General features: G+C 53.5%; 113 protein-coding genes, 1 tRNA gene and 1 pseudogene (1 of these 115 only partly in view). 75 read left to right on the top strand and 40 right to left on the bottom strand.

Translation table 11 applies throughout. The annotated features are described in order from the left end of the window. The first annotated feature begins 116 nt into the window (after positions 1-116). From C1J03_RS23160 to C1J03_RS23150, 3 genes are all read left to right on the top strand, one after another. Positions 117-638 (top strand): invasion associated locus B family protein, encoded by a 522-nt coding sequence (locus C1J03_RS23160; protein WP_441351122.1) that lies wholly within the window; start codon positions 117-119, stop codon positions 636-638. Positions 639-743: 105 nt separating this feature from the next. After that, positions 744-1,940, top strand: a complete 1,197-nt coding sequence (gene rlmN / locus C1J03_RS23155) for a 23S rRNA (adenine(2503)-C(2))-methyltransferase RlmN (RefSeq protein ID WP_114888737.1) — start codon at positions 744-746, stop codon at positions 1,938-1,940. A 129-nt stretch (positions 1,941-2,069) separates the two neighbouring features. Further along, on the top strand, positions 2,070-2,285 hold the full coding sequence (locus C1J03_RS23150) for a hypothetical protein (protein ID WP_114888736.1): 216 nt from the start codon (positions 2,070-2,072) through the stop codon (positions 2,283-2,285). Between the two features lie 12 nt (positions 2,286-2,297). On the opposite strand, the gene C1J03_RS23145 is transcribed toward C1J03_RS23150, so the two are convergent. Beyond that, positions 2,298-3,938, bottom strand: a complete 1,641-nt coding sequence (locus C1J03_RS23145; RefSeq protein ID WP_114888735.1) for a M12 family metallo-peptidase — start codon at positions 3,936-3,938, stop codon at positions 2,298-2,300. A 91-nt stretch (positions 3,939-4,029) separates the two neighbouring features. Next, entirely contained in the window at positions 4,030-4,872 is an 843-nt protein-coding gene (locus C1J03_RS23140) for an LOG family protein (protein ID WP_114888734.1), read from the bottom strand. A gap of 196 nt (positions 4,873-5,068) precedes the next feature. On the opposite strand from C1J03_RS23140, the gene dapD reads away from it, so the two are divergent. From dapD to C1J03_RS23120, 4 genes are read left to right on the top strand one after another with little or no spacing between them, the layout of a single operon-like run. Beyond that, the gene (gene dapD, locus C1J03_RS23135; RefSeq protein ID WP_114888733.1) at positions 5,069-5,896 is read left to right on the top strand and encodes a 2,3,4,5-tetrahydropyridine-2,6-dicarboxylate N-succinyltransferase; all 828 of its coding nucleotides are present in this window, start codon (positions 5,069-5,071) and stop codon (positions 5,894-5,896) included. Between the two features lie 5 nt (positions 5,897-5,901). After that, on the top strand, positions 5,902-6,249 hold the full coding sequence (locus tag C1J03_RS23130) for a hypothetical protein (RefSeq protein ID WP_114888732.1): 348 nt from the start codon (positions 5,902-5,904) through the stop codon (positions 6,247-6,249). 58 nt (positions 6,250-6,307) lie between these two features. Continuing rightward, positions 6,308-6,565 (top strand): GlsB/YeaQ/YmgE family stress response membrane protein, encoded by a 258-nt coding sequence (locus tag C1J03_RS23125; RefSeq protein ID WP_114888731.1) that lies wholly within the window; start codon positions 6,308-6,310, stop codon positions 6,563-6,565. 60 nt (positions 6,566-6,625) lie between these two features. Further along, positions 6,626-6,964, top strand: a complete 339-nt coding sequence (locus C1J03_RS23120; protein WP_114888730.1) for a hypothetical protein — start codon at positions 6,626-6,628, stop codon at positions 6,962-6,964. A gap of 6 nt (positions 6,965-6,970) precedes the next feature. On the opposite strand, the gene C1J03_RS23115 is transcribed toward C1J03_RS23120, so the two are convergent. Further along, a complete protein-coding gene (locus tag C1J03_RS23115; protein WP_114888729.1) occupies positions 6,971-8,065 on the bottom strand; it encodes a Hint domain-containing protein in 1,095 nt (364 codons plus the stop codon). A gap of 3 nt (positions 8,066-8,068) precedes the next feature. After that, entirely contained in the window at positions 8,069-9,649 is a 1,581-nt protein-coding gene (locus tag C1J03_RS23110) for a Hint domain-containing protein (RefSeq protein WP_114888728.1), read from the bottom strand. A 271-nt stretch (positions 9,650-9,920) separates the two neighbouring features. Here C1J03_RS23110 and dapE point away from each other — a divergent pair, with 271 nt between their 5' ends. Genes dapE through rnr form a run of 4 tightly spaced genes read left to right on the top strand, consistent with a single transcriptional unit; the run spans position 9,921 to position 14,352 of the window. Further along, entirely contained in the window at positions 9,921-11,066 is a 1,146-nt protein-coding gene (gene dapE, locus C1J03_RS23105; RefSeq protein ID WP_114889156.1) for a succinyl-diaminopimelate desuccinylase, read from the top strand. Further along, entirely contained in the window at positions 11,063-11,482 is a 420-nt protein-coding gene (locus C1J03_RS23100; RefSeq protein ID WP_114888727.1) for a GNAT family N-acetyltransferase, read from the top strand. Before dapE ends, C1J03_RS23100 begins: the two co-directional genes overlap by 4 nt. After that, positions 11,479-12,060 (top strand): TIGR04282 family arsenosugar biosynthesis glycosyltransferase, encoded by a 582-nt coding sequence (locus C1J03_RS23095; protein WP_114888726.1) that lies wholly within the window; start codon positions 11,479-11,481, stop codon positions 12,058-12,060. The genes C1J03_RS23100 and C1J03_RS23095 overlap by 4 nt, the downstream gene beginning before the upstream one ends. A gap of 36 nt (positions 12,061-12,096) precedes the next feature. Then, positions 12,097-14,352: a ribonuclease R gene (gene rnr, locus C1J03_RS23090; protein ID WP_114888725.1), complete on the top strand. Its 2,256-nt coding sequence runs from the start codon at positions 12,097-12,099 to the stop codon at positions 14,350-14,352. Here rnr and C1J03_RS23085 read toward each other — a convergent pair. Continuing rightward, the gene (locus C1J03_RS23085) at positions 14,349-15,041 is read right to left on the bottom strand and encodes a glutathione S-transferase family protein (RefSeq protein ID WP_114888724.1); all 693 of its coding nucleotides are present in this window, start codon (positions 15,039-15,041) and stop codon (positions 14,349-14,351) included. The genes rnr and C1J03_RS23085 overlap by 4 nt on opposite strands. Positions 15,042-15,137: 96 nt before the next feature. Between C1J03_RS23085 and C1J03_RS23080 the strand changes: the two genes are divergently transcribed. Further along, positions 15,138-15,854: a helix-turn-helix transcriptional regulator gene (locus C1J03_RS23080; RefSeq protein WP_114888723.1), complete on the top strand. Its 717-nt coding sequence runs from the start codon at positions 15,138-15,140 to the stop codon at positions 15,852-15,854. Positions 15,855-15,906: 52 nt separating this feature from the next. Beyond that, a complete protein-coding gene (locus C1J03_RS23075; protein WP_114888722.1) occupies positions 15,907-17,112 on the top strand; it encodes a lytic murein transglycosylase in 1,206 nt (401 codons plus the stop codon). 48 nt (positions 17,113-17,160) lie between these two features. Here C1J03_RS23075 and C1J03_RS23070 read toward each other — a convergent pair whose 3' ends face one another. The 6 genes from C1J03_RS23070 to C1J03_RS23045 all read right to left on the bottom strand — a co-directional run bounded on the left by C1J03_RS23070 (position 17,161) and on the right by C1J03_RS23045 (position 24,778). Next, the gene (locus C1J03_RS23070; RefSeq protein WP_114888721.1) at positions 17,161-18,339 is read right to left on the bottom strand and encodes an ABC transporter permease; all 1,179 of its coding nucleotides are present in this window, start codon (positions 18,337-18,339) and stop codon (positions 17,161-17,163) included. A gap of 4 nt (positions 18,340-18,343) precedes the next feature. Beyond that, positions 18,344-19,987, bottom strand: a complete 1,644-nt coding sequence (locus C1J03_RS23065; RefSeq protein ID WP_114888720.1) for an ABC transporter permease — start codon at positions 19,985-19,987, stop codon at positions 18,344-18,346. A 96-nt stretch (positions 19,988-20,083) separates the two neighbouring features. Beyond that, a complete protein-coding gene (locus C1J03_RS23060) occupies positions 20,084-21,190 on the bottom strand; it encodes an extracellular solute-binding protein (RefSeq protein WP_114888719.1) in 1,107 nt (368 codons plus the stop codon). Positions 21,191-21,301: 111 nt separating this feature from the next. Continuing rightward, positions 21,302-22,402 carry an ABC transporter ATP-binding protein gene (locus C1J03_RS23055; RefSeq protein ID WP_114888718.1) on the bottom strand — a complete coding sequence of 367 codons (1,101 nt, stop codon included), beginning with the start codon at positions 22,400-22,402 and terminating at the stop codon, positions 21,302-21,304. A gap of 232 nt (positions 22,403-22,634) precedes the next feature. Then, a complete protein-coding gene (locus C1J03_RS23050; protein WP_114888717.1) occupies positions 22,635-24,035 on the bottom strand; it encodes an aspartate aminotransferase family protein in 1,401 nt (466 codons plus the stop codon). Positions 24,036-24,109: 74 nt separating this feature from the next. After that, positions 24,110-24,778 carry a GntR family transcriptional regulator gene (locus C1J03_RS23045; RefSeq protein WP_114888716.1) on the bottom strand — a complete coding sequence of 223 codons (669 nt, stop codon included), beginning with the start codon at positions 24,776-24,778 and terminating at the stop codon, positions 24,110-24,112. A 168-nt stretch (positions 24,779-24,946) separates the two neighbouring features. Between C1J03_RS23045 and C1J03_RS23040 the strand changes: the two genes are divergently transcribed. From C1J03_RS23040 to C1J03_RS23020, 5 genes are all read left to right on the top strand, one after another. Next, positions 24,947-26,032: a polyamine ABC transporter substrate-binding protein gene (locus C1J03_RS23040; protein WP_114888715.1), complete on the top strand. Its 1,086-nt coding sequence runs from the start codon at positions 24,947-24,949 to the stop codon at positions 26,030-26,032. Between the two features lie 76 nt (positions 26,033-26,108). Further along, complete coding sequence (locus tag C1J03_RS23035; RefSeq protein ID WP_114889155.1) at positions 26,109-27,236, top strand: ABC transporter ATP-binding protein; 1,128 nt, start codon at positions 26,109-26,111, stop codon at positions 27,234-27,236. Positions 27,237-27,238: 2 nt separating this feature from the next. After that, positions 27,239-28,114: an ABC transporter permease subunit gene (locus tag C1J03_RS23030; protein WP_114888714.1), complete on the top strand. Its 876-nt coding sequence runs from the start codon at positions 27,239-27,241 to the stop codon at positions 28,112-28,114. After that, on the top strand, positions 28,111-28,929 hold the full coding sequence (locus tag C1J03_RS23025; protein ID WP_114888713.1) for an ABC transporter permease: 819 nt from the start codon (positions 28,111-28,113) through the stop codon (positions 28,927-28,929). The genes C1J03_RS23030 and C1J03_RS23025 overlap by 4 nt, the downstream gene beginning before the upstream one ends. Continuing rightward, positions 28,926-30,254 (top strand): NAD(P)/FAD-dependent oxidoreductase, encoded by a 1,329-nt coding sequence (locus C1J03_RS23020; RefSeq protein WP_114888712.1) that lies wholly within the window; start codon positions 28,926-28,928, stop codon positions 30,252-30,254. Before C1J03_RS23025 ends, C1J03_RS23020 begins: the two co-directional genes overlap by 4 nt. Here C1J03_RS23020 and C1J03_RS23015 read toward each other — a convergent pair. Both C1J03_RS23015 and C1J03_RS23010 read right to left on the bottom strand, forming a co-directional pair. Continuing rightward, entirely contained in the window at positions 30,251-30,919 is a 669-nt protein-coding gene (locus tag C1J03_RS23015; RefSeq protein ID WP_114888711.1) for a flagellar hook capping FlgD N-terminal domain-containing protein, read from the bottom strand. The two genes, C1J03_RS23020 and C1J03_RS23015, sit on opposite strands and share 4 nt — an antisense overlap. Positions 30,920-30,929: 10 nt before the next feature. After that, entirely contained in the window at positions 30,930-32,261 is a 1,332-nt protein-coding gene (locus C1J03_RS23010) for a flagellar hook-length control protein FliK (protein ID WP_114888710.1), read from the bottom strand. A 114-nt stretch (positions 32,262-32,375) separates the two neighbouring features. On the opposite strand from C1J03_RS23010, the gene C1J03_RS23005 reads away from it, so the two are divergent. From C1J03_RS23005 to C1J03_RS22980, 6 genes are all read left to right on the top strand, one after another. Further along, positions 32,376-32,654 carry a rod-binding protein gene (locus C1J03_RS23005; RefSeq protein ID WP_114888709.1) on the top strand — a complete coding sequence of 93 codons (279 nt, stop codon included), beginning with the start codon at positions 32,376-32,378 and terminating at the stop codon, positions 32,652-32,654. Further along, positions 32,644-33,003: a flagellar biosynthesis protein FlgN gene (locus C1J03_RS23000; protein WP_114888708.1), complete on the top strand. Its 360-nt coding sequence runs from the start codon at positions 32,644-32,646 to the stop codon at positions 33,001-33,003. The genes C1J03_RS23005 and C1J03_RS23000 overlap by 11 nt, the downstream gene beginning before the upstream one ends. Before the next feature lie 204 nt (positions 33,004-33,207). Next, positions 33,208-34,035 (top strand): flagellin N-terminal helical domain-containing protein, encoded by an 828-nt coding sequence (locus tag C1J03_RS22995; protein ID WP_114888707.1) that lies wholly within the window; start codon positions 33,208-33,210, stop codon positions 34,033-34,035. Positions 34,036-34,108: 73 nt separating this feature from the next. Continuing rightward, positions 34,109-34,462, top strand: coding sequence for a flagellar biosynthesis regulator FlaF (gene flaF, locus C1J03_RS22990; protein WP_114888706.1), 354 nt, complete (start codon positions 34,109-34,111; stop codon positions 34,460-34,462). 9 nt (positions 34,463-34,471) lie between these two features. Then, positions 34,472-34,876 (top strand): flagellar biosynthesis repressor FlbT, encoded by a 405-nt coding sequence (gene flbT, locus C1J03_RS22985; protein ID WP_114888705.1) that lies wholly within the window; start codon positions 34,472-34,474, stop codon positions 34,874-34,876. Then, positions 34,876-35,664, top strand: coding sequence for a DUF1217 domain-containing protein (locus C1J03_RS22980; RefSeq protein ID WP_114888704.1), 789 nt, complete (start codon positions 34,876-34,878; stop codon positions 35,662-35,664). Before flbT ends, C1J03_RS22980 begins: the two co-directional genes overlap by 1 nt. 26 nt (positions 35,665-35,690) lie before the next feature. Here C1J03_RS22980 and C1J03_RS22975 read toward each other — a convergent pair whose 3' ends face one another. After that, on the bottom strand, positions 35,691-37,046 hold the full coding sequence (locus tag C1J03_RS22975) for a FliI/YscN family ATPase (protein WP_114888703.1): 1,356 nt from the start codon (positions 37,044-37,046) through the stop codon (positions 35,691-35,693). 81 nt (positions 37,047-37,127) lie between these two features. On the opposite strand from C1J03_RS22975, the gene C1J03_RS22970 reads away from it, so the two are divergent. The 32 genes and pseudogenes from C1J03_RS22970 to C1J03_RS22815 all read left to right on the top strand — a co-directional run bounded on the left by C1J03_RS22970 (position 37,128) and on the right by C1J03_RS22815 (position 66,412). Next, positions 37,128-37,505 (top strand): FlgB family protein, encoded by a 378-nt coding sequence (locus C1J03_RS22970; protein ID WP_114888702.1) that lies wholly within the window; start codon positions 37,128-37,130, stop codon positions 37,503-37,505. 13 nt (positions 37,506-37,518) lie between these two features. After that, positions 37,519-37,911: a flagellar basal body rod protein FlgC gene (gene flgC / locus C1J03_RS22965; protein WP_114888701.1), complete on the top strand. Its 393-nt coding sequence runs from the start codon at positions 37,519-37,521 to the stop codon at positions 37,909-37,911. Between the two features lie 34 nt (positions 37,912-37,945). Continuing rightward, positions 37,946-38,236, top strand: a complete 291-nt coding sequence (fliE, locus tag C1J03_RS22960) for a flagellar hook-basal body complex protein FliE (RefSeq protein ID WP_114888700.1) — start codon at positions 37,946-37,948, stop codon at positions 38,234-38,236. Next, a complete protein-coding gene (locus C1J03_RS22955) occupies positions 38,236-38,505 on the top strand; it encodes a flagellar biosynthetic protein FliQ (RefSeq protein ID WP_114888699.1) in 270 nt (89 codons plus the stop codon). Before fliE ends, C1J03_RS22955 begins: the two co-directional genes overlap by 1 nt. A gap of 2 nt (positions 38,506-38,507) precedes the next feature. Then, positions 38,508-38,858, top strand: a pseudogene (locus tag C1J03_RS22950) (flagellar hook-basal body complex protein); the annotation flags it as partial. Then, a complete protein-coding gene (locus tag C1J03_RS22945; protein ID WP_114888697.1) occupies positions 38,851-39,429 on the top strand; it encodes a flagellar M-ring protein FliF C-terminal domain-containing protein in 579 nt (192 codons plus the stop codon). The pseudogene C1J03_RS22950 and the gene C1J03_RS22945, both read left to right, overlap by 8 nt. Further along, entirely contained in the window at positions 39,426-40,031 is a 606-nt protein-coding gene (locus C1J03_RS22940) for a hypothetical protein (RefSeq protein WP_114888696.1), read from the top strand. The genes C1J03_RS22945 and C1J03_RS22940 overlap by 4 nt, the downstream gene beginning before the upstream one ends. After that, entirely contained in the window at positions 40,024-40,308 is a 285-nt protein-coding gene (locus C1J03_RS22935; RefSeq protein ID WP_114888695.1) for a FliM/FliN family flagellar motor switch protein, read from the top strand. Before C1J03_RS22940 ends, C1J03_RS22935 begins: the two co-directional genes overlap by 8 nt. After that, positions 40,308-41,045 (top strand): flagellar type III secretion system pore protein FliP, encoded by a 738-nt coding sequence (gene fliP, locus C1J03_RS22930; RefSeq protein WP_114888694.1) that lies wholly within the window; start codon positions 40,308-40,310, stop codon positions 41,043-41,045. The genes C1J03_RS22935 and fliP overlap by 1 nt, the downstream gene beginning before the upstream one ends. 544 nt (positions 41,046-41,589) lie before the next feature. Further along, positions 41,590-42,330 carry a DUF2189 domain-containing protein gene (locus C1J03_RS22925; RefSeq protein ID WP_114888693.1) on the top strand — a complete coding sequence of 247 codons (741 nt, stop codon included), beginning with the start codon at positions 41,590-41,592 and terminating at the stop codon, positions 42,328-42,330. A gap of 69 nt (positions 42,331-42,399) precedes the next feature. Further along, positions 42,400-44,022, top strand: a complete 1,623-nt coding sequence (gene ccoN, locus C1J03_RS22920) for a cytochrome-c oxidase, cbb3-type subunit I (RefSeq protein ID WP_114888692.1) — start codon at positions 42,400-42,402, stop codon at positions 44,020-44,022. Positions 44,023-44,026: 4 nt separating this feature from the next. Then, complete coding sequence (gene ccoO, locus C1J03_RS22915) at positions 44,027-44,758, top strand: cytochrome-c oxidase, cbb3-type subunit II (protein ID WP_114888691.1); 732 nt, start codon at positions 44,027-44,029, stop codon at positions 44,756-44,758. Beyond that, positions 44,755-44,922: a cbb3-type cytochrome c oxidase subunit 3 gene (locus C1J03_RS22910; RefSeq protein WP_114888690.1), complete on the top strand. Its 168-nt coding sequence runs from the start codon at positions 44,755-44,757 to the stop codon at positions 44,920-44,922. Before ccoO ends, C1J03_RS22910 begins: the two co-directional genes overlap by 4 nt. Beyond that, positions 44,913-45,785, top strand: coding sequence for a cytochrome-c oxidase, cbb3-type subunit III (gene ccoP / locus C1J03_RS22905; RefSeq protein WP_114888689.1), 873 nt, complete (start codon positions 44,913-44,915; stop codon positions 45,783-45,785). Before C1J03_RS22910 ends, ccoP begins: the two co-directional genes overlap by 10 nt. Continuing rightward, positions 45,772-45,936: a hypothetical protein gene (locus tag C1J03_RS25510; protein ID WP_162798644.1), complete on the top strand. Its 165-nt coding sequence runs from the start codon at positions 45,772-45,774 to the stop codon at positions 45,934-45,936. Before ccoP ends, C1J03_RS25510 begins: the two co-directional genes overlap by 14 nt. Then, complete coding sequence (locus tag C1J03_RS22900) at positions 45,933-48,029, top strand: heavy metal translocating P-type ATPase (protein ID WP_114888688.1); 2,097 nt, start codon at positions 45,933-45,935, stop codon at positions 48,027-48,029. Before C1J03_RS25510 ends, C1J03_RS22900 begins: the two co-directional genes overlap by 4 nt. Then, on the top strand, positions 48,026-48,202 hold the full coding sequence (ccoS, locus tag C1J03_RS22895) for a cbb3-type cytochrome oxidase assembly protein CcoS (protein ID WP_114888687.1): 177 nt from the start codon (positions 48,026-48,028) through the stop codon (positions 48,200-48,202). The genes C1J03_RS22900 and ccoS overlap by 4 nt, the downstream gene beginning before the upstream one ends. 359 nt (positions 48,203-48,561) lie before the next feature. Further along, the gene (gene gloA2 / locus C1J03_RS22890) at positions 48,562-48,960 is read left to right on the top strand and encodes an SMU1112c/YaeR family gloxylase I-like metalloprotein (RefSeq protein WP_114888686.1); all 399 of its coding nucleotides are present in this window, start codon (positions 48,562-48,564) and stop codon (positions 48,958-48,960) included. Between the two features lie 182 nt (positions 48,961-49,142). Then, positions 49,143-50,714, top strand: coding sequence for an acyl CoA:acetate/3-ketoacid CoA transferase (locus C1J03_RS22885; RefSeq protein WP_114888685.1), 1,572 nt, complete (start codon positions 49,143-49,145; stop codon positions 50,712-50,714). Continuing rightward, a complete protein-coding gene (locus C1J03_RS22880; protein ID WP_114888684.1) occupies positions 50,711-51,478 on the top strand; it encodes an enoyl-CoA hydratase/isomerase family protein in 768 nt (255 codons plus the stop codon). Before C1J03_RS22885 ends, C1J03_RS22880 begins: the two co-directional genes overlap by 4 nt. A 4-nt stretch (positions 51,479-51,482) precedes the next feature. Then, positions 51,483-53,003 (top strand): aldehyde dehydrogenase family protein, encoded by a 1,521-nt coding sequence (locus C1J03_RS22875; RefSeq protein ID WP_114888683.1) that lies wholly within the window; start codon positions 51,483-51,485, stop codon positions 53,001-53,003. Between the two features lie 41 nt (positions 53,004-53,044). Continuing rightward, positions 53,045-54,295, top strand: coding sequence for an ABC transporter substrate-binding protein (locus C1J03_RS22870; protein ID WP_114888682.1), 1,251 nt, complete (start codon positions 53,045-53,047; stop codon positions 54,293-54,295). Between the two features lie 84 nt (positions 54,296-54,379). Then, positions 54,380-55,273 carry a carbohydrate ABC transporter permease gene (locus tag C1J03_RS22865; RefSeq protein ID WP_114888681.1) on the top strand — a complete coding sequence of 298 codons (894 nt, stop codon included), beginning with the start codon at positions 54,380-54,382 and terminating at the stop codon, positions 55,271-55,273. Then, entirely contained in the window at positions 55,273-56,154 is an 882-nt protein-coding gene (locus tag C1J03_RS22860; protein WP_114888680.1) for a carbohydrate ABC transporter permease, read from the top strand. Before C1J03_RS22865 ends, C1J03_RS22860 begins: the two co-directional genes overlap by 1 nt. A gap of 314 nt (positions 56,155-56,468) precedes the next feature. Next, positions 56,469-57,581 carry an ABC transporter ATP-binding protein gene (locus tag C1J03_RS22850; protein ID WP_114888678.1) on the top strand — a complete coding sequence of 371 codons (1,113 nt, stop codon included), beginning with the start codon at positions 56,469-56,471 and terminating at the stop codon, positions 57,579-57,581. Continuing rightward, positions 57,581-59,074 carry an FAD-dependent oxidoreductase gene (locus C1J03_RS22845; protein ID WP_114888677.1) on the top strand — a complete coding sequence of 498 codons (1,494 nt, stop codon included), beginning with the start codon at positions 57,581-57,583 and terminating at the stop codon, positions 59,072-59,074. The genes C1J03_RS22850 and C1J03_RS22845 overlap by 1 nt, the downstream gene beginning before the upstream one ends. Beyond that, complete coding sequence (locus C1J03_RS22840; RefSeq protein ID WP_114888676.1) at positions 59,071-60,666, top strand: GMC family oxidoreductase; 1,596 nt, start codon at positions 59,071-59,073, stop codon at positions 60,664-60,666. The genes C1J03_RS22845 and C1J03_RS22840 overlap by 4 nt, the downstream gene beginning before the upstream one ends. Then, a complete protein-coding gene (locus tag C1J03_RS22835; RefSeq protein WP_114888675.1) occupies positions 60,663-60,971 on the top strand; it encodes a Dabb family protein in 309 nt (102 codons plus the stop codon). Before C1J03_RS22840 ends, C1J03_RS22835 begins: the two co-directional genes overlap by 4 nt. Before the next feature lie 65 nt (positions 60,972-61,036). Continuing rightward, positions 61,037-62,041, top strand: coding sequence for a LacI family DNA-binding transcriptional regulator (locus C1J03_RS22830; RefSeq protein WP_114888674.1), 1,005 nt, complete (start codon positions 61,037-61,039; stop codon positions 62,039-62,041). A gap of 152 nt (positions 62,042-62,193) precedes the next feature. After that, positions 62,194-63,357 carry a Gfo/Idh/MocA family protein gene (locus C1J03_RS22825; RefSeq protein ID WP_114888673.1) on the top strand — a complete coding sequence of 388 codons (1,164 nt, stop codon included), beginning with the start codon at positions 62,194-62,196 and terminating at the stop codon, positions 63,355-63,357. A gap of 32 nt (positions 63,358-63,389) precedes the next feature. After that, a complete protein-coding gene (locus tag C1J03_RS22820; RefSeq protein ID WP_114888672.1) occupies positions 63,390-65,480 on the top strand; it encodes an FAD-dependent oxidoreductase in 2,091 nt (696 codons plus the stop codon). Next, complete coding sequence (locus C1J03_RS22815; protein WP_114888671.1) at positions 65,477-66,412, top strand: sugar kinase; 936 nt, start codon at positions 65,477-65,479, stop codon at positions 66,410-66,412. Before C1J03_RS22820 ends, C1J03_RS22815 begins: the two co-directional genes overlap by 4 nt. Before the next feature lie 277 nt (positions 66,413-66,689). Here C1J03_RS22815 and C1J03_RS22810 read toward each other — a convergent pair whose 3' ends face one another. Further along, on the bottom strand, positions 66,690-67,241 hold the full coding sequence (locus C1J03_RS22810) for a hypothetical protein (protein ID WP_216825886.1): 552 nt from the start codon (positions 67,239-67,241) through the stop codon (positions 66,690-66,692). A gap of 239 nt (positions 67,242-67,480) precedes the next feature. On the opposite strand from C1J03_RS22810, the gene C1J03_RS22805 reads away from it, so the two are divergent. Continuing rightward, positions 67,481-68,296 (top strand): LysR family transcriptional regulator, encoded by an 816-nt coding sequence (locus tag C1J03_RS22805; RefSeq protein ID WP_114888670.1) that lies wholly within the window; start codon positions 67,481-67,483, stop codon positions 68,294-68,296. A gap of 182 nt (positions 68,297-68,478) precedes the next feature. Here C1J03_RS22805 and C1J03_RS22800 read toward each other — a convergent pair whose 3' ends face one another. From C1J03_RS22800 to C1J03_RS22790, 3 genes are all read right to left on the bottom strand, one after another. Further along, positions 68,479-70,353: an FAD-dependent monooxygenase gene (locus C1J03_RS22800; protein WP_114888669.1), complete on the bottom strand. Its 1,875-nt coding sequence runs from the start codon at positions 70,351-70,353 to the stop codon at positions 68,479-68,481. A gap of 226 nt (positions 70,354-70,579) precedes the next feature. Next, positions 70,580-73,099, bottom strand: coding sequence for an ATP-binding protein (locus tag C1J03_RS22795; RefSeq protein WP_254694138.1), 2,520 nt, complete (start codon positions 73,097-73,099; stop codon positions 70,580-70,582). Further along, positions 73,096-73,824, bottom strand: coding sequence for a response regulator (locus tag C1J03_RS22790; RefSeq protein ID WP_114888668.1), 729 nt, complete (start codon positions 73,822-73,824; stop codon positions 73,096-73,098). Before C1J03_RS22790 ends, C1J03_RS22795 begins: the two co-directional genes overlap by 4 nt. A gap of 237 nt (positions 73,825-74,061) precedes the next feature. Between C1J03_RS22790 and C1J03_RS22785 the strand changes: the two genes are divergently transcribed. The 4 genes from C1J03_RS22785 to C1J03_RS22770 all read left to right on the top strand — a co-directional run bounded on the left by C1J03_RS22785 (position 74,062) and on the right by C1J03_RS22770 (position 79,084). Further along, on the top strand, positions 74,062-75,081 hold the full coding sequence (locus tag C1J03_RS22785) for an ABC transporter substrate-binding protein (RefSeq protein ID WP_114888667.1): 1,020 nt from the start codon (positions 74,062-74,064) through the stop codon (positions 75,079-75,081). Positions 75,082-75,174: 93 nt separating this feature from the next. After that, complete coding sequence (locus tag C1J03_RS22780) at positions 75,175-77,340, top strand: ABC transporter permease (RefSeq protein ID WP_114888666.1); 2,166 nt, start codon at positions 75,175-75,177, stop codon at positions 77,338-77,340. Positions 77,341-77,366: 26 nt separating this feature from the next. Continuing rightward, complete coding sequence (locus C1J03_RS22775) at positions 77,367-78,428, top strand: ABC transporter ATP-binding protein (protein WP_114888665.1); 1,062 nt, start codon at positions 77,367-77,369, stop codon at positions 78,426-78,428. A gap of 20 nt (positions 78,429-78,448) precedes the next feature. Beyond that, on the top strand, positions 78,449-79,084 hold the full coding sequence (locus C1J03_RS22770; RefSeq protein ID WP_114888664.1) for an HAD family hydrolase: 636 nt from the start codon (positions 78,449-78,451) through the stop codon (positions 79,082-79,084). Between the two features lie 271 nt (positions 79,085-79,355). On the opposite strand, the gene C1J03_RS22765 is transcribed toward C1J03_RS22770, so the two are convergent. From C1J03_RS22765 to C1J03_RS22740, 6 genes are read right to left on the bottom strand one after another with little or no spacing between them, the layout of a single operon-like run. Further along, complete coding sequence (locus C1J03_RS22765) at positions 79,356-80,138, bottom strand: SDR family NAD(P)-dependent oxidoreductase (RefSeq protein ID WP_114888663.1); 783 nt, start codon at positions 80,136-80,138, stop codon at positions 79,356-79,358. Positions 80,139-80,173: 35 nt separating this feature from the next. Then, positions 80,174-80,932, bottom strand: a complete 759-nt coding sequence (locus tag C1J03_RS22760) for an SDR family NAD(P)-dependent oxidoreductase (protein WP_114888662.1) — start codon at positions 80,930-80,932, stop codon at positions 80,174-80,176. Between the two features lie 27 nt (positions 80,933-80,959). Next, a complete protein-coding gene (locus tag C1J03_RS22755) occupies positions 80,960-81,772 on the bottom strand; it encodes an ABC transporter permease (protein WP_114888661.1) in 813 nt (270 codons plus the stop codon). Positions 81,773-81,778: 6 nt separating this feature from the next. Further along, positions 81,779-82,630, bottom strand: a complete 852-nt coding sequence (locus C1J03_RS22750) for an ABC transporter permease (protein WP_114888660.1) — start codon at positions 82,628-82,630, stop codon at positions 81,779-81,781. 23 nt (positions 82,631-82,653) lie between these two features. Beyond that, positions 82,654-83,811 (bottom strand): ABC transporter substrate-binding protein, encoded by a 1,158-nt coding sequence (locus C1J03_RS22745; protein ID WP_114888659.1) that lies wholly within the window; start codon positions 83,809-83,811, stop codon positions 82,654-82,656. Between the two features lie 33 nt (positions 83,812-83,844). Beyond that, positions 83,845-84,987, bottom strand: coding sequence for an ABC transporter ATP-binding protein (locus C1J03_RS22740; protein ID WP_114888658.1), 1,143 nt, complete (start codon positions 84,985-84,987; stop codon positions 83,845-83,847). A gap of 84 nt (positions 84,988-85,071) precedes the next feature. Here C1J03_RS22740 and C1J03_RS22735 point away from each other — a divergent pair, with 84 nt between their 5' ends. Further along, positions 85,072-85,869, top strand: a complete 798-nt coding sequence (locus tag C1J03_RS22735) for a helix-turn-helix transcriptional regulator (RefSeq protein WP_254694137.1) — start codon at positions 85,072-85,074, stop codon at positions 85,867-85,869. A gap of 290 nt (positions 85,870-86,159) precedes the next feature. Here C1J03_RS22735 and C1J03_RS22725 read toward each other — a convergent pair whose 3' ends face one another. Beyond that, on the bottom strand, positions 86,160-86,474 hold the full coding sequence (locus C1J03_RS22725) for a hypothetical protein (RefSeq protein ID WP_114888656.1): 315 nt from the start codon (positions 86,472-86,474) through the stop codon (positions 86,160-86,162). A gap of 118 nt (positions 86,475-86,592) precedes the next feature. Between C1J03_RS22725 and C1J03_RS22720 the strand changes: the two genes are divergently transcribed. Then, complete coding sequence (locus tag C1J03_RS22720) at positions 86,593-87,282, top strand: helix-turn-helix transcriptional regulator (RefSeq protein WP_216825885.1); 690 nt, start codon at positions 86,593-86,595, stop codon at positions 87,280-87,282. A 100-nt stretch (positions 87,283-87,382) separates the two neighbouring features. Here the strand turns inward: C1J03_RS22720 and C1J03_RS22715 are convergent, their stop codons facing one another. The 7 genes from C1J03_RS22715 to C1J03_RS22685 all read right to left on the bottom strand — a co-directional run bounded on the left by C1J03_RS22715 (position 87,383) and on the right by C1J03_RS22685 (position 94,606). Continuing rightward, a complete protein-coding gene (locus tag C1J03_RS22715; protein WP_254694136.1) occupies positions 87,383-88,546 on the bottom strand; it encodes a YbfB/YjiJ family MFS transporter in 1,164 nt (387 codons plus the stop codon). Positions 88,547-88,655: 109 nt separating this feature from the next. Beyond that, entirely contained in the window at positions 88,656-89,045 is a 390-nt protein-coding gene (gene mnhG, locus C1J03_RS22710; RefSeq protein ID WP_114888653.1) for a monovalent cation/H(+) antiporter subunit G, read from the bottom strand. Then, the gene (locus C1J03_RS22705) at positions 89,042-89,329 is read right to left on the bottom strand and encodes a K+/H+ antiporter subunit F (RefSeq protein WP_114888652.1); all 288 of its coding nucleotides are present in this window, start codon (positions 89,327-89,329) and stop codon (positions 89,042-89,044) included. The genes mnhG and C1J03_RS22705 overlap by 4 nt, the downstream gene beginning before the upstream one ends. Next, positions 89,326-89,826 (bottom strand): Na+/H+ antiporter subunit E, encoded by a 501-nt coding sequence (locus C1J03_RS22700; protein WP_114888651.1) that lies wholly within the window; start codon positions 89,824-89,826, stop codon positions 89,326-89,328. Before C1J03_RS22700 ends, C1J03_RS22705 begins: the two co-directional genes overlap by 4 nt. Before the next feature lies 1 nt (position 89,827). Next, positions 89,828-91,372 (bottom strand): monovalent cation/H+ antiporter subunit D, encoded by a 1,545-nt coding sequence (locus C1J03_RS22695; RefSeq protein WP_114888650.1) that lies wholly within the window; start codon positions 91,370-91,372, stop codon positions 89,828-89,830. After that, complete coding sequence (locus C1J03_RS22690; protein ID WP_114888649.1) at positions 91,369-91,725, bottom strand: Na+/H+ antiporter subunit C; 357 nt, start codon at positions 91,723-91,725, stop codon at positions 91,369-91,371. Before C1J03_RS22690 ends, C1J03_RS22695 begins: the two co-directional genes overlap by 4 nt. Position 91,726: 1 nt before the next feature. Continuing rightward, positions 91,727-94,606, bottom strand: coding sequence for a monovalent cation/H+ antiporter subunit A (locus tag C1J03_RS22685; protein ID WP_114888648.1), 2,880 nt, complete (start codon positions 94,604-94,606; stop codon positions 91,727-91,729). Between the two features lie 401 nt (positions 94,607-95,007). Here C1J03_RS22685 and C1J03_RS22680 point away from each other — a divergent pair, with 401 nt between their 5' ends. Beyond that, positions 95,008-95,727 carry an SDR family NAD(P)-dependent oxidoreductase gene (locus tag C1J03_RS22680; protein WP_114888647.1) on the top strand — a complete coding sequence of 240 codons (720 nt, stop codon included), beginning with the start codon at positions 95,008-95,010 and terminating at the stop codon, positions 95,725-95,727. On the opposite strand, the gene C1J03_RS22675 is transcribed toward C1J03_RS22680, so the two are convergent. After that, positions 95,720-96,478, bottom strand: a complete 759-nt coding sequence (locus C1J03_RS22675; RefSeq protein ID WP_114888646.1) for an MBL fold metallo-hydrolase — start codon at positions 96,476-96,478, stop codon at positions 95,720-95,722. The genes C1J03_RS22680 and C1J03_RS22675 overlap by 8 nt on opposite strands. A 43-nt stretch (positions 96,479-96,521) precedes the next feature. Here C1J03_RS22675 and C1J03_RS22670 point away from each other — a divergent pair, with 43 nt between their 5' ends. Both C1J03_RS22670 and C1J03_RS22665 read left to right on the top strand, forming a co-directional pair. After that, a complete protein-coding gene (locus tag C1J03_RS22670; protein WP_114888645.1) occupies positions 96,522-97,652 on the top strand; it encodes a pyridoxal phosphate-dependent aminotransferase in 1,131 nt (376 codons plus the stop codon). Positions 97,653-97,775: 123 nt separating this feature from the next. Then, positions 97,776-98,786 (top strand): GDP-mannose 4,6-dehydratase, encoded by a 1,011-nt coding sequence (locus C1J03_RS22665; protein WP_114888644.1) that lies wholly within the window; start codon positions 97,776-97,778, stop codon positions 98,784-98,786. Between the two features lie 39 nt (positions 98,787-98,825). On the opposite strand, the gene C1J03_RS22660 is transcribed toward C1J03_RS22665, so the two are convergent. Continuing rightward, entirely contained in the window at positions 98,826-99,632 is an 807-nt protein-coding gene (locus tag C1J03_RS22660) for an undecaprenyl-diphosphate phosphatase (RefSeq protein ID WP_114888643.1), read from the bottom strand. Then, positions 99,632-100,618, bottom strand: a complete 987-nt coding sequence (locus C1J03_RS22655; RefSeq protein WP_114888642.1) for a complex I NDUFA9 subunit family protein — start codon at positions 100,616-100,618, stop codon at positions 99,632-99,634. Before C1J03_RS22655 ends, C1J03_RS22660 begins: the two co-directional genes overlap by 1 nt. Positions 100,619-100,802: 184 nt before the next feature. Between C1J03_RS22655 and C1J03_RS22650 the strand changes: the two genes are divergently transcribed. After that, a tRNA-Leu gene (locus C1J03_RS22650) sits at positions 100,803-100,888 on the top strand. A 253-nt stretch (positions 100,889-101,141) separates the two neighbouring features. Here the strand turns inward: C1J03_RS22650 and C1J03_RS22645 are convergent. Genes C1J03_RS22645 through C1J03_RS22635 form a run of 3 tightly spaced genes read right to left on the bottom strand, consistent with a single transcriptional unit; the run spans position 101,142 to position 103,473 of the window. Further along, complete coding sequence (locus tag C1J03_RS22645; RefSeq protein ID WP_114888641.1) at positions 101,142-102,221, bottom strand: HEPN-associated N-terminal domain-containing protein; 1,080 nt, start codon at positions 102,219-102,221, stop codon at positions 101,142-101,144. Positions 102,222-102,247: 26 nt separating this feature from the next. Beyond that, on the bottom strand, positions 102,248-102,907 hold the full coding sequence (locus C1J03_RS22640; RefSeq protein ID WP_114888640.1) for a hypothetical protein: 660 nt from the start codon (positions 102,905-102,907) through the stop codon (positions 102,248-102,250). Beyond that, complete coding sequence (locus tag C1J03_RS22635) at positions 102,904-103,473, bottom strand: TetR/AcrR family transcriptional regulator (protein WP_302661630.1); 570 nt, start codon at positions 103,471-103,473, stop codon at positions 102,904-102,906. Before C1J03_RS22635 ends, C1J03_RS22640 begins: the two co-directional genes overlap by 4 nt. 1,033 nt (positions 103,474-104,506) lie before the next feature. On the opposite strand from C1J03_RS22635, the gene C1J03_RS22630 reads away from it, so the two are divergent. Together C1J03_RS22630 and C1J03_RS22620 are read left to right on the top strand one after the other, a co-directional pair. Further along, entirely contained in the window at positions 104,507-105,409 is a 903-nt protein-coding gene (locus tag C1J03_RS22630; RefSeq protein ID WP_114888638.1) for a lysophospholipid acyltransferase family protein, read from the top strand. A 297-nt stretch (positions 105,410-105,706) separates the two neighbouring features. After that, the gene (locus C1J03_RS22620) at positions 105,707-106,471 is read left to right on the top strand and encodes an IclR family transcriptional regulator (RefSeq protein WP_114888636.1); all 765 of its coding nucleotides are present in this window, start codon (positions 105,707-105,709) and stop codon (positions 106,469-106,471) included. Here C1J03_RS22620 and C1J03_RS22615 read toward each other — a convergent pair. Further along, complete coding sequence (locus tag C1J03_RS22615; protein WP_216825884.1) at positions 106,468-107,532, bottom strand: Gfo/Idh/MocA family protein; 1,065 nt, start codon at positions 107,530-107,532, stop codon at positions 106,468-106,470. The genes C1J03_RS22620 and C1J03_RS22615 overlap by 4 nt on opposite strands. Beyond that, positions 107,529-107,981, bottom strand: a complete 453-nt coding sequence (locus C1J03_RS22610) for a MaoC family dehydratase (RefSeq protein ID WP_216825883.1) — start codon at positions 107,979-107,981, stop codon at positions 107,529-107,531. The genes C1J03_RS22615 and C1J03_RS22610 overlap by 4 nt, the downstream gene beginning before the upstream one ends. A gap of 70 nt (positions 107,982-108,051) precedes the next feature. Between C1J03_RS22610 and C1J03_RS22605 the strand changes: the two genes are divergently transcribed. From C1J03_RS22605 to C1J03_RS22580, 6 genes are all read left to right on the top strand, one after another. Next, positions 108,052-108,624, top strand: a complete 573-nt coding sequence (locus C1J03_RS22605; protein ID WP_114888634.1) for a MaoC family dehydratase — start codon at positions 108,052-108,054, stop codon at positions 108,622-108,624. Continuing rightward, entirely contained in the window at positions 108,614-109,753 is a 1,140-nt protein-coding gene (locus C1J03_RS22600; RefSeq protein WP_162798642.1) for an ABC transporter substrate-binding protein, read from the top strand. The genes C1J03_RS22605 and C1J03_RS22600 overlap by 11 nt, the downstream gene beginning before the upstream one ends. Further along, entirely contained in the window at positions 109,750-110,934 is a 1,185-nt protein-coding gene (locus C1J03_RS22595) for a CaiB/BaiF CoA transferase family protein (protein WP_114888632.1), read from the top strand. Before C1J03_RS22600 ends, C1J03_RS22595 begins: the two co-directional genes overlap by 4 nt. Before the next feature lie 26 nt (positions 110,935-110,960). Next, entirely contained in the window at positions 110,961-112,292 is a 1,332-nt protein-coding gene (locus tag C1J03_RS22590) for an ABC transporter substrate-binding protein (RefSeq protein WP_114888631.1), read from the top strand. Between the two features lie 71 nt (positions 112,293-112,363). After that, complete coding sequence (locus C1J03_RS22585; RefSeq protein WP_114889151.1) at positions 112,364-113,281, top strand: carbohydrate ABC transporter permease; 918 nt, start codon at positions 112,364-112,366, stop codon at positions 113,279-113,281. Continuing rightward, on the top strand, positions 113,281-113,968 hold the 5' portion of the coding sequence (locus C1J03_RS22580) for a carbohydrate ABC transporter permease (protein ID WP_114888630.1). The gene runs 170 nt beyond the window's last position; 688 of the gene's 858 nt are visible here — the first part of the coding sequence; it begins with the start codon at positions 113,281-113,283; its stop codon lies beyond the right edge, outside the window. Before C1J03_RS22585 ends, C1J03_RS22580 begins: the two co-directional genes overlap by 1 nt.

The following is a 113,968-nucleotide window of genomic DNA, read 5'->3' as shown; positions in this document are numbered from 1 at the left end:
TGATTGTTGTCGGGAAGAACGCAAGCCTTGGCAAGAGAGCATCCCGAAAAAGGGGTGCCGGGCAGTTTGCACAATATTGAGGTAAGGCACGGCTGGAGGCTGTAGAGATGATTAATATGAAGTCTGTTGTTTTGGTAGCAGGGCTAACCGCCTTGGTGGCTGGCAGCGCATTTGCGCAAAGCCAGAGCACCAACCGCGTTGCGGCCAATACGGATTGGAGCGTTTTTGTCGAAGACAATCCGACAGAATGTTGGGCCGTTTCAACCCCAAAGGAATCAGTGAACTCACGCGATGGACGTGTGGTCGCTGTTAACCGGGGTCAAACACTGTTGATGGTGACCTACCGCCCGAGTCCGGGGGAAAAGGGTCAGATCGCCTTTACTGGCGGTTATCCTTTTGCAAGCGGCTCGACCGTTCAGTTGGATATCTCCGGTACCAAATTTAAGATGTTTACCGACGGCGAGTGGGCGTGGACCGCGAACGTAGATGATGACAAAAAGGTTGTCAGCGCAATGAAACGCGGTGCCGATGCTGTTCTCGTTGGCCGTTCAGGTCGCGGAACAGAAACCAAAGATAGCTTTTCGTTGCTGGGTTTCACGGCTGCCGTAGAAGACGCGGCTAAGCGCTGCAGCGGTTAAAACCCGCACACCTGTTATTGGTTCAGCCCTGCCAAATGGTGGGGCTGTTTTCTTTTTGGGCCCAAAGCCCCTATATACGCTATCTTACCGATTGAGAGATATCCCATGACCCCGTCAGAGCAACCAAAAGCCCCCATCACGCAAGACGTGCACACAATGCCGCGTAAACTGCCGGAGGGGCCCGCAAACCTTATCGGCATGACCCGTGACGGCATGCGTGAAGCACTTATTGCGATGGGCACGACGGAAAAGCAGGCCAAGATGCGGGTCGGTCAGATCTGGCAGTGGATCTACCAATGGGGCGTGCGCGATTTTGAAGCGATGACCAACCTCAGCAAGGCGTTCCGTGCCGAGTTGGCAGAGCATTTCGTGCTCGAAGTGCCGCATGTTGTTACCAAGCAAGTAAGCACCGACGGGACGCGCAAGTATCTGGTGCGCATCGCGGGCGGCCACGAGGTTGAGATTGTCTACATTCCTGAAGAGGGGCGCGGAACGCTTTGTGTTTCGTCTCAGGTTGGATGTACGCTGACTTGCTCGTTCTGTCACACAGGGACGCAAAAACTAGTGCGTAACCTGACCGCCGGCGAGATCATTGGCCAAGTTATGGTGGCGCGCGACGATCTGGGTGAATGGCCAGAAACAGGTGCGCGCACCTACGAAGCCCGGCTCTTGTCGAACATCGTTTTGATGGGCATGGGCGAACCTCTCTATAACTTTGAAAATGTGCGCGACGCGATGAAAATCGCCATGGATCCCGAGGGCATCCAGATATCGCGTCGCCGCATCACCCTTTCAACATCAGGCGTTGTGCCGGAAATTGCGCGCACAGCCCAAGAAATTGGCTGCCTGCTCGCCGTGTCCTTTCACGCGACGACCGACGAAGTGCGCGACACATTGGTGCCGATCAACAAGCGCTGGAATATCGAAGCACTCCTCGATGCTCTGCGCACGTACCCCAAGGTTAGCAATTCAGAACGGATAACTTTTGAATACGTGATGCTGCACGGCGTAAACGATAGTGATGAAGACGCGCACCGTTTGGTAAAGCTGATTGAGGGCATCCCGGCCAAGATCAACTTGATCCCGTTTAACGAATGGCCCGGCGCACCCTACACACGCTCAAGCAACAACCGTATCCGCGCGTTTTCAGAAATCATCTATAAGGCTGGATATCCCTCGCCGGTGCGCAAACCACGCGGCGAAGATATCATGGCAGCTTGTGGTCAGTTAAAATCCGCAACCGAACGGGGGCGCAAATCCCGGAAACAAATTGCTGCTGAAACAGGGTTAGCTGGCGAATAAGGAAACAATACCACCCTTCATGCGTGCACTGTTCACAGTATGACCCAGATATGGCCCTATTTCGGCACAATTCATGCCACGCTGCTCCAACAAGGTGGTTCCTGAGAATATTAACTCAGGAGATTTAAGATGTCTGTTTTTGCCAAGTTTGAAAGTTCCGAAGCCGAAAAGCTGATCGAGCTGGTTTCACGCGAGCGCTCCATTGCGTTGTCTGCCCGTGAGTGGAAGCACCGCCTTGCAGGATACGGTTACGCCATCCGCGCGGCCGATACCGGCCACCACATGCTGCAATCGCTATCCAAAAAAATTGATGTTTGCATTTTGCCCCAAGACCTCTTTGCCTGAAGCCAAAAGGCTTTAGGAAAAGACGAAATCCGTTTCGCTGAGTTCGCTTACATCTGTGTTCAACAGATCTAGGCGGAACCAGTTGGAATACTGCAGGCTTGCATCTGCACCGTCATTGCCTGTTTCGACGAGCGTCATGATTTCCCAACGCAGGTTCAAGCCTTCGATGCGGATGATGTCCTGGCCACCCTCAAAGTCGTAAATGCGGTTGGTCTCAAAAGCATCGGAATTGCCAAAGACGAACGTGTCCGCCCCTGCCCCTCCAAACATGCGGTCCGCACCGTCACCGCCGTTCAAGGTGTCGTTTCCGGCCAATCCGCGCAGCCCATCAGCACCTCTTCCGCCGGTGATCATATCGTCGCCATCGTTGCCAAATATCACGTCATCACCAGAGCCACCATCCAAGGTGTCGTCACCAAGACCGCCGAGCATCACGTCGTTGCCGCTCTCTCCAAAGAGGATGTCGTGATCGGTGTGGCCGTTCAAAGTGTCATTGCCCACGCTTCCATAAATCGAATCCTGTCCAGAGCCACCAAATATCCGATCATCGCCCTGTTGGCCTAGCAAGCTGTCGTTGCCGATGCTGCCATTCAGGGAATCGTTTCCATAGCCACCTTCAAGCGTGTCATGGCCTGCTTGGCCCGTAGATCTATCATTGCCGTAACCCAGATAGATATGATCATTGCCGTATCCACCTGCCGCGCTGTCGTGGCCGCCCAGTGTGTTGTAAACTTCAAGGTCGGTGTAAATCAGGTCGTCGCCAGATCCACCGTAGACGCGATCATTTCCGTCGCCGCCTGAAATCGTGTCGTCCCCGCTGCCGCCAAACAGCAGGTCGTTGCCTTCGCGGCCATAAACGGTGTCATCACCGCGACCGGCTTCGACCCGTGATCCTTGGCCGGCGGCCATTACGACCTCTGAGCGGTCCGAGGCTATGATGACAGGAATGTTGTTAACGGTGCTAACAGTCCACCCGGCCGTACCTGCGGTGGTTCCGTAAATACTGCGCAGGGCTGCGATATCCAGTGGTCCAAGATCTGTTGCCGCGCCATTTTCAAGGTTATAGGTCATGACCGTGTTGGCCTGCGTATCTGCATTTTCGTCCAAGACATAGGTGTTGCCACTATGTGGGTGGCTTAACCCCATCGCATGGCCAAGCTCGTGAAGCAGAACTTGATAACCGTAATCGCCTGGTGCCATGTTGCGGCTGGCATTTACAAGATATCCGTCGCCGGTGCTGGTTTGTGTGCTGAATGCGAGACTTGCCCAACCACCGCTGCTTGCGCCATCCGCGCCGAACGCGTTGATCATTGCTTCGCCCTGCACTTCGACAAACATCACACCAGATGCGGCTTCAAATTCGGCTAAGGCACTGCGGAAATTGGCCTGCTGTGTCGCGTTATAAGACCAATAACTGCTCACTGGATACGGTCGGTATTCCGATGTCGTGGGCGTGTTGGTAAAACTGTAAGTAACCACCACCGGCGTTGCGGCTTCTGTCACTGTGTTCCAGCGTAAGTATTGATTGTCGAAATGGGCAGTGATTCCACGGTAGTCTGAAACCACTTGCGCGCTACTTGCGGGGGATTGGATCTGTGATCCTGCCTCAGCATGTTCGTGGCTATGCGTGTGAGTACCGGTTTCTTCGGCCATCAGCTTTGCTCCATTCCGTGTCGGGCAGGAGGTATGTGTTAACTGTGGTGGATATGGGGCCACTTACCCATTGAAAGAGAAACAGTTTGTTTCAACGGCCGGGTATGCTGTCTCGGGTTTCAGTATCGCCCCACTGTTCGATCAATTCCATTGCGTCTTGCGCGGTTTCTACAAAGCGGAACAGACTAAGGTCCTCAGCCGAGATGGTGCCAGCCTCAGCCAGCGCATCCCAGTTGATGATTTTCTCCCAGAATTCTCGCCCAAACAACAAAAACGGCACGCGCTGCATGCGCCCTGTCTGGATCAAAGTCAGGGCCTCGAAAGTTTCGTCCATGGTGCCAAAGCCGCCTGGAAAAACGCAGATTGCACGGGCGCGCATCAGGAAATGCATCTTGCGGATCGCAAAGTAGTGAAAGTTGAAACACAACTCCGGCGTGACATATTCGTTCGGGGCCTGCTCAAAAGGCAGCACGATATTTAGACCGATGGAAGCGCCGCCTGCATCAATTGCACCGCGGTTTCCCGCCTCCATTACACCGGGGCCACCGCCAGTGACCACGACGTTCTCATGGCCACCAGTTTCCATGGATTTTAGCGTCATCAGGCGCGAGAATTCGCGCGCTTCGTCATAGAACCGCGACAAATCAGCGAGCGTTTTCGTGCGTGCTTCGCTCTTTTTCGCAGGCTCAGGGATACGCGCGCCGCCAAACAGGACGATAGTGGATTCAATCCCATACTCGTCCAGCATCATCTGAGGTTTCAAAAGCTCAAGCTGCAACCGAACGGGGCGCAATTCGTCGCGCAGCAGAAATTCGTCATCAGAAAAGGCCAGTTTGTATGCAGGCGCTTGGGTTTGCGGCGTGATCGGCACCTCCTTGGCGCTCGTGCGGTCTTTGTCAGCTTTGCGCAAAGGGTGGCGGCTGGTCTTGTCCATGTATTTCTCCGGTCGGAATATCCGGGGCAGAGCCCCTAATTTATACGCACCATGCAACGTATTAGCGCGATTGACCACGCGCTATTCTGCAGCCGAGATGACAAGGCCCCGGCGCAAATCAAACCGAGGTGATTGCACGGGAAGGGACGCCCGCGTATAGCGCTGGGGAGCCATTTATCAGACCGGAGATTTCATCATGTCCAATGCCCAACTTGAAACCGCAATTGAATCCGCGTGGGATGCCCGCGACACCATATCCTCTGCCACCACGGGCGAGGCCCGCGATGCGATCGAAGCTACGTTGAACGCTCTCGACAGCGGCAAGTTGCGCGTGGCCGAAAAGCAGGATGACGGCAGCTGGCATGTGAACCAGTGGGCTAAAAAGGCCGTGCTTCTGGGGTTCCGGATCAAGGACATGCAGCAGCATGAAGGCGGCCCACAGGGCGCTGGCTGGTGGGACAAGGTCGACAGCAAGTTCAAAGGCTGGGGCGATGCGGAATGGAAAGAGGCCGGTTTTCGGGCTGTGCCAAATTGCGTCGTGCGCAAATCCGCCTTCATCGCGCCGGGCGTCGTGTTGATGCCAAGCTTCGTCAACATTGGTGCCTACGTGGATAGCGGCACGATGGTTGATACGTGGGCTACGGTTGGCAGCTGCGCCCAGATCGGCAAAAATGTGCATCTTTCGGGTGGTGTCGGCATTGGGGGCGTATTGGAGCCGATGCAAGCCGGCCCAACAATCATCGAAGACAACTGCTTCATCGGCGCACGGTCCGAGGTGGTCGAAGGCTGCATCGTGCGCGAAGGTTCTGTTCTGGGTATGGGCGTGTTTATCGGCCAGTCGACCAAGATTTTGGACCGCGAAACCGGCAAGGTTATGTACGGCGAAGTCCCAAGTGGATCTGTTGTTGTTGCGGGTTCAATGCCGTCCAAGAATGGCGTGCACCTCTATTGCGCGGTGATCGTGAAGCGTGTGGATGAACGCACTCGGTCGAAAACCTCTATCAACGAATTGCTTCGGGACTGATTTCGATGCGGGCGTTGTGGGTGTTGATCTTGTTGCCGAGTTTTGCGTTGGCCGGACCTTACGACGGTCGCTATCGGCCAGATGTTGACGTAAGCGCGGATTGGGATTGCACAACCATTGGCCAAGATGGTGGTGCAATCGCGATTGCCAACGGTGCGTTCTTTGGAGTCGAGAGCCGTTGCGCGCTGCAGAATGAAACGGCGGTGCGTGACATGGACGCCACCCTTTTTGATCTGGTGTGTAGTGGCGAAGGCGAGGCATGGCAGCGTCGGGTTATGGTGATGAAAACACAAAGTGGCATCGCGATGATAGAAAATGGCGGCACGGTCATGCGCTTGCGTCGCTGCGAATAATTGAACTTTCGACGCGTTTGAGGTCTATACTCCTCAAAACATAGCAGGAGAAACGATCATGACAGGTATCGGTTGGTTTATGTCGCTCATTATTGGCGCGCTTGCGGGATGGCTCGCAGGGAGGTTCATGGACCGTGAACACAGTCTGATTATGAACATTGTGCTTGGTGTGGTGGGCGCAATGGTCTTAAATTGGATCCTGAGCACAATTTTGGGCTCAACACTTGGTGGCCTGATCGGGCAGACTTTTGTGGGTTTTGCAGGCGCATGCTTGTTGATCGCTGCAGCTAAGATGATCCGCGACCGCAACTCATAGGCTTTCCAAAGGCGCAGCTTCGCGCTAGGGCTGCTCTGGATTTGCAAGGGCGGCCCAGTCATGTCTGAACCTAAAAAACCTAAGAAACCATCGCGCCAGCAAGTCTATACTTTGCTGGTCGAGATTGGACGCAAAGATGGCGACGGTCTGCCCGATAGGGCGACAGGTGCGGCATTGATGTGCTTTGCTTCCGGCATCGACGAGGCCGAAGCCGTTCGCGAAACAGTTGCCATCCTCAAACAGGCCGACACAAATCCGCTGGACGTGACCGGTTACGGCACGCTTGCAGAACGAGAAGCCGACGAGCAGGAAATTGACGATGAAGAACGCGCCCTCATGCAGCGCGCGTTGGAGGAGAACTCGGTGATCGTGGCGCAGATGACGCCGTTCTTTGACTAATCCGCCTTAAGCTGCACGGCGTTTGGCGAGGCTGATCGCTTCGTACCACTTCAACACCTTGTGGGATTCGCGCCCGTGCTCAGGCAATGTGTTTCGGTCGATACCGTTCAGTACACTGGCTTCAAGCTGTGGCATGTTGCGGCGGATGCGACCAACAAAGAGGCTTTCTAGTGGGGCGTTTGCCACCATCATGGTTTCATGGCCGGGCAAGATGACTTGAGTATAGGCAATCGTCGGACCGCAATGCGCATCCAATGCAGCAAAGCCATTCACCAGATGACGAGCTGGCGTCAGCACGGATTCTTGGTTGAACATGTATTCGACTTCGGGGCCGTCAATGACTACGCGCTGATCGGGCGCGACGACGATGTCCTGCTTCAGCCCATAATAGGGTGCGCGCAAGCGGATTGGAGCAAAGCTGCCGCGCGCAGGAACCGTACGCGTGACCGTATGCAACACCGGCACAACCTCGCCACTGTGGGTATAGACGGTATCGCCACGTAAGAGCGTATCTGCTCGGCGGTATCCCCAAGGCGTTGCGATGGGCACATCGCCAGACAGGGTAGGGGTAATTCCGATCGGTTCAATCTCATTCGAGAGGGCCGCAAAAACCACATCGCTGGCAAAATCATGAGACCCTTGGCCCAACATCAAAGCGCGAACATCCTGCAGTGACAATGGAGAGGGGTTTTCAACGGCAACGCTGATCAAGGTCGCGGCCTCGGGTTGCTCCAGCGTCAAGCGGCCCCAACGACTGGGGCTGTCCCAAGAATAGGTGATCCGCAGCACGTCGGTGCGTCCGGAGTTTTTATGCTGGATTGCGGCGTGGGTGATTTCTTTGCCCTGCACCTGCACCATCGCGATGCCGCCGCCGGGAATTGCCTGAAACACGAGGCTGCGGTGCCATGGGTGGATTGTCGTATAGCCGAAAAGGACCTGCGGGCGACCATCCGGTGACATGCGCGTTTCAAGCATGATACTGCCGCGGGTCAGCAGGTGTCGTGGATCATCGGGCAACCGCGGCTCTTCGCGCTTGTCCGATCCCAGACCCCGCAAAGACAACCGTCGACCACTACGATCAGCAAGGGCAAGCCATGCCATCCCCTAGGCCGCCTGTGACGCAAGAAGCAATTGTGCCTCGTAGCGTTTGAGGGTTCGGCGCGCTGCAGCGGGGTATCCTGTGCCCGTAACAGGATCAAGTTCTGGGAAAATAGTGCAGATTTCTTCGACGACTTCTGCCTCAAAACTGCTGGCGGTTTGGGGTCCGGGCAAAAAGCTCTCGGTCTCTAAGCCTTCAGAAAAGACAACTTGGTGGCGGTCAAAAAGCAGGTGAACATAAGTGACCTCACCGCCTACGCGACGGGTTATCGAATGATCGTTGATCAGATCACGAGCTGCTATCAGGACTTCGGCCTCACCAAACAGCAGCTCCGCAAGGTTATCGCGGATCAAGACGCGGTGCAGAGGTGACACGAGCAGATCGCGGTGCTGGCCCAACGTACCCGCACGAATGTGGATAGGGGCGAAATCACCCTCTGCTAACACAACCCGAGAACCGATCCACCGCAATGGCTGCGGTCCTTCGTCCTTGGTTATTACCATGTCACCAGGGCGCAGTGTCTCTGCGCAACGGTCGCCATCAGGTGTGGCAATCAACGTCCCGGCCACAAAGCACGGAACGGACGTTGCATTGACAAAACCGACATCGACATTATCACCGTTTTCAACTGTGTACGTGAAGTTGAAATCTTCTTCGTCGCCGTCGCCCAGAACGCTAAAGGTGCCATCAGCGTTCAGCGTGACTTGCTGGCCGGTTGGCAGGGTCACTGTACTGCCGACACTCACGTCCTGGCCGTTGACCTGGGTAATCGTCAGCGTACCGGGGCCGTTGTTAATGTCATTGGCCAACACATCAAGCGTGGTGGTGCCATCGGGGTAAACGTTTACATCGTCAGAGATTGCGACAAGACCAGTTTGAACTGAATCGCCAGCAATGAGCAGGTTGGAATCGTAACTGGAATCGGCCACATCCGCGATCGCGATGCGCATGGAATTCACAACACCAGGATTGACGTTCATCGTAAGGGTCATCGTGATCGTAAAGCCGTCCATCTCGGTGTTGTAAGCATCGCTGCTGTTATCAACGTACATGTTGATGTTATTGGTTGTGTTGATGTTGCCGGGATCGGTATCGCCGTCGCCCACATCCAAATTAACCAGGCTGCCGTTGATCCAGACACCTACGAAATCCTGATAGATCGAGTTCTGGAATTCAGGATATTCCTCGGAACTGAACACGAATTGCATCGTCATCACAGACGTGTCCGGGATGAAATCTACATCAAGGACGGACGCGTCATAGGTCCTGGCACCTGCCTCGGCGTTGAAGGTTGGGTTATTGTTGACGCCAGATGTGTTGGTGGAGGTATTGTTTGACTGGTTTGAGGAACCGGTTGAATTCGTAAAATCTTCGGCATTACCTGTCGAAAGAATGACACCCGTATCGCCCGGCATGACCCCCGGCGAGACGCTATCCCCGCTTGAGTACGTACCTGCACTGTCGATGTCACCAATATACGTGGCCCCAGTGACGGTTACACCGTCACCAAAGATCGCATCGGCCATATCTGTTGCGGTTGTGCCCTCGCGCACCGTCTCAATTGGAAGTTCTGATGCTGCTACCATTACACTGCCTTGCTACCCAATTTCGAGGCGGCACAGCTCACAGCGTGGCACGGGTTTTCCCCTTGCTCTTCAAGTTCGTTTTTCGAACATGTTGGCCCTGTTTTCAGGTGCCAATACTGCTTATGCCCTGCCTCGGGTCTATTGTTGCCGTGATACTAACACGGCCAGCGTGAATTTGAGAAGCATTTACTTCGCGCAGAGTAGCGGGGTCTGGTGCTTTTGCGTCCCAGATGGAATGAAGGATCAAACGTTTTTCCTGAAGGGAGCCTACATGCCTGGACTTGATCCCGTAATTTTGACCGCCGATTTGGTGCGGTGCCCCTCTGTAACGCCACAAGATGCTGGTGCGCTTGATATTCTGTACAAGGTGCTCAGCGATGCTGGCTTTGATTGCGCTTGGGCGGATCGAGGCGGGATCCGCAACCTGTTTGCCCGCTGGGGCAACGCTGGAAATTCCCGCAGCTTTGGCTTTAACGGACATACCGATGTGGTGCCTTTGGGGGATGAGGCCGCTTGGACGATGCCGCCTTTTGGCGCAGAAATCAAAGACGGGATCATGTACGGCCGCGGCACAACGGATATGAAATCGGGCGTTGCCGCTTTTGTTGCCGCCGCGGTGGATTTCGTGCGTGATACGCCTCCTGATGGCGCCGTGGTGATCGCGATTACCGGCGATGAGGAAGGTGACGCAATTGATGGAACGACCGCGCTGTTGGAGTACATGGCGCAAAACGGCGAACGGATGGACGTTTGCCTTGTCGGCGAACCGACGTGCCCCGAACAGATGGGCGATATGATCAAAATTGGCCGCCGCGGATCAGTGACAGTGAAGTTCCATGTGATCGGCAAACAAGGACATTCCGCTTATCCGCACCGCGCCAACAATCCGCTGACCGCAATGGTGTGTCTGATGGACCGTCTTGCGACCCATGAGTTGGACACCGGTACAGATCATTTTGATCCCTCGACACTCGCGGTCGTGACGCTGGATACGGGCAACCCGGCATCCAATGTGATCCCGGCCGATTGTCGCGCGACGGTGAACATTCGCTTTAACGACATCCATTCTGGTGCCAGCCTGACTGAGTGGCTAGAAAACCAAGCCGCCACAATTCGCGAAACCCACGGCGTTGAAATCGAACTAGGCGTCAAAATCTCTGGCGAGAGCTTTATTACACAACCGGGGCCTCTGTCAGATCTTGTTGGTAAAGCGGTTCAAAGCGTTACCGGCGTCACGCCCACCTTATCGACGACAGGCGGAACCTCAGATGCTCGCTTTGTCAAAGCACATTGTCCTGTCGTCGAATTCGGCCTTGTTGGCCAGTCTATGCATCAGGTGGATGAACATGTTCGGGTCGATCATATCCGGCAGCTCAAAGAAATCTATGGGCGCATCCTGACGGATTACTTTGCATGACCATTCGGATTGGGCGCAGTAATGACATCGCGCTTTGCCGGACTTTGCGACACATTGTGTTTGTCCAAGAACAACATGTGCCCCTGTCGGATGAAATCGACGATCTGGATGAAGCCAGCACCCATTTGATCGCACATGATGCGCATCAGCCCGTAGGGACAGCACGGATCACACTGGCGGGCGGCGTGGCCAAGATTGGGCGTGTGTGCGTCCTGCCTTCGCATCGTGGAACTGGACTTGGTGCCGCTCTGATCCGACAGGGTTTGGAAGTCGCCACGGCCCAAGGCGCTACACAGGCAAAGCTTGGTGCGCAAACACATGCGCTGGGCTTCTATGAAAAGCTGGGCTTTGTCGCGACTGGTCCCGTCTATGACGACGCTGGCATTCCGCACAGGGATATGGTGCGAGGGCTATGAACCGCACGCTGATCGTAATGGTGAAAGAGCCTCGTCCGGGTCGTGTAAAAACCCGGTTGGGCCGTGACATTGGGATGGTAGCCGCAGCGTGGTGGTTCCGGCATCAAGTGCGATCCTTGCTGCGCCAAGTTACACGTCCACACTGGCAGACCGTGCTTGCGGTCGCGCCGGATGTGGCTGGAATGAACAGTCGTGTCTGGCCTGCGCATTTGCCACGCTGGCCACAAGGTGGCGGAAACCTTGGTGACCGCATGGCGCGGATGCTTCGCAGCGCGCCGCCGGGCCCCGTCTGTGTGATTGGAGCCGATATTCCCGGCATAACAGCGGCCCACGTCAACGATGCGTTTCGCGCTTTAGGTCGCAATGACGCTGTATTTGGCCCGGCGCCCGATGGCGGTTTTTGGTTGATCGGGTTGAAAAACAATCAGGCCATTCCGCCCACGATATTCAAGGATGTGCGTTGGTCAACGCAGCATGCACTTGCGGATAGTATTGCCAGCCTCCCTGACTATCGGATCGCCAAAACAGCTATTCTGCGTGATGTGGATACTGCTGCTGATCTGCCGCTCCGGAAATAATGTGACGCCACCGGATGTGCGTGCTACCTGCATGCTATGAGCAAGATACCATCAAAACCCGAGATCCTTGAATGGATCGAACAAAACCCAACTCTCGGTGCGAAGCGCGAGATCGCCAAGGCCTTTGGCATCAAAGGCGCGGCAAGAATTGATCTCAAGCGTATCCTCAAGGAGCTAGAGGCCGAAGGGCATCTGGAAAAACGCAAACGCAGTTATTCGGACCCCGAACGCCTGCCGCCCGTATCCGTTCTGATGGTGACAGGTGCCGATTCTGACGGAGATCTTTTTGCCAAGCCAATGGAGTGGCAAGGCGAAGGCATTATTCCAAATGTCCTGTTGATGACCCGCGCCTCTGATCCTGCTCTTGGTGAAGGAGACCGTATTCTTGCGCGCCTAACTCAGGTCAAAGGTGAGACGTACCATTACGAAGGGCGGTTGATCCGGCGCATCGGGACCAACCCGAAACGAGTGATGGGCATTTTTCGCAAGGGCTCAGACGGCGGGCGCATTCAGCCGATAGACAAAGGGGCTGACCGCGAGTGGATCGTTTCCAGTGATGCAATGTTTGGCGCCAAAGACGGTGAGCTGGTCGAGGCGGAACAGGCAGGTCCCAAGGGCCGTATGGGCCTTCCTCGTGCCCGCATTGTTGAGCGGTTAGGCGATCCATCTGCTCCCCGAGCGGTTTCCCTGATTGCAATTCACCAGCACGGCATCCCAGACGCATTTCCCGATGACGTTGTGGCACAGGCGGACAAGGCCAAGCCAATGACCCTTAAGGGTCGCGAAGACCTCCGTGAACTGCCGTTGATTACGATCGATCCATCAGACGCGCGCGATCACGATGATGCATGTTTTGCCCAAAGTGACCCCGATCCAAAGAACGTCGGTGGTCACATCCTCTGGGTCGCGATTGCGGATGTAGCAGGCTATGTCACTCCGGGCTCAGCGTTGGACGTCGAGGCACGGAAGCGCGGAAATTCCACGTATTTCCCGGACCGTGTGGTGCCAATGCTGCCCGACGTCTTGTCCGGTGATCTATGCAGCCTGCACGAAGGCGTCGACCGTGCCTGTATTGCGGTGCGTATGGTGCTGGACGCCACGGGCGAAAAGCTATCGCATGACTTTCACCGCGCACTCATGCGCTCGCCTGCCAGCCTGCACTACGAAGAGGTTCAGGACGCCATCGACGGCACGCCGAATGACCGCACCGAGCCCTTGCTGGAATCGGTTCTCAAACCGCTTTACGCGGCCTATGCAGCACTGAAAGAGGCGCGCAAACGTCGTCAGCCGTTGGATTTGGATTTGCCAGAGCGGCGGATTGAGCTGGACGAGGAGGGCACGGTCAAATCGGTTAACTTCAAGGACCGATTGGACGCGCATAAGCTGATCGAAGAATTCATGGTACTGGCCAATGTCGCTGCAGCCGAGACGCTGCTTGCCAACAAGACGCCGCAGCTTTTCCGTGCACACGAAGAGCCACCCCCCGAAAAACTCGAAAGCCTTCGGGAAACGGCGCAAGCGGCAGGCTTTACGCTGGCCAAGGGACAGGTGTTGCAAACGGCGCATCTAAACCGACTGCTGAATGATGCCGCCGGTACGCCGGATGCGGAACTGATCAACATCTCGACGCTGCGTTCGATGACACAGGCTTATTACTCACCTGCGCATATTGGCCATTTCGGCCTAGCGCTGCGGTCCTATGCACATTTCACATCGCCGATCCGACGTTATGCGGACCTGATTGTGCACCGTGCGCTGATCACAGCGCATGGTTGGGGCAAAGACGGATTGTCCCAGCACGACATTGACGATCTCGAAGCTACGGGTGCGCAAATTTCTGATACTGAGCGTCGCTCGATGGTGGCCGAACGTGACACGACCGATCGGTATTTAGCGTCTTATCTTTCAGAGCGTGTCGGCAATGAGATGACGGGCCGTATCAGTGGCATTGCACGCTTTGGTGCCTTTGTGAAATTGGATGAAACGGGTGCCGACGGTTTGCTTCCCATGCGCAGCCTGGGCCGTGAGTATTTTCACCATGACGCAGAGGTAAATACGCTCATGGGGTCTGACACGGGCTTGACCATTGGCATTGGCCAGCGGGTCACCGTTCGCCTTGCTGAGGTCACGCCGGTAACGGGTGGCATCGCTCTTGAGTTATTGGCCATCGAAGGCGAGAAGATCAAGCAAGGCAGCCGCAGCCCAGCTGGTCGCAGCCCGCGCCGAAAAGGCAGCAACGCCAAGCGTAAAAAGGACAAGATCAAGCGCAAGGTCACCCGCACCCGCCGCTAACCCAACGCGGCGATACAACGATCAGCGTATGCACTGAGTTGCTGATCTTGGGAAACGCGTCGCGACAATGCCGTATCTGCAGGGGCTGCGCGTATTGACGCCAAAACTGCGCCAACAGACGCGTCAGCCGCAGTTGGTGCGTCCTCGAACAGGTAAGCTCCTTGCCACAGCCGTGCCGAGATCGCGGCGAAGTCAGGCTCAATCCGGGCCATGCGCTCCTCTTCACTGAGGCGACCGGTGCCCTGACCATGCAGCCCCTGTAGCGCCGCCTTGCGGATGCGGTTTGTTATCACGCCGCGAACGATCTTGGGGATCATGTCGAAGTAAGTGTCGCGCACCATCGGCCAGACTGCATCATTGCCCCAGCGGTCCATGACCAGGTGGAAATACATATGTTCTTCGGCCATGCGAATGAACGCCCGCGCGGTGGCTTTGTCCATGTCGCTCATGCCTTTATCGAATTGCGCACCGTGCTCTTCAAGGTAAACCCGAATGTTGTCGCTGTCGGGGATGATCCGATCATCCACCTTTATCGCAGGCAGCTTAGCATGAGGCATCTTGCGTGGATCCTTGAGGTCCTCACGCTGCCACTGCTGGCTAGAAAGATTAAGTAGCCATTCGGCCTTTAGGCAAAATGGACTAGGGCTGGACTGACCGAAAGCAGGTGCATAGGTGAGCAGAGTGATCATGTGTTTTCCTTGTGTGAATTGGGTGCACTCTACGCTTGATTGCTGACAGAAACTGACAGTAGCGTGTATCACAATAGGCGTATTGGAGGCCTGCCCATGACCCGAACTCACCGACTGTTTCAGTTGATGCAAACGCTGCGCCGTCTGCCTGCTCCCATTACTGCGGCGCAACTTGTTGAGGAAACTGGTGTCTCGTTGCGCACGATCTACCGCGACATTGACGCGTTGCGCGGATTGGGCGCTGTGATCGATGGTGAGGCCGGGTTTGGCTATACCTTGATTGAAGATGCAGCGCTGCCACCGCTTGCCTTCAGCGACGATGAGCTGGAGGCATTGGTGCTGGGCCTGCGCGACGTTGCCGTGATTGGTGATCCGACTTTGGCAGCGGCAGCGGTATCTGCGCTGGCCAAGCTCAAAGCGCGGCTGCCTGCCCGGCAGACCCATCGTTTGCAACATGCGGTACTAGATGCGCGTCGCTTTACCAGCCCACCCAAACCGAGCGTTGACGTCGCGGCCTTGCGCCGCGCTACCTGGGACGAAGCTACGATCCGTATCGACTATGAAGACGCCAAGGGGCAGGTCACGTCCCGTGACGCCGACCCATTGAGCATCGTCTATATGAAAGATGCGCATATGCTGATGGCTTGGTGTCATATGCGTGCAGATTTTCGGGTGTTCCGGTTGGACCGAATGCAGAGCCTCGAGCTGACGGGAGCATCCTTCCGCCCTCGCCGCGTACCGATGCTGCGTGATCACATGGCGCGGTTGCGTGCTGAGATCGCACAGCGGACTACCGCTGAGGGCGGCTTTTGATTGCTGTTGGTTCAGAGTATTCTTGGGACGGAAAACCATCTTGAGGGTAATCATGAAACCGCTTCTGATCCTTGCATTTGCCGCTGTTCTGGCCACACCGGTTCCGGCACAAACCTTGCCGGATGTCTCAGTCGTGGCGTTTCAGGAATGGGTTCTCGCATTTCGAGGACGCGCGCAGGTTGCTGGAATTGAAACTGATGTTCTTGACCAAGCTTTTGCCGATGTGTCCTACGACGCGGAAGTCGTCCGGCGTGATCGCAACCAGTCGGAATTTACGAAGACGGTTTGGGATTATCTTGAGACGGCTGTGTCTGACCTAAGGGTTGCCAACGGACGCAAGGCGCTGCAAGGCCATCAGCAAACACTGGATGCAATTTCGGAGCGTTTTGGTGTGCCATCCGAAATCATTGTGGCAATCTGGGGGTTGGAAAGCGCTTACGGCACGTTTCGTGGCAGTGACAGCGTTATCCGGTCGCTCGCGTCTTTGTCATTCGATCCGCGCCGGGCTGCATTTTTTGAAGACCAGCTGATGGCGGCTCTACGGATATTGCAAAGCGGGGACACTAAACCTGCGCAGATGCAGGGAAGTTGGGCTGGCGCAATGGGGCATACGCAGTTCATGCCAACGTCCTTTCTGGACCACGCTGTTGATTGGACCCTAGACGGCAAGCGCGACATCTGGGGGGACGACCCGCGCGATGCGCTCGCCTCAACCGCGGCATATCTTAAGGCGAATGGCTGGGTGACTGGCCAACCATGGGGAGTAGAGGTGGTTTTACCTGAAGGTTTCGACTATTTTCTTGCCAACCGTGAGGTCCGCAAGGAGCCGAAGGACCGGGCGCTGCTGGGCGTCGCAGGCGTACAGGAGAGTGCTTTGGCAGGAGAAGGCCTTGCGTCCATCTTGTTGCCCGGAGGTGCAGAAGGGGTGGCGTTCATGATCTTTGATAACTTCGAAGTTCTTGAAAGTTACAACACGGCGGACGCCTACGTAATTGGTGTGGGACATCTCGCTGACCGGATTGGTGGGGCGTGGCCTTTGCAGGGCGACTGGCCACGGGAAGATCGTGCGTTGAGCTACGACGAGCGTATCGCGCTGCAAGAGCTTTTGACCGCTGCTGGTTTCGACACTCAGAAGATCGACGCAAAGATCGGGCCTTTGACGATCAATGCTTTGCGTGCTTGGCAGGTATCTAATGGGCTTGTGCCAGATGGCTATGCGTCGCCGGCGATGCTTGGAAGCTTACAGCAAGGGCTGTGAAGCCGTTTTGCTGTAAGCGATGATGTTAGATCGTATGAAGTTGATGCTTTAGCCGGGCGACATGCCACGCAGACGCTCAGAGCGACGACGCAGAAGTTCAACGACAGTCAGTAGGCAGATCGAAATCCCCACAAGTATCGTTGCAACGGCCAAGATCGTCGGGCTGATCTGCTCACGCAAGCCTGTGAACATCTGCCATGGAAGGGTCTTTTGACCAGCAGACCCGACAAAGAGCACAACGACAACTTCATCAAAAGACGTGATGAAGGCGAAGAGGCCACCTGAGATCACGCCTGGTAGAATGAGAGGCATCTGGATGCGGAAGAACGTCGTAACCGGGTTGGCCCCCATGTTGGCCGCCGCACGGGTCAGAGAGTTATCAAAACCCACCAGCGTCGCAGTCACGGTGATGATCACAAAGGGAATGCCAAGGGCTGCGTGGGCAAGAACCACACCGATATATGTGCCCTGAAGGCCGATGCGGCTGTAGAAGAAATACATACCTGCAGCGGAAATAATCAGCGGCACAATCATCGGTGAAATCAGGATTGCCATGATGGCACGGCGGAACGGTACGTGCGGTTGGCTGAGGCCAATAGCGGCCAGCGTGCCAAATCCCACGGAAAGTAGCGTCGCGACAGGTGCGATCTTGACCGAGTTGCGCACAGCGTTCTGCCAGTCTTGGTTCGTAAAGAAATCGCGGTAGTGCTTGAGTGAGTAACCGGCAGGGTCAAAACGCAGCATTTCAGGTGTAAATGTAAAGAAGTCTTGCGCATTAAAGCTGAGCGGCATGACCACAAGTATCGGCGTAATCAGGAACGTAAGGATGGCACCGCAGATCACGCGGAATGAGAAATGCCAAAGTACTTGTCCAGGAGTGAGGTAGGGGGCTACGCGCTCGCGATAGCGCCCCTCAAAGAGCCAAAAGCTGAGCCAGCCGAAGAACCAACCGAATGCCGCGCCAAGAATAACCCCGGGAACGCCGCCCATCAGCCCGCCGAGTACGGTCATGATAGCAACAAGGCCCCAGCGTCCTGTACGCTCAGAAGGGATTAGCTGCGTGAGCACAAAGGCAACAGCAGCCATCAACGCGGCCCCCACCAGCAGACCGATCATCCCACTGCCTTGTGCCGTGCCAACAAAGAGACCAGCGAACGCTCCAAATGCCGCAACGACTGGAACATAAAAGGACACGGGTTTGCGCGAGATTGGTGTAAGTGCGACCATGTCCTTAGCCCCCCAGCTTTACGTTATCGATGCCGACGATCTTGTCATAGGCATAGTAGAGCATCAAAACTGCAGCGAGCAGGATGGCCCCGAGCGCGGCCCCAAGGCCCCAATTCAACGAGGATGAAATGTGGTAGGCAATCCGGTTTGAGATGAACGTCCCTGATGTACCACCAACGATTTCAGGCGTGATATAATAGCCAATCGCCAAGATGAAAACGAGGATCGATCCCGCGCCAATTCCTGGAATGGATTGCGGGAAGTAGACGCGCCAGAAGGCTGTCCAATTTGTCGCGCCAAGGCTCTTGGCGGCCCGCAGGTACGTTTGCGGGATGGTCTGCATGACCGAGTAAAGTGGCAGGATCATGAACGGCAGCAAGATGTGCGTCATTGCGATGATCGTGCCCGTTTGGTTGTTGATGAGCGCAAGGCGATCATCAGTACCAACGATCCCGAGCCAGACCAGTGTTTCGTTGATCACACCCTGTTGCTGCAGCATGACTTTCCAAGCCGAGGTCCGCACCAGCAGCGAGGTCCAGAAGGGCAGCAATACCAAGATCATCAAGGCGTTTGCGGTACGCGTTGGGAGGTTTGCGAGCAACCAAGCCACCGGGTAGCCAAGCAGAATGCAAGAGCATGTGATCATGACGGACATGACCATCGTGCGCCAGAACAGCGTCAGATAGATTTGCTGATTTTCGGGGCGCATTTCGGGGCCATCGCCACCCTTTTGCATGTCGATGGCGTTCAGGAAATAGCCGTTGGTGTATTTTGGGCTGTAGGTCTGAATTGTGCTCCACACATTTGGATCGTGCCAGTCTTTGTCGATCTTCACGAATGCCTCGGAGAAATTGACCGTTTCAAAGGCCGTTGCGGCGGCGGCTGCGGCCACAATCTCTTGTGCGGCGGGGCCAGTATAAGCTGAGACCGCGCTGGCGGCATCACCCGTCAAATCTGCATGCAGAGAGGAGTAGATAATCGCCCAAGGGTCTTCTTTGGAAAAATCACCTTCATCCACATTCTGGATAAAGTCAGCAAAGCGCTGATATGAAACAGCTGTCGCCGGAAGAAGTTCCGCAACGCCCTCACGCAGTGCAAATTCTGGCTGTTTCTTGCCGGATGCTTTGTCCCAGTCCTTCATCGCAGCAAGCCAGCTGTCCGACGCCATGAAGCTGTTCCAGTTCTCACCTTGCTTCCAGAAAGCATCAATATCTTCGAACTGGTCTTGGTAAACTTCTCCCATGTCCTCAACTTTGCGACCGGACTTGCGGAACAAGGAGGACACCCCAGTCAGTTCATAGTTCAAACGTGAACCGAGGCGGGTGTGCTGCTTTGCCTCTTTGGCAAAGAAAATATCATCGTAAAGAGCTGCGAAAACAGGCTCTGCTGGTACCTCACCGCTGCTTGCATCCCAATCTGCCAGCGCAGTTGTGGCTTTTGGCAAAGTATCGGCCACGATGTCATTCTCGACAGAGCGAAAGAGCATATCGGCGATAGGCGCGATGAAAGTGACAAGAACAAAGATCAAAAGGGGCGCGATCAGCGCAAGTGCCCGCATCTTTTGAACACGCAAAGCGCGGTTCAGTGATTTCTTGAGCGGCGTGCCGTCTGCGGCAAGGACCGGGCCTGCTGTGTTGGTGTCACTCATGATGTCCCCGTTTGGGTTAGGTCAACGTTAGAAAAATGGAAAAACGAATGTAGAAATGTGAGGGGGCCACAATATGTAGCCCCCTCACTGTCTGGCTTACTTTACCAGCCAAGCTTGGAATTTCGCGTCGATATCGTCGCGATAGTCAGCCCAGAACTCGTAGTTATAGAGGAACGTGTTCTTGGCGTTCTCAGGATCGGTTGGCATGTGTGGTGCCATTTCGATGCCCAATTCTGCATGCTTACCAACCAAAGGAGCGGAAGATTTACGTGCAGGACCGTAAGAGATGTACTTCGCTTGATCTGCGAGACGCTGTGTATCTGTCGCGAACTTCACGTAGTCCAATGCACGGGCTTGGCGCTCGTCCGAAAGACCAGTTGGAATAATCCAGCCGTCAAGGTCGAAAACTTGCGCATCCCAAAGCATGCCAACAGGCTGGTTCTGCTCTACGATCAAGCTGAACAGACGACCGTTGTAGGTCGAACCCATGACAACTTCACCATCAGCAAGCAGCTGGGGTGTGTCAGCACCAGCGGACCACCAGATCACGTCGTCTTTGATGGTTGCCAGCTTATCGAGTGCTTTTTGTTGACCATCTTCGGTCTCCAGGACGTCATAGATTTCGTCCTTGGCGACGCCGTCACACAGCAGAGCCCATTCCATATTGCCAATCGGACGCTTTTCGAGCGCGCGCTTGCCAGGATATGTGTCTGTGTCGAAGAGTGCGCAGATTTCGGTTGGAGGAGTGTCACCAACCAGATCTGTGCGGTAGCCAACAGTTGTCGAATAAACGATCTGTGGGATAAAGCAGTCACCAACCAAAAGGTCACCGAAATCGTCGGAAGCCTTTGAGCCGTCATCGCCATCTGCCAACATTTCGTCAGCATCGATTTCCATCGCCAAACCTTCGTCGCAAAGACGCAGAGCGTCGGATGCAACAACGTCAACGACGTCCCATGTCACGTTACCTGCTTCGCTCATTGCGCGCAGTTTTGACACGGCCTCAGCTGAGGATTCGTCATTGATGATCTTGACGCCAGTTTGTTCGGCGTAGGGGTTGTGATACGCATTCTGCTGTGAGGATGAGTAAGCACCGCCCCAGCTGACGATTGTCATTTCATCGGCCATGTGGCCATCGGCAAATGACATGCCGGCGGCAACAGTGATCGCTGTCGACGCCATAAGCGTTTTTGTGAGTTTCATTGTTAGTCTCCCGAGTTTTCCCGTTGTAGATAGAAGGAGGCCTGTGACAACGGGCTTGGCCACATCCTCCGTCTTTATCACAGGTCGTTGACCTGCGATATTATGCGCGGCTCAAGCATCGAGAGCGCGGCAATCCTCTGGCAACCAGCCAATTTCGATCTGGGTGCCGGGCTTTAGCCGGTCCTGATCTGGTGCGTTGCGAGTTTTGATGACAAAGTCTTCTTTTCCAGCGACCCGCAGGCGTGTCCGGAAAATGTCACCCATATAGATGAATTCAAGTACTTCGGCTTTAAGCGTATGGGCACCCTTCTGCAGGCGATCCTTGTTGTACTCGACGCGTTCAGGGCGGATGGAAACGCGCGTGCGCTCTCCGGCCTTGGACACGTTAATAGGCTTGGCGTCGATCAGATCACCGCTATCAAGCTGAACGATTGCAACACCGCCCTTGATCTCTTTGATGACACCCTCAAGCGTATTATTTTCGCCGATAAATTGAGCAACAAAGCTGTTTTCGGGTGCTTCATAAAGTTGATCTGGTGGAGCAAGTTGCTGGATGCGGCCATCGTCAAACACCGCAACGCGGTCCGACATGGTCAACGCTTCGGTTTGGTCGTGGGTCACATAGACAGTCGTAATGCCCAGATCATGTGCCAGATTGGTAATTTCGAACTGCAGGGTCTCGCGCAGCTGTTTGTCGAGCGCTCCCAAAGGTTCATCCATCAGAACCAATTCGGGTTCAAAAACCAACGCACGGGCCAGGGCGATGCGCTGTTGCTGGCCACCCGATAATTGGGTCGGACGACGGCCTGCAAAGTCAACCATCTGAACCATGTCCAGCGCGCGGATCACTTTGGCTTCACGGTCTGATTTGCCCATCTTCCTAACTTCGAGCGGAAAGGAGAGGTTTTCGGCGACCGTCATATGCGGGAACAATGCGTAGTTCTGAAACACCATGCCGATGCCGCGTTTATGCGGCGGGATGTTGTTGATCGACACGCCATCAAGACGGATGTCGCCATGAGTTGCGGTCTCAAACCCGGCCAGCATCATCAGGCAAGTCGTCTTACCTGACCCTGATGGCCCTAGCATGGTTAGAAATTCGCCCTTGGGCATGGAGAGGTTTAAATCTTTAACAACGAGGTTCTCGCCGTCATAGCTTTTTTGCACACGTTCAAATTCGACGAACGCATCTGTCGCTTTCCTATTGGCCAAAGAATGGCTCCCCGTATTTTTTCTTGGCGGTTGTCCCGCTGATTGCGGCAAAGTAAACGCACACCTGATTTACATTGCAACTGATAAAAGTATTTTCACCATTTTCGACGGTTTTTTAGGTCAAAATCCTGTCTTCAGCCCCAGTTCAGCGATATGGCCTGCATTCTGGCTCTTGAAACAGTCGCTGTTTGTACATTACCCAACGTCAACGATTCTACTTTAAGGTGAGATATCAAGATGCTGCCTTGAGCATATCTTGCTCTTTGAGGGCGGTATATGTCTCGTCCAATGCCTTTTTTGCGCGAGTCATAAAGACGTCGATCTCTTCGGCCGTGATGACGAGGGGGGGCGAAATGATCATGCGATCCCCCACATGGCGCATTATCAGATTATTGGCAAAACAACGCTCGCGACACATGAAGCCAACGGTGCCTGCGTCGCTTGCAAACTTGGCGCGGCTTTCTTTATGCGGGCTTAGGGGCAGGGAGGCCATCATACCCGAGATGTTCAACCCGCCAACCAATGGGTGTTCCGCCGCCAGCTTTTCCAACCCAGATTTCAACGCGGGGCCCGCGACATTGTTCACGTGATCAATGACATTCTCTTCTTGCAGAATACGCAGGTTTTCCAAGGCGACAGCAGCACAAACTGGGTGGCCGGAATAGGTGTACCCATGATTAAATTCGCAAGCTCCGATAACTTCCGCGACCTTGTCACACACAATCGACCCGCCAATTGGCGCATAACCTGAGGATAGGCCCTTTGCGATGGTCATGATGTGCGGCTTGATTCCCATGGTCTGGGATCCGAACCAGTTGCCGGTCCGACCAAAGCCGCAGATCACTTCATCCGCGATGATCAGCACATCGTATTTGTCACATATGCGCTGAATTTCGGGCCAATACGTTGAGGGCGGTACGATTACGCCGCCCGCACCCTGCACGGGTTCACCGATAAAGGCAGCGACTTTGTCCGCACCTAGTTCAAGAATCTTCGCCTCAAGTTCTTGCGCCCGGGCAAGACCAAAGGCTTCGGGTGTGTGATCGCTCCCTTCGGCCCACCAATCGGGTTGTCCGATGTGGTGAATGCCGGGGATCGGCATGCCTCCCTGTTCGTGCATGTAGGTCATCCCGCCCAAGCTACCGGACCCAACAGAGGATCCGTGGTATGCGTTTTTGCGGCTGATGATATGGGACTTCTCAGGTTGGCCCTTTTGGGCCCAGTAGGTGCGGACCATTCGAATGTTGGTGTCGTTTGCTTCGGAGCCTGAACCGGCAAAGAACACGTGGTTCAAATCGTCTGGTGCCAGCTTTGCCAACTCGTTTGCCAGTGCGATGGCGGGCACATGGGTCGTCATAAAAAAGGTGTTGTAGTAAGGAAGCTCAAGCATCTGTCGTGCAGCAGCGTTGACTATGTCTTCGCGCCCGTACCCAACATTTACACACCAAAGGCCGGCCATACCGTCAAGAATTTCATTGCCGTCGCTATCTGTCAGATACACACCCTTGGCCCGCGTTATGACCCGCGCGCCCTTGGCTGCTAACTCGTCATTTGTGGTAAAAGGGTGCATATGATGCGCGGCATCTAGCGCCTGCAGTTCGGTCGTTGGCAGATGATTTGTTATCGTTGTCATGTCGCACCTCGTGCAGTTTTACAGGTTAGGTGCAGAATATGATCAAATTTTTTCCTGTCAATCGAATCGCTTCGCTAGTCGCTGCTGCTCAGAGCGGCTGCGATCTGTTTCATGCCTTGATCGACATCCTCTGCCATGGCCTGCGCCGCGGCTGACGGATCGTCTGCCTCAAATGCGGTCAGCATGTCGACATGTTTGTCGGGTAAATTTTGGGTGCCGAACCGCCCACAAACTACACGGAGTGAGGGACCAAATCGAAGCCAAAGACGGTCAACAGTCGCGGCCATAATAGGGGCTTCGGCCAACCGGTAAATCTCGGCGTGAAACAGGTAATTTTGGGTAAGATAATTCCCCACATCGCCCTGCCGGATCGCGTCATTCAGCGCGTCGTCGATGCGGCGCAGATTGGCGGACCTTTCGATCGTCATCCGCTGTGATGCGCGCCGCGCCAGCTCTGGTTCCAGGGTTTTTCGTATGAAACCAAGCTCATCCACACATTCGGGTGATAAAACAGGTACGCTGATCCGTCGGTTATCTTGCTGCAAAAGAGCCCCTTCTGAGACCAACCGACGCAGTCCTTCGCGCACTGGCGTCATGCCAGCGTCAAGCGTGGCAATCAGGCCTTGTATCGTGACGGCCTGGCCAGGTGCCAGATCACCAAATAGAATCTGCGCGCGCAGCACCTCATACACCTGCTGATGGGCAGTTGGTTTGATCGGCGCGTCCTTGGTTTTGAGAGGCATCAGTTCTTGCAAATCTATCCTCACATTCTGTTCCCGATTGCGTAGAGATTGGGCAAATTGCACCGCCCACTTACAATGAAACCATAAAGTAACTTGCCGCACGAGGCAAAACTTGATCAAATTACCCAAAGGCTGGGATCAACCTTGCCTCACCAACGGGAGAACACCATGGTCCATTCCATTTTTGGCGGCGTTGCTGCGGCCGCTCTGCTGGCAGGCACGGCATTCGCCGACGAAGTCCGCGTTTACAACTGGTCTGATTATATCGAAGAAGAACTACTCGCTAAGTTCGAAGAAGAGACCGGCATCCAATTGATCTACGACGTCTTTGACAGCAACGAAGTGCTGGAGACCAAAATGCTTGCCGGTGGTTCAGGCTATGACGTTGTGGTGCCATCGGGCACGTTCCTGCAACGCCAGATTTCTGCTGGCGCGTTCCAGAAACTCGACGTGTCCAAACTGCCGAACAGTCAGAACATGTGGCAAATGGTTGAGAGCCGCACAGAGCAGTATGACCCCGGCAATGCGTATTCCGTAAACTACATGTGGGGCACGACCGGCATCGGCGTGAACGTGGGCAAGGTGAAGGAGATCCTAGGTGACGATGCCCCCTTGGATTCGCTTGAGCTGGTATTGAACCCAGACAACATGTCCAAGCTTGGCGATTGTGGCGTGCATTTCCTTGATGCACCGTCAGAGATGATCCCAATGGCGCTGAAATATATCGGCGAGAACCCTGACAGCCACGACCCCGAAGTCATCGCCAAAGCCGAAGAAGTGCTGATGAAGGTTCGCCCGTATATCCAGAAATTCAATAGTTCTGAGTATATCAACGCGCTGGCCAACGGTGACATCTGCGTTGCTGTGGGTTGGTCTGGTGACATCCTACAGGCACGAGATCGCGCAGCAGAAGCTGAAAATGGTGTGGAAATCGCCTACCACGCGGCCAAAGAGGGCGCGCAAATGTGGTTCGATCAGATGGCAATTCCAGTTGATGCGCCAAACCCAGAAGCGGCCCATAAGTTCTTGAACTTTATTATGGATGCGCAAAACATGGCTGCGGCGTCGAACTATGTTTATTACGCAAATGGCAACCTCGCGAGCCAAGAGTTCTTGGTCGAAGATGTGATCGGCGATACCGCGATTTATCCCGATGAGGCCACGCTCGAGAACTTGTTTACAACTCGGCCCTACGATCCAAAGGTGCAGCGTGTTGTGACGCGCCTATGGACCAAGATCAAATCTGGCACCTAAGTCCGTATTGATCCGGGGCGGTCCCGTTGAGGGCCGCCCCTACCTTCCCAAGGACATACCAAAGGAATTTGCAATCGTGAGTGAGCCTGTATTCGCCCCTTGGGAAGACCCAAACCAAGAGCCACTGATCCGCTTTCAGAATGTCACCAAGCGGTTCGGCGATTTTGTCGCCATCGACGACCTCACTCTTGATATCTATGAAAAGGAATTCTTTGCGCTGCTGGGGCCATCTGGCTGCGGTAAGACGACGATGATGCGGATGCTCGGTGGGTTTGAAACTGCCAGTTCAGGTCGGATTGAACTTGCTGGCCAAGACATCGGTCCGGTGCCGCCGAACAAGCGCGCAGTGAACATGATGTTCCAATCTTACGCGCTATTTCCGCATCTTAGTATTTGGGATAATATCGCCTTCGGCCTTAAACGTGGTGCCATGAGCAAGGCAGACATCGACGTGAGGGTGGCTGAAATGTTGAAGCTTACCCGTCTTGAGAAGTTCGCTCGGCGCAAGCCACACCAGATTTCCGGCGGACAACGGCAGCGTGTCGCACTGGCCCGCTCACTTGCCAAAGCGCCTAAACTTTTGCTGCTTGATGAACCACTTGGCGCGCTCGACAAAAAGCTGCGTCAGGACACCCAATTTGAATTAATGGACATTCAGGAAACCACTGGGACCACCTTTGTCATCGTTACCCATGATCAAGAAGAGGCGATGACCGTAGCTTCGCGTGTAGCTGTGATGGACGAGGGGCGCATCATTCAAGTTGCTACCCCAGACGGTATCTACGAGACTCCAAATTCGGTCTACGTCGCGGATTTCATTGGCGACGTGAACATCCTTAAGGGTACGGCTAAATCCTCGGGTAAAGATGAATACTACATCGACTGGGCAGCAAATCAGGCTCCAGTTCTTGCCGTTTCGGCCCAACCGTTTTCGGAGGACCAAGAATGCCATCTGGCGATCCGGCCTGAAAAAATCTCCATTACCAAGGAACGACCCGCGGACGCTCAAAATACGATCGAAGGAAAAGTGCTTGATATCGCCTATCTGGGTAACCTCAGTACTTACTATGTCGAGCTACCGGGGGGGCAGATTATCAAGGCTCAAACCGCCAACACCCGCCGCATATCCCGGCGCAGTTTCACCTGGGAAGACAACGTCTGGATCAGTTGGAGCGCGACTGCCGGCGTCCTGTTGGAGCGTTGAACATGCGCCGCTTTACCCTCATTGCTGTACCGTATCTGTGGCTTTTGGCGCTGTTCCTCGTTCCGTTTTTGATCGTTTTTAAGATTTCACTCTCGGACATAGCGCTGGCGATCCCACCTTATGCGCCGACGATGAAAGACGGGTTGAGCGAGATGCTCACGGCGCTTGATTTTGAGAACTTTGCGTTCCTAACCTCAGATGAACTCTACTACAAAGCCTACCTGAGCAGCCTTAAGATAGCGCTGATTTCAACACTCTTAACGTTGTTGATCGGGTATCCGATGGCCTACGGCATGGCTCGCGCACCCGAAGAATGGCGCGCGACGCTGATGATGTTGGTGATCCTGCCGTTCTGGACTTCGTTCCTGATCCGGGTCTACGCATGGATGGGTATCCTCAGCAACGAAGGGCTTTTGAACCAGTTTTTGCTCTGGCTGGGCCTGATTGATACACCGCTCACCATCATGAACACTCCAACGGCTGTCTACATTGGCATCGTCTATACCTATCTACCATTTATGATCCTGCCGATCTATGCCGCCCTAGACCGGATGGACGATAGCCTGATCGAAGCCGCCGAGGATCTTGGATGTTCTCGCATCTCCGCTTTCTGGTTGGTTACGGTGCCCCTGTCGAAATCGGGCATCATTGCGGGCTGCTTTTTGGTCTTTATCCCGGCGCTTGGGGAGTTCGTGATCCCATCGCTGCTTGGCGGGTCGGGGACTTTGATGATCGGTAAGGTTCTGTTCGAAGAGTTCTTCAATAACCGCGATTGGCCGGTGGCAAGTGCTGTGGCCGTGATCTTGCTGCTGATTTTGATCATCCCCATCGTGCTGTTTCAACGCAATCAGCAACGCCAAGCGGAGGCTGAAACATGAAACGGTTCAGTTGGTTCAATGTCACGTCACTCACGATTGGTTTTGCGTTTCTATATCTCCCAATGATTCTGTTGATTGTTTACAGCTTCAACGCGTCAAAATTGGTCACGGTTTGGGCAGGTTTCTCAACAAAATGGTACGGTGAGTTGCTCCAAAACGAGGCGTTTCTGGACGCGGCTTGGGTTACGCTAAAGGTTGCGGTGATCTCCTCTTCTTTCGCCACCATTCTTGGGACGATGGCAGCTTACGTTTTGGTGCGGGGCGGCCGGTTCTTGGGGCGCACGTTATTCTCTGGCATGATCTATGCGCCACTTGTCATGCCTGAAGTGATCACTGGTCTGTCATTGCTTTTGCTGTTCATCAGTATCGGCCTCGACCGTGGGGTCGTCACCATCGTACTAGCTCATGCGACGTTTTCGATGTGCTATGTTTCTGTTGTTGTGTCCTCTAGGTTGGTGAGTTTTGATCGCTCGTTAGAAGAAGCAGCGCTCGACCTTGGCTGTTCGCCTTTTGACGCGTTCCGTTTGGTCACACTGCCAATCATCGCACCTGCGGTTGTTGCGGGTTGGCTGCTGGCCTTTACGCTCAGCCTTGATGATTTAGTGATCGCGTCCTTCGTGACGGGCCCATCTTCAACCACCCTGCCGATCAAAATCTGGAGCGCGGTGCGCCTTGGGGTGTCGCCAGAAATTAATGCGCTTTCGACGCTGATGATCGGCATAGTAGCCGTTGGTGTGATAAGCGCCTCGTTGGTTTCAAAGCGTAATTCACTGCGCCAGCAACGCGAGGAACGCGCCGCAGAACGCCCAACGTGAAGCGCATCTTTGCACCATTTGCCTATTCTGACGCTCCCCGCGTAAAATGTTGGTGGGACGAAACGGCGGAACCCGTCGCGCGTAAAGTACTTGAAGGCGACCGAGATGTAGATGTCGCCATCATCGGGGCGGGATTTACGGGCCTCTCCGCGGCTCTGCATCTCGCTGAGGGCGGCGTTCGCGTTGCGGTGCTAGAACGACGATGTGTCGGTTGGGGGGCTTCTGGTCGAAATGGAGGTTTTTGTTGCTTGGGTGGCAGTATGCTTGGGAGCGCCGCGCTTGATGCGCAGTTTGGACGGGCAGGGCGCATGGCCTACCGCGCGTCAGAATTGGCTGCGATTGAAACCGTCGATGAGCTGATTTCCCGCCTAAATTTGGATGTTGACCGGCATTCCCAAGGAGAGACGCAGCTTGCTCACCGTCCAAAAGACGTGTCTGATCTGCATGCGCACGCAGCTGATATCAAAGACAGCTATGGGCTGGATTCCCAAGTAATCGAGAAGCAAGCCTTGGCCGAGCATGGCATGAAGGGGCCATTCTATGGCGCGGTGACAGTAAATGCTGGCTTTGCGTTAAATCCACGAAAATATATAGATGGTCTTGCCAAGGCCGCCGAAGATGCCGGTGCAGTAATCTATCAAGATAGTGAAGTCAGCGATTTTGTACGAATCGGGCGGCGGCACCAGTTGGAAACGGCAAGGGGCAAGATTACCGCCGACAAGGTGATTGTGGCTACGAACGGTTACTCTTCCGAAGATTTGCCATTGTGGCTCCGCGGGCGGTATTTGCCGAGCCAATCGAACATCATTGTAACGCGCCCACTGACTGATGATGAGCTGGCCGCCCAAGGCTGGAACAGCGATCAGATGTCCTATGATACTCGTGATCTGTTGCATTATTTTCGGCTTATGCCAGATCGTCGGTTTCTCTTTGGGATGCGCGGTGGGGTTTTGACTGGGGCGGCAGCAGAACGCCGAGCGTATCGCGCGATCCGCTCGGATTTTGAAGCGATGTTTCCGGCTTGGGCCGAGATAGAGACACCTTACAGCTGGTCTGGCATGGTGTGTTTAGCCCGGGATAGATTGCCTTTTGCGGGTCCCATTCCCGCTGAGGACGGCCTGTTTGTCGGAATGTGCTATCATGGTAATGGGGTTGCGATGGGTACCTATGTTGGCAAATTATTGGCCAGCTTAGCTCAAGGTAAGAAACCTGAGATCCCTTATCCGGACGCAATCAGCAGACCGCTAAAACGTTTCGAGTTGGGCGCGGCGCGGCGCCTGATCATGCCCGTTGCCTATGCCGCGCTGATGCTCGCTGACCGCTAGGCGGGCTCTCGAAGACCAGTGACGCTGCTTGCAATGACAGGTGTGCCACCCTCAAGGATTAATAGAGTATCTGTCCCGTCAACGCGAGCTTCGGTGATGCGCGCATAGGTTTCTGCAGGTTCAGCGAGCAACAACTCCCCGTTCGCGCGGCTTTCGACCTCAAACCGGTAAAGCCCATTGGTAAAGGGTGTGCCGTCCTCGGAAACGCCCGCCCATTCGACCGGGGCCGAAGACACTGGAATATTCTGTCGCTGCACCTCAGTACCATTGACGTCATAAACTACGAGCTGCACATCATCTGCGACAGCCACGGGGTTCGGATTAACTGTTATCGGGGCACCGTCAAACTTTACTGGTGCTGTCGTTCGCGCTTCCATCCCAATCCAATTGGCCATTTGCGCCATGTTCCCGGAGCCCAATTGCGAAGTTAGCGCGGTCAGCAGATCATTCGACAAAACCTGCTGCTCAACCATCGAAAACTGAGCCAATTGAGCGGCATATTCCGACGAACCGATGGGTTCAAGCGGGTCTTGGTACTTCGCTTGGGCGGTCAACATCTGTAGGAATGTCTCAAAATCTGAGGTAAGCACTGGTGTAGGTTCAGGTGGTGTTGCTCTAGGAATTGGTGTGGCTGTTGCGCTGGTGAATGAAGTTGGGGCGATCATATTGAATCTCCTAGATGCGAATATCGATACCGCCATCGGCGGAGTGTGAAAGATGAACAACTGAATGGTTATCATCGAGATCTAAAAGCTCAGGTCCGTGTGGGAAGCCTTTATTGTCGTCGGCAGACCGGTTGCCATCTTGCGTTTCACCTTCCCCAAATGAGAATGCGATGCTCTCATAGCCTAAGGCCTGAAATTCCTGTCCAAGTTGGCCAATATTTCGGCGCATTAACTCAAGAGTATCGGCGCGTTCCGCAAGAATGTGCACAACAATACCGCCATCTTCTGATGCGATGGTCATGCGCACACGGCCCAGCTCAACCGGATTTAGGGCTAACTCGACGGGCTTATTCTGCGCGTTCGAAAGCGCGGAAGCTATTTGCCGGCCAACCTGAGTTGGGATTTCTGGCCGGTTAAATGTAGAATGAGCTGTTTGGGATAAATGGCGTGGTTGCTCCCACGAAGCCTCCGAAGATGGCTCGATCATGCTAAGAAGTGTGCTTTTGTGCTGTCTAGCGTGTTCAACCACACCATTGTTCCCAAATGGAAGGAGTGAGGACTGCACGGTCGGCTTGTTTGGTGGCCTGATTTCCTGCGTAGCAACCTCTTGTGCAGAGCCTGGGAAAGATCGCTCAAGGCGTAGAACAGACTCGGTGGTTTTCGTCTCTTGGCGCGGGGATGTAGGAACGACAGCTTCTTGTGGTTTTGGAACCTGAGTTTTTTGAATGTTGTTGACTTGCTGACCTTCAGATGAAGTCACTGGAAAAATCGCAACGGCGCTCTGAGAGGAAGTTGTAGGGGCACCTGCATTTAGTGGGTTAATCTGGCTAGAAAGGTCTGAGGTTATAGCCGAACGAATAGGGCCATTCATTGCCATGGCTTTGCCAGTTGCTAGTACCATCAGAGGGCTGTCAGCCACGTCTTTGATATGGCCCTCCTCAGACATAGCGCTCTGCTCCTTCAGCGGTTGAAAACCTGCATCTTGGTTGGCCACTGGTCTCACGCCAAGAGGAGCGCCGCTTTCAGTATATAATTGTATTTTTTCTGAGGTCTCTTCATTCGCACCAATGTCATCGCCAAGACTCTCAGAATGAATTTCATCCATGTGCTTTGAATTTGGCGTGCCTTCGGGAACAGAAATTTTCAGTGTTGAATCGGGTAGCAGAGCAGTTTCTTGATCACCTATGTCGATGGCGGCCGCCTCTTCGCTAAGTGTTGCGAAGATGAAGTCAAAATCATCCTCCTTCTCATATGCATGTGCTTCATCAGCCAAAACTTTAGAGTTTTTCCCGCCTTCTTGGGCAGAGGTTGGTGCCTGAGGTGACGTAAGAATTGGGCGCATTGGATTCTCCGACTGCTCTTTCGTGCTCAGGTCATCTTAACACCGCAAGTCCTTACCAGTTGTTTACGCGTTTAGGCCCATGATCAAAAATATGTAAATTTAAGGCAGACAGAAATGACACCCATTCCCCCAATAGCCACGGCGCTCCCAGAGCCACCGCGCAACACGGCGCTATATGAAGCTGCGCAGAAATTGGAGGCGACCTTTTTGGCAGAAATGCTGAAGTCAGCGGGGCTTGGTCAGACGAGCGAGTCGTTTGGCGGCGGCGCTGGAGAAGATCAATTTGGGTCATTTCTTGTACAGGAACAGGCGATGCAGATGGTCCGTTCTGGCGGGATTGGCCTCGCAGAATCACTTTATGAAGCACTGATGGAGCAAAACAATGGAGAATGAAGATATGAGCGGCGCAATGAAGTCACTTGATGCACTGTTAGAAGCGGAGCGCGCAGCCCTGCTCACGGGAAACCTCGAGGCACTTGGCGAAATGGTTGATCAGAAAGAAGGCCTGATCGGGAAGCTCAATGACGCAATGCCAGATGGCAGCCAATCCATCGCCGACCTCAGAGTAAAAGTTGAGCGGAACCAAAGCCTGCTAAATGGGGCGATGGATGGAATTCGTTCAGTCGCTGAACGGATCGCCGCTTTGCGTAAAGTGAGGAGTTCGCTTGATACTTACGATGCGGATGGTCGAAAATGCAGCGTTTCTATTGATCGAGGTGGCGATATCGAACGGCGAGCATGAAGGGCGTTTGAATAAAAAGCGCGATACTTGGAGATTGGGTTTTAGGGAAACGTTAAACGTAAAAGGGCAACAGTGAGGGTGCATCCGAGATCGGGTGGCGCATCGTTCGAAACAGTGACGGTTGCAAAGGTCAGAACGGCATCCTTGCTCCATCTTGAGGGGCACACACAGACGCAAAGCGTCACAGACTAAAGGAAAATGCTAATGTCGAGCATTCTTACAAACAACGGTGCAATGGTTGCGTTGCAAACTCTGAAATCCGTCAACTCAAACCTCACCGATACACAAAGCCAGATTTCGACCGGTAAGGAAATCGGATCGGCCAAGGACAATTCGGCGATTTGGGCAATTTCCAAGGTGATGGAATCGGATGTTGTGGGTTTTAAGGCGGTATCAAAATCTTTGGCAGTTGGTGAGTCGACGCTTGGTGTTGCTTCGGCTGGCGCGGAATCGATCGTTGAAACATTGAAGGAGATGGAGGCACTGGCGGTTGCCGGCGGTAGTGAAACTGCCGATTTTACCAAGATCCAAGCTGACATGACGCAAAAAGTGGCTCAGATCAGCGATACCATCGCTGCGTCACAATTTAACGGCGTTAACCTGCTTTCGACTGCTGGTGCTGGCCTGACAGTAGTGTCTTCGGTCAACCGTGTTGGTGCCGCGGCTGCAACGACAGATACGATTACTGTCGCTAACCAAGACTTTGAGGCCGGCATCGATACGGCCGGGATGACAGCCATTACTGATGCCGCCACGGCTGCAACGGCGTTTGGTGAAATCCAAGCAATGATGGCCACCGCCCTTACAGGCGCAGCAACAATCGGGGCGGCTGCAAGCCGCGTTTCCGACCAAAACGATTTTGTCGGTAAACTCAGTGACTCTTTGAAATCGGGTATTGGCGCGCTTGTCGATGCAGACATGGAGGCAACATCTGCACGTCTCCAAGCGCTGCAGACCCAACAGCAGTTGGGTGTGCAAGCGCTGTCTATTGCGAACCAGGCTCCGCAGACCATCCTGTCGCTGTTCCGTTAAGCCGATTTCAGGGGCGCGAAATCTGCGCCCCTGATTCTCCCACGATCCCCTCGGAAACAGGTAAGGCATCCAAGTGAACGCATCCAAAATGGCTCAACGCGCCTATGCGCCAACATCTGCTCCAATCAAATCTGAACGCAGCATCGAATACGAAGTGATCGCTAGGATTACCTATCGTCTGAAAGCCGCGATTGAAGGAAACAAGTTTCCCCCATTGGTTGAAGCGTTGCACGAAAATCGAACTCTATGGCAGAGGTTTTCCATTGACGTCGCGGACCCGGCCAACTTGCTACCAAAAGATTTGCGGGCGCGAATTTTTTATCTTGCAGAGTTCACCGATCATCACACGAGTAAGGTGATCAACGAGAAAGTATCAGCTGTGCCGCTTTTGGAGGTAAATACCGCCATCATGCGTGGCCTGAAATAGGACATTAAAATGAGTGGACTGGTCTTGAAGCTAAGCCCAAAGGAACGCGTGTTGATCAATGGCGCTGTGATTGAAAACGGAGATCGACGTAGTCGTCTGGCCATCATGACGCCAAATGCTAACATTCTGCGTCTTCGAGATGCAATTCACCCCGAAGATGCCAAGACACCAGTTCGCCGTGCGTGCTACGCGGTTCAGCTTGTACTTTCTGGTGATAGTGACCCAAATGACGTTCACTTCTCTCTCTTGCGTCAGATGGAAGAGCTTAGTCAGGTATTCACAGATCCGGACAGCAAATCCGCGCTTTCGGAAGCCAGCACCGGGATAATTGAAAAGCAATACTATCGAAGCCTGAAGGCCCTCCGGAGCCTCTTGCAACGCGAAGATCGGTTTTTGGCGATTAGGCCGAGCTAATGTTTCAACCAGTTATTCCAGTCGGTGGCCTTGGCGGTTGGCGGTTTCTGCAACGAACCTACGACGCTCAATTTGTCGCTTTTTCCCAATCAGTGGAGATCAAGCGCGACAGCGATTATTTTCGCGAGAAGGTTGGAGGTGTTCAGTCTGCAGAAGAGTTGGTTTCTGACCGGCGACTGCTCACGGTTGCTTTGGGTGCGTTCGGATTGCAGGACGACATTGATAATAGGTACTTTATTAAGAAGATTCTGGAAGATGGGACCGAAAACGATGATGCCCTAGCCAATCGATTTGCAGACACGCGATATCGGGAGCTTTCCGAGGCATTTGGATTTGGACCAACAGAGTTTCCAAAGACGAGCCAACAGGATTTTGTTGAGAGTGTTTTGGCACGCTATGAAGCGAGCAGCTTCGAACTCGCAACAGGTGCCCAAGATGAAAGCATGCGGTTTGCACTCTATGGCCAACGAGAGATGTCGTTGGTCGCCAAAATGGAAGGGTCCAACGATACCAAATGGTTTACCGTCATGGGTGATCCGCCGCTTCGCAAGCTCTTTGAGCGCGCGTTAAATCTTCCAGATGCATTTGGCCAAGTGGATATTGATCAACAGCTTGCTGTATTTAAGGACCGTGCAAGCTCTATATTCGGATCTGCAGATTTAGGTCAATTTGAAGATCCAGATAAGCTGCAAGGTCTAATAACCAAATATTTGGTCGGCGAACAGATTAGTAGCCTTGGTCAAGGGCTTTCCTCCGGGTCAATTGCATTGACGCTTCTAGGCCGATAGCCGAGTCGGTTCGCTCTTGATCTCATCTATCCCGTTGACCTCGTCTGTGCTGCAGTAACTTTCGCGCGTCGCAGAATGAGCTCCAGTTGTGTGAAGCTGTGTGCCACATCTTGAGGCTCTGTTTTCGCAAGATAGTCATCTAGTGCAGGCCAGACTTGAATGGCCTTATCTACTTCAGGGTCACTTCCTTGGGAATATAGGCCCGCATGAATCATCATAGCATTCTGATCGTAGACACCCATGATCCTGCGTGCCTGCGTAATGTGGGCGTTTTCAATTTCAGACGCAGCAGCAGGGAGGCTTCGTGAAACTGATCGCAGGATATCAATCGCCGGATAGCGACCACGTTCTGCGATTTTTCGATCGAGAACGACGTGCCCATCCAGAACACCGCGCAGAATATCTGCGATTGGCTCGTCCATGTCCGAACCTGCAACCAGCACACTGAAGATTGCCGTGATGTCACCTTGATCGTCCACTCCTGGGCCAGCCCTTTCACAAAGAGACATAATCTGGTGCGCTGTTGACGGGGGAAAACCCCGCAACACTGGCGCTTCCCCGGCGGAAACAGCCACTTCCCGATGGGCTTCAGCAAAACGCGTAATGGAATCGGCAAGGAAAAGAACCGAGCGACCTTGATCTCGAAAGTGCTCCGCTACGGCCATGGCTGTCCAAGCACAACGGCGTCGTAGGAGTGGTGAACGGTCTGAGGTGGCTGCAACAATCACTGCTCGACTTAAGCCTTCATCGCCCAAGACCTCTTCGACGAAATGGCGTAGTTCTCTACCCCGTTCTCCGATCATGGCAATGACCACAACATCGCTTTCCATATTTTGTGCGAGGTGGCCCAACAAACTTGATTTACCCACGCCCGAACCCGCGAACAGACCGACCCGCTGCCCTTTGACGATCGGAAGCATGGTGTTCATAATCGCAAGACCTGTGTTTAATCGTCCCCCCATTGCACGCCGGTCCGCTGGCGGTGGTGGCGATGCCTTTAGTGATTTACTGATAGCGCCACGCAGCAGTGGCTTTCCGTCAAGAGGTTGACCCGATGGATCCACGATCCGGCCAATCCAACTATCAGTCGGCGCGATCTGTATGGGTGGTTTCAGTGTAACGCGGTCGCCCAGGGCGATTCCGTCTTGCGATTCGTCTGCCAGCATTACCAGCTGTTCTCCAAAGATCTGAACGACTTCGCCGGTTAGAGATCCACCCGATTTACGACATAGACTTAGCTGATCGCCGATACATGCGCAGTCGGATAGCCCAACAATTTTGATCATACCGCCTTCTACGCTGGTTACTCTGCCGACATTGGTTATGGGCTGTAGCGAGCTGATCTGAGCAATCAGTCCGCCAAGGTGAGATGCGTGCGTCATGTTATTCCTTTGGTTGTCTGCAACCGTTTCTAAAGGAATCACAGTTAAGCCTTGGTTGAAATTGATCGAGGGAGAAGCCCGATGTTCGAAAATCTCTCAGTTCTGAAAATGGCATCTGCGATGGCGGTCCATGCAGGAAAGAAGCAAGGCATTGCAGCGCAGAACGTCGCAAACGCCGATACGCCCGGCTACGTCGGACGCGACCTTCCGGACTTCCGGACGAGCTATGGGTCTGATTCGCCAGCGCAACGCGCCACCCGGTCAAATCATCTTCATGGTGCGGAAGATGGCCAAGCAGCGATGACTCCAATTGCCTTAGGGGGCGAAGCGTCGCCCAACGGGAATAATGTGTCACTGGAAGGTGAAATCATGAAATCCGCGAGTGCCAAGAGCCAGCATGACCGAGCTCTGGCGATCTACCGTTCGGCACTAAATGTGCTGCGTACAAGCAGCAAATGATTGGAGAGTTAAAATGAGTGATTTCGCAAATTCTCGAGCTGTATCTTCAAGCGGCCTCCAGGCTCAGGCGACACGCCTGCGGCACCTTTCTGAGAATATCTCAAATGCAGATACACCAGGTTACCGGCGCAAGATGATACCGTTTGAGACCGCTTTTGCTGCCGCTGACGGCGTTGCGAAAGTTGAAGTTGGGCGGGTCCGGTTGGACCAAACAGAATTAGAAAAAATCTATGATCCGTCGCACCCACTTGCCGATGAAACCGGGCACTTGTCCGGTTCGAACGTCAATTTACTCATTGAACTTGCAGATGCGCGAGAAGCGCAGCGCAGCTATGAGGCTAACCTCAAAATGTTTGAGCAGTCGCGCAAGATGTCGTCTGGTTTGATGGACTTGCTGCGCCGCTAACCCTTTCAGAGAACTGAAATCAAGGAGATCCAGAATGGAAATGAAGTCACTGTCGGCAATCCAGAGTTATACCTCGGCGAGACCTGCAACCGAACCTGCCAAGGGTGCGGATGGCATAGGTGCGGCGATGAAAAACGTCGCTGTGGATTTTGCCGAGACCCTGGCGCAGTCAGAGCAAGTAGCCCAAGCGGCTATGGTTGGCGACGCTGATCCGCACGCTTTAGTGCAAGCACTGGCACAGACGGAACTTGCTGTTGAAACGGCTGTGAGCGTACGCAACAAAGTTGTCGAAGCGTACCAGGAAATCCTGCGGATGCCCGTCTAATGTTGGATGAGGTAATTTTTTTCGATACGCTGCGGGAAGGTCTTTGGATTGCGGTGGTTGTCTCCATTCCGATCCTGACCGTGGCCTTGCTGGCTGGTGTTTCGATCGGCTTAGTTCAAGCTCTAACATCCGTTCAGGAAATGACACTGACGTTCGTACCCAAGCTAGGTGCAATCCTGATCGTGTTCTGGATGTCGATGGGATTCATGACGCAAACGCTCGTCTCATTTTTCCACAACCGAATTATTCCACTGATTATCGGAGGCTGAATATGGACAATGCTGGTTATATTGCTCTGACGCGTCAAACGGGTCTCGCCCGTGAAATGCAGACGGTTGCTAACAACATTGCGAATGCTGCAACAACCGGTTTTCGGGCGGAAGGCGTCATCTTTTCTGAATATGTCCAGCGGGTTGATGATGGGGCTTCATTGTCGATGGGGCAGGGGAACGTGCGCAAGACCTCCTACGAGCAAGGTGCATTGACCCAAACTGGCGGAACCTTTGATGTTGCCATTGAAGGGGATGGATATTTCCTTGTGGAAACCCGGCAAGGCGAGCGACTGACCCGAGCCGGCGCGTTCACACCTAATGCCGAAGGGGAGTTAGTGACCTATGACGGCTAATGGTGAGGGCGAAACAGTTGCGGCCCCACGCGAAGAAACCGAGATCGAAGCACTCAAAGAACTGGTGTCCTCTGCAGTAGGCTTTGACGAGGCGCGCGGCGACATTATCACTATCAAATCAATGGCGCTGCAGTCCGTGCCACCGGCGGGCACGATTGCTGGGATCTCAATAGTTGACCGGTTCAATCTTGACGTAATGTCCGTCATTCAAATGGGGATCCTAGCGCTAGTTGCTCTGGTCCTTGGGCTTTTTGTCGTTCGCCCAGTTTTATCTCGTTCGTCGATGGTCGAACCAAGGGCCATCGCAGCATTGTCCGGAGCTGAAACAGACAAAACTCAAGCTGCGTTGACTGGTGAACTTGCGCCTGACGATCTCGATCTACCTCATTTATCACCAATCAATGTGACATCCGAGCTTGGTCTCCCTGATGAAACACTGGGCATTTCGGCGCTGAAAGGCAACACTGAAGATCCAGTTGCTCGGTTGCGTTCAATGATTGGTGAAAGGCAGGAAGAGACGGTCGAAATTCTCCGCGGCTGGCTTGAAGACAAGGAGGAAAATGCATGAGCTCAATATCTCATCGCTATAAAGATTTTACCTCCATTGCGCGCGGTCCAGAGGAAGCAGAAATCGCAAAGATTGACATTTTAGAAGAGAAAAGATTGCAAATCTTCGAAGATGGCTATCAGGCAGGGTGGGTTGATGCAATCAACGCTCATCAAACTGATCAAACCAATATCTCCGTTGATTTTGCCCAGAACCTTCAAGACATGTCATTCACCTACCATGAAGCACTGATGAAGCTGACAAATGGTCTTCAGCCACTGTTTGGTGAAATACTGCATAAATTACTACCGCAACTAGCCGCCAACGCATTGGGTGGTCATGTTTTGGAACAGCTTTCTGAGATAACGTCTATGCAGATGGAGGGCACCGCTACAATTACAGTCGCGCCAGAAAACTACGACGCTGTGCAAGCACTGCTTGAACAAAACGAGGCGCATCTTCCTTTTGCATTGAAATCGGAATCAAATCTGAGCGCAGGCCAAGTTTATATCAGACTTGGCCTTTGGGAGCGTGAGATCAATTTGGATGAAGTGACCGATGGCATCGCCAAAGCTGTTTCGGCTTTTTTCCACCAAACCAAGTCGGAGACACCTGATGACTGATACCGCTATGCCCGCTACCGATACCTCAAATCCCTTCACGGCCGTGTCGATTGAAGTCACTGTATGTGTTGGTAAGGCTCGCCCTTTAGTTAGGGATCTGGTGATGCTTGGCGAAAATGCCGTCCTGACGCTCGACCGGCGAATAGATGACCCAGTGGATCTTTACGTTGGCGACCGCTTGATTGCGCGTGGAAGCCTTGAAGAGCAGGAGGGTGATAATTCGGGCCAATTAGTCGTGCGTTTACTTGAGGTGATCGACGCAAAAAAGGGCAACTGATGTCGACGAGAGTTTGGCTGCTTACTTTACTTATGCTCAACTTAGCATTGCTCCCGAGTACTGGATTCGCACAAGATCTCTCAATTTCATTAGGGGATGATACTTCAATCTCCGCGCGCACAATTCAGCTTTTTGCGCTCGTAACTGTCCTCAGCCTTGCTCCTGGGCTAGCAATTATGGTTACGTGTTTTCCATTCCTTGTTACCGTTTTGTCGATCTTGCGCCAAGCCATCGGGCTGCAACAGTCGCCACCAAATATGCTAATTGTAAGCTTGGCTCTATTCTTAACCTATTTTATCATGGAGCCAGTTTTCACTGCGGCTTGGGAATATGGAATTGAGCCCCTTACTGCAAACACAATAGATGCTGAGACAGCTTTTGTTAGAACGCTGGAGCCGTTTCGCGTCTTTATGGCGAACAGACTTGACCCAGATACGTTCTTTGCAATGGCTGAACTTCGACCGGATACAGTAGCAGCTCAACCTACAGCTGATGCTCCGCTCTCGGTATTGGTTCCTAGTTTTTTATTGTCAGAAATCTCTAGAGCGTTTCAAATTGGGTTTTTGATCTACCTTCCATTTTTGATTATTGACCTCGTAGTTGCAGCGATTTTGATGTCGATGGGTATGATGATGGTGCCCCCCGCAGTCGTTTCTTTACCGTTTAAGCTCGCTTTTTTTGTGATCGCAGACGGGTGGGCCCTTATTGCAGGGAGTCTTGTGCGGAGCTATTTTTAGCGGGGTTGTTGAAATTCGAACGGGAAGCGGTTTCTTCGTGAGAATAGCGAAAAGGAAACAATCTGGGAGAAAATCGTACTTGGTACTTTTGCCATATTGTTTTCTCTCATGGGCCTCAGCCCCATAGTTCTCCGCCTTTGGGGCGTCAGTACACTCAACGTAGTGCCATTGTGCCGCTTCTGTACCTGCACACTGAGGGCATTCCTCCTTCTGGACCGCACCCCTTAGCCAGTGCCTTCTGCCTAGGATGGAGACGACACCTTCGCCAAGGTGACGTTTTCCATCGAAATGAACAACCTTTCAGCAATGAAAATTGTGTGGAGACTGGCAGGAAAAATTATCGGCTGACGTGCGGACTGTCTAATGAAGCAAGATGATCCCACGCTCCGCCAACGGGCCTTCAACCAAGAGCAAGCTGAGTGGAAATCGAAAGAAAATAGCTTTGTTTGTTGTGCTTGCGCAAAGTTGGGTTGAGATCGGCGGTCTATTCCGTGAAGATACGGGTAGACGCCATATTCCACGAATCTTAAATTGAGGGACCTCCATGAAGGCATCTGAATACACAAGAGCCCGTGTTTTGAAGGGCGAACCCCTTTCCATAATCAAGGGGTGGCTTTCGGCGGGATGGTCGGATTTTCGTGCAAACCCCGGACTGTCACTGGCTTACGGGATTGGATTGGTTGTTCTGGGTTGGGCGTTGATCTGGGTGCTTGGGGCAACTGGACTGGCGTGGATGTTGCTGCCGCTCCTGGCTGGTGGTGTTCTTGTAGGCCCGGTTGCGACGGTTGGTCTCTACGCCGTAGCGAGAGGCAAAAAGGACGTCGCGGCAAAGGGGCAAATTGCACTGGTCGGGGTTATCCTGATGGTCTTTGCCCTGACGTGGATCAGGGCCGCCACGGTGTTGTTTGCCATTGAATACGGCTTGCGGCCTTTTGCGGGATTTTCCGAGACCTTGGAACTGATGTTGAGCACCCCGTCAGGGTGGATATTACTGATTGTCGGCTCATTGGTTGGTGGGCTGTTCGCAGCACTCGGCTTTGCTGTTTCGGCTTTTTCGCTCCCGATGCTGGTAGAGCGCAACATAGACGGATTTTCGGCGATGGGGCTTAGTTTTAACGCCACTACACAGAATTTCCGGTTGGCGGTTCTGTGGGGCGTTACCATTACCATTCTTTCCGGAATTGGTATTCTAACGGGTCTGCTTGGCTTGGTTATCATCTTCCCGCTGCTTGGGTACGCCACATGGCACGCCTACGCTGAGCTGTTTCAAGGAGAGCCGCAATGACCGCGCCTGTTCCCAACGGATTAATCCGCGTTTCTTCATCACTACAAACCCACAAGCAGGAGGCCTGTCATGCGGTCTGAAATGACGCTCGAAGATCTTGTGCTGATGGTGGTCCTGTTCCTCGTCATGCTGGGAGGTATCGCGATATTGGGCTGGGGTGTGCCAATTGCCTATGTTTTGCATGGGTGGCTTATTGCGATTGGTGCAGGTTGGGGGCTGATGTGGATCATAAACCGCATCACTGATCCCAAAGTCGAAGTTCCGCTGGAATACAGCGACACCGTTATCAAGTATGGTGTGATCGCCACATTGATTTGGGGGGTGGTCGCGTTTGCCGTTGGCGATATCATCGCGTGGCAACTCGCCTTTCCCGATTTGAACGGCGATATGTCATGGTCGAATTTTGGCCGAATGCGGCCTGTTCATACCTCGGGTGTCGTGTTTGGTTTTGGTGGTAACGCGCTGATCGCCACCTCGTTCTATGTAGTGCAACGTACTTCGCGGGCACGACTGGCCAGTGAAACGCTGCCTTGGATGGTTTTCTGGGGATACAATCTCTTTTTGGTTATTGCCGCGACCGGCTATCCGATGGGGATTACCCAGTCCAGAGAATACGCAGAACCGGAATGGTACGCAGACCTGTTGCTGTTGGTGGTGTGGGTCGGCTATCTATTTTTGTATCTCAAGACACTTTCGCGCCGAGCTGAGCCGCATATTTACGTGGCCAACTGGTACTATCTGGCCTTCATCGTAGTCATTGCGATGCTGCATACCGTCAACAATCTGGCAATACCGGTGTCGATCGAATATCCTAAAAGTTATTCGCTCTTTGCAGGTGTGCAGGACGCCATGACCCAGTGGTGGTACGGCCACAATGCCGTTGGGTTCCTGCTGACTGCGGGTTTTCTGGGGATGCTGTATTATTTCCTACCCAAAGCCGTGAACCGGCCGATCTATTCCTATCGCATGTCGATTGTGGGGTTTTGGGGGATCACGTTTCTTTATCTTTGGGCCGGATCGCACCACTTACATTACACGGCCTTGCCAGACTGGGTGCAGTATCTAGGCATGAGCATGTCGATCATCCTGCTGGTGCCCAGCTGGGCATCGGTGTTCAACGGCATCCTGACACTCAACGGTGCTTGGGACAAAGTGCGCACAGATCCTGCGGTGCGTTTCATGATGGTGGCTATTTTGTTCTACGGCCTGTCTACATTCGAGGGATCCTTTATGGCGATCCGGCCAGTGAATTCGCTGAGCCACTATACCGATTGGACCATCGGCCACGTTCATGCCGGTGCGCTGGGTTGGGTCGCCTTCATCACCTTTGGTGCCATGTATAAAATGGTGCCGTGGATCTGGAAACGTGAGGGAACCTATTCCCAAAAGCTGGAGGCCTGGCATTTCTGGCTCGCCCTATCCGGCACTCTGATTTACGTCGGAGCCATGTGGAACAGTGGCATCACGCAATCGCTGATGTGGCAGACCTATTCGGCTGATGGCGCGTTCCAATATTCGTTCCTCGACAGCGTGATCGCGATGCATCCTTACTATGTTGCCCGAGCTATTGGTGGGCTGCTCTATCTGATCGGGGCCTGTATCGGCGCCTATAATATTTACATGACAGTTAGCGGGCCAAAACTGGCTGAAACAGAGCATCCTGGGCCACTTGCCCAACGGCCGGCGGAGTAGACGCATGAGCACACGACATCAAAAACTAGAGCGCCATTCGTTAAAGTTTGCCATGGCCATCCTCGTGGTCGCCTCAATTGGTGGACTTGTTGAAATCGCGCCGCTGTTTACCATCGAAAACACGGTAGAAAAAGTTGAAGGGATGCGCCCGTATACACCGCTAGAGCTGGCCGGGCGTGACATCTACATTCGCGAAGGGTGCTATGCTTGTCACAGCCAAATGATCCGCACGTTGCGTTCGGATGTGGAACGCTATGGTCACTTTAGTCTGGCAGCCGAAAGCATGTATGATCACCCCTTTCAGTGGGGTTCTAAACGCACTGGGCCGGATTTGGCTCGGATTGGCGGAAAATACTCTGATGCATGGCATGTTGCTCATCTAGAAAAGCCCCGCGAACTTGTCGAAGGATCGGTAATGCCGGGCTATGCTTTCCTGTCAGAGGTGAGGTTGAATACCGGCCCGTTGCCAGCAGCGCTGAAAGCGCTGAGTTATACTGGTGTACCTTACACAGATGATCAGATCGAGAATGCTGGTAAGGCGGCCGCATGGCAGGCGGACGCAGAACAGTACTACGAGACCGAATTGCAGGAGCTTTTCGGCGAGAACGTACAAGTGCGCGATTTCGACGGTCAACCGCACATCGTGACGGAAATGGACGCGCTTGTGGCGTACCTGCAAATGTTGGGCACGTTGGTTAACTTCGATGCCCTGAATCAAGAGGAGATCGCCCGATGACACACGATGCTGTTCTGGTTTTCTCTAAAACGGCAGGCGCTATTTACCTGCTGACCGTGTTTCTAGGCGCTGTGCTTTGGACCTATTGGCCGTCACGTCGCCGTATCTATGATGAGGCGGCCCAATCGCCGCTGAATGACGAGGAGGATCATCCATGTCGGTAAAGGACAAGGATCCTATCAGCGGCACTGATATGACAGGCCACGAATGGGACGGTATCAAGGAACTGGACACACCAGTTCCATGGGCTGCCCGCTGGGCACTTTGGATCAGCATAGCCGTGGCGGTTTTGTTTTGGGTGCTCTACCCATCATTCCCATATGCGACGGATTATGCTCGCGGTTTTCTGGGCTATTCCTCTCGGACAGCCGTCAACGAAGCTGTCGCCGCTGCCGAAGCTGAACGTGCGGAGAATTTTGCACCTTTCGCGACTGATGACATCGTAGCACTGGCTGCCGACCCGACATTGGAGGAGTTGTACAGCGCGCCAATCTCCAAGCTGTACGCCGACAATTGCGCGGCGTGTCACCGCAACGATTTGGCCGGACAGGAGGGTTTCCCAAACCTCACCGACGCACATTGGCTGTGGTCCGGCGCGCCTGAAGAAATCGAATACGCCATCCGCTACGGGATAAACGCTGACAATGATGATGCGCTTGTCTCGCAGATGCTGGCTTTTGGGGCTGACGAAATACTGGAGAAACCTGAGATCAATGATGTCACTGATTTCGTCATGTCTTTGTCGGGGCGGGGCGAGGACGTCGCCGCCGTTGCGAGAGGGCAAATTGTGTACGAGGATAATTGTGCATCCTGTCACGGTGATGACGGGCGCGGTGGTTTGGAAGTCGGTGCGCCTGATTTGGGCGATGATCAGTGGATCTACGGCGCAGATCGAGAGCAGATCTATCAATCCATCTACGCAGGCCGCCAAGGCGTCATGCCTGCTTGGGACGGACGGCTGACGGATGAACAAATTCGCATGCTGACGCTTTATGTCCTCTGGGCAGGCGAAGATGGCGGAAGCTGAAGAAAATCCTCGATTTCGCCGGGCCATGTACCTCCTGATGTTTGTCCTGTTATTGGGGTACTTGACCTTTAAGGGCTGGCATCTGTCCGTTGCGTTTGAGGCGTTCAAAGATCAAGCTCTCGAGGGCCCAACCGCAGGGGCCGCCAAGTGAGTGCCTTTGAATCCACGGCACCTGACGGCACCATAAGCCTGACCTGTTCGCTGGAAGGGGTCAATTGTGCGGGCTGTATCGCCAAGATTGAACGGCACCTAAATTCTGTCGAAGGGGTGGTGCTAGCCCGGGGCAATGCTACTACCCGGCGCATGCGCCTGGTTTGGGACGATGCCAAGACCAACAGTGTGGTCTTGTTTGATGCCATTGGTGCACTTGGGTATACGGCGCACCCGTTTGACCCCACACAAAATCAACCGGAGCGTTCATCACTGCTGGGCCCATTGGCCGTGGCAGGATTTGTCATGATGAACATCATGGCCTTGTCCGTTTCTGTCTGGGTTGGCCTCGTTACGGACATGGGGTCTGGTACGATGGGCTTCATGCACTGGCTTTCGGCAGCGCTGACAGCCCCTGCGGTGTTTTACAGTGGTGCTGTGTTCTATGGCCCGGCCCTGCGTGCTTTGCGACATGGCCGGATGACCATGGATACGCCAATAACCATTGCGATCTTTGTCACCTATGCAGCCAGTCTTTTTGAAACTCTGCGCGGGAACGAACACGTTTATTTTGATGCAGTAGTCTCGCTGATATTTCTGCTGCTGATCGGCCGTGTGCTTGAACAGAAACTCAGCAAACGCTCGGGTATGGCAGCGGAAAACTTGCGCGCAATGATGAACGTCACAGCCCGTCGCAAGACGCATTCCGGACACGAGGACGTGCCTGCTGATCTGTTGATGCCGGGGGATGAGGTCTTGATCGAAGCAGGCGAACAGGTGCCCGCGGACGGTATTCTGCTGAATAATCTTGTGCAAGTGGATGAAAGCCCGCTGACCGGCGAAAGCCTACCCGTCAACATCGTAACGAACGCGCCATTGGCGGCGGGGTGTCTGTTGGTCACTGGTCCGGCTGAGATGCGTGTCACCCATGTGGGCAGTGATGCACAGCTTAGCCGCATCGCCGCACTCGCCGAAGAAGCCGCGGCCCATAAAGGGCAAATGCAAGAGCTGGCTGACCGGTTTGCACGTGGTTATGTGCCCTTGGTTTTGATCGGGGGGGCTGTGGGGTTTATTTGGTGGTATTTTATCGCTGGTGCCGATTTTGGCGAAGCGCTGATGATCGCCGTTGCGGTGCTCGTCGTGACTTGTCCCTGCGCGGCGGGGTTGGCCACACCTGCCGTCAGCGCACGAGCTGTCGATATATTGATGCAGGCAGGGATTGTGCTGAAATCAGGTGCCGCGCTGGAACGTCTGGCGCAGATCACACAGGTTGTTGCAGACAAGACCGGAACCTTGACCACAGCCCAGTTACAGCCTGACGCAGACATGAACACCCTTCGTGCTGCAGCTCCGCTTGCTGCGGGTAGTAGTCACCCCTTGGCGCGCGCTTTGTCGGGTGCAGTGCCGATGAAAGCGGCGTCAGATCTTAGCGAAGTTGCGGGGCAAGGCATGCGTACGCAAGACGGAAGGGTATTGGGATCAGCGGCGTTTGTTGGTGTGGCCAGCAGCGCGGAAGGCCCGGAACTGTGGTTTCAACAGTCAGACCAGCCCCCGGTCCGGATTGGTTATGACGAGACCCCGCGCGATGGCTTGGATGATTTTCTGCAAGGACTGCGTCAGCAGGGTCTTCCGCTCACGATCCTGTCGGGAGATCGCGAAGGTTCGGTCGCGCGTTTTGCAAAGGCGCATGGGATAACTGATTGGAAGTCGGAACAGTCCCCCGAGGCAAAGCTCCACTATTTACGGAGCGGCGATGAACACGTGCTTATGCTGGGCGATGGGATTAATGATGCCCCTGCGCTTTCGGCAGCGTCGGTATCAGCCTCGTTCGCTCAAGCAACACAAGTGGCCCAATCGGCGGCGGATCTTGTGCTACTGCAGGCCAATCCTGCGCGGTTGATCCCTGCAATTGAGCTGGCTCGGCAGGCGCACAAGTTGATCCTGCAAAATCTGCGCTTCGCAGCCCTCTACAATATTATCACGGTCCCATTGGCGCTGGCGGGCTGGCTTAGCCCGTTGCTGGCAGCACTACTAATGGCGACATCATCAGTTATCGTATTGGCCAATGGCCTGCGGCTTAGGATGCAGGGATGAGCGCCTCCTTTTATCTGATCCCGATTTCTCTTGTGCTTGGGCTGGTCGCTTTGGTTGGGTTCTTCTGGACCCTGCGCAATGGGCAATACAACGATCCTGAAGGTGACGCGCATCGAATCTTGACCGATGAAGACGACCGCCCGCTGAATGACAATGAACGCCGCCATCTTTGAGGTGCTCATTGATTTGAAGTTTTCTGACTCCTATCTGCCTGCCGATACACGGCCGAACTATTAGGGCCATGAACCACCCAAGCTACGATAGTGTTTGGCTCATCTGGTTGATGGTTTTTTTCGGTGTGTTCGGATGTTGCATGAAACGAATCCCAAGGACTTCTTTCGCTTTTTCAGGACAGCATTGCCAAGGCCGAAACGACGCCAATCCAGCTGACCCGTTCGGACGTTTTATTTAGAGCAACAAACGCGGCTACCTATGATAAATTGTTCATCATCTTCGACTATGCAATTGTCGGTGTTCGGACTGCTTTCGGAAGCTAGCAGCAAATGAACTACGTCTGCCAGGATTTGAGTAAATGTTTGAAGGTCTTCACCACGTCGCTTTGATTGCCAGCGATTACGACGCTTCGAAGCGTTTCTACACCAAGGTTCTTGGCCTTGAAGTGATTGCAGAAACTTACCGCAAAGAACGCGGTTCTTGGAAACTCGATTTGCAAGTCCCCGGGGGTGGGCAACTTGAATTGTTTTCGTTCCCAAATCCGACAGAGCGCCCCTCGCGCCCTGAAGCCTGCGGATTGCGACATTTAGCATTTCGGGTGTCAAATCTGGATGCGACAGTTGAGCACTTACGATCTCATCAAGTAGTTGTCGAAGATATCCGCGTCGACTCGCTGACGGGTGCCAAGTTTACGTTCTTTGCTGATCCTGACGGGTTACCACTTGAGCTCTATCAATGCCTAACCGTTATAAATTAGGAACTTTCTCTATCGGTCGCACAAAATTTAACGAACAACTTGTAAATTTTGGAACGTTCCAATATGAAGTATGGAACGTTCCATATGTGGATGGGGGAAGTCATGCGTTGGATTTTAGTCACGACCAGCATTGTCGCGGTGCAACAGGTTCAAATGACCTGCGTTAACCGTAAAGTATCCGCATGACCAAAGTTGCCGATGCCAGCCAAGCGGCAGACCGCATTCCAGACGGTGCCATTGTGTCTGTCTCGTCGTCTTCGACGCTTGGTTGTCCGGATGCTGTCCTCAAGGCAATTGGTGACCGGTTCGACCGCGACGGCCACCCGCAAAATATCACGTCGTTGCACCCAATTGCCGCTGGGGATGTCTACGGTGTCAAAGGTATGGATCATATTGCCAAAGATGGGTTGCTAAGCCGTGTCTTAGCGGGCTCGTACCCGTCCGGCCCATCCAATGTTGAAATGCCCGAGATTTGGAAAATGATCGCCGAGAACCGTGTGGCAGCCTACAATGTGCCCTCCGGCATTATGTTCGACATGCACAGAGAAGCCGCTGCGCATAGGCCCGGTGTTCTAACCAAAGTGGGGCTTGATACATTTGTTGATCCGCAGCTACAGGGCTGCGCTATGAATGACAAAGGGGCCGGGGTTTCAATCGTAAACCGCATCGAATTTGGGGGCGACACTTGGCTGCATTTCCCAAATATCATCCCAAATGTCGCAATAATCCGCGCCACAACTGCCGACGAACGCGGTAACCTCACCTATGAGCAAGAGGGCGCATATCTTGGCGGGCTAGAGCAGGCCATATGCGTGCGCAACAACGGCGGGCTGGTTATTGCGCAGGTCAAACGGGTTACGGCTAACGGCAGTCTGCGCCCCCATGATGTGCGGGTGCCGGGGCATCTTGTGGACTGTGTGGTAATCGATTCAGACCAAAAGCAGACAACGCAAACCGACTATGATCCGGCTATTTCGGGCGAAGTAATGCGTCCATGGGATAGCTTCAGCCACGCCGAACACGGTATTGAGAAAGTAATAGCGCGACGCGCAGCGCAAGAGTTGCGGCGTGGTATGACCGCCAATTTGGGCTTTGGCATTAGTGCCATGGTACCACGTGTCTTACTCGAAGAAGGTCACCCGGATGCCGTGACTTGGGCGATTGAACAAGGTGCCGTAGGTGGCGTGCCCCTGACAGGGTTTGCCTTTGGTTGTGCTTCTAATGCGGACGCGTTCGTGCCAGCCCCACAGCAATTTATCTACTTCCAGGGCGGGGGGTTTGATATCTCATTCCTGTCGTTCATGGAGGTCGATGTCCAAGGCAATGTGAACGTGTCAAAGCTAAGCAAAAAACCCTATCTGACAGCTGGTTGTGGCGGGTTTGTCGATATTACGTCCCGTGCCAAGAATATTGTTTTCTCTGGTTGGTTTGAAGCAGGTGCAAAAATTGACCTGGACGAGGACGGGATCAAAATATCTGCACCCGGCAAGTTCACAAAGATGGTAGATGAGGTCGAACATGTGACCTTCTCTGGTCGTCGCGCGCGTGAGCAGGGGCAAAACGTCATTTATGTAACTGAGCGCTGCGTGATCCGTTCAACTGACAACGGCCTCATCGCAACAGAGATCATGCCGGGCATTGATCCGCAGGAACATATCGTTGGACCTTCAGGTGGACGTGTTCAGGTTGCCGAAAACGCAGTTCAAATGCCCAAGGCCTTATTGAGCAGAGCTCCGATGGGGTTGAAGCTATGAGTGAAGTAACTCGGAAATATGAAGGCAATGCCGCCGTTCTCACACTATCAAATGAAGGCAAGTTGAATGCTCTAACGACAGGGATGCTGCGACAGCTCGAGGCTTATCTGACTGAGATAGAGCATCAAAACGAAGTTCGCTGTGTCATCCTTACGGGTGCCGGAGAAAAGGCATTCTGTTGCGGTGCCGACATCGCAGAGTGGGGCGGGTTGAGCCCTGCAGAATTCGCACGTTTTTGGGTGCGTGACGGGCACCGAGTTTTTGACCGCCTTGCGCGGTTTAGCAAGCCGACCATTGGTGCTCTTAACGGTCACGCATTCGGAGGTGGGTTAGAGCTTGCGGCATGCTGCGATTTGCGTGTGCTTTCAGCCAAGGCACGGCTGGCCCTGCCGGAAGCGAAGATTGGAATCGTTCCCGGCTGGTCAGGAACACAACGCCTTGCCCGCCTGCTGCCCGAACCTGTTGTCAAAGAAATGGCGCTTTTTGGGCACCAGATAACTGCGGAGCGGGCGTTACAACTTGGCTTTGTAGCCGAGCTTTCTGACGATCCCTCGTCCTCAGCCTACGACATTGCGGGATCCCTTGGCGCGGTCTCTCCGCGCGCAACTGAACTGGCCAAAGCAATGATCCATGGTGCAGTTGGCGAAGATCGCGCGGCCGCGATTGAGGTCTTAGGCAGTGCTGCAGCTGCTGCAAGTGCAGACCGCGATGAAGGCGTTCAGGCTTTTCTCGAAAAACGTTCTCCAAAATTTGACGGGCAATGAGCTTATGAAAGATCTTACAATTAACGCCGCTATCGACTTCGATTTACCGCCTATTTTTAAAGGTAGGCATTTGATTGATGGCGTCTGGATACAAAGCACAGAGACATTTGACCGCATCTCCCCCTCCCATGGGGTTGTGGTTAGCACATCGGCGTGCGGCGGAAAGGTGGAAGCAAATGCCGCTATCGCTGCTGCGCGCCGCGCGTTTGACGCGGGCATTTGGAGCCGTCTTTCAGGCAAAGCTCGCGCGAGTGTTCTACTAAAAATTGCCGATCTTATCGAAGCAAATGTAGAACGCATTGTGGTTCTGGAAACCTTGGAAAGCGGCAAGCCCATCAGCCAGTCCCGAGGCGAAGTCGGCGGTGCGGCTGACCTTTGGCGTTATGCTGCATCTTTGGCGCGCACGTCGCACGGAGATAGCCACAACACACTTGGTGAAGACATGCTGGGTGTTGTGTTGAAGGAACCGATCGGGGTGGTCTCGATCATCACGCCTTGGAACTTCCCCTTTTGGATCCTTAGTCAAAAGCTACCCTTTGCGTTGGCCGCTGGGTGTACCGTTGTGGTCAAACCCTCCGAGATGACGCCTTCTTCGACTGTGATGATGGGAGAGTTGCTGCTAGAGGCCGGGCTTCCCGCAGGTGTTTGCAATATCGTGTTGGGCTACGGCGATCCGGTCGGCAGCGTGATGTCGTCGCATGATGATGTGGATATGGTAACGTTCACCGGCTCGACAGGTGTGGGCAAACTCATAACGCAAGCCTCTTCAGGGACGCTCAAAAAGGTTGCGCTCGAACTGGGCGGTAAGAACCCGCAGGTAATCTTCCCAGACGCTGATCTGGAAAGTGCCGCCGATGCAGTGACATTTGGCGTCTATTTCAATGTCGGTCAGTGCTGTAATTCGTCCAGCCGGATCATCGTCCATGAAGATATCGCTGAGAGCTTTGTCGCGAGAGTGGTTGCACTGTCCAAACTGGTTAAATTTGGTGACCCTTTAGACCCCGAAACGCAGGTGGGTGCGATTGTAACGCCTGAACACAACGCGAAGATCGACGCATATGTACAAGCCGCCATCGCCGAAGGTGCCACTCTGGAACTTGGTGGGGGAGTTATGCCGGTCGAAGGGCTCGGTCATCAGTTCTACCAGCCAACCATCATTAGCGGGGTGCGACCAGATATGGCCATTGCCCGCGAAGAAGTTTTTGGTCCGGTTTTGTCGGTGCTCACTTTCCGCACCTTAGACGAGGCGATTGCCCTGACAAATGACAGCGAATTTGGGTTGTCTGCCGGTGTCTGGAGTGAAAACATGCACACCTGTCTGGAATTTGCCCGCAGAGCGCAAGCTGGGACAGTTTGGACCAATACTTGGATGGATGGCTACCCTGAGCTTGCATTTGGTGGGGTTAAGCAATCAGGCCAGGGCCGCGAAATCGGCAGCTATGGATATGACGAATTCCTTGAGGTGAAATCACTGGTGATGCGTATAGGGCGCAGCCGGGCACCTTGGGTTCAAGCCAGCACCTAACACGGGCTGGTATTTACTTAACGCAAACCGGGAGGAAACCTATGCGTTCGTTTCTAAATACAAAGACAGCAATTGCTCTGGCAATGGCCGTGAGTGCGACAACCGCTTACGCCGAAGATGTTGAAGTCCTGCACTGGTGGACTTCAGGTGGCGAAGCCGCTGCTCTGAATGTTCTCAAAGAGGACCTCAATGGCCAAGGCATTGGTTGGGTAGACATGCCAGTTGCTGGCGGCGGCGGTGAGCAAGCGATGACCGTTCTGCGCGCTCGTGTCACAGCAGGCAACGCACCGACGGCGGTACAGGGCCTTGGCTTTGACATTATTGACTGGGCAAAACAGGGATCGCTGGCAAACCTCAATGATGTGGCCGAAAAAGAAGGCTGGGATGCAGTTGTTCCAGCAGCACTGCAGCAGTTTGCAAAGGTTGACGGCAAGTGGGTGGCTGCTCCTGTGAACGTTCACTCAACCAACTGGGTTTGGGCGAACAAAGCGGTTCTTGATGCCAATGGCATTGCAGCACCGTCAACATGGGAAGAGTTCACTGCCGCGCTTGAAACACTTAAGGCTGCTGGCATCACGCCAATCGCCCACGGTGGTCAGGCTTGGCAGGACACAACCGTATTTGATGCGGTCGCAATGTCCGTGCTTGGAATTGATGGCTATCGTGCAGCCTTCATCGATCTTGATGAAAGCGTGCTTGGTGGTGATGCCATGGTCGAAGCATTCGACCGGATGACTGTAATTCGCGCCAACGTCGATGACAACTTCTCAGGTCGTGACTGGAACCTTGCAACAGCAATGGTCATCAACGGCGAGGCTGGTTTCCAGATGATGGGCGACTGGGCTAAGGGCGAATTCTTGAATGCAGGCAAAGTTCCTGGTGAAGATTTCCTTTGCTTCCGTTTCCCCGGCACGCAGGATCAAGTCACATTCAACGCTGACCAGTTCATGATGTTTGACCAAAGCGGTAATGTCTCCGCCGAGCAGGCAGCATTGGCTTCCGCCATCCTGTCACCGTCATTCCAGTCTGCATTCAATGTCGTCAAAGGGTCGGTTCCGGCACGTACAGATGTGTCTGACGAAGCCTTCGATAATTGCGGCAAGCAAGGCATGGCCGATCTGGCTGCTGCTGCGGCATCCGACAACCTGGTCGGTTCGCTAGCACACGGTCACGCAAACCCTGCATCGGTCAAGAATGCGGTATTTGACGTCGTCACCGCGCACTTTAACGGTGAGTACGACAGCGCAACTGCAGCGGCAGAGCTTGTCGACGCAGTGTCGATCGCAAAGTAACCTAACTTTAACAGGGCGGCGCATGTCGTCGCCCTGTTACCTTGGGTATCAAACTCAACGGCTTCAATGTGAGGAGGTGGCGTCATGGCACTGCACGCCAACGCCGATTTCAAAACACGGCTTCAGATGTGGCTACCCAAATTAGTGTTATCGCCTACGGTGGCGTTGATGCTGGTTTTCGTCTACGGGTTCATCATCTTTTCAGTGTATCTATCGTTTACGGATAGCCGCCTTTTGCCATCCTACGGTTGGGTAGGTTTTGAAAATTATTCCAAACTTTGGCGATTGAGCCATTGGGAAACTTCTATCAAAAACATGGGCATTTTTGCCTTTCTTTATATCGGAATCTGCACGGTCTTAGGCCTTGGGCTTGCGATCTTTCTGGACCAGAAAATTCGCGCTGAGGGGATGCTGCGCACAATTTACCTATATCCAATGGCGCTCAGTTTCATCGTCACAGGTACAGCGTGGAAATGGTTCCTAGATCCCGGAATTGGTTTGGAAAACGTAATGCAAAGTTGGGGCTGGACCAGCTTCGAATTTGACTGGATCAAAAATAGCGACTTTGCGATCTACACAGTGGTACTTGCCGCCGTTTGGCAGACCAGTGGGTTTGTTATGGCGATGTTCCTTGCGGGGCTGCGCGGGATCGACAACGAAATTCTGAAGGCGGCACAAATGGACGGTGCCTCAAATTGGAACCTTTATCGCCGGATTATCATTCCGCAGTTACGCCCCGCTTTTTTGTCCGCTTTTGTTATCCTGAGCCACTTGGCGATCAAGACCTTTGACCTAGTCATCGCCCTGACGGGCGGCGGTCCGGGACGGGCGACGGAACTGCCCGCGACGTTCATGTACTCATACACGTTTACACGCAATCAAATGGGCATTGGTGCGGCATCAGCGACGATAATGCTGATGACGATCGCTGCAATCATGATCCCCTATCTTTATGCCGAACTGCGGGAGAAAAAATAATGTCTGTCGCTACTCAAGATACCGCAATCCGGACCGGGCGCGCCGTACGCGTTTTGATCTATCTGGTGCTATTGTTGTTCGCCCTGTTCTACATGTTGCCGCTTTATGTGATGCTCGTGAACTCGGTCAAACCACTGGATGAAATCACCGGTGGAGGGATGATGAACCTACCTAAAGTTCTTACATTCGAACCGTGGGTTAAAGCATGGTCGTCTGCCCAGATCGGGGTAGAGCCAACTGGCCTGTCGCCGTATTTTTGGAACTCAATCAAGATGGTCGTGCCTGCTGTTGCGATCTCGACAATTTTGGGTGCGCTGAATGGTTATGTGCTGACAAAATGGCGGTTCAAGTATGACACCATCTTGTTTGGATTGATGCTGTTTGCTTGCTTTATTCCGTTCCAAATTGTCCTGATCCCGATGGCGCGGATGCTGGGATTGATGGGTATGGCGGGGTCTACCAGTGGTTTGGTTCTGGTACATGTGGTTTACGGGATCGGGTTCACGACGCTCTATTTCCGCAACTACTATGCCGTTTTCCCGACCGAACTGGTGCGGGCTGCACAGATTGACGGAGCGGGTTTCTTCCAGATTTTCTGGCGTATTCTGCTGCCTTCGTCAGGGCCGATCGCGGTCGTTTCAATCATCTGGCAGTTCACCAACATCTGGAACGATTTTCTGTTTGGCGCGTCCTTTGCGGGGGCCACCAGTCAGCCAATGACGGTCGCGCTGAACAACTTGGTCCAGGCCTCTCATGGTGTGAAAGAATACAACGTCCACTTTGCCGGAGCGATATTGGCAGCAACGCCCACGCTCCTCGTCTACATCGTCGCGGGCCGTTACTTCGTGCGTGGTCTGATGGCTGGGTCAGTGAAGGGCTAAGTCATGTTGGTTGAAGACCAAAGCCTGCCGGCTTCTCGCCTTATCGAAATCATCAAACGTCGGTGTGTGATCCGACCTCAACGCATGGGGAACAACACAAATGAATAGATGCGCCAAAGGGTGGGAGAGTGCCCCACCGCAAACGGCTGTGGGTTTTGACAAGACCGATGGGATCTATGGTGTCGTTCCTCCGACCGTCCACAGCGCGGGTATTATTTGGACCTCGAAACCAGCATTCGCGCAAAGCGGAGCAGGCAACCCGACGACATGGGAAGAGTTCAACGCTCACGCCCCGCAACTAAGGAGCAAAGCAAATGGGCTTTCTTGATATCGACAACACGACCAAATCTTATGGCTCAGTCGAGGTTCTTCATAAGATCGACATTTCGATTGAAGAAGGTGAATTTCTGGTTCTGGTTGGTCCGTCCGGATGCGGTAAATCTACGCTGCTGAACATGATTGCCGGGCTGGAGGAAATCACCAGCGGCGAAATCCGTATCAAGAATGCTACGATGAACGGGGTCCACGCGTCCAAGCGCAATATTGCGATGGTTTTTCAATCCTACGCTCTTTACCCCAATATGACGGTGGGCAAGAACATCACGTTCGGGCTTGAAATGCACGGCACACCTAAACCCGTGCGTGAAAAGGCAATGAATGACGTAGCCAAACTTTTGCAAATTGAACAATTGCTCGACCGCAAGCCGGGTGCCTTGTCCGGCGGACAGAGACAACGGGTTGCGATGGGCCGTGCGCTGGTGCGCGATCCTGATGTTTTCCTATTTGACGAACCTCTGTCGAACCTCGACGCCAAGCTGCGTGTCGACATGCGCACCGAGATTAAGAAGCTACACCAAAAACTTGGTACGACAATTGTATATGTGACCCACGATCAGATTGAGGCGATGACGCTTTCGACACGCATCGCGGTGATGAATGGCGGCTACGTTCAACAGTTGGGCACGCCGCAGGAAATCTACGATACGCCTGCAAATATATTTGTGGCAACCTTCATGGGTTCGCCTGCGATGAACGTTTTGCCTGCGAAAGTCGCATTGGAAAACGGAAGGCCTGTGGCGCACTTGGCGCTGCACGACGGGACGATCACGTCGTTGCCCTTTAGTCAGGATAACATGGCCGATTGGGCGGGTAAGGATATTCTACTTGGGATCCGCCCTGAAACGATCACGGACGAGGACGCCGCAGATCGTAAATCGTCCAATATCGCCTATATGACTAACCAGATCATCGTAACTGAACCAGCGGGCTCTGACACGTTTGTAACCATGACCATGGGCGGTAAAGACGTGATTGCACGCATGCGCTCAGATGCCGAAGTCAAAGCCGGCGCGGAATTCAATTTTGCTGTGAACATGGAAAAAGCTGTGGCGTTTGATCCTGAAACAGAAACCCGCATTGTGCCATAATGCAACCGGACGTCATCATCATCGGTTCCGGCATGGGTGGTGCGACGCTTGCTGCCGCTCTTGCGCCGACCGGCCGCAAGATCGTGATCCTTGAGCGCGGGGAATATTTGCTTCCTTCACCAAAAGACCGCGACGCTCGCGCAATTTTTGGCGATGGGGTTTTTAGACCGGATGAGCAGTGGTTGGATGGGAAGGATGAGCCATTCAATCCAGGAAACTACTATAACGTGGGCGGCAACTCAAAATTCTATGGCGCTGTGTTGATCCGCTACCGGCAAGAGGACTTTGAAGTCATCAAACATCAAGGTGGCCAGACCCCCGGTTGGCCGGTCAAATACGACGACCTTGAGCAAGACTACCAGGCGGCAGAGACACTTTACGCTGTGCGCGGTGAGCTTGGCGATGACCCGACAGAGCCACGTCATTCAGGCTCTTACCCTTATGGACCGGTTGCGGATGAACCTGAAATCACCGATTTGCGTGAGCGGTTGAAAAAGGTGGGATTGTGCCCGTCAACACTACCTTTGGGTGTTGATATTGATCGCTGGCTAGGCGCTGGCCAAACAACATGGGACGCCTACCCAGACACATGCGGCGGCAAAATGGATGCGCAGACCTGTGGGTTGGCCACCGCTCTCGGGTATCAGAATGTCACGTTGCAAACAGGCTGCCGCGTCTTGTCGCTGGATAGCGGTCCAGACGGCCGGGTGACCGGCGTGCAGTACGAAAAGGACGATCAGAGGGCCACGCTTTGCGCCCCACTCGTCGTCCTAGCGGCTGGTGCTGTTCAAAGTGCCGCGCTGCTGTTGTCCTCGGCCAATGACAATTGCCCTACAGGGTTGGCCAACCAATCGGACCAAGTCGGACGTAATTTCATGAATCACAATTGTTCGGCGGTGCTTGCTCTGCACCCATTTCGGCGCAATCGCTCGGTGTATCAAAAGACGCTGATGGTGAATGATTTCTATCTACGCAAGGGCGCTCGTCCCCCATTAGGTAACATCCAGATGCTGGGCAAAATCACGGGACCAATCTTGGCTGCGCAATCCAAACTGCCTGAATGGCTGGCGGAGCTGATCGCCGAGCGGAGTTTTGACTTCTATGCGATGTCAGAAGATTTGCCCAATCCCGAAAGCCGGGTAACGGTAAACGGGGGACAGATTAAGCTGGACTGGAAACGGTCAAATTGGGCCGCACATCTGCTCTTGGTCGGTAAGTTAAAAACAGCACTGCGCCGCGCCGGTTTCCCAGTGGTGATTTCCCGCGCGTTTGATCGTCGCACGCCGTCGCATCAATGCGGCACGGCGCGCATGGGGGCAGACCCCAAGACGAGTGTTGTTGACACATTTGGCCGAAGCCATGGCCACCGGAACCTGTTTATCGTCGATGCGTCAGTCCTGCCGACCTCTGCTGCCGTAAATCCCGCGCTGACCATTGCGGCACTTGCGCTGCGTACCGGCCGGCACATTATCCAGACGGAGTTTGCGACATGAAGTCCAGCGGATACGATTTCATTGTGATCGGTGGCGGGTCCGCGGGCTCTGTCATTGCGGCAAGGTTGAGCGAAAACCCAGACGTGCGGGTTTTACTTTTGGAAGCAGGCGGAAGTGATCGACACCCGTTTTTTCACCTGCCGGCAGGTTTTGCAAAAATGACCAAGGGCATCGGGTCTTGGGGCTGGTCCACGACGCCGCAGCGCGCAATGCAGAACAAGGTTTTCAACTACACTCAAGCCAAAGTCATCGGCGGTGGGTCGGCGATCAACGCGCAAATTTACACGCGTGGTGCTGCACAGGACTATGATGAATGGCGTCAGATGGGCTGCATCGGATGGAGCTATGCCAATGTGCTGCCCTACTTCAAAAAATCTGAGGATAACGACACCTACAACGGCGAATTTCACGGAACGGGCGGGCCGATGGGCGTTTCAATGCCTGCAGCACCGCTGCCGATTTGCGACGCGTTCATTGCGGCGGCAGAGCAAGTGGGCATACCTGCAACCAAAGATGTTAACGGCGCCAAGCAGGACGGCGCAGGCTACTACCAGCTGACCCAACGCAATGCGCGGCGATCTTCGGCTGCCATGGCGTTTCTTGCGCCCAACAAATCACGAACAAATCTGACCGTCCAGATGAATGCGCAGGTGCGTCGGATCACCGTCGAAAATGGCCGTGCAACAGGGGTCGAGATGGCCGATGGCAGCATGATCAAAGCTGACCTTGAAGTGATCTTGTCGTCAGGGGCCATTGGCTCTCCGCGTTTGTTGCAGCTTTCAGGGATTGGTCCGGCGGATGAATTGAAAGGGGTCGGGATCGACGTGATCTATGACCAACCCAATGTAGGCGCGAACTTGCAAGACCATTTGGACCTTTATGCGATCTGCGAGGTTACCGGCCCGCATACTTATGACCGCTACGCCAAGTTGCATATGTCGGCGTTGGCGGGACTGAAATATCTGTTTCAGCGCAAGGGGCCAGTGGCGTCGAGCCTGTTTGAAACTGGTGGATTTTGGTATGCAGACGAAAATGCTCGGTCCCCTGATCTTCAGATGCATCTCGGGTTGGGAACGGGAATTGAGGCTGGGGTTGAAGCAATGCCCAATGGTGGCGTGACGCTAAACGCCTGCCATCTGCGCCCGCGATCGCGCGGGACAGTGCGCCTTCAAAGCGACAATCCTGCAGACATGCCGTTGATCGATCCAAACTATCTGTCAGACCCTTACGATCGTGAAATGTCGATCCGTGGCTTGAAGCTGGTTCAAAAAATCCTGTCCCAAGATGCGCTCAAGCCATTTATCATGGCAGAGCGGCTGCCTGGGCCAGATGTGCAAACGGACGAGGACTATTTCAATTTCATCTGCGTGCATTCCAAGACATCGCATCACTGCGCGGGCACCTGCCGGATGGGCAGCGACGCAGGAGCTGTGCTTGATTCGCGGTTGCGCTTCAACGGTATCGAAGGGCTGCGCGTCTCCGATGCCTCTGTCATGCCGCAGGTCAATTCATCAAATACTAATGCTCCCTCCATCATGATCGGTGAAAAAGCCGCTGATATGATCAAACAAGATCAAGGACTTATGCAATGATCCGTCACATCGTACTAACAAAGTTCAAACCCGAAACTACAGAAGATAAAATTGCGAGTATCTATGCGAGCTTGTCCAAGCTGGCGCAAGAATTAGAGGGCGCGCAAAATTTTACGGGAGGTCGTTCGGAAAGTCCCGAACAGATTGAGCGTGGATACATGCATGGATTTGTTATCGATTTTGACAGTTGGAGTGCCTTGAAAACTTATGCCGATAACCCGGTGCACAAAGAGCTTGGTGGTCAGCTTGTTGAGAATGCGGTAGGGGGCATCGACGGCATTCTAGTATTTGACTTAAGTGTCTAGCGTCGCCGTATCCCTCTTGTGAGGGTCGCGAGACCGAGAGTGATCAAGACGATAGAGATTGGTGTATGGGGCAAAGACCGACAATCCTGGATGTAGCAAGACACGCCGGCGTGTCGAAATCGACGGTTAGCCTTGTTTTACAGCAAAGCAAATCGGTCAAGGAGTCGACGCGTGTGGCCGTACGTCAAGCCATGGCGGATATTGGTTATGTCTATAATCGCTCCGCTGCGACACTGCGCTCTTCATCATCTGGGCTGATCGGTTTGGTCATTAACGATTTGCGAAACCCGTTTTTTACCGAGTTTGCGACTTCGTTCCAAATGGAGCTAGCGCAAAACGGCTTTGCCACTGTCCTCGCCAACACAGATGAAGACCCAAGCATTCAGGCGCGCATGATTTCTTCGCTGGTTGAACATGGCGTTTCAGGGTTTGTGATCTCGCCAGCCTATGGCGGTGCAAATGAAACACGTGCCATATTAAGGGCGGCGGGCACGCCCGCGCTGCAGGTTTTTAGATCCTTGGCTGAAGATAATGATCAAATCCCGCTGATCGCTCCAGACTATCAACTTGGAGGCCGACTTGCGACGGAACATCTGTTTGATATGGGATGCAGGAACATTGCATTTCTAGGCGGATTGAATGGACGGCCGGTGACCCAAGACCGGATGAGCGGGTATTTGTCTGTTTTGAAACAACGCGGTATCAACCCAGTCGTGCTGACTGGCGAAGCCACACGGCATTTTGGAAAGGTCATGGTTGCAAAGCTGGCGGAAGACCATCCAGACGTAGATGGTGTTATTTGTTTTAATGACCTCGTGGGCTTGGGCGTTTTGTCGGCTTGTGTCGAACGTGGTATTAAGGTCGGGCAGGATTTGAGGGTCGTTGGCTTTGATGACATCGAAGACTGTCAGGACAGTTTCCCGTCCTTGTCATCAGTGAGCTGCAACATCCCTGATTTTGCGAAATCCACGGCTGCGCATATTCTCAAATGGATCAAAAACGGGGAGCGACCACCAAGTCGTGTACGCTCCGACGTAAGATTGGTGCAACGCGCTTCTAGCGGTATCTAGCCAGTTTTGAACTCAAATCTCTTGACGAAATAGTGTGCTCCGGTTATGTATTTTTACAAAATTGGAACGTTCCAAATGAGTTGCCGCTGAGGTTGATTTCACGGCTAGCGAGGTCTCCAGTCTAATGTGTTTAGCTATCCGGAGTGATTGATATGACAGAAGTAAGGGTCGCTGTTTTAGGCGCTTCGGGGTGGATGGGCAAAGTCCACACCATGGCATACCAAACCTTTCCTCATTTTTTCGGCCAGGAAGGTGGCACTGCGAAGGTAGTCGCACTTGTTTCATCTAACCCGCAGGCTGCTCAAGATCTTGCGTTCCGCGCTCCCGACGCGAAAATCTTGCAAGACTGGAGACAGGCGGTCAACGACCCCGAAGTGGATCTGATTGATATTTGCCTGCCTGACAACCTGCACTATGAAGTCGCAAAAGCGGCCTTGCTTGCGGGCAAACATGTCTTTTGTGAAAAGCCTTTGGCAGACACTGCGGTGCAGGCCAAGGAGCTGGCTGAGATCGCGCAACAGATGGGTGTCATCACCCGCGTCGGCCACGCGTTTCCACGCAATCCTGTCCATGATCTAGCCAAGGAAATTATCGACAATGGCGAGATCGGCGAAATCAAGATGTTCAAAGGCTGCCAGCATGTCGATATGTTTGGCGACCCGCTGGCACCTTACATGTGGCGTGCCAATGGCGAACTCGCTCCGACAGGCATTGTTGGGGACACTGGCAGCCACGTCTTCAGCTTTATGGAATTTTTGGTGGGAAAGGTCAGTTCGCTGATCGCTGACAATTTCATTGTGACTGAAAAACGACCCATCGTTGACGGCGTGAGTTTAGCTGCCGAAACTAGCCTTTCGGGAGATGAGGAATGGGCCGACATCACGAACCCCGACGGCACGAATTTGCTTTGCGCGTTTGCCAATGGCGCGCGGGGTATTGTTGATTTCAGCCGTGTCGCAACGGGCCGAAAATTCAGGCAGACCTACGAGATCTACGGGACCAAAGGCAGCCTTGTTTATAATTACGACGAGGTGAACCGCCTGCGGTTCTACTCCAATGACGACAAAGTCGGACGCCGGGGATATCGCGAAATTGACGTGGGACCGGAGAATGAAACCTACAAAGCGTTCCTTCCGCTGCCGAATTTTGCGCTTGGGTATAATGAAAGCAAAATCATCGAGGTCGCCGAAGTCATCCGTTCAATTACCACCAACCGGCCGATGTGGCCCACGTTTGAGACCGGCCATCACATCTGCCAGATTGTAGATGCTTGTATGGCGTCCTCTCGCTTGAAACGCTGGGTCGATATTGACTAAACTCTGCGGCCATTCAAAGGAATCTGAGCCCCGTGACAACGCCTGTCCCACAATCCATCCTTGATGCGCTTACCGATGTCGAAATGCCGCACCTGCGACCCGATGCCGACTTTGAATCCCAACTGGAAATTGCGGGCTACATTTTGCCTGTTCATCGCTGTGGTTGTCTGGTTGTAGGCAGTGGGGCTGCCGGGCTGCGCGCCGCGGTTGAGGCGAAACGGCGCGGCACCGATGTCACGATCATTAGCCAAAGCGCGTGGGGCGGCACATCGGCCTGTTCGGGGTCGGATAAACAAACGCTACACACAGCCAATACCGCCGATCAAGGCGACAACTTCAAGGACATGGCGCGCGCGATCCGAGCAGGTGGCGCAATGGACGAAGACACAGCCTATATTGAGGCTGTTGGCTCCACCCGTGCGATGGCTTCGCTGCAGTTTTTGGGGCTGCCGTTACCACAAGACAGCCTTGGTGGCACGCTGCGGTATCAGACAGATCACGACAGCGTGGGTCGCGCTACAAGTTGCGGGCCGCGCACGTCGCGCCTTATGGTCAAGGTTCTGGCGTCGGAAGCATTGCGCCTTGATATTCCGTTTCTGAATCAGACGACCGCAGTGAAAATCCTCACAAATGGCGCGGGCGATACCCGGCATGTCGTCGGTCTTTTGGCTATCCGGTCCAAAGACAAATCTATGGAAAATCCATACGGTTTAACCCTGTTCCAATGTTCAGCACTTGTGATTGCCGCAGGCGGGCCAGGCGAGCTTTACCGTGACAGCGTATTCCCGAACGGATGTTTCGGGACGCTTGGATTAGCGCTGGAGGCGGGGCTGGAGCTGGTCAATATCACCGAAAGTCAATTTGGCATCGGTACCCGACGTGAGGGTTTTCCGTGGAATCTGTCAGGCACATATGTGCAGGTCATCCCGCATATATATTCCGTCGATGAAGATTGTGTTGAGCATCACTTTTTGGCCGACTATTACCGCACCACTCAAGAGCTTGCGTCGAATGTCTTTCGCAAAGGTTATCAATGGCCGTTCCACGCGACACGGATGCTGGATTTTCAATCGAGCCTTGTTGATTTGGCGATTTTCACCGAGGGCCAAAAAGGGCGGCGGGTCTTTATGGATTTCAACCGGAATCCGTTGCCAGTGCCCGGCGATCAACCATTCAGCCTCGACCGTTTGGACGCAGATGTGCACAGCTACCTCAAAGCGGCGGGCGCTTCTTTCGATCTACCAATTGACCGTCTAAGGCACATGAACCCGCTCGCGATCGAATTATATAAACGCTACAAAGTGGATATCACCGCCGACCCTCTGGAGTTTGCGGTTAACAATCAGCACATGAACGGCGGCATTGCGGTCGACACGTGGGGCCGCACTAATATCAGTGGCATCTACGCGACCGGTGAGGCGGCAGGGACACATGGCGCAACACGACCGGGTGGATCGGCCCTGAATGCAGGGCAAGTTTTTGGAACCCGTGTTGCTGAGCATATCGCGGCAAGTCAGCAGGCGATTACGGTGCCGGATGCGGACGTCACCGATCAGGCCAACCGGGCCATTGCAAGTATTCAAGCGGTTCTTAAGACAAAGAGTGATCTGACGGCAGCGGATATCCGAAAAGATGTGCAGGCGCGTATGAGTGATCAGGCTGGGATTCTTTGCACGGCCAAGAACGTAACAGATGGCCTTGCCGCAGCGGTCGCACTGAATGACGAAATTCGTAACAAGGGGATCACTTTCAGCCGTCCCAGTGAAGTTGCACGGGTAATCCAATGGCAGCAAATGGCACTTGCCTCCGAGGCCGTGTTGGCCGCGCTTAACAGCTACATCGCGAACGGTGGTGGTAGCCGTGGCGCACGCGCGATCTGCGACCCAGATGGTAATGCTGTCCCGATGTCGTCGCAGGGCCCGCTGCCTCTGGTTCGTTTCCGGACGGAACGGGAGGTCGATAAGGAACAACAGATCACTGTCAGGTTTGATGGTGAAAAGATGGCTCTCTCCACCCGTCAAAACAGATCTTTCGATGAAACCGAAAAAGCTTTCTTTGAGCGTGATTGGCCCGCGTGGTTGACTGGTGGGATTTACGATCTAGAGAAAAAGGCAAGCGAATGATGCTCACCTTCAACTCTCCCAAAGTCGTATCCATAGGCGAAGCGATGGTCGAAATGGCTGTGGTTGGCGACAATCAGTACCGTCGCGATTTTGCAGGCGACACCTACAATACAGCTTGGCACATCGCCCAAGTGCTTGGAGATAAATCGGAGGTCAGTTTTGTCACCTGCGTCGGCACCGATACAATGTCCGATCGTTTCTTGGAGCAGATAAAAGAGGATGGGCTTGATACATCGGCAATAAGGCGTGTCGCTGATCGCAACATGGGTCTCTACTTGATTGAACTCGACGGAGTTGAGCGAAGCTTTCACTATTGGCGTAATGCATCATCTGCAAAGCTCTTGGCCGACGACCAAGATTGGCTCGATGCCGTGATTAAGGGTGCGGGTCTGATCCATATCTCTGGAATTACGCTGGCAATTCTTTCACCCGTCGCGCGGGCTCGATTACTTAACGCGTTGACGAAGGCACGGCACAACGGCGCCCGCGTTTCATTTGATCCCAATATCCGCCCAAAGCTCTGGGCGTCGACACAGGAAATGCACCAAACAGTTTCCGATTTTCTCAAGGTTACGGACATCGCCTTGCCAAGCTTTGATGATGAGCAAAACCTCTGGGGGGATGGATCGCCAGCTATGACAATTTCCAGAATAGCCGCTGCGGGGGTGACAGAGATTGTGATCAAGAACGGTGAGGACCCGGTTTCCGTGTTGAGTGCGGGGCAAAACTTCACCATCGAAACGCCTGCCATCGCCGGGATTCGTGACACAACAGGAGCAGGGGATGCGTTCAACGCTGGCTATCTTGCGGCGCGATTGCGTGGGCAGGCCCCAGAGGATGCAGTTGCTTGGGGGCAGAAAAGCTCGGGAGAAGTCATCTGTCATTTTGGAGCACGTATTCCCAAAGGGCATGATCCAAAGTTACCAATTTGATTCTAAGGGGGCAGCACTGTTCATTAACCAAAAGGAGTGGTCTGTGAAACCAGCGGAACTCCAAGTTTGATCTAAAACTGATTTTCAGGAGAACTAAACACCCGAGGCACGTGCTATTTCCAGCTGCGCCAATTTTAGAAAATGGTAGCTTGACTGACTATGGTAGTCGGTATCTTCGCATAGAGTTATCCGACACCCCAAAACAACAAACAAAAAGAAGTTGGAACGATTGCGCCCAAGCCTATCGTGTCGGGCGCAATCGTTCATGTTACCTGTTTCACTTGATCGCGAGGATATCGAAGTTACTGACATTTGCCACGACACCTGCGTCCCAACCGCCAGCAACAAGGTCGTCTGACTGGGTGTTCAGCGGCTCAGAAACTTGACCTGCAAAGTGGGCTTCGCGCCCAAAGTTATCTGCAAAGATGTCGAAGATCGCAAAGTTGTTTTCGTCGATTTGCAGTGCCACCCAGAACAGCGTCTTGGGTTCTGTGTCAGCAACAATCGGGCCTACGGCGGTTAGCAGGGCGGCCAATCTCTCACTCTGGCCCGGTGCGGCTTCTAGCTTGATATATGTGGCAGTTGTCGCTGTGTAGAGGTCAACAGGTGTTTTCGCCGATAGCACGTTGGCGTTATTGATGTTGGCGACAACACCCGCCTCCCAGCCGCCTTTGACCAGAGTGTTTGCATTCTCCTTCAAAGCACCTGCGACTGCGCCGGAGAAGTGCGCCGTTCTGGCACCCTCATCTACAATGACGTCAAAGATTGCGAGGGTGTCTTGAGCTTGCAGCGCAAACCAAAGCTCGGTCCCGGGCTCAGTTTCCTTCACTAGAGCGCGGCACCTGCCAGAAACTCTGCGAAGGCTTCGCTTTGACCCAAAGCTGCTGGCATTTCGATAAAGCTGGCAGTGTAGTTGTTCATGACGTTTTCCTGTGCGTTTGCGTTTGCGTTTGCGGTTGTTGTAGTTGTGATTAGGGCCAGTGTTGTGAGCATCTGAAGAATTTGAGTTTTCTCGGTCGTCTCCTGCATTGAGTTTCATCGCATCAAATTTCGATATGCCCTTGTCCCATGACGCACGCCGCAAGTGCATCCAACGTGTCGCAACCTTCTCTCACGGCTGCCATCAAGAAGTTGGAAGCAGAGCTGGGTGGCGCACAGTTCATCCGAGACCGTGCGGGTTGTCGCCTAACTCCGCTTGGAAAGCTGATGTTTACAAGGCTTAAGAGGGTTCACACAGAAACTCAGGAAGCTAAGGCTGAGGCAATCAGGCACACGAGACTAGAAAGGGTTCCAATCAGAATTGGTGTTGGTGAAACGATTGGTCACAATAAAGTTTCAGAGGCCGTGGAACGGTTTCGGGCGCGCTTAGCTCAAGCCGAGATCGAATTGATCGTCGCACCATCTGAAGCTCTGTTTTCAGGGCTTCGGGGCGGTGATTTCGATATTGTCGTTACAGCCGAAAATGTGAGCCCCGAGCTCTATCGCATAGATACTCTCTATCGGGAGGAGTACCGTGTTGTCGTTGCGATCGGCCACGCTCTGGCGAACCAGGACGCGGTGTCCCTCGCGGACCTGGCCAAGACCAGCATGCTAAACAGGCCAAATTGCGAGATGCGCGATACACTTCATGAGACGTGTGCCGGTCATGGGCATGTCCTTTATGCAGCATATCGTTCCAACCGCGTGGACTGGTTGATTGAACTTGCAAGGCAGGGCTCCGGAGCCGTAATCCTCCCTGCGACAGCAATCCCAGCTGATCGGGGGCTAGTATCGCTCCCGATCAAGGACATTGAACTCGCCCGTGAGGTAGTGGCCCTACGCTACCGGCATCAGGCAACAAGACCAGAAACAAACGATTTGGTTAGGGAGATTTCGCGCAGCTAGAGCCGCTGAGTTCTGACAAAGCGGAGTTTCATCCCAACGTCAGCATTTGTATTGATGGCCCCAAACTAGACATCTCACCGCGTTGGTCAGGTAAACCCAACTTGGTAGTTTGCCGTGCGGAACCTTACTGCCGATTATTGCGGTATCGCCAATACCCGCTGTGTGAGTGAGGCCATGAAAACTCAGTTTGGGTTCATGAGGCTGACAAAGAATAATCCAAGGTCATCAAAGTCGGTCATCCGCTGCACATTAGCGATGTATTGATCGGGGCGGACAATTACCAGCGCACCTTTCTGTCGATCGATTCCTCTTTGATCAAAAATATCAAGGCCATTTTTGAAATCTGGACAGAACACTTTTTCATAGTCGACCAAGCGGTAGAGGCCTTTCGTTGGCCGCAAAAGGCTTGGCATCGTTTCGAACTTCATTTCCTGATGCGGCATTTGAAATATGGCGCGGACATCAATCACGCTGTCGACATGTTCGCCCTTCCCAACGGTAGCGCCGAAAGGGTTAGTTGGATGTGAAATGTAGTCGCAAAGCTCAGCGATGCCGCCTCCAGGCTGGCCCACATCCTCCGCACCTCCAAAGGCAAATATGCGCCAGCGACCATCAGCTTTTAAAACATGACCCAGCTGCATAGGTTTGCCATCGCCTAATCGAATAACCGGGGCGGAATGGAATCTCATCCCGACTGTTAGTCCATTTGCAAGGGTCTGATGCTTGGTTGTTCGGGTAATGATGGACGGATCATATCGTGTCTCGACACCAGCGGTGTAGCGACCATGTCGTTTGAAATATATTTGAAACTGCGCGGCCTCGCCGGCGTTCTTGGGTTTTGCGCTGAACAGTCGCGCCATGTCACGATCAAAATCGATCAGCTCTTTTGCTTTGGCGCGGCGCTCTTCCGAATAGGTGTCCAGCAACATTGGCTTTGCCTGACCGCGCAGAACGGCCGCAAGCTTCCAACCCAGATTAAATGCATCCGCCATGGAAACATTCATGCCTTGCCCAGCCTTAGGGCTATGCGTGTGGCAGGCATCACCAGCGATGAAAATGCGCGGAGTGCGTTGGCCTCGTTCGACAACTGGCACATCATCGAAAGCGTCACACACCCGTTGGCCGATTTCATAGGCTGACCACCATGCAACTTCTTTCACATCGAGAAGGAAGGGGCTGAGGATATCGCGCGCCTTTTGGATCAACATATCAGGCGATACGTCGCGATCAGCGGCTCGCTCTTCCCCCTGCAGCGCATCCAATTCGATATACAACCGTACCAGATAACCGCCCTCGCGGGGGATGATCAGCATGCTGCCAAGGTCTTGTGACTGAATGGCGGTCTTAAGTCGGATATCGGGGAAGTCTGTGACGGCCAGTACGTCCATGACCCCCCACAGCTGTCGCGCAGAGTCGCCCATAAGCTCTTGACCTACGGATTTACGCACAACGCTGCGCGCACCGTCACAGCCAACGACATACCGCGCGCGGATCGTTTCAATCTTACCTTCCGTATCCAAGCAACTGAACGTCGCGGTGACGGGGTAATCCGGGTCCTCGGTCGTGATCAGCGAAATCAGTTCGCGGTCATAATCAGGTTCCATTCGATGCGAAGAATAACGCATCACATCCAAGTAAAAGTCGTGGATACGCGCTTGACTGAGGATGACGTGAGGCATCTCTGACAGATCGTCTTCAACGTCTTGAATGCGGTCCGCCCGGTGCAAGCCATTGCCTTCGGCATCTGGTCGCCAGAACGAGACTTCGTTGACCCAATAGGCCTCTTTCAGAACCCGTTCAGCGAACCCAAAGGCTTCAAACATCTCGATTGAGCGACATGCGATGCCGTCAGCTTGGCCGACTTCAAGTGGACCGGTTTTGCGCTCCATAATCCGGGTTGTGATGTCTGGAAATGCGGCAAGTTGCGCGGCCAGCGTCAGGCCGGCCGGGCCGCACCCCACGATCAAAACATCAACGTCGCTTTGATCGGTCGCGGATGGTGTCTGTAATGCGACCGCAGGATCACCGGGTCGAAAGCCATTCAAATGATACTGCATGCAACTACCCCTTTTTGAATGTACGCACACTAGTACTGAACAACAACGCCGTTTCTTGCGATCGAAACGTCAGACCAACAAGCTCTCCTTGGGCTAATTTTGCGGCTCAACGCGAAGATGGTAGGTTACAGACAGTGACCATATCGGCGCGGTAAAAAACCAAGCCACCCATCTTGAACCAATACCGGACACCGGACCCACTATGGCGTCCGCTATTTTTGGCAGCTCACGAATGCTCTTCTACTTCAAGAGCATCTGCAAGTTTTTCGTATGTGACCGGTTTATCAATGAACACTGTGTAATCGGGCACGGTTTTCTTGGCTGATGATTTGCCCGACATGATGATGGTTTTTGTTGCGGCTTTCGTGCGCGCGGCCATCTCGATGAGGTCAAGACCATCGATGGTCCCGCCTAGATCAAAATCACTAAGCAGCAAATCAAAACGGTTCTGCTGAAGCAATGTCAGCGCATTCTGACCGCTCCCACTCGAAGTAACATCGTATCCGAGATCTTCGAGAAGTTTCCTGACAACTTTCCGCGTCTTCGGGTCGTCTTCAACAAGCAAGGATGTCTTTGCAATAGCGATTTTCGGTTTCTCATTATCAACCGTAGCAAGAGGTAGAAGTACTTCAATTTGTGTACCGCGCGCTACTTTACTTTCTATGTTCAGGTGTCCGCCAGTTTGCCGGATAAAGCCGTATACAATGGACAGGCCAAGCCCAGTTCCACCTTCCGCCTCGCGAGTTGTGAAGAATGGCTCAATCGCGTGATCCAGAATATCCAAAGGCATGCCGTGCCCGTCGTCCTCTATCAATATGCATGCTTGGCTTGTGCTGTGTTGATCCAGTGTGACTTTGATGTGTCCCTCGTCGGCGATAGCGTTATTCGCGTTCAAAATCAGATTTAAAAGCGCGGATTCCAACTGACCGGGGTCCACGCGAACATGCAGCGGCTTCAGTGGTAAAGAGATATCCAGCTCCGCGTTTGGTTTGAGGCCGATTTCAACAAGATCAGCCATGCCCTCGATCAGAACGTTTAGGTTTACCAACTCTGGTGCTAGGCTTTGTTTGCGGGCAAATGCCAAAAGGCGATCAGTCAGAGACGCGCCAAAATCCACGGCATTCCCTATTGAATCGAGGCTATCTTTCGCATCGCTGTGGCCCCGCGTTTCAATCAGATGCGCATGGGTGCGGATGGTGGACAGGATGTTGGCAAAATCATGGGCGGTGTCACCCGCGACCTTACCCAGTGTTTCGATGCGGTCAATTTGTTGGAGCCGATCAGACATCTTGCGACGCTCTGTAACATCAGCCAAGAGCCAGACACGGCCGTCGTCAGGTAATTTGCTTGAACGCAGCTCCAAGACCTGACCGTCTGATGACACAAGTTCGCAAAATCCACGATGATCTTGCATTAGGTCAATCCTCTGTGCCGCTTTCGCAAAACGTCCTTGATGCAGCCAATCGACGAATGAGATCACCTCTTGGGAACTATCCGGTAGGTGCAGAATCTTGGCAAATGCAGGGTTTCTCGCGGATACCCGACCGGTTGGGTCGGCAATGGCAATGCCATCAGAGATGTTCGTGAAAACCTTCTCAAATAAAGCGTTGCGTTGGTCAAGTTGCCGGTTGGATCTGTCCAGCCGCAAGGCATTGGCGCGGAAACTTCGGAATGACCGAAAGAGGTCTCCGATTTCATCCTTACCGCCAAGGCGGCGCGGCAGAGCGCTAGCACGGTCTCCGTTTGCAAGCCGGACCATCGCTGCGGACACGCGTGTGATGTTGAACGTGACGTACCGCGAAACATAGAGTGCCGCAGTCACCGCTAAGACAAGGCTGAGCGCGCTGATGGCTAACACGGAGATGCGCGTCACTCGGATCGTGCGAGATGAGGCCGTCCGCTCACGCGCTAAAAACGCCTCTGCCTGATCTGCGTATTCACCCGCGAGATCATTGATGCGGTTTGCATCATGGCGAATTCGAAAGAGCGCATTCTGCGCAGCAAGGTTACGAGACAGTTCTTGACGACGAAGTTCGAATACGCCCGTACTGCCCCATACGGCAGCTTCTACCCGCCCAAGAAAGCTCTCTTGTTCTTGGGTGAGTTGAGTGGTGTTTACCGCTTCTCGTTGGCGCAAATAATGGCGTTGTTCTTCGCCTACACCGATCAAGTTCCCCGCGTAAGCGGCGTTCAACGCATCTGCGTTCATACTTTGAAGTGACCACCAGATGAGACGCGTCGCGTCATTTTCATTCGGCGAGGCAATCGAGGTCGTCGCTGTGTTCCTAAGGACACCAAGCACGGCAGTTTGAAGCCGCAACTGCGCTTGCAACGCATCAAGACTGCGCGACGCTGCAACGAGATCGGTAACCCCTGCGTTCATACTATCCAGAATGTCGGAAACAGGCGGCTGTTCACCCGGGGCATCACTAAACGGTATCTCTGGCCAATCGGTCCGGACGCGATCCAGAACGGTGAGCAACTTTGCCCCTTCTTGCCCGATCAGAAAATTTGAACGTTGGTTGAGAAGATAAGGCGCAGACGTCGCCAAGTCCGCTGATCGCTTTGACAAGTCCAAAGCCTGGGCAACTTGGCTCAGCGTTTCTCTGTGCAAATCCTGCAAACGGGCATCGACCCGTTGCAATGCAAACCATGTCACTGCGCTGGCCGACAACACGGCAACCGACAATAGCGTTAGGGCCGCCCAAAGCCTGCCGCGCACTGTCCGCAGGCTAAAAAAACTCAATAGCCTGATCCTTCGTTGCCCGTGACAAAGATGTATCCTTGTCCGCGTCTGGTTTGCAGGTGGACTGGCTTGGAGGGGTTTTCCTCAATCTTGCGCCGAAGACGGAGGATCAGAACATCAATTGTGCGGTCCATATAGCGTGTCAGATCGCTGCCAATTTCTGCAAGCAAATCAACACGTGGGATGACCTCATTAGGCCGATCAAGAAAGAAGTCGAGCAAGCGGTACTCGGCATTTGTCAGTGGCACTACAATGCCATCTTGCGTGCTAACGATCTTGTTCACCCGGTCTACGACCAGCCTCCCTAAAGCGGTCTCTTGATCACTTACTGGCGATGGCAATGACATGGCGGTCGACTTACCATACCTGCGCAGAACGGCGCGAATGCGTGCAATCAACTCGCGTGGATTGAAGGGTTTGAGCAGATAGTCATCAGCGCCGATTTCGAGCCCAACAATCTTGTCGGTCTCATCGCCACGACCTGTCAACATCACGATAGGCAAGTCACTGTTACGGCGAATGTTCATGGCCAATTCGAGGCCACTTTCGCCCTTTAGCTGCAAATCGATCAGTACCAGATCGAAGTCGACCGACTTACGGATCACCAAAAAATCAGCGCTACTTTCCATGGGCACCGGATTGAAATGATTTTCGGTCAGCAACGCGACAAGCGCATCGCGCATCCCAACTTCGTCGTCCACAATCCCAATCTTAGCGCGATTCATTTATTAGCTTTCCGTCGACCTGATTATCTAACTACCGGCAATCTGCCCCACAGTCTCAGCTTTATCGTTTCAAATATTACAAAGCAGCGACGCTTTGTAACTCTGTTAACGAGATACATCCCGGCCTGTAGCATTGTTAATGTATGTTCGGTCTACGTTTTCGTCATCGCTCACTATCCTGACCAAGCCGACCGGGGACACATCCGTGGTGGCGTGAAATACTTCTGGGAGGAAGACATGAATAAACTTGGTTTGGTCTCATCAGCGGCATTGATGATTGCGGGCGCAACCGCCGCATCTGCTGATGAAATCAGCGTTGTCTGTAGCGCTGAACAAGATTGGTGCGACTTGATGGTCGCGGCATTTGAAGCTGAAAACCCTGACGCTGACGTGCTGATGGTCCGTAAATCAACTGGCGAAACACTTGCGCAGATCCGGGCTGAATCAGGCAACCCAAAGATCGACGTTTGGTGGGGTGGCACCGGCGATCCGCATTTGATCGCAGCAGAGGAAGGGCTGACCCAGCCTTCGGGCGTTGATACATCGGATTTGCTTGGTTGGGCACAGAACATGTCGTCCATCTCCGATGGCAAAACAGTTGGCATATATGCCGGTGCTTTGGCTATGGCATACAACTCAGAAATATTGGCCGAAAAAGGCGTCGAACCGCCAGCATGCTGGGCGGACCTAGAGGACCCACGCTTCGTCGGCGAAATTCAGGTTGCGAACCCTAACAGTTCAGGCACTGCCTATACTGAACTTGCAACATTTGTTCAGCTTTTTGGCGAGGATGAAGCTTTCGTCAAATTGGCTACCATCGGCAAGAACGTAAACTCATACACCAAGTCAGGCTCAGCTCCCTCAAAAGCGGCCGCGCGCGGCGAAACTGGTGTCTCGATTGGCTTCATGCACGATATGGTCAACCTTGCATCGCAGGGCTTCCCATTGGTCGCCGTCGCACCTTGCGAGGGGACGGGCTATGAGGTTGGTGCTGTCAGCATCATCGAAGGCGCGCGAAACTTTGAGGGTGCCAAGGCTTGGGTCGAGTTCGCCCTACGCGCTGATATTCAATCGCGCGCGCCGGAAACAGGTTCTTTCCAAGTTCCATCAAACTCCAATGCGGAAGTTGCTCCTGAATCGCCCGATCTCGCGTCGATCAAGTTGATCGATTACGACTTCGCAACTTATGGATCGAGCGAAACACGTGCGCGGCTGTTGGCACGTTGGGACTCTGATGTGGGTGATCCTGCAAATTAAGCCTCTCTGTCAGCGTTGCCTGATTTGGTGATGCCGACCATTGGGTGCCCTTTCTTGTAGGGGCACCCTCTCTCCTAATTCACTGGACTTGATATGAAACGAACGGTTCTGTTCTGGCTCGTCGCTGGGCTTGTTGGCTTTGCCTTGCTGCCTTGGCATATGACGGACGCTGGCTTTTTCTCCTTCGAATGGCTAACGGATTCGGAGCCTTCAAGCGGCCTCTCGCTTGTAATCTCTGCAGGTCATTGGTGGTTGGCACCGATTGGTCTTTTGTTGGCAGCAGCTTTAGCTGTTGTGCTCACCTCAAAAAGACCTGTGGCTCGCGCCAAAAATACTCTGGCATTGGCTGCGCTTGGACTTGTTTGGGTCGCGTTGCAGGGTTTGGTGATCGTTCGCGCTGGGCCGCGTGTTCTCGAAGATTTGCTCACAGGTGAAACCATCAATGCTGGTCAATCCGCGATGGGCGTTGGTGCTGCTGTTTGCATCGCGGGGCTATTGTTCGCCCTGACCGTTTCAATGTCCCAATCTGGAAAAGGTCGTGGCGACGCGTTTGTGGTCAGCACGATCGGGCTGATCATCGCGCTTGTCGGTGTCTTTGTATTCTTCCCTGTTATGCACATTTTGGTCCGCGCGTTTGAGGTTGAAAACGGCTACAACTTGACCAGTTTTTTCCCACGGTTCTTTAGCAGTGACATCTGGGGGCTTCGGTGCCTCGCCTCGGACCGTTCCTGCGGTGTGGCCGTCAATTCACTGTTTCTAGCCGTTCTGACGGGCGTAGGCACAACACTCCTAGGTCTGTCTTTCGCGCTGATTTTCACCCGCACCGATTTTCGCGCCAAGAAATTATTGCGGATCCTCACGGTGATCCCAATCATCACACCGCCCTTCGTGATCGGCCTTGCGTTGATACTACTCTTTGGCCGAAACGGTACTGTCACGGATTTTGCAGCAGATCTGTTTGGGATGGAAAAAACCCGCTGGCTGTACGGTTTCTGGGGTGTGTATTTTGCGCAGCTGCTATCCTTCACCCCAATAGCATTTCTGGTGCTAATCGGCGTCGTGCAAGGTGTCAGCCCCTCAATGGAGGAAGCATCCCAGACACTTGACGCGGACCGTTGGCAGACCTTTCGCTATGTGTCCTTGCCGTTAATGCGCCCCGGTTTGGCAAACGCATTCTTGCTAGGATTCATCGAAAGCCTTGCCGATTTTGGGAACCCATTAGTATTGGGCGGTGGGTATTCGGTGCTGTCAACCGAGATTTATTTCGCAATTGTCGGAGCTGTCGCTGACCCAGCCAAAGCTGCCATTCTTGCTATTGCGCTTTTGACGCTCACGCTGTCAGCCTTCCTTCTTCAGCGGATGTGGTTGGGCAAAAAATCCTATGCGACGATCACGGGTAAGGCTGATTCCGGCCAGAACGCATCGCTTAGCCCGATGGTCAAAACACTGTGTTACGGCACTGCATTGCCGTGGGCTGCGCTTACAGCCGTGGTGTATTCGATGATCGTTTTCGGCAGTTTTGTGAAACTTTGGGGATACGATCACAGCTTTACTTTCGCCCATTACATCCGCGCCTTTGGGGTCGACTTCTCAACTGGGCGGCTTTCCGGCGTGGCTTGGGATAGTTACTTTACCACGCTAACAATATCATCGATTGCCGCCCCACTAACCGCGCTGGTCGGGCTCTCAACTGCCTATCTTTTGGTACGTCAAAAATTCGTGGGCAAAGAGTTGTTTGAGTTCTCAACTATGCTCAGCTTTGCCATCCCCGGCACCGTGATCGGTGTCAGCTACATCATGGCCTTTAACTTTCCACCGATTGAACTGACCGGGACAAGTATCATCCTAATCATTGTGTTTGTGTTCCGTAACATGCCCGTCGGTGTCCGCGGTGGCATTGCCGCCATGTCACAATTGGACAAAAGCCTCGATGAGGCCTCAATCACGTTGGGAGCCAATAGCTTTACAACGGTGCGGCGCGTGATCCTGCCCTTGATGGGACCGGCGATATTGGCCGCTCTAACTTACAGCTTTGTGCGTGCGATCACCTCCGTCAGTGCTGTGATCTTCTTGGTCAGCGCCAAGCACAACATGGCGACGTCCTTTATTGTTGGACGGGTAGAGAACGGTGAATTCGGGCTGGCGATTGCCTACTCAGCCGTCCTCATCGTCACCATGCTTGCTGTAATTTTGCTGCTTCAACTTCTTGTCGGATCACGGCGCTTGCGTCGTACTGATCGCGTCCAAACCACGGCTTGAAACCAGGCCAATTACTGGAGAGACCTATGACAAAATCCACCCCTGGTTCCGTGCGCTTTGAGGGCGTCGTCAAGAAATTTGGCGAGGTCACTGCACTCAAGAGCCTTGATCTAATTATTGATCCTGGCAAGCTTGTCACCCTGCTGGGCCCATCGGGATGCGGCAAAACCACGACGTTGCGCTTGATTGCAGGGCTTGAGTTGGCGACATCTGGCAGCATTCATATCGGTGGCGAAGACGTAACTCATCTGACGGCCACTTACCGCAAAGTATCGATGGTGTTCCAATCTTACGCATTATTCCCACACATGACGGTACGCCAAAACGTCGCCTACGGCTTAACCGTCAAATCAATGCCCAAAGCAGAAGCGGCGGAAAAAGCGGAGCATGGACTGGAATTGGTTGGCCTGTCAGGATTTGGCGATCGCTTGCCGAGTGAGTTGTCTGGCGGCCAACAACAACGCGTTGCCGTCGCGCGCGCCATTGTCTTGGAACCTGAAGTTCTGCTGCTGGACGAACCACTCTCAAATCTTGACGCGAAACTGCGCCGCCACGTCCGCGAAGAAATCCGCCAAATTCAGCAACGCCTTGGCCTGACCGCAGTCTATGTGACCCACGATCAAGAAGAGGCGATGGCTGTATCAGACCGCATTATCGTGATGAAAAATGCCGAGATCGCTCAAGAAGGTTCGCCGAACGACCTCTACGAGACGCCGAGTTCTGCCTTCATCGCGGACTTCATCGGAGATGCTAATTTAGCAGACTGCGAAATTGAGAGCGTTTCAAATGGCAAAGCCACAGTGATTTTGGGAAGTGAGAAATATCAAGTCCGTGACGGTGCGCTGCAAAAAGGTAAAGCCAAAATGGTTCTGAGACCCCATAATTTGCATCTGGCGACCGCCGATCAACCCGGAATCAAAGGAGAGGTCAGCTACGCGGCCTACCTCGGCAAAGAAATTCAATACACGGTGGAAAGTCCAATCGGATCACTCTTGGTTATCACTGGCGTGACGGAGAAACCATTCGCACAAGGTGACACCGTTGCAATTCAATTTGACGCAGGCCTTTCACGTCTTGTGGCAGCATAGAATGGAGGCGTTGGTTTACCATGGATAGCATCCTGTTTTCCGGTGGAGTCCAGCGACGGGTCTCGTCAAAGAACTGGCACTCGGAGATCATCGCGGGCGGTTACCGCGCGGTGATTTTTGACTGTGACGGGACGTTGGTCGACAGCAGCGAAACTCATTTTAAATCATTTCAGGCCGCCGTGCGCGCGCAGGGGTATGACTTGAATCGCCGCTGGTATGCACACCGAACAGGCCTTGACCGCCAGTCACTCCTGTCGGCCTTCTCGGCGGATGTGTCGGGACCTTTTGACGTTCACTTGGCGACTCGGCAGAGCATTGATGCGTTTATCAGCACGGCAACTGAAGTGTCGCCCATTGTCGCAACGGTTGAGCTTGTTCAAACGATTGGCCAGTCGCATCCACTGGCAGTGGGAACCAATGCGGAAGTTGAAGTCGCAACCGCCTCCTTGCAGGCGATCAACTTACTGGGGTATTTCGACCTCGTTGTTTCAGTCTCTGATGATCTTCCTGCAAAACCAGCCCCCGACATCTTTACTCGCGCGATCCAAAAATTGGGGTTCCCGGCGGCCAAAACGCTGGTCATTGAAGATTCTGCAGAAGGTGTGCGCGCCGCGGTCGCGGCAGGATCAGATGTCTTTCAGGTCATCCACTGCTGATGTTCGCGATACCCGCGAAAAATATCACATTGGACTCAATTTATCGAAGCGATCTTCGGTGTAGTCGATCATGCTTTGAGCAGTGTCCATTTTACACGTTCATGAACCCCGGCGCTTCGACATCCCCGATGAGAAAAATGACGGCGTTGACCAAGTAACTGTCGGAATTTGAGCACATGGCCGGTCCCTTTCATCGCCGTGGCAGACTGCGAATTGAGGGGAAGCAACTAACGGCTCAAAGTGCAAGCTGGCCGATTGTATCGCCGAAAACTCACCCTTTCGTGTACCATCCATTGTCAACATAGAGCGCATGTCCATTGACGAAGCTCGCATCATCTGAGGCGAGAAATGTTACTGCCGTTGCCACTTCTTCCGGCTCGCAGATACGGCCCTGTGTGGCGACTAGATCGCCATCCTCCCAAGTTTGGCCAGCATCATCAAGCTCCGCAATCTCGCGTAAGCCATGTGCAGTTTTAACAAACCCCGGGCAGACAGCGTTACAGCGAATGCCTTGCTCACGGTATTCCACGGCAATAGTGCGGGCCAGTTGAAGGACAGCGCCTTTGGACATGCAGTATAACGCTTCAAGTGCATATCCGAGTTCCGAGGCGATGGAGGCTGTGATGACAACCGAGCCACCGCCATTCGAAACCATTTCCGGCAATGCACGGCGGCACACCAGAAACGCGGAACGAACATTTATGTCCATTAGTCGATCGTAATCCTCTTCCGTGGATTCGTGCAGGGGTTTGACGATGATGGTACCTGCGTGGTTAAAGAGAATATCATAGGCTCCGATGTCGGCTTTGATGGCATCAAATGCTCCGTCGACTTCCTTCGATTTGGAAACGTCGGCATGATAAAAGTGCCCTGTGCCACCGGCTTGCTCAATCATTTCCACGGTTTCTTTGCCTGCATGCTCCTGAATATCGATGATGACCACCCGCGCGCCTTCACGCGCGAACATAAGGGAAGTCGCGCGCCCGATGCCTGCAGCACCTCCAGTAATGACGGCTGTTTTCCCAACAAGTCGGCCTCTGGATGTCTCGCTCATTTGATGGTTCCTCTCGATCAGGGCCTATTGCCCGTTCAAATACATTCGCCGCCGTCGATGACCAAAGCATGCCCCGTCATGAAGGATGAGTTACCTGATGCAAGGAACACGATCGCGTTGGCGATCTCTTCTACGGTTCCAAAACGCCCCATCGGTATTGTGGTTTCGACATATTCATCTAGCTTTCGGCGCCCGCCCATCTGAATCTCAAACCCGCGGTTGAAAGGCGTGTCGATAAAGCCCGGGCAGAGCGCGTTAAATCGTATGTTTTCCTTGGCGTAGTCGGCCGCCATTTGGCGCGTCATTGCCAACACAGCGTGCTTGGTCGTGGCATAAGCGATCATCTCGCGGTCATATTGCACCCCAGAATTTGAGGACGTGATGATAACGCTTCCACCACCTTGGGCGCGCATGGGGGTGATTGCGGCCTGTGCGGCGACAAAATGTGCACGCACGTTCAGGGCCCATGACGCGTCCAAATCGGCAACCGCCACATCCTCGAGTTTGCCTTCGATTTGAAGGCCCGCGTGGGAATGCAGGATATCTAATCGGCCTTTGACGTGTGCCGCATGTGTGATCGCTGCGGTCAGTGCCTCGTCGTCGGTAACATCCAGTTGGATTGCTTCGGCGGCGCATCCTTCGACATCTAAGGATTGTACCAAAGCCTGTGCGGATTTTAGGTCGCGGTCTGTGACAAAGACATATGCCCCTTCACGCGCCATCGCTTGCGCGCCTGCAGCACCAATGCCGGATCCTGCGCCAGTGACAAAGGCGACTTTGTTTTTAAGAAGCAAAACATATTCCTTTCGTAGCGGTAAGGATCATCGTTTGGCACCACGCCTGAGAATTAGTTGCGCGATGACGAGCATGATCAATGACGCAACCATGACCATGGTACCGATGGCATTGACCTCAGGGGTGATGCCCCGGCGGATGGAGGAAAAGATATAAATGGGCAGTGTCGTTTCCGATCCAGCCACGAAGAAGGCGATGATGAAATCGTCAAAGCTAAACGTGAAACTCAGCAGGAACCCTGCAAGGATCGCAGGTGCGATCAGAGGCAATGTGATTTGGCGGAAAGTGCCAAAGGGCGTGGCGTAAAGGTCGGCTGATGCCTCGTTCAACGCGCCTTCTAACCCTGCAAGACGGGCGCGCACGATGATGATAACAAGCGCGAGGGTGAACATGGTGTGCGCAGCTATCAGTGACCCCATGCCCATCGATAATTGTGGCGCGGCTTCGCCCTCTGGCCACATCGCGGCGAGCCACGGGTTTATGAAGCCGAAGACAGATACCAAGGCAATGAGTGTCGCGATGCCAATCACGATGCCAGGGATCATCACCGCGATGTAAATGAGTGCATCAAAAAATGCGCGGGCTGGCCCACGAATGCCCTGTAACCCGACTGCTGCTAATGTTCCTAAAATGCTGGCGAGTGTCGCGGAAACGAAGGCTACAAACAGGCTGTTGCCAAGTGCATCCATCACAAACGGATTGTTAAGGGCGCGACCATACCATTTGACAGACAGGCCCTCGAGTTGGCTTGCACTCCGGCCTGCGCTGAAACTGAACAGCGCAATGATGGCGATGGGGGTGTAGAGGAAAACGTAGACACATATGGCGTAGATGCGCATAGGACCTCACATTAGCGGTGCGTCTTCGCGCTGACCATTCAGCCGCGAAATCAGACGCATATAAAGGGTGACAGTCACAAGCATGATCACGATCAGCATCACCGCCACAGCGGAACCGTAGGCCCAGTTGCGTGATTGCAAGAACAGATCAACCAGTGCATTGCCTACAAAGAATACCTTGCCTCCGCCCAATAGAGCCGGGATCAAAAACTCACCCATCAAGAGGATGAAGACCAACATACAGCCCGTCGCAATGCCCGAGATAGACATCGGCAATGTCACCTTCAGGAAGGTTGAAAAGGGGTGCGCGCCTAGGTCCGAAGACGCTTCAAGCAGGCGTTTGTCTAGGCGGTCAAGGCTGACATAGATCGGAAAGACCATCAGCGGCAGGTAACCATAAATGATGCCGACCAGCACGGCGAAGGACGTATTGATCAGGCGCACGTCCTCAACCCCCACAATGTCGAGCAAAGCGGGTATACCGCGCCCGCCTAAGATGAAGATCCATGCATAGCTGCGGATTAAGATTGAGGTCCAGAAAGGCACAATCACCAGCACAAGCAGCAGAGTTTTCCATTTGTCACTGGTATGTACTGCAAGCTGATAGGCCAAGGGATAGGCGATTATCAGTGCAGCCAACGTCCCCAGTGGTGCGAGCATCAACGTATTTTTGAAAGCTGTGAACCGCGCTGGAAGATTGGCGTATTGCTCAAATGTGAATGCAGGCACATAGCCGCCTGAAGGCGCGCGCTCGCCAAAGCTGAAAATAAAGACGACTGAGAGTGGCAGCACCAGCATGACCAACAACCAAGTGCCCGCAGGGGCGACTAGAAGCCAGTTTCTTGTGCGCTGTGTCATGTGCTGCCGCTCTCTTTCTTAGTTCAAGCTGACTTGAAACGTGCCATCAACTCGGCCCGATTGGGATCCGTAAGCGTGGCCGCTGCGCCAAATTCAAGTGCGTTCAATAGTTCCGCTGCCGGGTAGAGGATCGGATCGTTCAGCATTTCTTCTGGCAGCAATGCGTTCGTGCGGCTGTCTGCAACAGGATATCCGTGCGCTAGCACTTCGCGTGCGTTCACTTCCGGATCGAGCATGAAGTTGATCAGAGCATAGGCCGCTTCGGTATGTGGTGCGCCCTTAGGGATCGCGTAATAGTCGCTCCACAGCTCGCCGCCCTCTTTCCCCAGAATGTACTGAATATCCGGGATGTCGGTGTTCAACTGCTTGCCGTCACCAGTCCAGCAGATCGTCATCCAAGCATCGCCTGACCGCATCGAAGGTTGATAATCTGAGGAAATTGCAAAGAGATGTGGTTTGACATCAATCAGCAGTTTTTCCGCATCCGCGAGTTCCTTCTCATCGACTGAATTAAAGGAATATCCATGGTAATTCAGCGCGGCACCAATGGTGGTCAACTGATAGTCATGGACCATCGTGCGGCCGGAGAAATCGTCCATCGTACGATCAAAGAAATCTTTCCAGCTGTCCATGGCCTTGCCGCCGGTATGGCTGGTGTTCAACGCAAACCCAGTAGTGCCCCAGTTCTTTGGCACTGCATACAGAACACCGTCGACTGTGCCGGCATCTGCAAAGCGCGGATCAAATGCGCTGGCGTCGTAGTTTGGCAGTTTGGAGACATCAAGAGGCTCGATAAGCCCTTCTTCAACATACGTTGTGATTGTGTAGTTGGTGGGCACATAGACATCCCATCCGCTGCCACCGGCCTGAAGCTTTGCGAGCATTTCTTCATTCGAGCCAAAGACATTCACCTGTAGAAACGCGCCGGTTTTGTCTGTGAACATGTCAAAGTTCGCTTGATCATGGTAGTTTGGCCAAGTGGCAAGGACAACACGATCACCAATATCACCTGCTGCAAAGGCCGGGCTTGCGCGGAGACCTGGCAGGGCGGTCCCCATTACGGCTGAGGCCGCTCCCAATCCGGTAACGCCAAGGAAATGCCGTCGCGTGACAGAGCCTTTCTGATAGCTCCGCAGCTCCTCCATGAACTTCTTCTTAGTGATTTGGGTATCATCTGACATTGTTCAGTTCTCCTTGTTGGGTGGGTTTTAGTCTTAGGTATTTTTCAGAATCAAAGCCGCGTCGGGGTTCCAGTGAATCCACGCGGTGTCGCCTTTTTGCAAAGCATCCAAACTGTTGTCAGATTGTCGGGGTGTCATGACCGCGATGTTGCCAAGTTGGGCGTGACGGACGAGATATTCGGTATGTTCCCCGAGAAAAATCCGGTTCTGGATCGTCACGTTTAACGACCCTGCAGCCTGGGCGCTGCTCATTCGGACTTGCTCTGGGCGGATGCTGACACATGCAGCTTCGCCGACGGACATTACTTCTGAACAGACCGCGTCGTAGGTTTCGCCATCTGCAAGTGAAATCCGTCCTGTCTTTCCTTCAACAGTGGTGATCTGGCCTTCAAAGAAATTGGAAGTTCCAACGAAATCGGCGACGTATCTACTTTGTGGGTGATCATACAGATCGCGTGGCGTGCCAACCTGAACGATTTCACCCGCGCGCATGACACAGATGCGGTCGCTGAGTGACAGGGCTTCTTCTTGGTCATGGGTCACGAGGACAAAGGTGATACCCAGTTGGCGCTGCAGGTCCTGAAGCTCAATCTGCATTTCCTTGCGCAGCTTCCGGTCCAGTGCGGCAAGGGGTTCGTCCAGCAAAAGAAGTTTGGGTTCATTCACGATGGCGCGGGCAAGGGCAACGCGCTGCTGCTGACCACCTGACATTTCCCAGATGCGCCGGTCCTGAAACTCATTCAGTCGGACCGTTTCGAGGACTCGCTGAACTTTATCCGCAATGACGCCGCGCGCCAGTTTCGGACGCTGTTGTTTGAGGCCATACGCAATGTTCTGGCCGACCGTGAGATGCGGAAACAAGGCATAACTCTGAAAGACCATATTGACGGGCCGCTGGTAGGCCTCAAAGCCGGAGACGTCTTTGCTGTCAATCAAGACAGTGCCTTCGGACGGTGTTTCAAATCCCGCAAGCATCCGCAGAGCCGTTGTTTTGCCGCACCCGGATGGTCCCAGAAACGATAGGAATTCTCCGGGAGCAATACTCAGGTCAATATTCTTGACAGCTTGCACGTCATCATAGTTTTTCGACACGCCCCGCAGCTCAGCAACCGGACCTGTTGCCGAGACCTCCTGAGTATATTCATCGTTAGTCGTAATAGTTTTCACATTGTTCATTTAGAGCATATCTCATTGATGGCCTATTCAAGGAAATTTTAGGTCTTTATGTAAATATTCTTTTTGTTATAGATGAGTGAAGGGATGGAAATTTTGATCAGCTGGAACACACAAACCGCACAGATCATCGACAACCTCGAAAGCGATACGCTGCCCGAGATTTTGTCTAAGGCGCTACAAAGCATCGTGGAATTCGACTTCACAGTGGTTTTTGGTTACGTGGGCAATGCCCGTCCGCTAGCGCTCTATGATGATTTTTCGCCTGATCGCAGGGTGATGCATGTGGACGATTATCAAGAGGGACCATACCTGCTTGATCCGTTTTACCTAGCCGCGACAGGCGATGTTGAAGCGGGTCCTTGGCGATTAAAAGAGATTGCGCCTGATCGATTCTATCAAGGTGAGTATTTTCGCAACTATTATGCACGTACGGGTCTGGCTGAAGAGGTGGGTTTTCTAGTCGATGTGCATGAAAATTTGACCATTGTCGTGTCGTTGATGCGCAAGACCCGCAAATTCAGCAAGTCGGAAATGAAGACTCTGAAAGCGGTTTGGCCCGTAATCAACGCCGCCTGCCGCCGGCATTGGCGCGATACGGCGATCGAAGCGCCTGATCAATTGTCCCCTGCAGATACAAACATCGAACGCGCTTTTCTTAAAATTGGCGAAGGTGTTCTGACCCCGCGGGAACGAGAAGTCGTTGAGCTAACCTTGCGCGGACATTCTGCTGATGCTCTAGGGAAGCTGTTGGGAATTTCCTCCGGAACCGTCAGAATTCACAGAAGAAACATCTACGCAAAATTGCGCATAAGTTCGCAAGGCGAGCTCTTTTCTACGTTTATTTCTGCCATCGCTGACACACCGCGCACATCTGTAATCTGACTGCATTGGTGGAGCATTCGTTTGGCTAGATAGGGCGAATTGGGCGTTTCAAACTAGCAAGGGAACATCAGGTACTGCTGCATAAATAATGGCGACCCCAAAACTGGCAATCGCTACAGCCTGCGGCAACCCTTGCAAGAAGTTCGGTACGGGCGCTAACACGAATTCAAGAACAACGGGACAAAGTTCCCATAGGCCGAAGCCGATCGAATGTCTGCTCGAACCGATATTAGATTCCTCTACAAAAGTTGGGTCGGTGGCCCATGTGACAGGGCCACCACCAGTATCCATTAGTAGGTTTCGAGGGACAAATTGACGTCCATCTCCGCTTCTGGATCGAAGTCGCTAAGATCCATCACAGCGAAAAATGCGGCGCAAATCGGCGATTCCATTTCTTTTTTGACCACATCCAAATAATCTTCATGGCTGCGGAACTGGACAATATCCAAGTATGTACCGTCCGGTTTGCGCACCAACTCACGCCGCAGCACACCGGCTTCGTTAGCGACGAAATCCAATTGAAACGTTTTTGAAGCAGCAAGCAGGTTAGCTTCAGTCTTTCCCTGTGCAAGCTTGATCGGGGCTAGAATGGTAACGGGTGACATTAGAAATCTCCTTGGGTTTGATTGGTGTCCTGACCCATGTATTGTCAAATAAGACATTTTATGTCTTATTTCTCTAATGGCACGCGCAAATTCATCAGATAGGCTGAGGCGGCTTGAATTGTTGGCCACTCAGCTAAAACAAGAAGAGTTGTGCACCATCAAAATACTCGCAGATTTGCACGACGTCAGCGAACGGACCATCGCACGTGACCTGCAATTGATGCGTGATCAAGGAATGCCCATCGATGCCGATCGCGGTCGCGGAGGAGGGGTCCGACTTGATCGAAATTGGGGTGTGGGGCGTCTGAATTTGAGCTACCCTGAGGCTGTAGACCTGCTCATAAGTCTCGCAGTTGCAGAGCAGATGAAGTCACCAATGTTTCTAGCAAACCTTGGATCAGTCAGACGTCAATTGATTGCATCATTCTCTTCTGACAAACGCCACAAAGTGAGCGGATTGAAGTCCAGAGTATTAATAGGAAGCACGGCATCAACGTATGTCCAAAGGTCTGTCGTCACGACCAACACTAGAGCGGTTCAGGCCCTGCATCAGGCATTTTTGGATCAACGCGCTTTGACGATCCACTACGAAAACGAAGCCGGTGAAGCTTCAAGGCGGAAGATCGAGCCGCACTATCTGCTCCTAAATTACCCTGTGTGGTACGTAATGGCTTTTGATCATCTTCGGGAAGCGCCTCGTGCGTTTAGATGCGACCGACTCGTAGCCGCCGAAGTCTCTGAAATTCGGTTTCGATTGTTGCCGAAGGACCATTTCAAACAGTCTCTGGAAGGAAACGCCGTTATTTAGCTGGTTCATGATGTCCCAGCAGCAGGCCATTGTTGCCGAGTATAATTTGGTAGGCTTGGCGCCGGTTTCGAAAGCCCTTGAGGCGGAGCCCACATCGCGTTCACAGCGGTTTTTGAAAAGACGCTATGACAGCGCCGATCAAAAGCAGCCCAGCGGCAGCCAGTAGGCTGAAGCCGATATTTCCAAAGAAGTCGCCGAGCAGGCCGGCTCCAATCGGCCCGAGGGTTTGGGCCACCGCGAACACGACAGTAAACAGGCTGATCGCGTGTCCCCAACTTTCGGCCGGGAGGTTTTTGCGGGTGAAGTTTGTAACGGCGCTGGGTGCCATAAACACACTTAATCCGAACACGACCGCTGAGACTATTGATGTCAGGCTTCCGGGTGCCAGCACGGGCAAAGCGGACCCTACGGCGATCCCTACCAAGATCAACGAAAGCGGCAGGCCCGAGGCATGGCGCGCAAGGACGCGCCGCCAGACAAATGGTGAAAAGCAGATACTCAGGCCAAGTAGAACCCAGATCATGGCTATGAACGGAGCGCCTGCGTCCTGTTCCGTCATCCAAGCAGACAGAAAGGTTAGATACACAATGTACCCAAGCCCAAACCCTGCATATCCAGCAAATTCTGGTAACATCCTGCGTACTGGCAAGGGTCGAGCAAGAGAGAGCAGCAAGGGGGCCGTGCGCAGTTGTGTGGCTGACCATAGGCCTACGGGCAAGAAAATGAGGCTAATCATTCCGATTATAACCCAGCCGATTGGCCAGGCCGCTGGGCCGTAAGCATCCAGCATCAATGGTAATGCCGATCCGGCCAATACGATGCCTAATCCCCCGCCTACTCCGAACAATATCGCGATGGCGAGCGCGTTTCGGCGCGGATCATTTTGGAACAGACCAGCAGTCAATGCACCTGCTGTGGCAAAGGACATCGCGCCACAAACGCCAGCAAAAATGCGCCAAAGTGACTGCCACCAAAGGGCATCATTCATGCCAGTTGCTAGAAGCGAAATTGTCGTTGTGATCAAGCCAAAGGCAAACAAGCTGGAAGGCGAGATATGCCGTATAAAGGCCATCGTTAGCGCTGCACCTCCAATGTAACCAAGAGCATTCGCAGTGTTCAACCAGCCCGCCTGTGCATAGCTCCAGCCCATCTCGGACTGCATCGCTGGCAACAGCAGACTATAGGCAAACCGTGCAAACCCGTTTGTCACGGTCACACCAAGCGCTAGCCCCACCAGCACAAGCCATTGTCGGGTTGGCGTCATGCCCATGACTGGCCTGACAATTGGATTGTGTGATTATTTTGACTGCGACGGCTCATCAGACTTCTCTCTGCGGTAAGAGAACCACGCGACACTGACATCTTTAGGATACCTAGAGGTCCGGCACGCCTTCGATCTCTTGATCCTCTTCGGGCGTGTTCAGTGTCGACCACATATCGTCGAGCGGCGGTGAGGGCGGCGTTTCGCAAGACCGACGGTGGATGTTGACCTTGGCGATAAAGTTTGCCGAAACAGGTGCCGTTACAAATAGAAACGCCATGATCAACAGCTCGTGGAAGGATGTTTCGCCCAATGTGAATGTATGGATCATGGAGGCTAACAGCAACATGCCGATCCCAATCGTGCCAACCTTGGTAGGCGCATGCAAACGTGTCATTGGGTCGTTGAATTTCAGAAGTCCAATAACACCGACGATCACAAAGCCTGACCCAATCAGCAAACAAATGGCAGTGGCATATGTTCCGATAATTTCAGCGGTCATTCGATGATGTCCCCCCGTAGAATGAAGCGCGCCAACGCCACGGTGGACACAAACCCCAACATGGCAATCAACAAGGCGACTTCAAAGTAAATTTGAATGCCTTGATGAATACCCAGAAGGACCACAAAGCCCAAGGCATTGATGACCATCGTATCAAGTGCCAAAATCCGGTCCCCGATAGTCGGTCCGAGCACCAGCCTTACCATTGAGAGCGCTTGGCCAAGGGCCAGCGTTACAAAGGCGATGATGAGTGCAGTATCCATAACCCACAAAGCTGTTGTCATGAGAAAATCTCCTTCAGCCGGCTTTGGTAGCGTGTCATGATATCATCGCGAACAGCATCAGGATCATCGGTATGCAGAACATGGACCAACAAGCTGTTACCTTCGCTGGACAAATCAGCGGACACTGTCCCCGGCGTCAGCGTGATGGTGCCTGCAAGCATCGTAATCGCCTCGGGTTGTCGCAATTCAAGCGGAACTATGATCCAAGCGGGCCTTAGCTTTGAATTGGGGACGGTCAGGACGATCCAGGCAACTTGTATATTGGCGACTATGATATCCCAGATCACAATACAGCCGTAGCTGACCATTTTGCTCAGGTGAAAACCTGTTGGGGTTTCCGGCCACCAAACGGATGTCACGCGGGGGATAACGATGCCCAAGAAAACCCCAAATACAACCATCCCGGCAGAGACTTCATTTTGAAGTATTACCCAAACAACAACCAAAAGCAGCGTCAGTATTGGGTGAGGCAGTAGCCAACGGATTACACGTGCCATATCAATGCTCCTCCTTGGAGGGTTTGCTAAGCTTGCCAGCTGTATCTAGAACCATAGCCTTGTAAGGTTCAGGTGCAAAAAGCTGTGCGGCCATAGTTGTCGTATAGCCATGCACCTGTCCTGCAAAAACAGTATGTGCAATTAACAGCGAGATCAGCCCGCCAACAGCCACATAAGACAGCGCTGCGGGGTGGGGCAGCGCAGAAGTTTCATCGGTTGGCGGTACGCTGGTTGATTTCCAGAACAGCACGGACCCTGCGCGCGCAAAACCTAGAATGCTGATCAGGCTTGAGCTTAGAACGACAATCCAAATCCAGACCATAAGATCTGAATCATACGATGCATTGAGCACCAGCAGCTTACCTAGAAATCCTGACAAAGGTGGCAATCCAGCCATCGCAATCGCACCAACGAAAAACAGCCCGGCGGTGAGTGGGGCGCCTGCAATAGTCGGTTGGGGCGTGATTTCCAGATCGGTGCGCCCGGTCCGGACCAGATCAGAGATTAAGAACAGTACCGCACCTGCCAGCGTCGAATGCACGATGTAATAGAGTGCCGCGGCAATCCCTTCCGGGGTAAAGAGCGCGATAGAGATCATCACCATGCCCATTGAACCGATAACAGAAAACGCGACGAGCCGATCCAGACGCTTGGCGGCCAAAACACCGATCATGCCGATGGCAAGCGACACCAGAGCCGCGGGCAAAAGCCAAAGACCAAAGAGCCCAGCCGTTGCTTCAAGGTCGGGCGGGAAAATCATGGTGTAAACGCGGATGATCGCATAGGCGCCCACCTTTGTCATGATGGCAAAAAGGGCTGCAACAGGCGCAGGCGCTTCGGCGTAGCTGGACGGCAGCCAGAAATGCAGCGGTACAACCGCAGCTTTGATCGCAAATACCAGCAGCAAAAGAACTGCGGCGATACGTATTCCGACAGTCTCATCTGGACTGATCAGCGCAACGCGCTCTGCAAGATCGGCCATGTTGAGCGTGCCAGTTTCGGCATAGATCGACCCAAGCGCGAAAAGGAACAGGGTCGAGCCGATAAGATTAAAGAGCACGTATTGTACGCCGGCGCGCAACCGCGCATCGCCACCTGCATGGATCATCAGACCGTAAGAGGCGATCAAGAGAACTTCGAAAAAGACAAAGAGGTTAAAGAGGTCGCCCGTCAGAAACGCGCCCATAATCCCCATCAGCTGGAACTGGAATAGCGCATGGAAATGTCGGCCCCGATCGTCCCAACCTGATCCAATGGCATAGAGCAAAACGAACAGTGCAAGAACCGCCGTCAACAGAACCATCATCGTCGACAGCCGGTCCGCGACCAGAACAATACCAAAAGGCGCTGCCCAATCACTCAGCTGATACAGCGTGATCGTGCCATCAGAAGCTTGCCAAGCGAGCCCCGCTGCGATGGTGATCAGCGCAAGGACGCCAGTCACGGAAAACACCCGTTGGATGCCTATATGATAACGCGCGGCCAGAACGATAAAGGGCGCTAGCAAGGCTGGCAAAACGATAGGCGCGATAATCCAATGTGTCATGAATTGCCCTCCGTTTCACCATCAATGTCGACGGGTTGGTCATCCACATGGTCGTCATCAGAGCCAAGATAGGCACCAAGACCGATCATCACGACAACCGCCGTCATCCCAAACGAAATGACGATAGCTGTCAGAACCAGTGCTTGTGGCAAAGGATCAGTATAAACGTCGACCCCATCGCGCAAAATTGGTGGGGCTCCGATCGTTAACCGGCCTGAGGCGAATAAAAACACGTTCACCGCATAGGTCAGCAGCGAGATACCCATAATAACTGGGAACGTCCGCAAGCGGAGCGTTAGATAGATACCGCCAGCGGTCATGATCCCAATGGCTGAAGCAACGAGCATTTCCATATCACACGCCCTCCTTTACGGATGCGGCGGGGTCAGCAGGCGGATCATCTCGGGATGGATCGATATCCATGGGATGATCGCTGTCTGGTACATGTGCGCGCCGTGCAAGGCGCGAGAAGCTCTCGAGCGACAGCATAACGGCACCAACCACCGCAAGGAAAACGCCAAGATCAAAGAGCGCTGCGGTCGCGAGTTCGAATTTCTCGAAAGGTGGGATGCGCACATACGTGAAATCTGATGTGAGGAAAGGTTTACCCACAAACCAAGAGCCGATACCCGTGGCACCTGCAATCAACACGCCTGCGCCGATGACCCCATGATATGGATATTTCAGGCGCGCGGAGGCCCACGAGAATCCGCTGGCCATATATTGCATCACCACGGCGATTGATACGATCAACCCTGCAATAAACCCGCCACCGGGCTCGTTATGACCGCGCCAAAAGATGTAGAAGCCAACCAGAAGCACCACTGGCATTATAACCCGTGTCAGCACGACCATCATCATAGGATGCATGTCGCCAGCACGTGGTTGGTCGGGTTTACGGTTCAGCAACCTGGCACGCACAGGCCCGCCCAATAAGGTCTCTGTCAGGGCGTAGATCAGCAAAGCGGCGATCCCCAAAACGATGATTTCGCCGTAGGTGTCAAATCCACGGAAGTCGACGAGGATCACGTTGACCACATTGGTCCCGCCGCCACCTTTATAGGAGTTGGCCAAATGGAATTCCGAGATGGGCGAGCTGACCGCATCACGCAGAAGATAGTGGTAAGCCAGTGCAAATGTTGCAAGGCCGCCTGCAACCCCGATAGCCGCATCACGTACCCGGCGCAGAACTGAACTTTCTACCGGTGTACGGTTTGGCAAAAAGTTAAGCGCGAGCAAGAGCAGGATGATCGTCACAACCTCAACGGTGAATTGCGTCATGGCCAAATCGGGCGCGCTGAAGAAGACAAAGCCGATTGAGACCATAAGCCCGACAATGCCAATGAGGATAAGCGACAAAAAGCGGCTCCGGTGCATTAGAACAAGTCCAGCGGTTGCAGCCACCAGCATTGCCCAACCAGCAATTTCGACAGGACCAGCGGCCTGCATTGTGCGGGTTTGTGGCCCGACCGTGCCAGACATCCATGCGTGCAGGCCAAGGGCAATAATCGTAACTGATCCGATAGCCGCGTAACGGGAAAATGAGCCGTTGTGCAATGGAAGTATCACCCCCTTTGCCAACCGCACGGAGACCCCGATGATGACGTCAAAAATCGTTTTAGCTTCGGGCCGGGGCGTTGCATCCCAAAACCGCAATGTTGGATTGAAAATCATCAACATCATCAGGCCACCAACCGTTGCAATGATCGACATATAGAGTGCTGGAACAAACCCGTGCCAAATCTTGAAATGAGCATTTGGTACCGGGACCTCACCACCTAATACGGAGGCGGTGACCATTTTCACGAAGGGCTCCGCTACGAATGGTGCGACGCCAATCACAACAACTAAGACCACCAGAATACCTGGCGGTAGCCATAGGCCGACGCCCGGATCATGCGGCTTGGCTGGATAGTCGTCGCGCACTGGGCCAAGGAAAACATGGCCGATCAAACGGAAACAATAGGCTGCAGAAAAGATCGATCCAGCCGTTGCCATAACCGGTACTAGCAATGGCCAACCGAAGAGCACTGTATGGTTGGCTTCCTCCAGCATCATCTCTTTTGAGAGAAACCCATTAAGGAGCGGAATGCCTGCCATCGACAGGGCGGCCAGACACGCGATCACGAACGTGACCGGCATCAGTTTTCGCAAACCACCTAGGCGTCGGATGTCGCGGGTGTGCGCCTCGTGATCAATGATTCCAGCGGACATAAACAGCGCGGCCTTAAAGGTCGCGTGGTTGAGGATGTGAAACACCGCCGCCATGGCACCAAAGGCGGTGCCGGTCCCAAGTAACATGGTGATTAGACCCAAATGGCTGACCGTTGAGAAAGCCAAAAGCGCCTTCAGGTCGTGCTTAAAGAGCGCAATAACCGCGCCCAGAATCATGGTCACAAGCCCGGCCGTTGTGACGATCATGAACCATTCAGGTGTACCTGAAAGCACTGGCCACATCCGCGCCATCAAGAAGATGCCAGCTTTTACCATCGTCGCCGAGTGCAGGTAGGCGGAAACAGGGGTGGGTGCGGCCATCGCGTGCGGTAGCCAAAAGTGAAACGGGAACTGCGCCGACTTGGTAAAACAGCCCAGCAAGATCAAGATCAGTGCGGGTACATAAAGCGGGTCCGCCTGGATCAATTCGCGATGCTGGAGAATGACGCTCAGGTCATAGCTGCCGACGATCTGTCCCAAAATCAGCATGCCACCGATCATCGCGAGGCCACCCATGCCGGTTACCGTCAAGGCCATCCGCGCGCCTTGCCGACCCTCCGGCAGATGTTTCCAATACCCAATCAACAAGAAGGACGAGAGCGATGTGAGTTCCCAGAAAACCAAAAGCAAAAGGATGTTGTCGCTCAGAACGATCCCAACCATCGCGCCTTGAAAAAGCAGCAGGTAGGTAAAAAACTGGCCCATATTGTCGTCACGGCTAAGGTAATTCCGCGCATAAGCGATGATCAGTAGCCCGATCCCAAGGATCAACAGGGCAAAGAAAAAGCCCAACCCATCTAGCATCAAGGTAAAATTCAGGCCTAAGATCGGCATCCAATCGACCCGCGCCATCACCACCTCGCCAGCCAGCACCGTCGGCAGGTTCGTCAGCAGACCGATAAACGCTGCAAGCGAGACAGTGAACGTCACGCCAGCGCAGGCGGATCGACCAGCGGAATTCATGATACCCGGAAGCAACGCTCCAAAGAATGGCAGGGCAACGATAATGAAAAGGGACACGTAAACTCCTGGCGTTATGGGTTCGTCAACTTGCGCAGAACTGCATCAGAAATGCAAAAGTTTCATAGCATTCAAAGGGTTTTTTTGAAACTTCTAGATTTGCCAAAGTTCCTGCTGGCCGCAAGTGGAAAACGTCGAGTGCTTTGCGTGGAGGGATTGTTTACTTAGTTTGTGGTCGAACTGGTCAAAGTGCCGCATGCTGCTTGCCGGTATCGCTTCGGGTATCCAGGGAAGTGGGTCACACAAAGAGCTTGGTTTCATTTGGCGCGATGCGTCAAATGTATACTTTGCGGATGCGTGACTTGAGCGATCGGGCCGGCCCTCAGCTTGCGCCGAAAAATTGCGACGTCTACACTTAACGACATGAGGCAGAACGCCAACCGAGGGGAATTGCGGGACTGATGAAGATAGCAATCGTAACAGGAGCCGCTGGCGGCATGGGGCGCGCGATTTGTGCGCGATTGATTGCAGACGGGATGCATGTGGTCGGGCTTGATATCGATGCGCACGGCTTGGCTGAAATGGCGCAGGACGGGTTCGAGGCGGCGACCACAGATTTAATGGATGCAGAGGCGATCAAGGCGACGTTTGCACAGATTGCAACAAAGCACGGCGGCATTGATGCATTGGTTAACAACGCCGGCACCTGCTTTATGTCTGAATTCCCCGATATTCCGGCAGATGAGTTCGAGCAGCAGATGAAGCTCAACTTTACCGGTGCGTTCTACTGCTGTCAGAAAGCGATTAAACTGATGGCCGGCCGTGAAGGCGTCCGCAAGATCGTCAATATTTCATCTAATGGGGCGTATAATTTCGATGTGTTTGACCCGCCGCATTACCGTGCTTCGAAGGCCGCCCTTGATACGCTGACCAAGGACCTAGCGCGGCGTTATGCGCATGAGAAAATTGCGGTAAATTCAATCGCGCCTGCCATGACGGAGACGCCGCTTTTTGGTGTCTTGAGTGAAGAAGTGTTGGCGAAGGCCATTGCTCAAATGCCGCATGGCCGCGCAATGCAACCAGCTGAGATAGCCGCTTGGGTTGGTTTTCTGATTTCGCCAGCAGGCGATGTATCAAGCGGGAATGTCATTATCCTCAACCAAGGGCGCGACGTCAGGTAAACCAATTCGGTGCTTTGCGCAGCGTCGGCCATTGCTCGGGGCTGTGGCCATAGATGACCAATGCATCGCGCTCGGAAGCCAGTTGCATCAGGCGGTCGCCGTGGTGGATCGCCAGTGGAACATTCCAAGATCCTGCAAACTTCTCGTCCACCTCACTGGCACGACTAATCGCATCTGAGGTGAGCAGGACGGCACCTGTCTTGGGCAAATCGATGAGGAAAGCCAACTGCCCGGGCGCATGGCCTGGACAGAGCAATACTTTGAACCCATCGCCCAACTCCATGTCAGCATCAACCAACGCGTAGTCAGCACCTGGCCAATCCATCGTCTGTTTGCCTGACCAATAAAGCGGCCGAGGTAAGGCGCGCTCTGCTGCGGAAATCAGAATTGGAACACCCGGAAATCCCGCCATGTCGCCAACGTGATCGATATGGGTATGGCTTTGAATCATGAGAGTGACGTCAGATTTCGCGAGCCCCAGTTTTGCCAATTGTGGGCCCGCCATATTATCAGTTGTAACTGATAAGACGCGGCCCAAACTGCCAAGGTCATCCTCAATGGTCGCGGCTTCAGCATCCTGCGCGTATTTTGCGGGAAATCCTGTGTCGATCAGTACCGTTTCATCTGCATCGGTTTGAATGACAAAGCCACAAATGCCGATAACCCGGTTGTTCGCGTGCACTTGAAACAGTCCGTAATCCAGCACCGCAAGCCGTTTTGGTTTGCCCTTCAGCGCAACTTCGATACTCATAGAAAAGTCCCCTTTTGCGGGGTTAGTAGGCGGGAGCGCGGGCGTGAAAGTCAAGATACACACGTTGTTTGAATATTTGCTGGAGACCACAGATGCCGCGCCAGAGGCCATCGTGGGCTTCTCGCTTGCGCAGTCGCCGACGCTTGGCGATTTCATTGATGACCTTGACCCCAACCAGTCTCTGGATTGGAATAATCGTGATTTTCGGGGTCTGCCCGAATTGCGCGACCATGTGTTGCGCCAAGCCGGCCTTGGGGGAGTATGTACGGCCAAGGACGTGTTGATCACCGCAGGTGCCGCAGAAGCGAATTACCTCGCCATTATGCAGTTGCTACAACCGGGCGACCAGATCGTGATTGAAACGCCCGGCTGGCCCCAAGCGGAGGTGTTGGCTAAGGCAATTGGCGCTGAGGTGGTCAAGATTACTCGGCGCGAAGAAGACGGTTGGCAACTGCCGTTGGGTCAGGTGCGCGATGCCGTGACGAATAAAACACGTATGATTTTCATCACCAACCCCAACAATCCCACCGGCGATCTACTGAGCACAAACGCGTTGGCTGAACTGGTCACTATTGCCAGTGCCAAGGGTGCGTGGCTGCTGGTGGACGAGGTCTATGCCGGGCTTGAATGGGACAGCCAGCGCGCGCCGTCTGTGGCCGGTATGTACGAACGGGGGATCACAACAGGGTCCGTTAGCAAGGCGTTAGGATTGCAAGGTCTGCGCACGGGATGGATGATTTGCCCCGATGCTGAGTTGATCCGAGACGCCGTTATTTTGCGCGAAAATTCGAGCGAGATAATGAATATCATGGGCGAAGTTATCGCGGAGATCGCCTTGCGACCGGGTCGCTACGCCAGCGCTTTGGCGGATGCGCGGGACGCGGGGCAACGCAATCTTGCCCAGATGAATGCTTGGGTCAGGGAGCAAGACGGGCTCAGCTGGGTCGCTCCACGGGCTGGCCTCATTGGGTTGGGCCGATTGCCAGAAAGGATCGACAGTGATGAGTTTGCGCGCTTCCTGCTGGCTGAGCCATACCGGACATTCCTTCTGCCCGGCAGCGCGTATGACCAACCGAACCACATAAGGCTGGGCGTTGGTGGCGGGACGGCTGTGAACCTGCAAGAAGGGTTGGATCGTTTGGAGAAAGCCTTAAGCGATTGGCCAGGCCGATAGGCAAACAATGTGCGAACGCGGTTCTGCCAACGGGAACTTCTCTTGATGTTCGGTTAGTGCTTTGTGCCGGACGGGCGGGCGTGTAGACCCGGTCACAACACAACCAACAGAGAAATTCACACCATGCGCCGCGTCTTGATTACTGGAACCGCTGGTTTCATTGGTTTCCACCTTGCCAAGTTGCTTCTTGCCGAAGGGTTCCGCGTCCACGGTTTCGACGGAATGACCGATTACTATGACGTACGGCTCAAACAACGTCGTCATGCGATGCTATTGCAATCGCCGAATTTCTCAATGACCGAAGGCATGCTCGAAGATCAGGCGCTCTTTGATACGATGGCCGGTGAGTTCCAACCAGAAATCATCGTACACCTCGCGGGGCAAGCCGGTGTGCGCTACTCGCTCGAGAATCCACGCGCATATTTGGAAACAAACGTCATCGGTACATTCAATGTGATGGAAGCGGCGCGGCGGTTGGAGGTGGAGCATCTTTTGATGGCATCAACCTCGTCCGTTTACGGTGCCAATACAGAAATGCCGTTTCACGAGACCGACCGCACTGAAACTCAGCTGACGATCTATGCCGCGACCAAAAAAGCCAATGAAAGCATGGGGCATGCCTATGCGCATCTCTGGAACATTCCGACGACAATGTTCCGGTTTTTTACGGTCTATGGCACGTGGGGCCGTCCAGATCTGGCCTACTACAAATTTGTGGATGCGATTTTGGATGATCGCCCAATCGATATCTACAACCACGGCGACATGTTTCGCGACTTTACTTATGTTGACGATCTAGTCCGAGGCATCCGTTTGTTGATTGACGTCAAGCCTGTGCGCCCCGAAGACGGCATCGTGCCTGAAGGAGACAGCCTTTCACCCGTAGCACCTTACCGGGTGGTCAACATTGGCAATTCCGAAAAGGTCCGATTGTTAGATTTTGTAGACGCCATTGAACAAAGCCTCGGCAAAAAGGCGCAGCGCAATTACATGCCAATGCAGCTGGGCGATGTCTATGCCACTTGGGCGAATGCTGATTTGCTGCAAAAACTGACAGGGTACAAACCGCAAACCGACCTGAGGGACGGGATTGATAAGTTTGTTACTTGGTATCGTGAGTATTACGATATTTAATCGTTTGGTTGCTTAGATCAAACGGTGGAAGCAAAACATCTAGAATCCGAAGGACAAGAAAGCCAACGCGATTGATCCTACTATTATTCTCCACCAGCCAAAAAGCGCATAGCCATGTCGGCTTACGTAACTAAGCACCCAACGAACGACCATTACCGCACTAATGAATGCGATTACAAAGCCAACAGCAATCTCGCTCAAGGCTGACGTGTCTAGCACATCGCGGTTCTTATAAAGGTCGTATGCAAAAGCCCCGGCCATTGTCGGCATTGATAGAAAGAAAGAGAATTCCGCAGCCGCGCGTTTATCAGCACCAAGCATCAAGGCACCTACGATCGTTGCACCCGAGCGTGACACACCCGGCACCATTGCAAGGCACTGAATAAAGCCAATTTTTAGAGCCATCGGTATGGGGAACTTCATTGCATCGTCATACTTAGGCTCAGGTGCAATGCGGTCCACAACGACCAGAACAATCCCCCCAAGGATCAACATAATTGCAATCAGCTTAGGCGTCTCGAAAAGCACTGTCTTGATAAAGTCATGCGCTAGGACGCCAATGAAAACAGCGGGTAGAAAGGCTATCAGAACCGAAAGGATCGTCCGCCGTGCCGCCGGGTCATGAGGTGCGTCGCGAAACAGTGCCCAAAGTTTGGCTGAATACAGCGTCAAGATCGCCAACACCGCACCTAACTGGATCACGACCTCAAAGGTCTTGCCTGCGCTGTCGAAGCCAAGGAAATGACCCGCTAACAAAATATGCCCGGTAGAGGAGACCGGGATGAATTCAGTCAGCCCTTCGAGCAACCCAAGAAGGGCTGCGACAATCGTCGTTGAGATGTCCATTAGCTGTTACGCAAATTTTGTGCTGATTCTTTGATCGCGTCATATTGGCCTGAAGGACGGAAGCACCAAAGGTAGTCAGGCAGCACCGACGTCATACTTACCGGTTTGATGCCCAACGCCTCAAAACCTTTTGCGCCATCAGATACGACATTGTCATTTCTAAGGTTTCTAACCTGATCACGGGTGATCATGAAATTGGGAATAAGCCCCAGCGTAATTTTTTGCAGCATGTCGAAACCAAACGCCATTATCTTGGCCGCCCAGAATGGAATGTTCAGTACCAACCGGCGACGCCGGATCACGGTCAACATTTGTTCCATCAACTCTCGGAAAGACGCCTGAACCGGCCCGCCCAATTCATAAATCCCAGCCTCAGCTGTGCCTAATGCACCCAACACAGCTGCTTTGGCGACATCATCCACATAAACGGGTTGGAACATTGTGTCCGCGCCAACAACTGGCAGCACTGGACCCATCCGTGTCATGCCTGCAAACCGGTTAAAGAACTCATCTTCATTGCCAAAAACAATCGACGGGCGCAAAATTACTGCCCCCGGCATATGCCGGAGCACGCCAGCTTCGCCTTGGGCTTTGGTCCGGGCATATTCGCTACTACTGTCTACATCTGCCCCAATGGCTGAGATGTGGACCATTCGCGCCACGCCAGATTCTGCTGCGATCCGTGCGATCCGCTCAGGACCTTCGGCTTGAACCGCGTCAAAGGAGTTCTTGCCGTTCTCGCTCAGGACGCCAACGCAATTGATCACCGCATCCGCGCCCAGCATCACGCTGCGCACCGAGGCATCGTCGCGGATATTGCACAATACTGGCTCAACCTGACCAACCGATCCGTAAGGTTTCACAAAGATCGCCTCGTTCGGACGCCGCACCGCGACGCGAACACGCCAACCCTCTTTGGCCATACGTTGCGCAATGTAGCGCCCTACAAAACCCGAACCGCCATAAATGGTAACCAGCTTAGACATGCTCTGCCTCTATGTTGTGACATCCCGGATGTACCGTTTTGCTAGGCTTGAAACAAGGGGACATGGCCATCCTCCAAAGTCCCATCTTCTCTAAGTAGAATTTTCGTCCAAACGCTCTAGAAACGGCTGAAATACCGTTTGACAGCTCGCCGACTTGGGCTTAGACGCAGCCTTCACGACACCTGCCCAGGTGGCGGAATGGTAGACGCGCTAGCTTCAGGTGCTAGTACTGGCAACGGTGTGGAGGTTCGAGTCCTCTCCTGGGCACCACAAAATCGCGAATTTTCTATATTTATCAATATATTGAAGTCAATGAGTTTGTATTGGGCCACCCTGTGGGCCACCTTTCGTTGATCCCTTGAAAGCCCTGCCATAAATGTGATGAACCTGCGTGCGGTGCGGAATTGCCGCGACCGGAGTCCGTATCGATAGGCCGGGTTCTGTACCCATCAGCACGAAGGGCGGAAGGCTGACATTCGCTGTGGAGGCGGGATCACGGGGCGCATTTATCAAAAGCCAACGTTCAACCCGAGCAAACTTCCGTATCGGTCAAGACCAGCCAGCGCGACTCACCAACTGAGAGATCGATATCGTCAGTCACATTCTCGCGTGTCGCGAACAATACGGTATTGAAGGATTGCAACCCTAAAGCGGTTACATAGCTGATCCCATCAATTGGGCCATCAGCGAAGTCGTAGTCTCGGAGAAACTCGGTTAGAATCTGCGTGGGAATGTAGTCGACATTGACGCTGTTATTCTGTGCGACGGGCTCCGCCATAGTTTCTGAAAGGCTGTGCAAGAATTCTAACGTCTGTAAGTGTTCTCGCGTGGCCTCGGAGAAGAATCCTGGAACGGGTGGCAGGTTAGCCAAATCAACAACGCGGATTAGCCTGTTCGTTTCGAACCGGCCGACTGTTACATCGATTTGTCGGGTTTCCGCAACGGCGAGATCGGTCGTATCCGCCCCATAGAACATCGGAATGCCGGGCGGATTCATTCTGTTCGACTGCAAAGACACCTCTACAGGAGGCGGCCCTAGTTCCAGTGCCGCTGACCAGCCGTCGCTATTTTTGTTTTGGCGTGCTCTGTAGAAAGATGTTCCTTTGGGTAGCGTTTGTATCAATCCGCGCGCCTCAATCAATGTGGCGAGTTCATTGAGAAACCCGAAAATTGAGCGCTCATCGGGGTGGGAAGTCTCAGGTTCGCCTATGTGATGGAAGAAAAACCGTCTCTGGCCCTTGGTCACGTGACAGAACTGCTTCCAGCTAGATTGGAGACTTTGATCTATATCGAGTGACAGCCAGTCGTAATCGCACCATGCATCGCACCATGCATCGTCGCGAATATTAGAAACCAGGTCATCTGTCAGCAACTTTGGCCGCTTTGAGTTAATGGCAATGCCGATAGACCCTAGCAGACAATCGTATGTGTCCTCGTGCCGGCCTTGATACCCGCCCTCGCGGGTAATGTAGGGGAGTTGATCTACCGCACGGCCGTAGAATGCGCCCATGCGTTCACCAATAAACTCAGCGATATTGTCGAACGGAGCGACATGCTCGCGCTCCTCTTCGCAATAGCTACACTCACCTGGGGTCTCAGCCAAGGCGTATGAGAAAGTTATCTGGCGGCTTAACTCAACCGATCCCACCTACAATGATTGATGATTGTGTAGGGCAGTTTGGACGCTTCGTGCGGCAAAAGGACGGTGGAGTTATCGTGGCCCGTTTGGCCTTGAAGCCAACCAGCGGTGTAATTCCAGAACTTTAAGTTGATGTCCAAACTTTCCGCATAGAAATAGTTGAACAGAAAAACGCCATCGCGGGAGTGATCGACAGGCCCTATGTGGCGGGTGTTTGTTGCTGAAATGTTGACGGATTTGTGGGAGTTTTGTTCGGCCGAAGCGAAGGTTTCTTGCCATTGCGGCGTCTCGCTGACGCGTTGAGCCGCCTCAAGGCTTCCGAATTCAACTAGCATCACGATGTCGAACCGCGCGACTTCGACATTGGGACGTTTTTTCAAAAATGCGCCGCGCCCCGGTGGCACAATCAGCGCTTTAAAGACAGACACATCAAGGACGTCGCGCTTGGTCCACAACGACTGCGCCAATGCTTTGAGGTCGCCTATCAGACGCGTCTTACGGCCGCTTTGGATGAAAAACCCGATCGGCGGGCGGTGATCACCTTCAAGCGCGAGCATCACGTATCCGGACGAAACAGGTTCCATCAGGGTCACTTTGGGGAACTGATCTTTGGGGCCAACGATTTGAAGCGTATTGGTGTGACCGTTCATGTGACCTCTCCCCTTGTGTTGGTAAGAGTGCGGGTAATCAGGTCAAGATGGGCAAGCGCGAGCTTTGTGCCGTGTGCAACGTCAGTCGAAGACGCGTCGCCATTCATGTAGGTTATTCGGAGCGCTGAGAGTGGGCCGATCACCTGCCATATGGCAACCTCAGCCGAGATGTCAGCCCGCAACTCGCCGCGTGCTTGCCACGTGTCAAAGACGGGTCGCAATTGCGTTGAAACCTCCTTTAATGCGTTGCCAATGCCATCGGGCCCCATACGCAAGACGAGTGAAATGAAGGCTCTGGCGCGCGGTGCCGTCCAAGCTTCGACGATCGAGCCAAACATTTTTGGGATCGCGATTTGTGCCGGAAACTGATCCAACCCTACACCCCCAGCAACGGTCCCAAGAAGGTCAGGACCCGCCTCTCTCATGAGGGCTTCAAAAATCTCCTTCTTTCCTTTGAAATGGGAATAGAGCGCTGGATCAGTGACACTGACCTTTGCTGCAATTTGGCGGACTGTCGCCCCGTCAAACCCGTGCTCAGAGAACACCTCAAGAGCAGCGTCGAGAATACGATCATGGGTTGCCCGTTGATTAGAGCGAGGCGGACGGCCACGTTTTGATGTTTGTGTTGCGGGTATATTTATTAATTAGCGCTTATTAATTTATTGGGCGAGGAAAAGGCGAAATGACCAGTGTTCCTCAAGAAATTGGGGTGCACGATGGCGATGTAAGAGACTGATTTTTTGGTCAAGGGCTCAATCAACAATGCGGTCATCGCAGCCAGAAATTGCGAAGGCCACGAAGGTCAGAAAGAATCGCAGCAACTTTCATTGGACAGACTGTGTTTCTAGGCTGCGCTCCTGATCAGACCTTATGATAGCTATGAAAATGATAGCTATGAAAAAGGTAGATAGGTAATCCGTTACTTTGCTGGATTAGCTGTTTCATTGAGATATTGTCTGCTTTGCATTGTGGAGGTCGACCCGTCAAACATGGATAGTTCCGTTAGTCCGACCAAGAGGGGCGAAGCATAGAATGGGGTGCAACTTCAGCTTAATGCACTGGTCGACAATTTCGGTGTCATCCTGGAAGGAGCAGGCCTTCTCGGCGCGCTCGCTGACTGGTCGCTGACCAACCGGCAAACCCGGTTGATCAAGGATAGAGCGGGGTCGTCCGTCAACTGGGCTAGCTGCTGTTTGTGGCAAGGGGGTTTAAGTATCAGGAACTGAGCGAGACCAAATTCATTTGTCTGTCTGGCCATGTTTCGATGATCCATAAATGCGCGAAAATCTGTAGCTAAATCAGAAGTCGCTCTTAGGCCGTGCATCAAAAACTTATGTCTGGCACAGCCAGCCTAGGACGCTTGATTGTGGTAAAAAAAACAACAAACTGCTGGAAAAGGCGTTCTACTTGAAGAATGTCAGGTAGAACGGAGTATAGACAACTTTGAGTGTTAAGAGGTTGGGCTAGAGGCCTTGAGAAATATCGTAAGCGGGGCAGGCTACGAGGCAGATTTTTTTGCGCTGGGCTGGGGTGCTTGCCCATAATTGCCAAGCGGTTCAAAGATCACAGCAAAACGCAAGCAGACATAACGGAAATATTATGGCCACGACCAGCAAGGAAAAAAAGCAGGAGAGCGGATTCGATCCTTGGAATGCCGCTGTTAGTTTTGCGATGATCGCTGTTATCAGGTTGCTGGGGATCCTACCGTATCGTTGGCGCGTTCCAATGATGGGATGGACCATGTCGCGGATCGTCGGGCCGATCTTAGGGTACCCAAAGCGCGTACGCGACAATCTCACGATGATCTTTCCGGATATGCCTGAAATCCAAAAACAGCAGATGGCACGGGCTGTGCCGGATCAAGTTGGCAGGACACTCGCCGAATTGTTTTCACCTCAAGATCTGATCGCGACGGCGGCCAAATCGCCTATGACCGGAGAAGGTATGGCGGCGCTTGACGCTGCCCGCGAAGAGGGGCGCCCGATCATTATCGTCTCGGGCCATGTCGGTAACTATGATATTGCGCGCGCCAAGTTGATCGAGCGGGGGCATAATGTGGGCGGGCTTTACCGCAGCATGAACTATCGCATTTTCAATGATTTCTACGTTTCGCGCATTAGTCAGGTGGGCACGCCACTCTTTCTTCGCGGCCGTCGCGGCATGGGTCAGATGGTGAAATTTCTCAAACAAGGCAACACAATCGCGCTTTTGATCGACCAGCACATGAGCGCGGGCGCTCCGCTGAAGTTTTTTGGCCATACCGCGTACACGGCCCTTTCAGCAGCGGAGCTTGCTCTGCGCTACGACGCGCTGCTGATCCCTTGCTACGGGCTGAGAAATTCTGACGGCATGACCTTTGAAATAGTGGTGGAAGCGCCGATCCCGCATGCGGACCCTGAGGGGATGACCCAGGCCCTCAATGACAGCCTGGAACGCCAAGTTCGTGCGCATATGGAGCAGTGGCTTTGGGTGCATCGACGATGGAAGACACTGAAAAAATAAGAATGTTTTGGCTTGAGGACAATGCGGCGCTCGCATGAAAGCTGCCCGCGCTCTTATGGTCCCGAAACCTAGGATTCGACATTCCATTCAGCCATCTGAATTCGGACTTGAGCAAGCCTGGACAAGGTGCTCTGCTGATACCGAGGGCCTTGCCAACATGCCCAATTTCAAGTCATCTCTTGAAAAAGAGTTTACCCAGGAAGGTCGCCAAATTTCTGAAAGCTCGCGTTTTTGGGACAGACGGGAAATTGAATTGTTGCAATGGAAACATCGCTCATAATCGAATAACTTATGTAGATGACCAAAAAAGTGAACCCAACCTATTCGGCGCCGGCATTGGAAAAGGGCCTCGATATCATCGAGTTGCTGTCGCAACACGACATTGGATTGACCCAATCGGAGATTGCCCGCGCGCTGAATCGGTCCGTGGGCGAAATTTTCCGGATGTTGATGGTTTTGCAAGAGCGCGGCTACGTGGCTCAAGACCCAGTGTCGGATCGATATCTGTTGACTACATTTGTGTTTGAAATTGCCCACCGCATCCCGATTGTGGGCCGACTAACAGCAGCGGCTGAACCTAAGATGCGCGAATTGACACGGGTTACCAATCAGTCTGTTCATCTAGCGATCTTAAGTGGCGATGGCATCTTGGTGGTTGGGCAGACGAATTCCCCCGGCAATAATGTGCTGTCAGTTCGGTTAGGGGCCAAGATTGAACTTTGGGAGGCGTCTTCAGGGCGCGTAATTATGGCTTATTTGCCCAAGGCGGACGTGGCACAATTGATGAAGGATGTACCTGTCCCTAGCGACAGCAAAGCAAGTCAAATTATCGCAGAGCTTGAGCAGATTAAGGCGACCGGATTAGAGGTGCGCGATAGTTTTGTGGTCAGGGGCGTCGTAAACATCTCGGTCCCTATATTTGATCACGCAGGCCATGCGACCGCGGCGTTGACCATCCCGCATATTGAGCGTTTTGGCGATCAGGTCACCTTTGAAGACTGCAAGAATGCACTTGTTGAGACAGCCGGAAAAATCAGCAAGAGCCTTGGCGGAAGTTACTAGCCAAGATTGAGTGGGGTTCCAGGGGTTTTCATGCTGTCAAAGCAGGCCTCGACCAGTGCCATCGTTTGATAGGCGTCCTCAACCCCGGCAAAAAGATGGTTGTCTTCCCCAGCATCAAACCGTTGAACATTGCGCATAGTTCCCATGAAGCTTTCGATGAACCAGCCGCCTTCTAGCGCGATCTGTTCCCAGTCGCCTCCGTTTTTGCAGAACCAAAGCTCGTCTGCTTCTCCGTTGGGATAGTCAAAGCACACGCCCAGTTTTATCATCATGACACCTGTCGTGCCTTCAACGCGAAACCAAGCGGATTGAAATTTGCGTCCTGCCTGGTGGTTGTGATTGATCGACATCGTGCCGCGCAGTGTATCGCCGTAATCCAAAATAACTGAGGTGCGTGTTTGTGCGAAATCCGCCGCGCGAGGGTCACGCATAGAGCGCGCAAAAACCGCGTCAGGATTGCCTGCCAAGGCGCGAATTGTATCCAAATAGTGAATGGAGTGGACTGCGATTTCGACCCGCTCCATCGGAATTAAGAAGGGGAACAGCGTCCAAGGAGTAAAGATGTTCAGATGCACCTCGATTTCGAGCAGTTCTCCGATAAGCCCCGACGCAATCGCGCCCCGAGCAGCCATCATCATGGGTGAAAATCGCAGCTGAAAGTTGACTGCAGCCTTTAGTCCTTTGTCGCGACATATCTGTCTAATCTCGCGGGCTTGGACCAGATCGGCACCCATGGGTTTTTGGATCAGCATCGCTGCTCCGTCAGGTAGATCGCGCAATATCGGCGCAATCGCGTGCGGAGGGACCGCGATATCATAAACCACATCAGTGCCACCAGCGGCGGCGGCGTCTTGGACGCTAGCGTAGACATTTGGAATGTTGTGATCGGACGCCAGACTATTGGCGCGCTCGGCGTCCAGATCGGTTACGCCGGTCACTGTCAGACCTGCTTTTGCATAGGCTGGCATATGCGCGTCACGGACAATACCTCCCGCTCCGATGATGACGATAGGTTTTGGCGCACTTGGTGCGGGCCAGCTTTGTGTCAGGTCCGTCATCATGCACCTGTCTCCTTCATTTCGACCAAGAGTATATGCTCGCAGTACATCACCGTGTTGCCATCTTGTTTCTTTGTTTCTGTGACCTCGACAACTTGCCCAAATCCCTTGCGCTTTGGGTCTGGGGACTTGTTGCCGATGGTGACGACGGTGTGAATAGTATCGCCGATATGGACCGGATTGGGAAACCGTAGACGTTCATAGCCGTAGGTAAAGGCGCGTGGATTAATCTGTGTTGCGGTCAAGCCTACGCCAATCGCAAAGGTCATTGTGCCATGTGCGATGCGCTGGCCAAACGGCCGGGTGGCGCAGAATTCTGCGTCCATATGGTGCGGGAAAAAGTCGCCCGTATGACCGGCATGTACTACAATATCTGTCTCGGTGATGGTGCGGCCCAGTGTTTTGCGCTGCGCGCCCGCTTCGTAATCTTCAAAGAATTGTTCAATTTCCACGCTGTATCTCCTCGCACATATCAGTTTAGATTTTATATATACAAATAACTTTGACATATAAAAAGATTAAATGCTATGGTTTAGAGGTTGCGACGAAGGGGAGGATCAAGTGGCGCAAATTGGCGTACATGCGCGTGGATTGCCGGGTTTGCCGGATGATCACGCTGAAATCCCTGTCTGGAATGCCGAGAACTGGTTTTTCGAAGACTTTGAGATCGGCGATAAAATCCGGTCAATCCGGAGGACGATTTCCGAGGGGGAATCGATGTTGTTCAACAGTCTTGTTATGGACCACCACCCTTACGTCAGTGATCAAGAATTTGCCGCTGAGGGGGGTGTTTTTGGCAAGCGCCTCGTCGCGGGCGCGATGGTGTTCTCATATGGGCTGGGCCTGGCGGCCACGAATTGTCTGAACTCATTTTCATATGGCTACGACCGCCTGCGATTTATCAAGCCGGTCTTTATCGGTGATACGATTTACACAATCCGCGAGAACCTTTCCAAGGAACCCAAAGACAACAAGATGGGCAAAGTGCGCGTCAGCTATTCGGTCTACAAGGGCAACGGCGAATTGGCGCTATATTGCGAACATCTGATGACGGCTCTCTACCGCGATCCCGAGGGAGCCAGTGGTGACAGCTAAGATTGTATTACGCGGGATGACATGGGACCACAGCCGGGGCGTCGATCCGATGCTGGCGACTTCCGCACAGTTCGAACGAGACCATCCCAATGTAGCGATAACCTGGGAAAAGCGCTCCCTTCAGGCTTTTGCAGATCGCCCGATTGCTGAGATGGCAGCCGCCTATGATCTGATGGTAATCGATCACCCGCACGTAGGTGAAGTCGCCGGATCAGGCCAATTGGTTGCACTTGACACGCTGGGCCGTGACGCCGCCCTAGCCCGGTTGGCAGGGCAATCCGTTGGGGCTTCGCATCCGTCTTACAATTTCAACGGGCATCAGTGGGGGTTGGCGATTGATGCGGCAACGCCTGTCGCATCCTTCCGGCCTGATCTCATTGACGCCGCGCCAACCCGTTGGAACGAGGTTATGACCCTTGCCAATGCGGGTAAGGTTGCGCTGGCGCTGATCCCGATTAACACGTTGATGACTTTTTTTGGCTTGGCCCGCAACCAGGGCATTCCAGTGGCCAACGATCCCGAATTTCTGATGGACCGTGATGCGGCGCAGGGTGTTCTTGATCTGCTGATGGGCTTATCAGCTGAAGTTGATCCGCGCTGCCTGACGTTGGATCCCATTGGCGTGTTGGAGTGGATGGGTCGGACAGCGGACGCGCCAGCCTACTGCCCCTTCGGATATGGTTATACAAATTATAGTCGCTCTGGATATTGTCGATTTCCGATCACCTTTGCTGATGCGCCTGGTCTTGAAGGCAATGGGCCACAGGGTACCGTGATTGGTGGTACGGGCATCGCAGTTTCTAGCCAATGCCAGCACATAGATATTGCAGCGGATTACGCTTTTTGGATTGCTGGCGATGCTTGCCAAACTGGCTTGTTCTTTGAAAGTGGTGGTCAGCCAAGCAATGCGGCTGCGTGGGAAGATGACAACGCCAATGCCGCCACGCGCAACTTTTTCCGCAACACGCGTGCAACGCTGGAAACCTCTTGGTTGCGTCCGCGATATGATGGGTACATGTCCTTTCAGGAGCTTGGTGGCGATATCCTGCATGCGTGTTTGCGCGGTGACGCGACACCGGCTCAAACGCTTGACCGCCTAGATGCGGCCTACCGCGAGAGCCGCAAATGAGGGTCTTACCGCAATCCGAACGCCCCTTGGATGGGCTTGTAGTCGTTGACTTTAGCCAGTTCTTGTCCGGTCCCTTATGTGGGCTAAAACTGGCCGATCTGGGTGCGCGGGTGATAAAGATAGAGCGCCCCGGGCAGGGAGACCTGTGCCGTCACTTATATTTGTCTGATACGGACATTGACGGCGACAATTCACTGTTCCACGCAATCAACCGCAACAAAGAAAGTGTGACTGCGGATCTGCGTGACCCCGATGACCGGGACGCTTTGGTTGAGCTTATCAAGACGGCTGACGTGCTAATCCAGAACTTTCGCCCCGGCGTGATCGAGCGTCATGGTTTTGGCTATGACGACATCAAAGCGATTAACCCCCGGCTCATTTACGGCAGCATTTCGGGCTATGGCGAAGATGGCCCTTGGAAAGATCTGCCGGGACAGGATTTGCTCGCCCAAGCACGTTCGGGCCTCTTGTGGTTGAGCGGCAGTGCAGATCATCCACCGACCCCAATGGGGCTGGCAGTTGCGGATATGCTTGCGGGAAATTCTTTGGCTCAAGGCATCCTTGCTGCCCTTGTTGGCCGTGGCATTCACGGGCGCGGTGCGCTTGTGCAGACCAGTCTGCTAGAGGCAATGATCGATTTCCAATTCGAGGTCTTATCCACACATCTTAATGACGGCGAACGCCTACCTACCCGGAGCGGCATAAACGGGGCGCATGCGTACTTGGGCGCGCCCTACGGCGTCTATGAAACACAAGATGGTTTTCTAGCCCTCGCAATGACGCCGTCTTTGCAGGTGCTGGCTGATCTGTTGGAGATTACGGGTCTCGAGTCCTACTATGACGACGCGAAGGTCATGATGACCAAACGCGATAAAATCAAAGCCGTGTTGGCCGCGCAGATTGCTACGCGCACTACGGCCGCGTGGCTCGCGGTGCTGCAACCTGCTGATATCTGGTGCTCTGAGGTCTTAAATTGGGCGCAGATGCGGGCAACGGACGCCTATCGGAGGTTGGATTTCGAACAAACAATTACGCGGAACGGGACGGTGCGGCTTGAAACCTTGCGCAGCCCAATTCGCATCAACGGGGCGACGCTCAAATCTGATCGCGCGGCCCCCGCACTGGGTCAGGACACAGCGCGTGTTCTGGCAACTAATAAGCCGCAGACAGCGGCGGAATGACGGTCGATCATCCAAGGGAGGAACAAATGACCAATATCACGTTCAAAACACTGCTGGCAGCAACCGCGCTGACCGGTATCACCGCAACAACAGTTGCAGCACAAGAAATCGATTATGGGAGTTTTGCCGATTACACGCTGCGTGTGAAACTCATAGGCGGTGCACAATATGAACCGCTTTATGCGCGTATCGCCGAATGGGAGGCGATGACAGGTGCCACGGTCGACGTGCTGTCTCGTAAGAACCACTTCGAACTGGACCGCGAGATCAAGCAAGACATCGCAGCAGGTTCGCTTGATTGGTGCGTTGGGTCAAACCACACCAGCTTTGCCCCGCAATATGGGTCGATCTACATGGACCTGAACGGGGTCATCGCGGAAAGCACCCTGAGTGAGTTCCAAGAGCTTGCTTTGCAGAACTCAACCGTTGAAGGCCGCTTGGTTCAGCTACCGCGCCATTCAGACATCTCGAACCTGTACTACATCAAGTCGCTCTATGAAGATGCGGACAATCTGTCCGGCTTCAAGGCGGAATACGGATATGATTTGACGCCACCTGAAACATGGGACCAAGTCAAAGATCAGGCGATGTTCTTTGCTGACGCGCCTACGTTCTACGGCACGCAGTTCGTTGGCAAAGACGAAGCCATCACTGGACGCTTCTACGAAATGCTGGTCGCCAACGGCGGTGCGCTATTTGACGAAGACTGGAACCCAACCTTTAATTCCGCTGCTGGAGTAGAAGCGGTGAACTTCTTCAAAGATCTCTACGAAGCAAAGGCTGTGCCTGCGGGATCGTTGAACTACCTTTGGGATGATACTGGTCTTGGTTTTGCATCCGGCACCGTTGCATTGAACCTAGATTGGGCGGGATGGGCGTCGTTCTTCAACGATCCTGAAAACTCAAAGATTGCCGGTGATATCGGCCTTGTGCGCGCGCCAAAGGGATCTGCTGGAATTCGGACTGGTTGGTCCGGGAGCCATACGTTCTCGATCACTGAGACATGCGATAATGTGGATGCGGCTGCATCGCTTGTGACCTTCCTGACAAGCCATGACAGTCAGATGGTCGAAGCGACAGCAGGGCTTTTGCCGACACGTGCCGCGGTTTGGGATGACGCCAAAGCGCAGTTCACCGCAGACGGCAATGACTTCCTTGTCGAGGTGTTCGAAACCTATGCGATCTCGATGTCAGAGGATGCGTTCACGCCACCGCTGATCACGCCGTGGATCGAAGTTTCAAACGAGATTTGGCCACAGCTACAGGCCGCAATCTTGGGTGAAAAGACACCACAAGAAGCGCTGGACGAGGCCGCAAAAGCCGCCCGTCTCGTGATGGAAGACGCTGGTTACCTCTAGGTTTCTCCCTAAGCTGGCGCGGACGCTTCATGTCTGCGCCGGTGTTTTTCTTTGATCAAAGGCAGCTTCTTATGGCCACTAAGCCCCCATGGTTTTGGCAGCGCGAAAAATACACGCCCTATCTGCTGTTATTGCCAGCTGTCCTTACACTGTTGTTCGTGGTCCTCGTGCCTTTGCTGTTTTCGTTCTACACGAGCTTTACAGGCTACCGGTTGATCCGCCCCGAAAGTCTTTGGGAGTGGGTGGGTTTGCGCAACTACCGGCGCATCTTTGCGGATGGTGACTTTTGGTCTGCCTTTGGCAAAACGATCATCTTCCTGACAATTGCGCTTAATGTCGAATTCTTGCTTGGTCTGGGGATTGCCCTGTTGATTAACAAGATCACTTGGGGACAGCGCACGTTGCGCACGATCATGATGTTCCCGATGATGTTTTCGCCCATTCTGGTGGGCTACCAATTCAAATTCGTCTTCAACGACAATATCGGTATTCTCAACAATGCACTCCAATCGCTTGGCCTCAGTGACGGTGCGATCCCTTGGCTGGTGGATAAATACCTAGCGAACTTTTCGATCATCTTTGCAGAGGTTTGGATGAGCACCTCGGTTTTCGCCATTTTGTTGCTGGCCGGACTGTTTGCAATGCCGCGTGATCCGCTTGAGGCCGCAAAAGTCGATGGCTGTAATCCCTGGCAAGTCTTTCGCCATATTACGCTGCCGTTTCTGATGCCTTTTGTATTCATCGCCATGACGATCCGTAGTTTGGATGTGGCCCGTGCCTATGACATCGTTGATGTGATGACAGGTGGTGGGCCCGCTGGCAGAACAGAGCTTTTATGGACCCTGATCGCGCGTACAGGCTACGATAATGCACGTATGGGTCAGGCAAATGCGATGGCCTATATCTCGATCCTGCTGTCGATCGCCTTCACCTATTATTTCTTCACCAAGCTGCTTGCGGCCCGCCAATACATGGGAGGCGCAGAATAATGTCTGGCTCATTGCGTAAAAAAACCGGTGCCGTTGTCACATGGTTGCTGACCTTTATCTTGATGCTCATCATCTGCCTGCCAGGGTTGTGGGTCGTTCTCACGGCGTTTCGGCCGAACGGTGAAGTTTTGGCTAAGCCGCCAATCTGGATACCGCAGAATCCCAACTTAGATAACTTCGCCAAAATCTTTGGGCTTGGGGCCAACCAAGTCGCGATCCCCGTATCATCGTATTTTATGAACTCGTTGATCATCGCGTTGACCAGCACCGCGATCGCGTTGTTGATCGGCATGTCGGGTGGCTATGCTTTTGCCCGCTACCGGTTCAAATTTAAGAACGGAATGTTCTTGGGCATGATGCTGTCACGCACTGTTCCGGGTATTGCGCTGTCGCTCCCGATTTTCATGATTTGGAGCCGTCTTGGGTTAATTGACACAAAAATGGGCCTGATCATTGTCTATGTTGCACTGAACATCCCCTTTACGATCTGGCTGATCGACGGGTTCTTTCGGCAAATTCCCAAGGAAATGTCAGAGGCAGCACAGGTTGATGGCTGCACCCGTTGGCAGGCATTTTGGAAAATCGAATTTCCGCTGGCTAAATCTGGCATCGCCAGCGCGGGTATCTTCGCGTTCCTTACATCTTGGAATGAATACGCGCTGGCCAGCAACCTAACACGGTCTACAG

Source organism: Sulfitobacter sp. SK012 (assembly GCF_003352085.1).
Classification (GTDB): Bacteria; Pseudomonadota; Alphaproteobacteria; order Rhodobacterales; family Rhodobacteraceae; genus Sulfitobacter.
The sequence above is the reverse complement of the archived record's forward strand: the minus strand, read 5'-3'. Positions and strand labels throughout refer to the sequence as shown.

What these genes read in the sequence shown, in the direction of transcription:
- C1J03_RS22680 (WP_114888647.1), top strand. Translation starts at nt 95,008, where the DNA reads ATGAAGATAGCAATCGTAACAGGAGCCGCTGGCGGCATGGGGCGCGCG.
- C1J03_RS22840 (WP_114888676.1), top strand. Translation starts at nt 59,071, where the DNA reads ATGAAGTCCAGCGGATACGATTTCATTGTGATCGGTGGCGGGTCCGCG.
- C1J03_RS23120 (WP_114888730.1), top strand. Translation starts at nt 6,626, where the DNA reads ATGTCTGAACCTAAAAAACCTAAGAAACCATCGCGCCAGCAAGTCTAT.
- C1J03_RS23150 (WP_114888736.1), top strand. Translation starts at nt 2,070, where the DNA reads ATGTCTGTTTTTGCCAAGTTTGAAAGTTCCGAAGCCGAAAAGCTGATC.
- C1J03_RS23005 (WP_114888709.1), top strand. Translation starts at nt 32,376, where the DNA reads ATGACACCCATTCCCCCAATAGCCACGGCGCTCCCAGAGCCACCGCGC.
- C1J03_RS23140 (WP_114888734.1), bottom strand. Translation starts at nt 4,872, where the DNA reads ATGGACAAGACCAGCCGCCACCCTTTGCGCAAAGCTGACAAAGACCGC.
- C1J03_RS22630 (WP_114888638.1), top strand. Translation starts at nt 104,507, where the DNA reads ATGGCCACGACCAGCAAGGAAAAAAAGCAGGAGAGCGGATTCGATCCT.
- C1J03_RS23010 (WP_114888710.1), bottom strand. Translation starts at nt 32,261, where the DNA reads ATGCGCCCAATTCTTACGTCACCTCAGGCACCAACCTCTGCCCAAGAA.
- C1J03_RS22880 (WP_114888684.1), top strand. Translation starts at nt 50,711, where the DNA reads ATGAGTGAAGTAACTCGGAAATATGAAGGCAATGCCGCCGTTCTCACA.
- C1J03_RS23095 (WP_114888726.1), top strand. Translation starts at nt 11,479, where the DNA reads ATGAACCGCACGCTGATCGTAATGGTGAAAGAGCCTCGTCCGGGTCGT.
- C1J03_RS22705 (WP_114888652.1), bottom strand. Translation starts at nt 89,329, where the DNA reads ATGACAACAGCTTTGTGGGTTATGGATACTGCACTCATCATCGCCTTT.
- C1J03_RS22765 (WP_114888663.1), bottom strand. Translation starts at nt 80,138, where the DNA reads ATGAGCGAGACATCCAGAGGCCGACTTGTTGGGAAAACAGCCGTCATT.
- C1J03_RS23045 (WP_114888716.1), bottom strand. Translation starts at nt 24,778, where the DNA reads ATGCCTCTCAAAACCAAGGACGCGCCGATCAAACCAACTGCCCATCAG.
- C1J03_RS23030 (WP_114888714.1), top strand. Translation starts at nt 27,239, where the DNA reads ATGCGCCGCTTTACCCTCATTGCTGTACCGTATCTGTGGCTTTTGGCG.
- C1J03_RS22620 (WP_114888636.1), top strand. Translation starts at nt 105,707, where the DNA reads ATGACCAAAAAAGTGAACCCAACCTATTCGGCGCCGGCATTGGAAAAG.
- C1J03_RS22605 (WP_114888634.1), top strand. Translation starts at nt 108,052, where the DNA reads ATGCTATGGTTTAGAGGTTGCGACGAAGGGGAGGATCAAGTGGCGCAA.
- ccoS (WP_114888687.1), top strand. Translation starts at nt 48,026, where the DNA reads ATGAGCGCCTCCTTTTATCTGATCCCGATTTCTCTTGTGCTTGGGCTG.
- C1J03_RS23075 (WP_114888722.1), top strand. Translation starts at nt 15,907, where the DNA reads ATGAAACCGCTTCTGATCCTTGCATTTGCCGCTGTTCTGGCCACACCG.
- C1J03_RS22875 (WP_114888683.1), top strand. Translation starts at nt 51,483, where the DNA reads ATGAAAGATCTTACAATTAACGCCGCTATCGACTTCGATTTACCGCCT.
- flbT (WP_114888705.1), top strand. Translation starts at nt 34,472, where the DNA reads ATGAGTGGACTGGTCTTGAAGCTAAGCCCAAAGGAACGCGTGTTGATC.
- C1J03_RS22585 (WP_114889151.1), top strand. Translation starts at nt 112,364, where the DNA reads ATGGCCACTAAGCCCCCATGGTTTTGGCAGCGCGAAAAATACACGCCC.
- C1J03_RS23070 (WP_114888721.1), bottom strand. Translation starts at nt 18,339, where the DNA reads ATGGTCGCACTTACACCAATCTCGCGCAAACCCGTGTCCTTTTATGTT.
- C1J03_RS22850 (WP_114888678.1), top strand. Translation starts at nt 56,469, where the DNA reads ATGGGCTTTCTTGATATCGACAACACGACCAAATCTTATGGCTCAGTC.
- C1J03_RS23145 (WP_114888735.1), bottom strand. Translation starts at nt 3,938, where the DNA reads ATGGCCGAAGAAACCGGTACTCACACGCATAGCCACGAACATGCTGAG.
- gloA2 (WP_114888686.1), top strand. Translation starts at nt 48,562, where the DNA reads ATGTTTGAAGGTCTTCACCACGTCGCTTTGATTGCCAGCGATTACGAC.
- C1J03_RS22815 (WP_114888671.1), top strand. Translation starts at nt 65,477, where the DNA reads ATGATGCTCACCTTCAACTCTCCCAAAGTCGTATCCATAGGCGAAGCG.
- ccoP (WP_114888689.1), top strand. Translation starts at nt 44,913, where the DNA reads ATGTCGGTAAAGGACAAGGATCCTATCAGCGGCACTGATATGACAGGC.
- C1J03_RS22790 (WP_114888668.1), bottom strand. Translation starts at nt 73,824, where the DNA reads ATGAATCGCGCTAAGATTGGGATTGTGGACGACGAAGTTGGGATGCGC.
- dapE (WP_114889156.1), top strand. Translation starts at nt 9,921, where the DNA reads ATGCCTGGACTTGATCCCGTAATTTTGACCGCCGATTTGGTGCGGTGC.
- C1J03_RS22640 (WP_114888640.1), bottom strand. Translation starts at nt 102,907, where the DNA reads ATGAACGGTCACACCAATACGCTTCAAATCGTTGGCCCCAAAGATCAG.
- C1J03_RS23115 (WP_114888729.1), bottom strand. Translation starts at nt 8,065, where the DNA reads ATGGCATGGCTTGCCCTTGCTGATCGTAGTGGTCGACGGTTGTCTTTG.
- C1J03_RS22970 (WP_114888702.1), top strand. Translation starts at nt 37,128, where the DNA reads ATGTTCGAAAATCTCTCAGTTCTGAAAATGGCATCTGCGATGGCGGTC.
- C1J03_RS22715 (WP_254694136.1), bottom strand. Translation starts at nt 88,546, where the DNA reads ATGACGCCAACCCGACAATGGCTTGTGCTGGTGGGGCTAGCGCTTGGT.
- C1J03_RS22745 (WP_114888659.1), bottom strand. Translation starts at nt 83,811, where the DNA reads ATGTCAGATGATACCCAAATCACTAAGAAGAAGTTCATGGAGGAGCTG.
- C1J03_RS22775 (WP_114888665.1), top strand. Translation starts at nt 77,367, where the DNA reads ATGACAAAATCCACCCCTGGTTCCGTGCGCTTTGAGGGCGTCGTCAAG.
- C1J03_RS22935 (WP_114888695.1), top strand. Translation starts at nt 40,024, where the DNA reads ATGACTGATACCGCTATGCCCGCTACCGATACCTCAAATCCCTTCACG.
- C1J03_RS22655 (WP_114888642.1), bottom strand. Translation starts at nt 100,618, where the DNA reads ATGTCTAAGCTGGTTACCATTTATGGCGGTTCGGGTTTTGTAGGGCGC.
- C1J03_RS23125 (WP_114888731.1), top strand. Translation starts at nt 6,308, where the DNA reads ATGACAGGTATCGGTTGGTTTATGTCGCTCATTATTGGCGCGCTTGCG.
- C1J03_RS22885 (WP_114888685.1), top strand. Translation starts at nt 49,143, where the DNA reads ATGACCAAAGTTGCCGATGCCAGCCAAGCGGCAGACCGCATTCCAGAC.
- C1J03_RS23080 (WP_114888723.1), top strand. Translation starts at nt 15,138, where the DNA reads ATGACCCGAACTCACCGACTGTTTCAGTTGATGCAAACGCTGCGCCGT.
- C1J03_RS22740 (WP_114888658.1), bottom strand. Translation starts at nt 84,987, where the DNA reads ATGAACAATGTGAAAACTATTACGACTAACGATGAATATACTCAGGAG.
- mnhG (WP_114888653.1), bottom strand. Translation starts at nt 89,045, where the DNA reads ATGACCGCTGAAATTATCGGAACATATGCCACTGCCATTTGTTTGCTG.
- C1J03_RS22975 (WP_114888703.1), bottom strand. Translation starts at nt 37,046, where the DNA reads ATGACGCACGCATCTCACCTTGGCGGACTGATTGCTCAGATCAGCTCG.
- C1J03_RS22865 (WP_114888681.1), top strand. Translation starts at nt 54,380, where the DNA reads ATGGCACTGCACGCCAACGCCGATTTCAAAACACGGCTTCAGATGTGG.
- C1J03_RS23060 (WP_114888719.1), bottom strand. Translation starts at nt 21,190, where the DNA reads ATGAAACTCACAAAAACGCTTATGGCGTCGACAGCGATCACTGTTGCC.
- C1J03_RS22805 (WP_114888670.1), top strand. Translation starts at nt 67,481, where the DNA reads ATGACGCACGCCGCAAGTGCATCCAACGTGTCGCAACCTTCTCTCACG.
- C1J03_RS23130 (WP_114888732.1), top strand. Translation starts at nt 5,902, where the DNA reads ATGCGGGCGTTGTGGGTGTTGATCTTGTTGCCGAGTTTTGCGTTGGCC.
- C1J03_RS22690 (WP_114888649.1), bottom strand. Translation starts at nt 91,725, where the DNA reads ATGGAAATGCTCGTTGCTTCAGCCATTGGGATCATGACCGCTGGCGGT.
- C1J03_RS23100 (WP_114888727.1), top strand. Translation starts at nt 11,063, where the DNA reads ATGACCATTCGGATTGGGCGCAGTAATGACATCGCGCTTTGCCGGACT.
- C1J03_RS22725 (WP_114888656.1), bottom strand. Translation starts at nt 86,474, where the DNA reads ATGTCACCCGTTACCATTCTAGCCCCGATCAAGCTTGCACAGGGAAAG.
- C1J03_RS22940 (WP_114888696.1), top strand. Translation starts at nt 39,426, where the DNA reads ATGAGCTCAATATCTCATCGCTATAAAGATTTTACCTCCATTGCGCGC.
- C1J03_RS22800 (WP_114888669.1), bottom strand. Translation starts at nt 70,353, where the DNA reads ATGCAGTATCATTTGAATGGCTTTCGACCCGGTGATCCTGCGGTCGCA.
- C1J03_RS22695 (WP_114888650.1), bottom strand. Translation starts at nt 91,372, where the DNA reads ATGACACATTGGATTATCGCGCCTATCGTTTTGCCAGCCTTGCTAGCG.
- C1J03_RS22980 (WP_114888704.1), top strand. Translation starts at nt 34,876, where the DNA reads ATGTTTCAACCAGTTATTCCAGTCGGTGGCCTTGGCGGTTGGCGGTTT.
- C1J03_RS22595 (WP_114888632.1), top strand. Translation starts at nt 109,750, where the DNA reads ATGAGGGTCTTACCGCAATCCGAACGCCCCTTGGATGGGCTTGTAGTC.
- C1J03_RS22755 (WP_114888661.1), bottom strand. Translation starts at nt 81,772, where the DNA reads ATGCGCATCTACGCCATATGTGTCTACGTTTTCCTCTACACCCCCATC.
- rlmN (WP_114888737.1), top strand. Translation starts at nt 744, where the DNA reads ATGACCCCGTCAGAGCAACCAAAAGCCCCCATCACGCAAGACGTGCAC.
- C1J03_RS22835 (WP_114888675.1), top strand. Translation starts at nt 60,663, where the DNA reads ATGATCCGTCACATCGTACTAACAAAGTTCAAACCCGAAACTACAGAA.
- fliE (WP_114888700.1), top strand. Translation starts at nt 37,946, where the DNA reads ATGGAAATGAAGTCACTGTCGGCAATCCAGAGTTATACCTCGGCGAGA.
- C1J03_RS22750 (WP_114888660.1), bottom strand. Translation starts at nt 82,630, where the DNA reads ATGACACAGCGCACAAGAAACTGGCTTCTAGTCGCCCCTGCGGGCACT.
- C1J03_RS23085 (WP_114888724.1), bottom strand. Translation starts at nt 15,041, where the DNA reads ATGATCACTCTGCTCACCTATGCACCTGCTTTCGGTCAGTCCAGCCCT.
- flgC (WP_114888701.1), top strand. Translation starts at nt 37,519, where the DNA reads ATGAGTGATTTCGCAAATTCTCGAGCTGTATCTTCAAGCGGCCTCCAG.
- C1J03_RS22825 (WP_114888673.1), top strand. Translation starts at nt 62,194, where the DNA reads ATGACAGAAGTAAGGGTCGCTGTTTTAGGCGCTTCGGGGTGGATGGGC.
- C1J03_RS22615 (WP_216825884.1), bottom strand. Translation starts at nt 107,532, where the DNA reads ATGATGACGGACCTGACACAAAGCTGGCCCGCACCAAGTGCGCCAAAA.
- C1J03_RS22925 (WP_114888693.1), top strand. Translation starts at nt 41,590, where the DNA reads ATGAAGGCATCTGAATACACAAGAGCCCGTGTTTTGAAGGGCGAACCC.
- C1J03_RS23000 (WP_114888708.1), top strand. Translation starts at nt 32,644, where the DNA reads ATGGAGAATGAAGATATGAGCGGCGCAATGAAGTCACTTGATGCACTG.
- C1J03_RS22830 (WP_114888674.1), top strand. Translation starts at nt 61,037, where the DNA reads ATGGGGCAAAGACCGACAATCCTGGATGTAGCAAGACACGCCGGCGTG.
- C1J03_RS23015 (WP_114888711.1), bottom strand. Translation starts at nt 30,919, where the DNA reads ATGATCGCCCCAACTTCATTCACCAGCGCAACAGCCACACCAATTCCT.
- C1J03_RS22955 (WP_114888699.1), top strand. Translation starts at nt 38,236, where the DNA reads ATGTTGGATGAGGTAATTTTTTTCGATACGCTGCGGGAAGGTCTTTGG.
- C1J03_RS22660 (WP_114888643.1), bottom strand. Translation starts at nt 99,632, where the DNA reads ATGGACATCTCAACGACGATTGTCGCAGCCCTTCTTGGGTTGCTCGAA.
- C1J03_RS22735 (WP_254694137.1), top strand. Translation starts at nt 85,072, where the DNA reads ATGGAAATTTTGATCAGCTGGAACACACAAACCGCACAGATCATCGAC.
- fliP (WP_114888694.1), top strand. Translation starts at nt 40,308, where the DNA reads ATGTCGACGAGAGTTTGGCTGCTTACTTTACTTATGCTCAACTTAGCA.
- C1J03_RS22910 (WP_114888690.1), top strand. Translation starts at nt 44,755, where the DNA reads ATGACACACGATGCTGTTCTGGTTTTCTCTAAAACGGCAGGCGCTATT.
- C1J03_RS25510 (WP_162798644.1), top strand. Translation starts at nt 45,772, where the DNA reads ATGGCGGAAGCTGAAGAAAATCCTCGATTTCGCCGGGCCATGTACCTC.
- ccoN (WP_114888692.1), top strand. Translation starts at nt 42,400, where the DNA reads ATGCGGTCTGAAATGACGCTCGAAGATCTTGTGCTGATGGTGGTCCTG.
- dapD (WP_114888733.1), top strand. Translation starts at nt 5,069, where the DNA reads ATGTCCAATGCCCAACTTGAAACCGCAATTGAATCCGCGTGGGATGCC.
- rnr (WP_114888725.1), top strand. Translation starts at nt 12,097, where the DNA reads ATGAGCAAGATACCATCAAAACCCGAGATCCTTGAATGGATCGAACAA.
- C1J03_RS22845 (WP_114888677.1), top strand. Translation starts at nt 57,581, where the DNA reads ATGCAACCGGACGTCATCATCATCGGTTCCGGCATGGGTGGTGCGACG.
- C1J03_RS23040 (WP_114888715.1), top strand. Translation starts at nt 24,947, where the DNA reads ATGGTCCATTCCATTTTTGGCGGCGTTGCTGCGGCCGCTCTGCTGGCA.
- C1J03_RS22590 (WP_114888631.1), top strand. Translation starts at nt 110,961, where the DNA reads ATGACCAATATCACGTTCAAAACACTGCTGGCAGCAACCGCGCTGACC.
- C1J03_RS23160 (WP_441351122.1), top strand. Translation starts at nt 117, where the DNA reads ATGAAGTCTGTTGTTTTGGTAGCAGGGCTAACCGCCTTGGTGGCTGGC.
- C1J03_RS23065 (WP_114888720.1), bottom strand. Translation starts at nt 19,987, where the DNA reads ATGAGTGACACCAACACAGCAGGCCCGGTCCTTGCCGCAGACGGCACG.
- C1J03_RS22770 (WP_114888664.1), top strand. Translation starts at nt 78,449, where the DNA reads ATGGATAGCATCCTGTTTTCCGGTGGAGTCCAGCGACGGGTCTCGTCA.
- C1J03_RS22665 (WP_114888644.1), top strand. Translation starts at nt 97,776, where the DNA reads ATGCGCCGCGTCTTGATTACTGGAACCGCTGGTTTCATTGGTTTCCAC.
- C1J03_RS22860 (WP_114888680.1), top strand. Translation starts at nt 55,273, where the DNA reads ATGTCTGTCGCTACTCAAGATACCGCAATCCGGACCGGGCGCGCCGTA.
- C1J03_RS22995 (WP_114888707.1), top strand. Translation starts at nt 33,208, where the DNA reads ATGTCGAGCATTCTTACAAACAACGGTGCAATGGTTGCGTTGCAAACT.
- C1J03_RS22675 (WP_114888646.1), bottom strand. Translation starts at nt 96,478, where the DNA reads ATGAGTATCGAAGTTGCGCTGAAGGGCAAACCAAAACGGCTTGCGGTG.
- C1J03_RS22700 (WP_114888651.1), bottom strand. Translation starts at nt 89,826, where the DNA reads ATGGCACGTGTAATCCGTTGGCTACTGCCTCACCCAATACTGACGCTG.
- C1J03_RS23050 (WP_114888717.1), bottom strand. Translation starts at nt 24,035, where the DNA reads ATGACAACGATAACAAATCATCTGCCAACGACCGAACTGCAGGCGCTA.
- C1J03_RS23025 (WP_114888713.1), top strand. Translation starts at nt 28,111, where the DNA reads ATGAAACGGTTCAGTTGGTTCAATGTCACGTCACTCACGATTGGTTTT.
- C1J03_RS22945 (WP_114888697.1), top strand. Translation starts at nt 38,851, where the DNA reads ATGACGGCTAATGGTGAGGGCGAAACAGTTGCGGCCCCACGCGAAGAA.
- ccoO (WP_114888691.1), top strand. Translation starts at nt 44,027, where the DNA reads ATGAGCACACGACATCAAAAACTAGAGCGCCATTCGTTAAAGTTTGCC.
- C1J03_RS22870 (WP_114888682.1), top strand. Translation starts at nt 53,045, where the DNA reads ATGCGTTCGTTTCTAAATACAAAGACAGCAATTGCTCTGGCAATGGCC.
- C1J03_RS22780 (WP_114888666.1), top strand. Translation starts at nt 75,175, where the DNA reads ATGAAACGAACGGTTCTGTTCTGGCTCGTCGCTGGGCTTGTTGGCTTT.
- C1J03_RS23110 (WP_114888728.1), bottom strand. Translation starts at nt 9,649, where the DNA reads ATGGTAGCAGCATCAGAACTTCCAATTGAGACGGTGCGCGAGGGCACA.
- C1J03_RS22785 (WP_114888667.1), top strand. Translation starts at nt 74,062, where the DNA reads ATGAATAAACTTGGTTTGGTCTCATCAGCGGCATTGATGATTGCGGGC.